Annotated in this window: 83 protein-coding genes, 2 rRNA genes, 1 other RNA gene and 2 pseudogenes (2 of these 88 running past the window's edge); 51 read left to right on the forward strand and 37 right to left on the reverse strand. The window is 63.2% G+C overall.

Annotated features, from left to right (window positions below):
• The 8 genes from JYG34_RS03185 to JYG34_RS03220 all read left to right on the forward strand — a co-directional run.
• Positions 1-2,130: ribosomal RNA gene (locus JYG34_RS03185) — 23S ribosomal RNA — on the forward strand; it begins 763 nt to the left of the window's first position.
• A gap of 137 nt (positions 2,131-2,267) precedes the next feature.
• A 5S ribosomal RNA gene (gene rrf / locus JYG34_RS03190) occupies positions 2,268-2,383 on the forward strand.
• A gap of 198 nt (positions 2,384-2,581) precedes the next feature.
• The gene (recC, locus tag JYG34_RS03195; RefSeq protein ID WP_213659446.1) at positions 2,582-6,064 is read left to right on the forward strand and encodes an exodeoxyribonuclease V subunit gamma; all 3,483 of its coding nucleotides are present in this window, start codon (positions 2,582-2,584) and stop codon (positions 6,062-6,064) included.
• Complete coding sequence (gene recB / locus JYG34_RS03200; protein WP_213659447.1) at positions 6,061-9,732, forward strand: exodeoxyribonuclease V subunit beta; 3,672 nt, start codon at positions 6,061-6,063, stop codon at positions 9,730-9,732. Before recC ends, recB begins: the two co-directional genes overlap by 4 nt.
• Positions 9,729-11,804, forward strand: coding sequence for an exodeoxyribonuclease V subunit alpha (gene recD / locus JYG34_RS03205; protein ID WP_213659448.1), 2,076 nt, complete (start codon positions 9,729-9,731; stop codon positions 11,802-11,804). The genes recB and recD overlap by 4 nt, the downstream gene beginning before the upstream one ends.
• 69 nt (positions 11,805-11,873) lie before the next feature.
• Positions 11,874-12,449, forward strand: coding sequence for a YfiR family protein (locus JYG34_RS03210; RefSeq protein WP_213659449.1), 576 nt, complete (start codon positions 11,874-11,876; stop codon positions 12,447-12,449).
• Entirely contained in the window at positions 12,446-13,708 is a 1,263-nt protein-coding gene (locus JYG34_RS03215) for a diguanylate cyclase domain-containing protein (RefSeq protein ID WP_213659450.1), read from the forward strand. Before JYG34_RS03210 ends, JYG34_RS03215 begins: the two co-directional genes overlap by 4 nt.
• A 3-nt stretch (positions 13,709-13,711) precedes the next feature.
• Complete coding sequence (locus JYG34_RS03220; protein ID WP_213659451.1) at positions 13,712-14,212, forward strand: OmpA family protein; 501 nt, start codon at positions 13,712-13,714, stop codon at positions 14,210-14,212.
• 169 nt (positions 14,213-14,381) lie between these two features.
• On the opposite strand, the pseudogene JYG34_RS03225 reads toward JYG34_RS03220, so the two are convergent.
• The 4 genes and pseudogenes from JYG34_RS03225 to JYG34_RS03240 form a co-directional block, all read right to left on the reverse strand.
• Positions 14,382-14,522, reverse strand: a pseudogene (locus JYG34_RS03225) (LysR family transcriptional regulator); the annotation flags it as partial.
• Between the two features lie 44 nt (positions 14,523-14,566).
• A complete protein-coding gene (locus tag JYG34_RS03230) occupies positions 14,567-14,806 on the reverse strand; it encodes a pyocin S6 family toxin immunity protein (protein ID WP_213659452.1) in 240 nt (79 codons plus the stop codon).
• Between the two features lie 16 nt (positions 14,807-14,822).
• The gene (locus JYG34_RS03235) at positions 14,823-15,902 is read right to left on the reverse strand and encodes a colicin E3/pyocin S6 family cytotoxin (protein WP_213659453.1); all 1,080 of its coding nucleotides are present in this window, start codon (positions 15,900-15,902) and stop codon (positions 14,823-14,825) included.
• Between the two features lie 423 nt (positions 15,903-16,325).
• Positions 16,326-17,273: a LysR family transcriptional regulator gene (locus tag JYG34_RS03240; protein WP_213659454.1), complete on the reverse strand. Its 948-nt coding sequence runs from the start codon at positions 17,271-17,273 to the stop codon at positions 16,326-16,328.
• Positions 17,274-17,406: 133 nt separating this feature from the next.
• Here JYG34_RS03240 and JYG34_RS03245 point away from each other — a divergent pair, with 133 nt between their 5' ends.
• The 5 genes from JYG34_RS03245 to JYG34_RS03265 all read left to right on the forward strand — a co-directional run bounded on the left by JYG34_RS03245 (position 17,407) and on the right by JYG34_RS03265 (position 30,125).
• Positions 17,407-18,933 carry a CoA-acylating methylmalonate-semialdehyde dehydrogenase gene (locus JYG34_RS03245; protein ID WP_213659455.1) on the forward strand — a complete coding sequence of 509 codons (1,527 nt, stop codon included), beginning with the start codon at positions 17,407-17,409 and terminating at the stop codon, positions 18,931-18,933.
• Between the two features lie 28 nt (positions 18,934-18,961).
• Positions 18,962-19,852 carry a 3-hydroxyisobutyrate dehydrogenase gene (gene mmsB, locus JYG34_RS03250; RefSeq protein ID WP_213659456.1) on the forward strand — a complete coding sequence of 297 codons (891 nt, stop codon included), beginning with the start codon at positions 18,962-18,964 and terminating at the stop codon, positions 19,850-19,852.
• A gap of 318 nt (positions 19,853-20,170) precedes the next feature.
• Positions 20,171-24,841 (forward strand): Ig-like domain-containing protein, encoded by a 4,671-nt coding sequence (locus JYG34_RS03255; protein WP_213659457.1) that lies wholly within the window; start codon positions 20,171-20,173, stop codon positions 24,839-24,841.
• A gap of 41 nt (positions 24,842-24,882) precedes the next feature.
• A complete protein-coding gene (locus JYG34_RS03260; RefSeq protein ID WP_213659458.1) occupies positions 24,883-29,448 on the forward strand; it encodes a neuraminidase-like domain-containing protein in 4,566 nt (1,521 codons plus the stop codon).
• A gap of 122 nt (positions 29,449-29,570) precedes the next feature.
• On the forward strand, positions 29,571-30,125 hold the full coding sequence (locus JYG34_RS03265) for a hypothetical protein (protein WP_213659459.1): 555 nt from the start codon (positions 29,571-29,573) through the stop codon (positions 30,123-30,125).
• Between the two features lie 210 nt (positions 30,126-30,335).
• On the opposite strand, the gene JYG34_RS03270 is transcribed toward JYG34_RS03265, so the two are convergent.
• From JYG34_RS03270 to JYG34_RS03300, 7 genes are all read right to left on the reverse strand, one after another.
• Positions 30,336-30,680, reverse strand: coding sequence for a cupin domain-containing protein (locus JYG34_RS03270; RefSeq protein WP_213659460.1), 345 nt, complete (start codon positions 30,678-30,680; stop codon positions 30,336-30,338).
• Between the two features lie 223 nt (positions 30,681-30,903).
• A complete protein-coding gene (locus JYG34_RS03275; RefSeq protein WP_213659461.1) occupies positions 30,904-31,836 on the reverse strand; it encodes a phosphatidate cytidylyltransferase in 933 nt (310 codons plus the stop codon).
• 1 nt (position 31,837) lies between these two features.
• Positions 31,838-32,461, reverse strand: a complete 624-nt coding sequence (locus tag JYG34_RS03280; protein WP_213659462.1) for a lysophospholipid acyltransferase family protein — start codon at positions 32,459-32,461, stop codon at positions 31,838-31,840.
• A 10-nt stretch (positions 32,462-32,471) separates the two neighbouring features.
• A complete protein-coding gene (locus JYG34_RS03285; protein ID WP_213659463.1) occupies positions 32,472-32,891 on the reverse strand; it encodes a hypothetical protein in 420 nt (139 codons plus the stop codon).
• Positions 32,888-34,213: a phosphatase PAP2/dual specificity phosphatase family protein gene (locus tag JYG34_RS03290; protein ID WP_213659464.1), complete on the reverse strand. Its 1,326-nt coding sequence runs from the start codon at positions 34,211-34,213 to the stop codon at positions 32,888-32,890. The genes JYG34_RS03285 and JYG34_RS03290 overlap by 4 nt, the downstream gene beginning before the upstream one ends.
• The gene (locus JYG34_RS03295) at positions 34,213-35,967 is read right to left on the reverse strand and encodes a bifunctional alpha/beta hydrolase/class I SAM-dependent methyltransferase (RefSeq protein ID WP_213659465.1); all 1,755 of its coding nucleotides are present in this window, start codon (positions 35,965-35,967) and stop codon (positions 34,213-34,215) included. Before JYG34_RS03295 ends, JYG34_RS03290 begins: the two co-directional genes overlap by 1 nt.
• A gap of 30 nt (positions 35,968-35,997) precedes the next feature.
• Positions 35,998-36,603, reverse strand: coding sequence for a CDP-alcohol phosphatidyltransferase family protein (locus tag JYG34_RS03300; RefSeq protein ID WP_213659466.1), 606 nt, complete (start codon positions 36,601-36,603; stop codon positions 35,998-36,000).
• A gap of 214 nt (positions 36,604-36,817) precedes the next feature.
• Here JYG34_RS03300 and JYG34_RS03305 point away from each other — a divergent pair, with 214 nt between their 5' ends.
• Both JYG34_RS03305 and JYG34_RS03310 read left to right on the forward strand, forming a co-directional pair.
• Positions 36,818-37,000 (forward strand): type II toxin-antitoxin system HicA family toxin, encoded by a 183-nt coding sequence (locus JYG34_RS03305; RefSeq protein WP_213659467.1) that lies wholly within the window; start codon positions 36,818-36,820, stop codon positions 36,998-37,000.
• Between the two features lie 56 nt (positions 37,001-37,056).
• Complete coding sequence (locus JYG34_RS03310) at positions 37,057-37,464, forward strand: type II toxin-antitoxin system HicB family antitoxin (protein WP_213659468.1); 408 nt, start codon at positions 37,057-37,059, stop codon at positions 37,462-37,464.
• 40 nt (positions 37,465-37,504) lie between these two features.
• On the opposite strand, the gene JYG34_RS03315 is transcribed toward JYG34_RS03310, so the two are convergent.
• Positions 37,505-37,819, reverse strand: coding sequence for a putative quinol monooxygenase (locus tag JYG34_RS03315; protein ID WP_213659469.1), 315 nt, complete (start codon positions 37,817-37,819; stop codon positions 37,505-37,507).
• 199 nt (positions 37,820-38,018) lie between these two features.
• Here JYG34_RS03315 and JYG34_RS03320 point away from each other — a divergent pair, with 199 nt between their 5' ends.
• The 3 genes from JYG34_RS03320 (at position 38,019) to ggt (ending at position 41,477) form a co-directional block, all read left to right on the forward strand.
• Positions 38,019-38,606, forward strand: coding sequence for an NAD(P)H-dependent oxidoreductase (locus JYG34_RS03320; RefSeq protein WP_213659470.1), 588 nt, complete (start codon positions 38,019-38,021; stop codon positions 38,604-38,606).
• Positions 38,607-38,793: 187 nt separating this feature from the next.
• Complete coding sequence (locus JYG34_RS03325) at positions 38,794-39,690, forward strand: LysR family transcriptional regulator (protein WP_213659471.1); 897 nt, start codon at positions 38,794-38,796, stop codon at positions 39,688-39,690.
• Between the two features lie 119 nt (positions 39,691-39,809).
• Entirely contained in the window at positions 39,810-41,477 is a 1,668-nt protein-coding gene (gene ggt, locus JYG34_RS03330; protein ID WP_213659472.1) for a gamma-glutamyltransferase, read from the forward strand.
• A 117-nt stretch (positions 41,478-41,594) separates the two neighbouring features.
• Here ggt and JYG34_RS26550 read toward each other — a convergent pair whose 3' ends face one another.
• Complete coding sequence (locus JYG34_RS26550; protein ID WP_434011669.1) at positions 41,595-42,458, reverse strand: methyl-accepting chemotaxis protein; 864 nt, start codon at positions 42,456-42,458, stop codon at positions 41,595-41,597.
• A gap of 39 nt (positions 42,459-42,497) precedes the next feature.
• Positions 42,498-43,379 (reverse strand): annotated as a pseudogene (locus tag JYG34_RS26555) (methyl-accepting chemotaxis protein); the annotation flags it as partial.
• 418 nt (positions 43,380-43,797) lie between these two features.
• On the opposite strand from JYG34_RS26555, the gene JYG34_RS03340 reads away from it, so the two are divergent.
• Positions 43,798-45,129: a DEAD/DEAH box helicase gene (locus tag JYG34_RS03340; RefSeq protein WP_213659474.1), complete on the forward strand. Its 1,332-nt coding sequence runs from the start codon at positions 43,798-43,800 to the stop codon at positions 45,127-45,129.
• Positions 45,130-45,203: 74 nt separating this feature from the next.
• Here JYG34_RS03340 and JYG34_RS03345 read toward each other — a convergent pair whose 3' ends face one another.
• Together JYG34_RS03345 and JYG34_RS03350 are read right to left on the reverse strand one after the other, a co-directional pair.
• Positions 45,204-46,445: a TIGR03862 family flavoprotein gene (locus JYG34_RS03345; protein ID WP_213659475.1), complete on the reverse strand. Its 1,242-nt coding sequence runs from the start codon at positions 46,443-46,445 to the stop codon at positions 45,204-45,206.
• A gap of 149 nt (positions 46,446-46,594) precedes the next feature.
• On the reverse strand, positions 46,595-47,509 hold the full coding sequence (locus tag JYG34_RS03350; RefSeq protein WP_213659476.1) for a histone deacetylase family protein: 915 nt from the start codon (positions 47,507-47,509) through the stop codon (positions 46,595-46,597).
• Positions 47,510-47,602: 93 nt separating this feature from the next.
• Between JYG34_RS03350 and JYG34_RS03355 the strand changes: the two genes are divergently transcribed.
• On the forward strand, positions 47,603-48,040 hold the full coding sequence (locus JYG34_RS03355) for an EamA family transporter (RefSeq protein WP_213659477.1): 438 nt from the start codon (positions 47,603-47,605) through the stop codon (positions 48,038-48,040).
• A 1-nt stretch (position 48,041) separates the two neighbouring features.
• Here JYG34_RS03355 and JYG34_RS03360 read toward each other — a convergent pair whose 3' ends face one another.
• Positions 48,042-48,728 (reverse strand): histidine phosphatase family protein, encoded by a 687-nt coding sequence (locus tag JYG34_RS03360; protein ID WP_213659478.1) that lies wholly within the window; start codon positions 48,726-48,728, stop codon positions 48,042-48,044.
• A gap of 183 nt (positions 48,729-48,911) precedes the next feature.
• On the opposite strand from JYG34_RS03360, the gene JYG34_RS03365 reads away from it, so the two are divergent.
• The 4 genes from JYG34_RS03365 (at position 48,912) to JYG34_RS03380 (ending at position 52,205) form a co-directional block, all read left to right on the forward strand.
• Positions 48,912-49,481: a GNAT family N-acetyltransferase gene (locus JYG34_RS03365; RefSeq protein WP_213659479.1), complete on the forward strand. Its 570-nt coding sequence runs from the start codon at positions 48,912-48,914 to the stop codon at positions 49,479-49,481.
• An 87-nt stretch (positions 49,482-49,568) separates the two neighbouring features.
• On the forward strand, positions 49,569-50,438 hold the full coding sequence (tesB, locus tag JYG34_RS03370; RefSeq protein WP_213659480.1) for an acyl-CoA thioesterase II: 870 nt from the start codon (positions 49,569-49,571) through the stop codon (positions 50,436-50,438).
• A complete protein-coding gene (locus JYG34_RS03375) occupies positions 50,435-51,052 on the forward strand; it encodes an HAD family hydrolase (RefSeq protein WP_213659481.1) in 618 nt (205 codons plus the stop codon). The genes tesB and JYG34_RS03375 overlap by 4 nt, the downstream gene beginning before the upstream one ends.
• Before the next feature lie 142 nt (positions 51,053-51,194).
• The gene (locus JYG34_RS03380; RefSeq protein ID WP_213659482.1) at positions 51,195-52,205 is read left to right on the forward strand and encodes a zinc-dependent alcohol dehydrogenase family protein; all 1,011 of its coding nucleotides are present in this window, start codon (positions 51,195-51,197) and stop codon (positions 52,203-52,205) included.
• Positions 52,206-52,346: 141 nt separating this feature from the next.
• Here the strand turns inward: JYG34_RS03380 and JYG34_RS03385 are convergent, their stop codons facing one another.
• Entirely contained in the window at positions 52,347-53,240 is an 894-nt protein-coding gene (locus tag JYG34_RS03385) for a GNAT family N-acetyltransferase (RefSeq protein WP_213659483.1), read from the reverse strand.
• 118 nt (positions 53,241-53,358) lie between these two features.
• Complete coding sequence (locus JYG34_RS03390) at positions 53,359-54,456, reverse strand: peptidase C39 family protein (RefSeq protein ID WP_213659484.1); 1,098 nt, start codon at positions 54,454-54,456, stop codon at positions 53,359-53,361.
• A gap of 92 nt (positions 54,457-54,548) precedes the next feature.
• On the opposite strand from JYG34_RS03390, the gene JYG34_RS03395 reads away from it, so the two are divergent.
• The 13 genes from JYG34_RS03395 (at position 54,549) to JYG34_RS03455 (ending at position 76,184) form a co-directional block, all read left to right on the forward strand.
• A complete protein-coding gene (locus tag JYG34_RS03395) occupies positions 54,549-56,135 on the forward strand; it encodes a RimK family protein (protein WP_249746210.1) in 1,587 nt (528 codons plus the stop codon).
• Between the two features lie 12 nt (positions 56,136-56,147).
• On the forward strand, positions 56,148-57,194 hold the full coding sequence (locus JYG34_RS03400) for a magnesium transporter CorA family protein (RefSeq protein WP_249746211.1): 1,047 nt from the start codon (positions 56,148-56,150) through the stop codon (positions 57,192-57,194).
• A gap of 425 nt (positions 57,195-57,619) precedes the next feature.
• Entirely contained in the window at positions 57,620-59,014 is a 1,395-nt protein-coding gene (gene gabP / locus JYG34_RS03405; RefSeq protein WP_213659485.1) for a GABA permease, read from the forward strand.
• Between the two features lie 266 nt (positions 59,015-59,280).
• Positions 59,281-60,063, forward strand: coding sequence for an efflux RND transporter periplasmic adaptor subunit (locus tag JYG34_RS03410; RefSeq protein WP_213659486.1), 783 nt, complete (start codon positions 59,281-59,283; stop codon positions 60,061-60,063).
• Complete coding sequence (locus JYG34_RS03415; protein WP_213659487.1) at positions 60,060-61,376, forward strand: efflux RND transporter periplasmic adaptor subunit; 1,317 nt, start codon at positions 60,060-60,062, stop codon at positions 61,374-61,376. The genes JYG34_RS03410 and JYG34_RS03415 overlap by 4 nt, the downstream gene beginning before the upstream one ends.
• Complete coding sequence (locus tag JYG34_RS03420; RefSeq protein WP_213659488.1) at positions 61,373-63,469, forward strand: HlyD family efflux transporter periplasmic adaptor subunit; 2,097 nt, start codon at positions 61,373-61,375, stop codon at positions 63,467-63,469. The genes JYG34_RS03415 and JYG34_RS03420 overlap by 4 nt, the downstream gene beginning before the upstream one ends.
• A 206-nt stretch (positions 63,470-63,675) precedes the next feature.
• Entirely contained in the window at positions 63,676-64,476 is an 801-nt protein-coding gene (locus tag JYG34_RS03425) for an aspartyl/asparaginyl beta-hydroxylase domain-containing protein (protein WP_213659489.1), read from the forward strand.
• Positions 64,464-65,447 (forward strand): sulfotransferase, encoded by a 984-nt coding sequence (locus JYG34_RS03430; RefSeq protein ID WP_213659490.1) that lies wholly within the window; start codon positions 64,464-64,466, stop codon positions 65,445-65,447. Before JYG34_RS03425 ends, JYG34_RS03430 begins: the two co-directional genes overlap by 13 nt.
• 175 nt (positions 65,448-65,622) lie before the next feature.
• Entirely contained in the window at positions 65,623-66,117 is a 495-nt protein-coding gene (locus tag JYG34_RS03435; protein WP_213659491.1) for a GNAT family N-acetyltransferase, read from the forward strand.
• Positions 66,118-66,129: 12 nt separating this feature from the next.
• Positions 66,130-66,438 carry a DUF6916 family protein gene (locus JYG34_RS03440; protein WP_213659492.1) on the forward strand — a complete coding sequence of 103 codons (309 nt, stop codon included), beginning with the start codon at positions 66,130-66,132 and terminating at the stop codon, positions 66,436-66,438.
• Between the two features lie 75 nt (positions 66,439-66,513).
• Complete coding sequence (locus JYG34_RS03445; protein WP_213659493.1) at positions 66,514-67,104, forward strand: phage tail protein; 591 nt, start codon at positions 66,514-66,516, stop codon at positions 67,102-67,104.
• A 138-nt stretch (positions 67,105-67,242) separates the two neighbouring features.
• On the forward strand, positions 67,243-74,625 hold the full coding sequence (locus tag JYG34_RS03450) for an Ig-like domain-containing protein (RefSeq protein WP_249746212.1): 7,383 nt from the start codon (positions 67,243-67,245) through the stop codon (positions 74,623-74,625).
• 62 nt (positions 74,626-74,687) lie between these two features.
• A complete protein-coding gene (locus JYG34_RS03455) occupies positions 74,688-76,184 on the forward strand; it encodes a TolC family protein (protein ID WP_213659494.1) in 1,497 nt (498 codons plus the stop codon).
• A gap of 130 nt (positions 76,185-76,314) precedes the next feature.
• On the opposite strand, the gene cysC is transcribed toward JYG34_RS03455, so the two are convergent.
• Both cysC and JYG34_RS03465 read right to left on the reverse strand, forming a co-directional pair.
• The gene (cysC, locus tag JYG34_RS03460; RefSeq protein ID WP_249746213.1) at positions 76,315-76,911 is read right to left on the reverse strand and encodes an adenylyl-sulfate kinase; all 597 of its coding nucleotides are present in this window, start codon (positions 76,909-76,911) and stop codon (positions 76,315-76,317) included.
• Positions 76,905-78,275 (reverse strand): HD domain-containing phosphohydrolase, encoded by a 1,371-nt coding sequence (locus tag JYG34_RS03465; RefSeq protein ID WP_213659495.1) that lies wholly within the window; start codon positions 78,273-78,275, stop codon positions 76,905-76,907. Before JYG34_RS03465 ends, cysC begins: the two co-directional genes overlap by 7 nt.
• A gap of 188 nt (positions 78,276-78,463) precedes the next feature.
• Here JYG34_RS03465 and JYG34_RS03470 point away from each other — a divergent pair, with 188 nt between their 5' ends.
• The 3 genes from JYG34_RS03470 to JYG34_RS03480 are packed head-to-tail and all read left to right on the forward strand — an operon-like array spanning position 78,464 to position 82,661.
• The gene (locus JYG34_RS03470; protein WP_213659496.1) at positions 78,464-79,450 is read left to right on the forward strand and encodes a cytochrome-c peroxidase; all 987 of its coding nucleotides are present in this window, start codon (positions 78,464-78,466) and stop codon (positions 79,448-79,450) included.
• A complete protein-coding gene (locus JYG34_RS03475) occupies positions 79,447-81,261 on the forward strand; it encodes a DAHL domain-containing protein (protein WP_213659497.1) in 1,815 nt (604 codons plus the stop codon). Before JYG34_RS03470 ends, JYG34_RS03475 begins: the two co-directional genes overlap by 4 nt.
• Entirely contained in the window at positions 81,258-82,661 is a 1,404-nt protein-coding gene (locus JYG34_RS03480) for an ATP-binding protein (protein WP_213659498.1), read from the forward strand. Before JYG34_RS03475 ends, JYG34_RS03480 begins: the two co-directional genes overlap by 4 nt.
• Positions 82,662-82,692: 31 nt before the next feature.
• On the opposite strand, the gene JYG34_RS03485 is transcribed toward JYG34_RS03480, so the two are convergent.
• Positions 82,693-83,565: a LysR family transcriptional regulator gene (locus tag JYG34_RS03485; RefSeq protein WP_213659499.1), complete on the reverse strand. Its 873-nt coding sequence runs from the start codon at positions 83,563-83,565 to the stop codon at positions 82,693-82,695.
• A gap of 201 nt (positions 83,566-83,766) precedes the next feature.
• On the opposite strand from JYG34_RS03485, the gene JYG34_RS03490 reads away from it, so the two are divergent.
• The 7 genes from JYG34_RS03490 (at position 83,767) to JYG34_RS03520 (ending at position 96,037) form a co-directional block, all read left to right on the forward strand.
• Positions 83,767-85,308, forward strand: coding sequence for an MFS transporter (locus JYG34_RS03490; RefSeq protein WP_213659500.1), 1,542 nt, complete (start codon positions 83,767-83,769; stop codon positions 85,306-85,308).
• Positions 85,309-85,588: 280 nt separating this feature from the next.
• Positions 85,589-86,836, forward strand: a complete 1,248-nt coding sequence (locus JYG34_RS03495; protein WP_213657248.1) for an IS256 family transposase — start codon at positions 85,589-85,591, stop codon at positions 86,834-86,836.
• A gap of 272 nt (positions 86,837-87,108) precedes the next feature.
• Entirely contained in the window at positions 87,109-87,312 is a 204-nt protein-coding gene (locus JYG34_RS03500; RefSeq protein ID WP_213659501.1) for a hypothetical protein, read from the forward strand.
• A 1,005-nt stretch (positions 87,313-88,317) separates the two neighbouring features.
• Positions 88,318-90,792 (forward strand): type I restriction-modification system subunit M, encoded by a 2,475-nt coding sequence (locus JYG34_RS03505; protein WP_213659502.1) that lies wholly within the window; start codon positions 88,318-88,320, stop codon positions 90,790-90,792.
• On the forward strand, positions 90,783-92,024 hold the full coding sequence (locus tag JYG34_RS03510) for a restriction endonuclease subunit S (RefSeq protein ID WP_213659503.1): 1,242 nt from the start codon (positions 90,783-90,785) through the stop codon (positions 92,022-92,024). The genes JYG34_RS03505 and JYG34_RS03510 overlap by 10 nt, the downstream gene beginning before the upstream one ends.
• Positions 92,025-92,168: 144 nt before the next feature.
• The gene (locus tag JYG34_RS03515) at positions 92,169-95,321 is read left to right on the forward strand and encodes a type I restriction endonuclease subunit R (RefSeq protein WP_213659504.1); all 3,153 of its coding nucleotides are present in this window, start codon (positions 92,169-92,171) and stop codon (positions 95,319-95,321) included.
• Positions 95,321-96,037: a M48 family metallopeptidase gene (locus tag JYG34_RS03520; protein WP_213659505.1), complete on the forward strand. Its 717-nt coding sequence runs from the start codon at positions 95,321-95,323 to the stop codon at positions 96,035-96,037. The genes JYG34_RS03515 and JYG34_RS03520 overlap by 1 nt, the downstream gene beginning before the upstream one ends.
• 13 nt (positions 96,038-96,050) lie before the next feature.
• Here JYG34_RS03520 and JYG34_RS26255 read toward each other — a convergent pair whose 3' ends face one another.
• The 12 genes from JYG34_RS26255 to JYG34_RS03575 all read right to left on the reverse strand — a co-directional run bounded on the left by JYG34_RS26255 (position 96,051) and on the right by JYG34_RS03575 (position 109,400).
• Positions 96,051-96,350, reverse strand: a complete 300-nt coding sequence (locus JYG34_RS26255) for a hypothetical protein (protein WP_249746214.1) — start codon at positions 96,348-96,350, stop codon at positions 96,051-96,053.
• Entirely contained in the window at positions 96,347-97,327 is a 981-nt protein-coding gene (locus JYG34_RS03525; RefSeq protein ID WP_213659506.1) for an integrase domain-containing protein, read from the reverse strand. The genes JYG34_RS26255 and JYG34_RS03525 overlap by 4 nt, the downstream gene beginning before the upstream one ends.
• Complete coding sequence (locus JYG34_RS03530) at positions 97,305-97,664, reverse strand: hypothetical protein (protein WP_213659507.1); 360 nt, start codon at positions 97,662-97,664, stop codon at positions 97,305-97,307. Before JYG34_RS03530 ends, JYG34_RS03525 begins: the two co-directional genes overlap by 23 nt.
• Positions 97,648-99,045 carry a YfjI family protein gene (locus tag JYG34_RS03535; RefSeq protein WP_213659508.1) on the reverse strand — a complete coding sequence of 466 codons (1,398 nt, stop codon included), beginning with the start codon at positions 99,043-99,045 and terminating at the stop codon, positions 97,648-97,650. The genes JYG34_RS03530 and JYG34_RS03535 overlap by 17 nt, the downstream gene beginning before the upstream one ends.
• 965 nt (positions 99,046-100,010) lie before the next feature.
• Entirely contained in the window at positions 100,011-101,267 is a 1,257-nt protein-coding gene (locus JYG34_RS03540) for an integrase domain-containing protein (RefSeq protein WP_213659509.1), read from the reverse strand.
• 188 nt (positions 101,268-101,455) lie between these two features.
• Positions 101,456-101,847: a transfer-messenger RNA gene (gene ssrA / locus JYG34_RS03545) on the reverse strand.
• A gap of 85 nt (positions 101,848-101,932) precedes the next feature.
• On the reverse strand, positions 101,933-102,211 hold the full coding sequence (locus JYG34_RS03550; protein WP_213659510.1) for a hypothetical protein: 279 nt from the start codon (positions 102,209-102,211) through the stop codon (positions 101,933-101,935).
• A gap of 380 nt (positions 102,212-102,591) precedes the next feature.
• A complete protein-coding gene (locus JYG34_RS03555; protein ID WP_249746215.1) occupies positions 102,592-102,828 on the reverse strand; it encodes a DUF3077 domain-containing protein in 237 nt (78 codons plus the stop codon).
• Entirely contained in the window at positions 102,825-103,064 is a 240-nt protein-coding gene (locus JYG34_RS03560; RefSeq protein ID WP_213659511.1) for a hypothetical protein, read from the reverse strand. The genes JYG34_RS03555 and JYG34_RS03560 overlap by 4 nt, the downstream gene beginning before the upstream one ends.
• A gap of 574 nt (positions 103,065-103,638) precedes the next feature.
• Complete coding sequence (locus tag JYG34_RS03565; RefSeq protein ID WP_213659512.1) at positions 103,639-106,449, reverse strand: FAD-binding and (Fe-S)-binding domain-containing protein; 2,811 nt, start codon at positions 106,447-106,449, stop codon at positions 103,639-103,641.
• Between the two features lie 71 nt (positions 106,450-106,520).
• On the reverse strand, positions 106,521-107,666 hold the full coding sequence (lldD, locus tag JYG34_RS03570) for an FMN-dependent L-lactate dehydrogenase LldD (protein WP_213659513.1): 1,146 nt from the start codon (positions 107,664-107,666) through the stop codon (positions 106,521-106,523).
• A gap of 63 nt (positions 107,667-107,729) precedes the next feature.
• Entirely contained in the window at positions 107,730-109,400 is a 1,671-nt protein-coding gene (locus JYG34_RS03575; protein WP_213659514.1) for a lactate permease LctP family transporter, read from the reverse strand.
• A gap of 337 nt (positions 109,401-109,737) precedes the next feature.
• Between JYG34_RS03575 and JYG34_RS03580 the strand changes: the two genes are divergently transcribed.
• On the forward strand, positions 109,738-110,505 hold the full coding sequence (locus tag JYG34_RS03580; protein WP_213659515.1) for an FCD domain-containing protein: 768 nt from the start codon (positions 109,738-109,740) through the stop codon (positions 110,503-110,505).
• A 100-nt stretch (positions 110,506-110,605) separates the two neighbouring features.
• On the opposite strand, the gene smpB is transcribed toward JYG34_RS03580, so the two are convergent.
• Complete coding sequence (gene smpB / locus JYG34_RS03585; RefSeq protein ID WP_011532120.1) at positions 110,606-111,088, reverse strand: SsrA-binding protein SmpB; 483 nt, start codon at positions 111,086-111,088, stop codon at positions 110,606-110,608.
• 161 nt (positions 111,089-111,249) lie between these two features.
• Here smpB and JYG34_RS03590 point away from each other — a divergent pair, with 161 nt between their 5' ends.
• Positions 111,250-111,684 (forward strand): type II toxin-antitoxin system RatA family toxin, encoded by a 435-nt coding sequence (locus tag JYG34_RS03590; protein WP_213659516.1) that lies wholly within the window; start codon positions 111,250-111,252, stop codon positions 111,682-111,684.
• 93 nt (positions 111,685-111,777) lie between these two features.
• Here the strand turns inward: JYG34_RS03590 and bamE are convergent, their stop codons facing one another.
• The gene (gene bamE / locus JYG34_RS03595; RefSeq protein ID WP_213659517.1) at positions 111,778-112,302 is read right to left on the reverse strand and encodes an outer membrane protein assembly factor BamE; all 525 of its coding nucleotides are present in this window, start codon (positions 112,300-112,302) and stop codon (positions 111,778-111,780) included.
• A gap of 97 nt (positions 112,303-112,399) precedes the next feature.
• Between bamE and fur the strand changes: the two genes are divergently transcribed.
• Positions 112,400-112,804, forward strand: a complete 405-nt coding sequence (gene fur, locus JYG34_RS03600; RefSeq protein ID WP_008096237.1) for a ferric iron uptake transcriptional regulator — start codon at positions 112,400-112,402, stop codon at positions 112,802-112,804.
• A 176-nt stretch (positions 112,805-112,980) separates the two neighbouring features.
• Here fur and recN read toward each other — a convergent pair whose 3' ends face one another.
• Positions 112,981-114,654, reverse strand: coding sequence for a DNA repair protein RecN (gene recN / locus JYG34_RS03605; protein WP_213659518.1), 1,674 nt, complete (start codon positions 114,652-114,654; stop codon positions 112,981-112,983).
• Positions 114,655-114,835: 181 nt separating this feature from the next.
• Between recN and grpE the strand changes: the two genes are divergently transcribed.
• On the forward strand, positions 114,836-115,343 hold the 5' portion of the coding sequence (grpE, locus tag JYG34_RS03610; protein ID WP_213659519.1) for a nucleotide exchange factor GrpE. 47 nt of this gene lie beyond the right edge of the window; 508 of the gene's 555 nt are visible here — the first part of the coding sequence; the start codon lies at positions 114,836-114,838; its stop codon lies off the right edge, out of view.

The raw sequence follows: 115,343 nt of genomic DNA on the forward strand, positions 1-115,343 counted from the left end.
ATCGGAGTGAAAGGCTAATCAAGCTCGGAGATAGCTGGTTCTCCTCGAAAGCTATTTAGGTAGCGCCTCATGTATCACTGTAGGGGGTAGAGCACTGTTTCGGCTAGGGGGTCATCCCGACTTACCAAACCGATGCAAACTCCGAATACCTACAAGTGCCGAGCATGGGAGACACACGGCGGGTGCTAACGTCCGTCGTGAAAAGGGAAACAACCCAGACCGTCAGCTAAGGTCCCAAAGTCATGGTTAAGTGGGAAACGATGTGGGAAGGCTTAGACAGCTAGGAGGTTGGCTTAGAAGCAGCCACCCTTTAAAGAAAGCGTAATAGCTCACTAGTCGAGTCGGCCTGCGCGGAAGATGTAACGGGGCTCAAACCATGCACCGAAGCTACGGGTATCACCTTTGGTGATGCGGTAGAGGAGCGTTCTGTAAGCCTGTGAAGGTGAGTTGAGAAGCTTGCTGGAGGTATCAGAAGTGCGAATGCTGACATGAGTAACGACAATGCGAGTGAAAAACTCGCACGCCGAAAGACCAAGGTTTCCTGCGCAACGTTAATCGACGCAGGGTTAGTCGGTCCCTAAGGCGAGGCTGAAAAGCGTAGTCGATGGAAAACAGGTTAATATTCCTGTACTTCCAGTTATTGCGATGGAGGGACGGAGAAGGCTAGGCCAGCTTGGCGTTGGTTGTCCAAGTTTAAGGTGGTAGGCTGAGATCTTAGGCAAATCCGGGATCTCAAGGCCGAGAGCTGATGACGAGTGCTCATTAGAGCGCGAAGTGGTTGATGCCATGCTTCCAAGAAAAGCTCCTAAGCTTCAGATAACTGGGAACCGTACCCCAAACCGACACAGGTGGTTAGGTAGAGAATACCAAGGCGCTTGAGAGAACTCGGGTGAAGGAACTAGGCAAAATGGCACCGTAACTTCGGGAGAAGGTGCGCCGGTGAGGGTGAAGCACTTGCTGCGTAAGCCCACGCCGGTCGAAGATACCAGGCCGCTGCGACTGTTTATTAAAAACACAGCACTCTGCAAACACGAAAGTGGACGTATAGGGTGTGACGCCTGCCCGGTGCCGGAAGGTTAATTGATGGGGTTAGCGCAAGCGAAGCTCTTGATCGAAGCCCCGGTAAACGGCGGCCGTAACTATAACGGTCCTAAGGTAGCGAAATTCCTTGTCGGGTAAGTTCCGACCTGCACGAATGGCGTAACGATGGCGGCGCTGTCTCCACCCGAGACTCAGTGAAATTGAAATCGCTGTGAAGATGCAGTGTATCCGCGGCTAGACGGAAAGACCCCGTGAACCTTTACTATAGCTTTGCACTGGACTTTGAGCTTGCTTGTGTAGGATAGGTGGGAGGCTTTGAAGTGGGGACGCCAGTTCTCATGGAGCCATCCTTGAAATACCACCCTGGCAACCTTGAGGTTCTAACTCAGGTCCGTTATCCGGATCGAGGACAGTGTATGGTGGGTAGTTTGACTGGGGCGGTCTCCTCCCAAAGAGTAACGGAGGAGTACGAAGGTGCGCTCAGACCGGTCGGAAATCGGTCGTAGAGTATAAAGGCAAAAGCGCGCTTGACTGCGAGACAAACACGTCGAGCAGGTACGAAAGTAGGTCTTAGTGATCCGGTGGTTCTGTATGGAAGGGCCATCGCTCAACGGATAAAAGGTACTCCGGGGATAACAGGCTGATACCGCCCAAGAGTTCATATCGACGGCGGTGTTTGGCACCTCGATGTCGGCTCATCACATCCTGGGGCTGAAGCCGGTCCCAAGGGTATGGCTGTTCGCCATTTAAAGTGGTACGCGAGCTGGGTTTAGAACGTCGTGAGACAGTTCGGTCCCTATCTGCCGTGGACGTTTGAGATTTGAGAGGGGCTGCTCCTAGTACGAGAGGACCGGAGTGGACGAACCTCTGGTGTTCCGGTTGTCACGCCAGTGGCATTGCCGGGTAGCTATGTTCGGAAGAGATAACCGCTGAAAGCATCTAAGCGGGAAACTTGCCTCAAGATGAGATCTCACTGGGATCTTGAATCCCCTGAAGGGCCGTCGAAGACTACGACGTTGATAGGTTGGGTGTGTAAGCGCTGTGAGGCGTTGAGCTAACCAATACTAATTGCCCGTGAGGCTTGACCATATAACACCCAAGCAATCTGCACACGAAGCAGATTGTGGTGGTGAAGATGACACGAACCGAAAGTTCGCAACGAATCACAAAGATCACATATCCGAATTCGCTGGAGTATCCATCTGGATCTTCTGGCAACAGAATTTCTTGACGACCATAGAGCATTGGAACCACCTGATCCCATCCCGAACTCAGCAGTGAAACGATGCATCGCCGATGGTAGTGTGGGGTTTCCCCATGTGAGAGTAGGTCATCGTCAAGATTCATTTCGCAAAACCCCTATCTGCGCAGGCAGGTAGGGGTTTTGTCTTTGCGCCTCCGAAACAGCTTCCCCTTGTAGGAGCCGGTACCGCCGCGCCAGCCACTGCGGTGCGCCCTCGCCGCAATGCCAGCTCCTACAGGGGCGGCGTCCCCGTGATAAGGTTCCATACCAGTACCACCGCCCTACCAGAGAGCCCCAATGGTAACGACCACCTCACTCCACCCAGGCTTCATGATTGTCCAAGGCAACCGCCTGGATGACCTGCGCAACCTGGTGGTGAGCGTGATGCGTCGCTATCCCTTGGCGCCTCTGGAAAACGAAATTGCCCTGGTGCAGAGCAACGGCATCGCCCAGTGGTTGAAGCTGGCCTTGGCCGAGGACCCGCAGGACGATGACCAAGGTGGGTGCGGCATCGCCGCAGCCATCGATGTGCAATTGCCCGGCAGCTTCATGTGGCAGTTGTACCGCCGCGTACTGGGGCGCGACGAAATCCCCGAAGTGTCGCTGCTGGACAAGGCGCCGCTCACCTGGCGTCTGATGCGGCTGCTCCCGGAGGTGATCGAGCTGCCGCACTTCGAACCCCTGCGCCGATTCCTCACCGATGACAGCGACCTGCGCAAGCGCTACCAGTTGGCCGAGCGCCTGGCCGACCTGTTCGACCAGTACCAGGTCTACCGTGCCGACTGGCTCAAGGACTGGGCGTCCGGCGTCCATGTGCTCAACACCGCGCGGGGCGAGCGCAAGCCTTTGGTGGCGGGTAACCGCTGGCAGGCCGAACTGTGGCGCATCCTTCTGGAAGATGTCGGTGAGGAAGGCATGGCCCAGAGCCGCGCCGGTGTGCACCAGCGCTTCATCGAACGCATCAACAGCCTGGAACAGGCGCCTGTGGGCTTGCCGGCCCGGCTGATCGTGTTCGGCATCTCGTCGCTGCCCGCACAGATTCTCGAGGCGCTGGCGGGCCTTGCCCGTTTCAGCCAGGTGCTGCTGTGCGTGCACAACCCTTGTCGCCACCACTGGGGCGATATCGTTGCCGACAAAGACCTGCTGCGTCACCAGTACAAGCGCCAGCAGCGCAAGCAGGGCACGCCCATGCAACTGGATGACGAGCTGCTGCACCAGCACGCCCACCCGCTGCTCGCCGCCTGGGGCAAGCAGGGCCGTGACTACATCAATCTGCTCGACAGCTACGACGACCCGGGCAGCTACCAGACGGTCTTCAGTGACGGCCGCATCGACCTGTTCAGCGACGCTGATCCCCAGACGCTGCTCAACCAGCTCCAGGACGACATCCTCGAACTGCGCCCACTGGCGGAAACCCGTGAGCAATGGCCTGCAGTCGATCCGGCGAAGGACCGCTCCGTGCGCTTTCATGTAGCCCACAGCCCTCAGCGCGAAGTCGAGATCCTGCATGACCAGTTGCTGGCTCGCTTCAGTGCCGACCCTACGCTGCGGCCCCGGGACATCATCGTCATGCTGCCGGCGATCGACACCTACGCCCCGCACATCCGTGCAGTGTTCGGCCAGTTGGAGCGCAGCGACCCCCGCTACATCCCCTTCACCCTCACCGACCAGGGGCAACGCGGCCGCGACCCGTTGCTGATCGCCCTCGAGCATCTGCTGAAACTACCCGACAGCCGTTTTGCGGTCAGCGAGGTGCTCGACCTGCTTGATGTTCCAGCGGTACGGGCCCGCTTCGCCATCCAGGAGAGCGACCTGCCCACCCTGCATCGCTGGATCGAAGGCTCCGGCATCCGTTGGGGCCTGAGCGCCGAGCAGCGCGCCAGCCTGGGCCTGCCCGAAGGGCTGGAGCAGAACAGCTGGCGGTTCGGCTTGCGGCGCATGTTGCTGGGTTACGCCGTGGGCGTGGGTGAAGGTTGCGATGGTATCGAGCCGTACGATGAGATCGGCGGGCTGGATGCGGCCCTGATTGGCCCGCTGGTGGCTTTGCTCGATGCCCTGGACATCGCCTGTCAGGCGCTCTCGCAACCGGCCACGGCGACACAGTGGGGGGAGCGCCTGCATGCCCTTCTGCAGATTTTCTTCCTGGCTGAAGACGAACACGACGAGTTGCTGTTGGTGCAGCTCCAAGACCTGCGCGACACCTGGCTGGAGACCTGCGACGCGGTCGGCCTGCAGGACCTGTTGCCGCTCACCGTGGTTCGCGAGGCCTGGTTGTCGGGCCTGGACCAGGGCAAGTTGTCCCAACGTTTCCTCGCCGGCTCGGTCAACTTCTGCACCCTGATGCCCATGCGCGCCATCCCGTTCCGCGTGGTCTGCCTGCTGGGCATGAACGACGGTGACTACCCGCGCGCCCAGCCGCCACTCGATTTCGACCTGATGGCCAGTGATTACCGCCCGGGCGATCGTTCACGCCGGGAGGACGACCGCTACCTGTTGCTCGAGGCGCTGCTGTCGGCCCGCGACCAGCTTTATGTCAGCTGGGTCGGGCACAGCATTCGTGACAACAGCGAGCGGCCCGCTTCGGTCCTGGTCGGTCAACTGCGCGACCACCTGGCCGCGGGTTGGCAGTTGGCAGGCGCTCGGCAGGGGCAACGGGAAGACCCGGGGCAACAGTTGTTGCACGCACTGACCCAGGAGCACCCGCTGCAGCCATTCAGCCTGCGCTACTTCCAGAAAGGCAGCCCGCTGTTCAGCTTCGCCCATGAGTGGCGGGTGTTGCATCAGCAGGACACGGACAACGCTGCGCAGCACACGCCGCTGTCGGCCTACAGCAGTGATGAGCCATTGAGCCTGGTGCAGTTGCAGGATTTCCTGCGCCATCCGGTACGGCACTTCTTCAGCCAGCGCCTCAAAGTGTTCTTCGAGGCGCTGGAAGCGCCGACCCCGGATGAAGAACCTTTCGTCCTCGATGCCCTGCAACGCTATGGCCTGAGCGAAAGCCTACTGGGCGCGGCGTTGGCCGACCCGGACAACGCCGAGCGCGCCTTGCAGACCCAGGCCCGACGCCTGCAGGCCTGCGGCATGCTGCCCCTGGCCGGCTTCGGTGAAGCGTTGCAGGCCGAATTGATCCAGCCGCTACCGGATTTGTTGCAACGCCACCGCCAACTACTGCAACGTTGGCCAGCCTTGGTCGAAGGCGCCTTGCCGATTCATTTCGAGCTGGGCGCGCATCGCCTGGAGGGTTGGCTGGGGCGCGTGTACCAGGCCGACGACCAGAGCCTGCTGAGCATCGCCACCGTGCCCAATACCCTCAGCGCCGGGCGCAGCAGCCTGAAGTGGCATCGGCTGATTCCAACCTGGGTCATGCACCTGGCTGCATGTGCTTCGGGTTATCCCCTGCACAGCGCGCTGGTGGCCAGCGACCTGACCCTGCTGCTCGCCCCGTTGCCGCAAGCCGAGGCCGCCGAGCGTCTCGGCGAGCTGCTGGTGGCGCGCCAGGCCGGCATGAATACCCCGCTGCCGGTGGCGGCCAAGACCGCGTTCGCCTGGCTGGCCCAGGAAGACCCGGACAAGGCCCAGGCCGCCGCCATGCGCGCCTACGAAGGTGACGGGCAGATCAGCAACGGCGAACGCAGTGAGAGCCTGGCCCTGGCCCGTCAATACTGTGACTTCGCCACCCTCGTACAGGACGAAACCTTCGAAGGCTGGTGCGAGACGCTGTACCGCCCCCTGCTCGCAGCGCCCTGGCAGACCCTGGGTAATCCGGAGAGTGCCCAATGAGCCAAACCCGCCCTCTGGCATTGCGTTTTCCGCTGCATGGCAGCCAACTGATCGAAGCCAGCGCCGGTACCGGCAAGACGTTCACCATCTCGGCGTTGTACCTGCGGCTGATCCTGGGGCACGGCGGCGAGCAGGGCTTTGCCCGCGAACTGCTGCCCCCGCAGGTCCTCGTGGTGACCTTCACCGACGCGGCCACCAAGGAGCTGCGCGAGCGTATCCGCACGCGCCTGGCCGAGGCTGCGCGGTTCTTCCGTGACGAGCTGGACGATGCCGACCCGCTGCTGCAGCAACTGCGCGACGATTATCCACAGGCGCACTGGTCGCGCTGCGCCAACCGCCTGGAGATCGCCGTGCAGTGGATGGACGAGGCCGCAGTGTCGACCATCCACGGCTGGTGCCAGCGAATGCTGCGCGAACACGCCTTCGATAGCGGCAGCCTGTTCACCCAGAGCCTGGAAACCGATCACAGCGAACTGCTCGGCCAGGTAATGCGCGATTACTGGCGACGCTTTTGCTATGGCATGCGTGGCGAGGCACTGGCCTGGGTGCGTGGCAACTGGGGCAGCCCCGATGCGTTGCTGCCGCGTATTCGTCCGCTGTTTGGACGGGTACGTGACGCGCGAGACGATGCCGAACCCCAGGCCCTGATCGAAGCCACTTTGCGCCAGCGCAGCGAGCAGTTGGGCCAGCTCAAGGCACCCTGGAGCGCTTGGGCGGATGAGCTGCAGCAGATCTGTCGCGACGCTGTGGCCGCCAAGCAGGCCGATGGCCGCAAGCTCCAGGCACGCTACTTCGAGCCCTGGTTCGACAAGCTGCGTGCCTGGGCGGGTGATGAACAGGCGATGGAGCTGGACCTGGGCACGGGCTTCACCCGGTTGACAACCGCCGGCATGGCCGAGGCGTGGAAATCCGGCGAGCCGCCAGACCATCCAGCCCTGCGCGCCATGGAAAACCTGCGCGAACAATTGCAGGGGCTGGCCAGCCCTGATGTGCGGCTGCTCGAACATGCCGCCGCCTGGGTGTCGGCACGCTTCGAAGTGGAGAAGCGCCGCCGTGCGGAGATGGGCTTCGATGACATGCTTTTGCGCTTGCAACATGCCTTGGGCAGTGAGGCCGGCGAGCGTCTGGCCGGGTTGATCCGCGAGCAGTTTCCAGTAGCGCTGATCGACGAGTTCCAGGACACCGACCCGGTGCAGTACGGCATCTTCGAGCGCATCTATCGCATCAGCGAGAACAACCCGGATACCGGGCTGTTCATGATCGGTGACCCGAAGCAGGCCATCTACGCCTTCCGCGGTGCCGATATCTACACCTACCTGGCGGCGCGCCGTGCCACCCGCGGCCGCCTGCACAGCCTGGACACCAACTTCCGTTCGAGCCAGGCCATGGTCGCGGCAGTGAACCGTGTATTCCTCCAGGCCGAGGCGCGTAGTGAAGGGCGCGGCGCCTTCCTGTTCCGCGCTCACGGCGACAACCCGTTGCCGTTCGTCGAAGTCCACGCCAAGGGGCGCGCCGAGCAGCTGCTGGTCGACGGCCAGCCTTGCGCGGCCTTGCACTGCTGGCAACTGGAGAGCGACGAGCCGGTCTCCAACACCCTCTACCGTCAGCGGCTGGCAGCCAGCTGCGCCAGCCATATCGTGGCCTTGCTCAATGGCGGGCAACAGGGCGTCAGCGGTTTTGCCGACAAGGACGGCACGCTGCGTCCCTGCCAGCCATCCGATATCGCCATCCTGGTGCGCGATGGCCGCGAGGCGCAGCTGGTCCGCGCCGAACTGGCCGCCCGCGATGTACGCAGCGTGTACTTGTCGGACAAGGACTCGGTGTTCGCCGCCCAGGAAGCCCATGACTTGCTGGCCTGGCTCAAGGCTTGCGCCGAGCCGGATTCCGAACGCCTGCTCAAGGCCGCCCTGGCCAGCCTCACCCTCGACCTGCCACTGATCGACCTGGAGCGGCTGAACCAGGACGAGCGGGTCTGGGAGAACTGGGTGATGCGCTTCCGGCGTTACCGCGACACCTGGCAACGCCAGGGCGTGCTGCCGATGCTGCGCCGGTTGCTGCACGACTTCCAGCTGCCGCGCAGCCTGATGGCGCGCAGTGATGGCGAGCGGGTGCTGACCAACCTGCTGCACCTGGCCGAGCTGCTGCAGCAGGCGGCTGGTGAGCTCGATGGCGAACAGGCGCTGATCCGCCACCTCGCCGAGCACCTGGCCAACGCCGGGCAGGTGGGGGAGGAGCAGATCCTGCGCCTGGAAAGCGACGAGCAACTGGTCAAGGTGGTGACCATCCACAAGTCCAAGGGCCTGGAGTACCCCTTGGTGTACCTGCCGTTCATCTGCACCAGCAAACCGGTGGATGGCCAGCGCCTGCCCCTGGCCTGGCACGACGACGACGGCATGGCGCACCTGACGCTGACCCCCGATGCCGACCAGATCGAACGCGCCGACGACGAACGCCTGGCCGAAGACCTGCGCCTGCTTTATGTCGCGCTGACCCGTGCCCAGCATGCGTGCTGGCTGGGTGTCGCCGACCTGAAGCGCGGTACCCAGCGTAGTTCGCAGCTGCACCGCTCGGCCCTGGGCTACCTGCTCGGCGGCGGGGCTGTGCTGAAGGCGTCGAGCGAACTGAGCGAATGGCTACGGATGCTGGCCGCAGCCAGCCCGGCCATTGCCAGCGGGCCGGTGCCGGAGGCGGACGCGCAGTGCTATCGCATGCCCGAGAGTCAGCGTGAGCTGCTGCCGCCACGCAAGCCGCGACGTGCGGCGGCCGAACACTGGTGGATCGCGTCCTACAGCGCCTTGCGCGTGGGCGACCAGACCCTGGTCGCCGACAGCTCCCAGGCCCAGCAACTGCTGGACGACGAGGTGCTGGACAGCCTGCAATTACGCGAAGTACCGGCCGAGGCGGGCGATATCCACCGTTTCCCCCGTGGCCCTAACCCCGGCACCTTCCTCCACGGCCTGCTGGAGTGGGCCGGCAATGAAGGCTTCGCCGAGGTCGCCGCACGGCCAGATCGGCTCGAAGACACCGTTGCCCGACGCTGCAACCGGCGCGACTGGAAAGGCTGGATCCCCACGCTCACCCAGTGGTTGCAACAGATGCTGGTGCAACCGATGCCGCTGGCGGATACCCGCCTCACCCTTGCCGAACTCAGCCAGTACCAGATCGAGATGGAGTTCTGGTTCGCCAGCCACAACGTCGATGCCTTGCAGCTCGACCAGCTGGTGCTGCGCCATACCCATGGCGGCGTGGCCCGTCCGGGCGCGCAACCGACCCAGCTCAATGGCATGTTCAAGGGCTTCATCGACCTGGCCTTCGAACTGGACGGGCGTTACTACGTGGCCGACTACAAATCCAACTGGCTCGGCCCGGACGCCCAGGCCTACGGACCGCTGGCCATGGAGCAGGCGATCCTCGAGCACCGCTACGACCTGCAATACGTGCTCTACCTGTTGGCCCTGCACCGGCAATTGCGCGCTCGCCTGCCCGATTACGATTACGACCGCCATATCGGCGGTGCCCTGTTCATCTTCCTGCGTGGCGTAACGCCTGCGGGGCACGGCCTGTATCACGCCCGGCCACCCCGTGCGCTGATCGAGGCGCTGGACGCGTTGTTCCGGGGCGTCCATGCCCCCGAACAGCAGGACCTGTTTGCCGGAGCCGCGCCATGAGCCGAAGCCTCGATGACCTGCTGCCCACCGCCCTGCAAGCCGAGCATCTGGCTGCGCTGGCCCCCCTGCGCGACAGCCAGGATCTGCTGGCCCTGCTCGACCGTTGGGTGGAGCGCGGTTGGCTGCGGGCCCTGGACCGCGCGTTCGTGAGCTTTCTCGAGGAGCGTGCCCCAGGCAGCGACCCGCTGGTGCTGCTGGCGGCGGCCCTGGCCAGCCATCAGTTGGGCCATGGCCATGTCTGCCTGGACCTTGCACAGACCCTGGCCGAGCCGGACTTCGCCTTGTCGCTGCCGCCGGAAGGGGATGCCTTGGGCGGGCCATTGCTGCTGCCTTCGCAACTGCTGGCCAGCCTGGACCTGGATACCTGGCTGCAACGCATCGCTGAAAGCGCCCTGGTGGCTGATGGCAATACCATTGAACAGCGCTCCCGGCCATTGGTGATCAGCTCACAGCGCTTGTACCTACGGCGATACTGGACCTACGAGCGGCGCATCGACGCCGCTTTGCACGAGCGCCTGGCCCGTCTGCAACCCCAGCAGGACGATCTCTCGCTGCGCCTGGCGCAGCTGTTCGAAGGCGGGGCTTCGGGTACCGAAGTGGACTGGCAGAAACTGGCCTGCGCCCTGGCCACCCGCGCCGGATTCAGTGTCATCACCGGTGGCCCCGGCACCGGCAAGACCACTACCGTGGTGCGCTTGCTTGGCCTGTTGCAGGCGCCCGCGGTGGAGCAGGGCCGCCCCTTGCGCATCCGCCTGGCGGCACCGACCGGCAAGGCCGCGGCACGCCTGACCGAGTCCATCGGGCAACAAGTCGAGCGGCTGCAGGTGGTTGATGAAGTGCGTGCGCACATCCCCACCGAAGTGAGCACCGTTCATCGTCTGCTCGGCAGCCGCCCCGGCTCGCGCCATTTCCGCCACCATGCGGGCAACCCGCTGCCGCTGGATGTGCTGGTGGTCGACGAGGCGTCGATGATCGACCTGGAAATGATGGCCAACCTGCTTGATGCCCTGCCCCCCAATGCGCGGTTGGTGTTGCTGGGTGACAAGGATCAGCTGGCGTCGGTGGAAGCCGGGGCAGTGCTGGGCGACCTGTGCCGCGACGCGGAAGACGGCTGCTACTGGCCGCAGACCCTTGCCTGGCTGGAGCAGGTGGGTGGGCAGTCGCTGAGTGGCATTGGCCTGAAACCGGGCGATGGCCAGCGCAACCCGCTGGCCCAGCAGATTGTCATGCTGCGCCATTCCCGACGCTTCGGCGAAGGCAGCGGCATCGGTCAACTGGCGCGGCTGGTCAATCGTCAGCAGGCCAGGGAAGCCCGAGAGTTGTTGGCGAGCCAACCACAGGATGTCTTCTGCCTGACCTTGGGTGGCGAGCACGACAAGCGCTTCGACCGCCTGCTGCTCGATGGCCTCAACCAAGGTGTCGACGGCCCGCAAGGCTATCGCGGCTACCTGCGCGCCATCGGCCGCCTGCGCCCGCCCCCCGGTACCCCCGCCGACGATCCGCGCTGGGAGCAATGGGCTGGGGAAGTGCTGCGCAGCTTCGAGGACTTCCAGTTGCTTTGCGCCGTGCGCAAAGGCGCCTGGGGCGTCGAGGGCCTGAACGAGCGGGTGGCGCGGGTGCTGCACAACGCCGGGCTGATCGACAGCCAGCAAGCCTGGTACGAGGGGCGCCCTGTGTTGGTGACGCGCAACGACTATGGCCTGGGGCTGATGAACGGCGACATCGGCATCGCCCTGCGCCTGCCGGACGACCAGGGCCAGGCCCTGCTGCGCGTTGCCTTCCCGCGCAACGACGGCAGTGGCGGGGTGCGTTTCGTCCTGCCCAGCCGCCTGAGCGAGGTGGAGACCGTGTTCGCCATGACCGTGCACAAGTCCCAGGGCTCGGAGTTCAGCCACACCGCGCTGGTGCTGCCCGATGCGCTCAACCCGGTGCTGACCAAGGAGCTGGTGTACACCGGCATCACCCGGGCCAAGCACTGCTTCAGCCTGATCGAGCCGCGCGCCGGGGTGTTCGAGGAGGCCGTCGGGCGCAAGGTCAGGCGGGTTTCCGGCCTGATGCTGGAGCAGGTGTGATACGGGCGGAGCGACGCGGTGTGCTATCGTTGCGGCATTATCTGGAAACCTTTTGAGAGATTTCCCTCCATGACAGTGGCTGTCTCGGCCTTGAGACGCGTGATGGGCTGTGTGCTCTCGCTGCTGACGGCCATGCTGTTGTCGAACGGCGCTCCCGCCTGGGCGGGCAGCGCTGCGTCGGATGCGCAGGTCCAGCAACGGGCCAAGGCCGTGACCCAGGTGGTGCTGGGTATCCTCAGCTACGCGCGTTGGCCCGCCGAGCCCAACCCCTTGCGCTTGTGCCTGGTCGGCCCCACCGAATACGCGGACGACCTGATCAAGGGTAATGTGCAGAATTCCGGGCACGCCTTGCAGGTACGGCGCCTGCTGGCCGGTGACGCCAGTGTCGGCAGCGGCTGTGACGCGGTGTACATCGGCAAGCTCGACAGCACCCAGCGCGAACAGCTGTTCAAGGCCATCAATGGCCACCCGGTACTGAGCATCAGCGAGGCCGACGATCCGTGCACCGTCGGCAGCCTGTTCTGCCTGCGGGTCGGCGACCAGCAGGTGGCTTTCGACGTCAACCTCGATTCGGTGACGCGCAGCGGTGTGCGCATCCACCCCAGTGTGCTGCAGCTGTCGCGGCGCCGGGCGGGGCAGCCATGAAGCGGCGTTTCAGCCGGCCGACCCTGCGCGCGGTGCTTGGTCGCGGCCACCTGAGCGTGGCGCTGCTCGCCGCGGGCCTGGCCGGGGTGCTGGTGACCCTGCTGGGCGTGGCGGCGCTGCGGGTTTACGCCAACCACAACCTGCACTTGATCGCCCGTTCCATCAATTACACCGTCGAGGCCGCCGTGGTCTTCGACGACAGTGCCGCAGCCAATGAAGCCCTGGCGTTGATCGCCTCCACCGAAGAGATCGCCGACGCCAAGGTCTACGACAACGACGGTGACTTGCTCGCCCACTGGCAACGCGACGAGCAGGGGATGATGGCGCAGTTGCAGAGCCAGGTGGCGCGCAGCCTGCTGGAGGAGCCGATCAACCAGCCGGTGCAGCACATGGGCCAGAAGGTCGGCCATATCGAGCTGACCGGGCAGGGCGGCAACCTGGTGCGCTTCATGCTCAGCGGCCTGGTGGGGATCCTGGTGTGCACCGTACTCAGCGCGGTGCTCGCCCTGTACCTGTCGCGCCGCCTGTTCGGCGATATCATCCGCCCGTTGCGCCACCTGGCCAGCGTCGCCCACGCCGCCCGGCGCGAGCGCAGTTTCGACCGGCGCGTGCCGGAAACCCAGATCGCCGAACTCAACGAATTGGGCAATGACTTCAATGCGCTGCTCGACGAACTGGAGGTCTGGCAGAGCCACCTGCAGAGCGAGAACGAGAGCCTGGCGCACCAGGCCAGCCACGACAGCCTGACGGGCTTGCCCAATCGCGCGTTCTTCGAAGGCCGCCTGACCCGCAGTCTGCGCAATGCCGCCCGCCAACAAGAACACCTGGCGTTGCTGTTCCTCGACAGCGATCACTTCAAGCAGATCAACGACAGTCTCGGCCACGCGGTGGGTGACCAGGTGCTGATCAGCGTTGCCAGCCGGGTGCGCGCACAGTTGCGCGAGCATGACCTGGTGGCGCGCCTGGGCGGTGACGAGTTCGCCGTGCTGCTGTCGCCGTTGCAGGCGCGCGAGGACGCCGAGCGCATTGCCGAGAAGATCGTCGCCAGCATGAAATTGCCGATCCAGCTGGAGGACGGCAACAGCATCACCTCTTCGCTGAGTGTCGGCATCGCCTATTACCCGGACGATGGCCAAGACCCGGCCAGTCTGCTCAATGCCGCCGACGCGGCGATGTACCAGGCCAAGCGCAAGCGCCGTGGCCACTGGCAAGTGGCCCAGCCGGAACGCCGGGTCACTGACGTTAAGAACAGGAGTTGAACCGTGATCTACCGCCTACTTCCCCTGCGTTTCCCCGTTCTGGCCGTGCTGTTGGCACTGCTTACTCTCACGGGTTGCCAGAGCGTACCGCCCAAGGGGCTGACCCCCGAGCAGGTGGCGGTGCTCAAGCGCGAGGGTTTCGCCCCGACCGACGAGGGCTGGGCGTTCGACCTGTCCGGCAAGGTGCTGTTCGGCAGTGACCTGGACAGCCTCAACAGCGCCAGCGAGTCGATCGTCGAACGCATCGGCAAGGCGTTGTTGTCGGTGGATATCCAGCGCGTGCGCATCGACGGCCATGCCGATGCTTCGGGCAAGGCGGCCTACAACCAGCAGTTGTCGGAGCGCCGCGCCCAGAGCGTGGCCAAGGCGCTGATCGGCATTGGCATGCAACCGCAGAATATCCAGACCCGTGGGCTGGGCAGCAGCCAGCCGGTGGCGGACAACCGCACCAGTACCGGCCGCATGGAGAATCGGCGGGTGTCGATCGTGGTGGCGTCGGATTGACGGGCTCTGTTCGCCGGCAAGCTGGCTCTAATTGATCTGGTGTGGCCTCTGTAGGAGCGGCTTTAGCCGCGATCACCCGCAAAGCGGGTGCCAGATTCCGCGATCCCCGCATCGCGGCTAAAGCCGCTCCTACAGAGGGCTCTGTTGCCCCGCGACAGTGCAGCCCCAATCAATTCTGGGCGAATTTCATCTCGCGGGTATCCCCCATCAGCAACGGCGCATTGGCCTCGGTCACCTCGCGAATGTAATCCCACAGCAAGGTGATCCGCTTCAACTTGCGCAGATCCTCCCGGCAGTACATCCAGAACTTCAAGGAAAATAGGTTAACCCAATGATTACCTCATAGCGGTGACTCTACGCCACGACACCAATAAACATATCGAGGTTATCGGGTAGGGACTCTTGGATTGCAAGGGCAATCTGACTTGTTTGCTCATGTGTCAGCGGCAACTCACCATCCGCCTCAGCGGTGAGGCTTTCCCAGCCTAAAATGTCCATTACCTTCTGTTCAAACTCAGGCGCAACGTCCAGTTCATATTTCAACGAGCTATCTTCGAAGCTGTCAGGTAAAAATCCAGTTATGTAAAGATGCATAACGAGGCCTCTTAATCTATTTAGGGGTGGTTCTACCGGGCTTTGCAGGTTTGGTCTGTTCCCCTGTTTCAGGGTTGAATTCGCCCAGATGTTTCCCTTGTTTGTCGTACAGTTCAACTGCCCCATGCTGGCTATCCCACTCGTAGATGCGACCTTTAGGGTCTTTCCAGCGGGTGCGCTTTTTGCCACCACCTTGAACACTGCTTTTTGCTTTATCCCTTACTGCATCAGGAAAGGCCGTCAGTCCTTTAGGTGCTGTGTGATAACTATGGTCACCGGGAACGCTCAGCGAAATGTAAATTGGCTGAATACTGGTGCTGGGGAACCAGATGATCGCGTCTTGGTAGTCTGGCGGATGCTCCGGGTTGACCAATATCTTATCGGCCTGTTCGGTCGGCGGGTACACCCATGTACCAGGCTTCAACGAAGCGCCTTCCAACGCTGGAATGCCTAATACAGTGTTTGGGTCGGCTGCTGGGGTCCATATGATCTCAATTCCGTTCCCAATGTCAGCTACCAGCTGATCGCCCCGCGCCTGCGCTTCGATGACTGGCACTTGCTGCCATTCCGTCTTTGTCCCGGTATAGAACCCGTACACGCTCACAGAGCCATCTGGCAGGTGTTTCACTTTGACCCGCACGCGGGTGTTCCCTTGACTCAGGTGGGCGTATTGCTCGGACGTATAGAAGGCGCTGTCAGCGGAAGTATCGTTAGGCATCAGCAGCGCAGCGAAGCCCACAGCGGTGGAACCAGCTAACGCTAAGGTGCCCCCAAGACGGGCTGCGAGGGCTAAAGCACTACCTGAACCGCCGACCCATTGCAGTGCAGTACCCCCAGCAGTTACCGCTGAGCCAGTGCCCAGTACCGCAAAGGTGCCGTACTGCTTCAATGACTCAACAGGTACAAAGCCACCGGGATTGCTATGGTTTATCACCCCATTGGGCAATGCGCAGGACTTGGTGAAGACACAGCCTTTGAGCGGTGGCGGGGGGGGCTTTTTGGGGATCGGTGGGGGATTTTCACGAGGAGGTGGCTCTTTGATGAGCTGCCTGCGCTTAGCTTGTAAAAGCCTTTCGAGCCGCGCTTTGTCCTTCATTGCTTGGTCATAGCATACTTTGCAATGGTGACCTTCCCAGCTCCCTGCGGCCATATAGCGATCATCCGGTGATAAGTTTGCCAGCAAGTCTATGACGGGGGCGCGTGCAGGCGGTGTAGGACACTTCTGAACTTTTGTGGACAGGAGCGTCGTCTTCGAGAATCTGGCAGAAAAACCTGAATGACCACCTCAATGTTTCTACGGCCTCAAAGTCCCCCCGTAGGCCCCTCGTTAGCTGCTCGCCAGCTCACAGCGCGCCTGAGCCTTGTCGCGCGCCCGCATTGGGTCCTTATCGTGCACCTGTGCGCCTCTGGAAGTTGGTCCTTTTCGATGTTACAAGTTGCGTACCAACCCCTGACACAAAACCTTGGCAAAGGCCTGCTGACCTCGTTACGATGCGGCCACTTGAATCCTTGAAGATTCTTAGTCGGCGAAGTGCATCGTTCGGGTTTTCCCCATCAATAGCGCCTGATTCTGCTCGGTTACTTCCCTGATGTAATCCCACAACAGGGTGATCCGCTTGAGCTTTCTCAGGTCTTCGCGACAGTACATCCAGAACTGCCGCGTCACCTCGATCTCCTCCGGCAACACCGTCACCAGCCGCGGATCCTGCGCGGCCAGGAAGCACGGCAGGATCGCCAGCCCACGCCCTTGCAACGCCGCCGTGTACTGGGCGATCACGCTGGTGCTGCGCAGGTGCGCGTTGGCATTGGGGATCAGGTTGGCCAGGTACAGCAGCTCCGAGCTGAACGCCAGGTCGTCCACATAGCTGATGAACGGGTGGCGTGCCAGGTCGGCGACCTCGCGGATCGGCTCGTGGCGGTCGAGGTAGTCCTGGGTCGCGTACAGCCGCAGGCGGTAGTCGCACAGCTTGCAGCACACATACGGCCCATGCTCGGGCCGCTCCAGGGCGATGACGATGTCGGCCTCGCGCTTGGACAGGCTGATGAAGTGCGGCAGCGGCAGGATGTCCACCGAGATCGCCGGCCAGGCATCGACGAAGTGGCTCAACTGCGGGGTGACGAAGAAGCTGCCGAACCCCTCGGTGCAGCCCATGCGCACATGCCCCGACAAGGCCACGCCCGAGCCCGATACCTGCTCGCAGGCCATGTGCAGCGTGCTTTCGATCGACTCGGCATAGCCCAGCAGGCGCAGGCCTTCAGCCGTGAGGACGAAGCCGTTGGTCCGCGACTTCTCGAACAGCAAAGTGCCCAGCGCCCCTTCCAGTGAACCAATGCGCCGCGACACCGTGGTGTAGTCCACGGCCAGGCGCTTGGCCGCACTGCTGGCCTTGCGGGTGCGCGCTACCTCAAGAAAGAACTTGAGGTCGTCCCAGTTCAGCGCGCTCAGGGAGGTGAGGTCTTTTTGCATGATGATCCGGTTTTTTTGTGCATTCTTGTTGGATGTTTGCACATCTATACTCGAACTCAGCCCCTAAGCGCCACCCCGTGTTCGCTCCGGCGTAGGCGTCTTCGTTCCGACAATAATTCCAAGGAGAGCGCAGATGAACGCACCCCAGGCACCCGCCCAGACCCAGGTCGAGCAGGTCAAGCTGCTGATCGACGGCCAATGGGTCGAGTCGAAGACCACCGAATGGCGCGACATCGTCAACCCGGCCACGCAACAAGTGCTGGCACGGGTGCCGTTCGCCACCGTCGAGGAAGTCGACGCCGCCGTGGCCGCCGCCGAACGCGCCTTCAAGACCTGGCGCGACACCCCCATCGGCGCACGCATGCGCATCATGCTCAAGTTGCAGGCGTTGATCCGCGAACACAGCAAGCGCATCGCCGTCACCCTGAGCGCCGAGCAGGGCAAGACCATCGCCGACGCCGAGGGCGATATCTTCCGCGGCCTGGAAGTGGTCGAGCATGCCGCCTCCATTGGTACCCTGCAAATGGGCGAGTTCGCCGAGAACGTCGCCGGCGGTGTCGATACCTACACCCTGCGCCAGCCGATCGGCGTGTGCGCCGGCATCACCCCGTTCAACTTCCCGGCGATGATCCCGCTGTGGATGTTCCCGATGGCCATCGTCTGCGGCAACACCTTCGTGCTCAAACCGTCCGAGCAGGACCCGCTGTCGACCATGATGCTGGTCGAGCTGGCGCTGCAGGCCGGCATCCCCGCCGGCGTGCTCAACGTGGTGCACGGGGGCAAGCAGGTGGTCGATGCGATCTGCACCCACAAGGATATCAAGGCGATTTCGTTCGTCGGTTCGACTGAAGTCGGCACCCACGTCTACAACCTGGGCAGCCAGCACGGCAAGCGCGTGCAGTCGATGATGGGCGCCAAGAACCACGCCGTGGTATTGCCTGACGCCAACCGCGTGCAGACCGTCAACGCCCTGGTCGGCGCCGCCTTCGGCGCGGCCGGCCAACGCTGCATGGCCACCTCGGTGGCGGTGCTGGTGGGCAAGGCCCGCGAATGGCTGCCGGATATCAAGGACGCGGCGCGCAAGCTCAAGGTCAACGCCGGCAACGAGCCGGGCACCGATGTCGGCCCGGTGGTCTCCAAGCGTGCCAAGGAGCGTGTGCTGGGCTTGATCGAAAGCGGTATCAAGGAAGGCGCCAAGCTCGAGCTCGACGGCCGCGACGTGAAGGTGCCGGGCTACGAGCAAGGCAACTTCATCGGCCCGACCCTGTTCTCCGGCGTGAAAACCGACATGCAGGTCTACACCCAGGAAATCTTCGGCCCGGTGCTGGTGACGCTCGAAGTGGACACCCTCGACGAGGCCATCGCCCTGGTCAACGCCAACCCGTTCGGCAACGGCACCGGCCTGTTCACCCAAAGCGGCGCGGCGGCGCGCAAGTTCCAGAGCGAGATCGATATTGGCCAGGTGGGTATCAACATTCCGATCCCGGTGCCGGTGCCGTTCTTCAGCTTCACCGGCTCCCGTGGCTCCAAACTCGGCGACCTCGGCCCGTACGGCAAGCAGGTGGTGCAGTTCTACACTCAGACCAAGACCGTCACCGCCCGCTGGTTCGACGATGACAGCGTCAACGACGGTGTGAACACCACCATCAGCCTGCGCTAAGCCATCAGCCTACTCTATGGAGAACGCCATGCGTATCGCATTCATCGGCCTGGGCAACATGGGCGCGCCCATGGCCCGCAACCTGATCAAGGCCGGGCACTTGTTGAACCTGTTCGACCTGAACCAGACCGTGCTGGCGGAGCTGGCCGGGCTGGGTGGGCAGGTCAGCGCCTCGCCGAAAGCGGCCGCCGCCGACAGCGAGCTGGTGATCACCATGCTGCCCGCCGCCGCCCATGTGCGCAGCGTCTACCTGGACGAAGAGACTGGCGTGCTGGCCGGCATCCGCCCCGGCACCCCGACCGTGGATTGCAGCACCATCGACCCGCAGACCGCCCGTGAGGTCTCCAAGGCGGCGGCGACCAAAGGCGTCGACATGGGCGATGCGCCGGTTTCCGGCGGCACCGGCGGCGCGGCGGCCGGCACCCTGACCTTCATGGTTGGCGCCAGCGCCGAGCTGTTCGCCACGCTCCAGCCGGTGCTGGCGCAGATGGGCCGCAATATCGTGCACTGCGGTGAAGTCGGCACTGGCCAGATCGCCAAGATCTGCAACAACCTGCTGCTGGGCATCTCGATGATCGGCGTGTCCGAGGCCATGGCCCTGGGCAACGCGCTGGGCATCGACACCAAGGTGCTGGCCGGCATCATCAACAGCTCGACCGGGCGCTGCTGGAGCTCGGACACCTACAACCCGTGGCCGGGCATCATCGAGACCGCCCCGGCCTCGCGCGGCTACACCGGCGGCTTCGGCGCCGAGCTGATGCTCAAGGACCTGGGGCTGGCCACCGAGGCCGCGCGCCAGGCGCACCAGCCGGTGATCCTCGGCGCGCTGGCCCAGCAGCTGTACCAGGCCATGAGCCTGCGCGGCGAGGGCGGCAAGGACTTCTCGGCGATCGTCGAGGGTTATCGCAAGAAAGACTGACGGAGCAGGCTGGACTTCATCGCGGGCCGGATGGCCTACCCCCTGTAACTGCGCACCAGGGGGTAGGGCGTCGGGTTCGCGATTTTTTTTGTGTGCGTGGGGGCTGGCGCGAGATATCGCCTTGGCCTTTTCGCCGGCAAGGCGACGCGATGGACGGTGGCGCTTTGCTTTCCCTTCACGTTTTCAAGTACCGCGTACCTGGCATTTTTGCCAGTTTCTCGATTCGCGGCACACGCCTAGCATCCTGCGTAAACCACAACAGCGCTACCACCGGTGGGTTGTCGGGTGCGCGCATGTCCAGGATGCCAAGGGGGCAACATGGCCAAACGCAAAGATCGCAAACAAGTTGCGTTGTTCGAGAGGATTCTTGATACCGAGCCTGGGATCAAAGCCAAGCTCGACAGCGAGACCTTCGAGCAGGTTTCGATTCTGGACTTGCAGCGTAAGTCCACCCAGGCATTGATGGAACTTTACCCCTCGCTTCGAGCGAGCGAGGCTAGGCGGCTAGGTGCACGCCTTGACGTCGCATCGGCGGCCATGATGCGTGCGTTCCGGGAAAAGCGCCTGAGCGCAGGCGTCCGCCGAGCGGCGGATGAAATGAAGGGCCCCCTGGCGCTGACCAGCGGCCCCACCTTCGAAAACCAGTTCAACCCTTTCTGGGCCAAGCACACCCGCCCAGGCGCCGTGGATGCCACCACAGGACCGTTCGCCTACCTGTTCGACATGCTGATCTTTGTCCGCGACCACATCGGAGCGCAGGTTGATGCCGGCAAATTCCTGCCTCTGGAGACACGGCGCCCCGACCTGTTCAGCCTGTTGGTCGACGAACAAACCATGAACCGTGAGGTGACCCAGGTCGAGATCGTCAATCATGTCATGGAGCGTGCAATCGACGACCATCGCAAAGCGCACCCGCAGGACCTGACTTCCGTCGAGGACAAGCTGCTCGAAGTGCGCTACCCGTTCCGGCATTTTCCCTACGAGACCCACTGGGAGCAGATCCGCACAGTACTGGCGTTCAATCAGCTGCACATCAGCGATTTCACGCACCTGTCGGATATCGACAGCCCCTATTTCATTCAGCCAGGTGCCCACTCGGCGATATCGAACATGGCCCTTCAGCAGAACTCCGCGCTGGGGCCGGCATTGCGCGCCATTCTCCTGGAGCCTTCACCTTTCAGTACCGAAAGCGTGAGTTTCAACCCGCAGACTCGACGGTTGCTGGCCTTGCCGGCAGAAAACGAGATACAACGCACAGCGCGTCTATTGGAAACAGCCAGCAACTTCTATCTCACAAACTTCGGTGTTGCAGGCTACCCGACCTTGCAGAATGTGGTGAATTTCTGCCAGGCACTGGAGTTGACGCAGGATGGGATGGAGTCGCTGTTCGGCTTGTCTGCACATGCCCCCTCCTTGTCGGAGAATGCCGGTGGCTCCAGCCTGCCTGTCAGCCCTGGCCTGTTCGGCGCGCGGTTCCTGAACAGTGGCGAAAAAGATCCCGTTTCAGTCGAAAGTACTCCTGATGCCGCCGAACACCACCGGTTCCTGAATTTATCCGAGCGACGCTGTGAGCGGCTCAACCGCCTGGTGCGCCTGGCCCATGCGCTGAAGCTGTCCTACCCGGAAACGGACCAGGTGGTGTGTGCGATTATCGATGCGGAGAGGCATGTGCAGGCTGAACTCGAGAGAGAGGAGTCCGAGGAATCGCCGCTCTTGATAACGGTCAACAGCGTCAGAGGGTTGGGGTTGTTCCAGTACTTGCAGGCGCGTTTCTCCTGCACTGGCGAAGAGTTTGCCGCGCTGATGTCGGATATGGGGGTGTATGCCATCGGCGATAAGCGCAGTCACTTCGACCGCGTGTTCAATAGCGATACCGTTACGCCGCTGGTGATCGATGGAACGGAATTCAAGCTCAGTGGCGAAGACAGCGAGAGCAAACGCACCATCGATCAATTATGCCGAGGGCTCGGCATCAACATGGAAACCTTTCGCTACCTGTCGCGCCTGGTCATGCAGGGGCAAGGAGGCGAAACACTGACACGTTCGATCACGACCTTCAGTGCGTTCTATCGGGTTACCTTGTTGGCCAGGCTGCTTTCGATCACAACGATCGAACTGTTGTCGCTGCTGGAAGTGCTGAACCCGGAAGGCATCTATGCCCTGCAACTGACGGGTGTCACCAGAAACGCCATGTATGAGCACTTCTCGCGGACAGACACCGTCAGCGTCACCTATGCCGTCTGTCAGTGCGTGCTCTGGTGCCAGGAGCAGCAACTGCCTATCGCCTGGCTGGTCCAGCAACTGCTGCCGATCGAGGCATCGGACATGGTACCCCAGGAGTTCAAGACCCTGCTCATGGAGCTCAAGGGCGACCTGTTGCCTTTTCGCAACTTCGACCAGGACATGGCGGAGGCCGGTGTCCCCGGGCTGGTGAGCAAGCGCTGGCAAGATGTACTGACGCATCTGGTGGATGAAGATGGCCTGGTCAGGACTACCGGTAGCAGTGCTCGAGACTTCGACTATCTCGACTACGAGAACTTCGCCCAACGGGAAGTCAACGCGGTGATCGATCAGCTGATCGTCGAATCATCAGGCAAGGCGATCGAGTTGCCCGGGCTGGCAGTCGATGAAGTCGAACGCTTGAAAACACTGGTCAAGGGGGTGGTACTGCGCATTCGGGTACAGCAATGGGGGGTGGTGCAGGAGCGCTTGTCACACCTGCTGGCGCTCAACGCCGATAAGGTGATCCCGGTAATCTACTGGGCCGAAGGAACAGTGCACTCGCTGATGTCGAGTGCAGTGGGCTTCAACCCGGACATCATCGAGCCCGAACCCCTGAAAGCAATGATGCCGGTGCTCCTGCGCATGATGAGATGTGCCCAGGTTGCCACCCAGTTCGACTTGAGCCCTGCGTTGCTCTCCAGTGTGCTGAGGCGCTCGGAAAGGTCGCGTTTCAGCCTGAAGACCACAGAGCTGACATTGCACACCCTGTATTTCCTTGAGCGCTACACGCGCTGTCTGCGTTCGGCCAGGCAAACCGAAGCACAGTTGCTGGGTTACTTTGCCTCGATCGAGGCACAGGGGGAGTTGACCGCGAATGAACAACGGCTGATCAAGGATATCGCCGCCGACAAGGTCGCCACGTGGTTAGGGTGGGGTATCCGCGAGGTGCTCGACGTGGCGGCCGAGGTAGCGCCCGATGGCATCATTCGCAATCTGGCGCAACTGCTCGCTCTGATGAATACGCGGCAACTGTGCGAACGCACCGGGCTGAGCGCTGTGTCGCTGATGAAGCTCAGTCGGCTCACCGCCTACTCCGATACACAAGCCTACCGCCGCGTCGCGCAAGAGATGCTCAGCAGCTTGCGTCGTGATCCCGAACAGCGCCGTGACGAGGTGGAACTGCGCCAGAGCTTGTCTTCACGGTGCGAAGTGAGCGAATCGCGGTTGGTTGCCAGGAAAAATATGGGTACCGAAGCCACTACGGTGTCACTGACGTTACTGGATATGAACAACCAACCGTTATCCGATATTCGGGTGGCCTGGTCCACCGATCTCGGCAAGCTGCTCGACTTCTACAGCTACACCGACAGGATGGGGGTTGCACAGGTGGTGCTGCAGGCCGGGGAACAGCAGGGGGTCGCCCATGTGAAGGGGACCTACCTGCTGGATAGCCAAGCCATCGCGCCTGATATCATGATCGACTGCGACGAAACCACGCTGAAAGTGGACATAGTCGAAGGTAAACCGGAGAAAAATGACCTCGACAAGTTGGCGGGAGGTTTAGGGGTTTACAGGTTCAGGGCACTCTTGAAAGACAAGTACGGCAACGTGGGTATAGACCGTCTGGTGAAGTGGGCCAGCGAGATCGGGTACTTCGACGCCTCCGTTGGCGAATCGCTGACGGACAATGAGGGCTGGAGCGCCATCGACCTGCGCAGCTGGGAAGTGGGCAAAGGCGAGGTGGCTGTCTGGTACGCACCGCTCAATGGCCATCCGATAGTGTTCTCGGTGGGCTTCGAGGACAAGCCTCACGTCAATTCGGTTGTGCTGACGTCGTGGGCTGTTGTGGGGGACGCCATCGAGGTCGAGGCAACGATACTTGGCCTGGACTGCAAACCGGTCTGGGGGCAGGTGGTCAAGTGGACCTGCTCGGATGAGGATGTCGATATCGTCCCGCAAGGTGACAGTGGTTGGGACGGCAAGGCGAAGGCTATCTTGACGGGTGTCAAAGCTGGGCCGTTGACCGTGACCGCCACCCTGTGGACGGCAAGTGATCCTTTCAAACCGTACTACTCAGAAAAGATGTCCATCGAGGTAATGGCCAATGCCATCGCCGCCTATGACGGTGACAAGCGGTGGCCAATCGCGGACGGCATCAACGCTGGCGAGTATGCGGTCCGTGTCGCCAGCACTGACAAAAAACCCGTTGCCAATTACCCGGTTACATGGAGTGTCGAAGGCGAGAAGGGTGGGTCCCAGTTGATGGTTACCGGGCCGGAGGGTATCGCTCGCTTCGCTCTGCGAGGCACAGAGCCGGGGCCCAGGACTGTTATCGCAACTGTGAATGACCGGCCGCCCCACCGCTTCGAAGGTGTCGAGCTCATGGTTCCGCTGAACGTGGAAATCACGCTTACTGAAGGAACCAGCGGCGCAGAAGAACCCATTACCGACAAGATCATCCTCATCCAGCCGCATACGGGCATCAAGCAGTACACCCTCGCCTACCGACTGCCAGACGATCATCCGCTGTCGCTTTTGCCCATGCAGCTTATCTATTCCGGCCGCGATTCGGACGTTTCGCTGGGATTGAAGTTCACGCCGTCGCTGGGCTCCGAAAACTCTGCCGAAGACGGCATTGTGAGCTGGACGATCGATTGTGAAAACACGGCACTGCGTGACAACGTAGAGCTGAAGTTCGGGCTCTGGTGCAAGCAGATGATGAAACCGATAGAGCGTGATGTCGTCGTCCAACCATCCGAGGGTTGATTACCGGGTTTTCACCTTTCTCCCCTTTCGAAGAGGTCTTTATGAACAGTGAATTGACCGACGCCCTGGCGGAACAGTGGCGTGACGCGCTGAGTGCCTATGTGATGCATCACGTGCTGCCGGACAAGTTGCAGGCAGGTGCCCTGAACATGATCACGGCCGAGCACCTGGACCGTTACTTCATGATGGATACCCAGGTCACCTCCAAAGTGACGACGTCCTACCTGGCTGAAGCATTGGCTTGTACCCAGACCTATATCAACTCGATTTTCAACAACCTCGAGCCTGGGTATCCGGAAGATTTCGATCCGAAGCTGAAAACGTTCTGGCAACAGGCCATGTCGAATTATTCGATCTGGGCGGCTTACCAGATGCTGGAAGATTATCCCGAGAACTACATCCGCGCCGACCTGAGGTTGGACAAGACAACGTTGTTCAAGACCCTGGAGAACGACCTGAGCCAGGGGCGGATTACCGATGCCGCCGTGCAGAACGCATTGCTGACTTACCTCAAGAGCTATGAGCACCAGAACAGCATCCGGGTGCAGTCCGGTTACATCGATTACCGCGAGGATAATCTGGACAGCAAACGGTTCGACGGCTTCAACTTCGCCAATTCGGATTACTACCTGCTGGGCAAGGACACGGCTTCACCTCCCCAGTACTACTGGCGGCAAGTCGATGTGCGCCTGGACCAAGCCTCCACCTATATCCAGCCCGACGCCTGGACGGAATGGCAGCCGATCACCCTGCCGGCAGGGAGTACGGTGGTCCATGCTCGGCTGGTGTTGTTCTGCGGGCGCCTGCATTTGGTCTGGTTGCACTATGGGGCGCCGGTCACGGTACGACTCGCCGATGAAATCGAGAAGGAGCGTTATACGCTGAAACTCGAGATCCTCTATCTGGGGCTGGATAAGCAGTGGTCGGTACCGGAGCTCCTATGGAGCGAGGATATAGATCAAGATCGTACGAAGAAAGCTGACGCGATAATGTTCGATCCGAAGCCCTACAGGTTGTTGGCACTTGCATTAGGCCGTGCACAGGGCGGTGATGACCAGTTGTACGTTGCGCTTGCCACGCAGAATGGTGATACATACAGAAGCAAATTTATTGTGCAGCGCGATGTGTTGAAGCGTGCGGTGGCTGACGTGGACTTTCCGCCCGGCGATAAAGGGGAAGACGGTCTCATGGGAGTGCTATTTGCGCACTTTAGCGACGAGCCAGGGAAGTTGAACTTCCAGCGGCGCGTGAGTTCCAGTGATTTCCAAGTTCAGAGTGTCGAGTCGGATGGCAAGGATCGTCATCTGGAACTTGATGTTCTTCTGCAGCAGATGGGTAAGGAAAAGTACGAGCTGTACGTACGGGCGCGCTCTTCGGAAGTGCGTATTCACTATCAGGTATATGTAGCGAATTTCAGTACTGGTTTTATCCTGCTGGGAGATAGTTTCGGCCAGGCCCAGGTACGCTCCAATGCATCCGGAAAGCTTGAACTGCATTGTTGGACGTTAGGTGAACCTGACTTTAGCGACCTCACACTGAACCATACGGCGGCCCTCGCGACGAGTCTGTCCAAGGGCGACTTTAAAAAGACACTGTATGGGTGGTATGTGGCAACGAAGGAGATTGATCAGTCACCGGGGCTGGCAAGTGCGCTAACGGGCTGCAGCGCCGAAGACATCCGTGGCGGTGGAGGGTTCACTGTCACTGTCAAAGGTATTCAACCACCGAGGTCTCTGTCTGCTCGCAGTAACTTCGTCATTGTGCTCCCTGCGATCACAACCGTGGATGACATGGAATTGAAGGTCGAGGGCAAAAACCCCCCTTTGTGGACCGGTCCGTTCACTTACAACGGTGCCGCCAGCAGCAGCTGGAAGCACCTTGCCTGGCCTGATGGGAAGGACGAGGTCAAGTTTACGGTCGGCCAGAAGGGGCAGGAGGTAACGACGTTCACGCTGACGCGATCGTCCATTTCCACCCTTGACCTGGATGCGATGCCGCACATTCATCAACAGACAACCGGTACTGACTTCCTGGTCCTCAAGTTCATCAAGAGTGAAGACAAGCCACTGGCCGCACGCTTGAACTCCCAGCAGGTCCCGGACCTGATCAATCGTGCTCAATTTACCCCTCAGGCAGTGTTCAGCTGGGACGCGCAGCATCTGCAGGAGCCGGCCTACGACGCGGAGGATAGCGGCGACGCGTATCAGGTCTGGCAGCGGTCCGCTGAAGACCCCTTGCTGAACGTGTACGATGCCAACGGCATGTACTTGCGCGAACTGTTCTTCCATGTGCCCCATCTGATTGCCTCGCGTCTGCAAGAGGAGGAGCGCTTCGAAGAGGCCCGCCGCTGGCTGGGACTGATCTTCGACCCGCAAAGCAGGCAATCTCCAACGGAAACACGCGGTGTCGATTATTGGAATTGTGCCTGGGTGACGCAGGACGATACCGAGGCTGACGCGCCCGAGCATGAGCTGATCGATCCGCATGCCATTGCACTGCGTAACCCTTCGCATTACCGCAAGGCCATCTTCGTGCAGCATGTGGGCCTGCTGCTCGGTGAAGCCGATCTTCAATACCGTCGGCAAACCCGCGACAGCCTTGCCAATGCCTGGCTGCTGTACCGAATGGCGGCGGACCTGATGGGCGAGGCGCCGGATGCACGTTCGATTGATACATGGATACCGCAAACCATAGGCAAGCTGTTGGATCACCATGACGAAGGCAGCCTGGTGGAACGTTACGCACACGCCGTTGTACCAGAGAACCTGCCCAAGCAACGGTCCACGTTCTTCTGGGCCGGCGTGGCGGCACACAAGGCCTTCCGAGTGCCGGTCAACAGGCAGTTGCTGGACATCTGGGACCTGCTGGCGCAGCGCTTCCATAACCTTCGCCATTTCCTGAGCATCGAGGGTTATCCGATGGAACTGCCGCTGTATGCGCCGGCGGCGAATCCGTTCGACCTGCTGATGGCGCGCATGAGCGGCAGTGCCAACCTGGCTCACCTGCTGGGCTATCGCACCGTGGTACCGCCTTACCGATTCCGCACCCTGGTGGCCAAGGCCCAGGAAACGGTGACCGCGCTGATCCAGTACGGCGAGCAGTTGCGCGGTTTCCTGGAACTGGAAGAACGTACCGAACTGGAAGCGATGCAATACCAGCAGGCTGCGGAAATCGCGGGTTACACCATCGGTATTCAGGAGCAGTTGCTCAGCCAGCAACAGAAGAACGAGGACGTGCTGAGGGCGCAGCGTGCCGCTACGGCGTTGCGGCGGGATCACTACCAGCGCTTGTACGAAGACAACATGTCGCCTGGGGAGACTGCGGCAATAACCAATAGCACCATCGGACGCAGCATATCCTCGGTCATGAACACCGTACTTGCTGGCGGCCACCTGGCTACAGCAGTTCCCAATGTCTTTGGTCTGGCCAGCGGTGGCGCTAACTGGGGCGCGCCATTGACCGCAGCGGCTTTACTGGGGCAGATGGTTCCGGATGCTTTGATTCTTTCAGCCGACGTGTTGCGCGAAACCGAAGGCTACCGCCGCCGCCGGGAAGAATGGCAATTACAAGCCAAGCTGGCCGGCAAGGAGCTGGACGTCATCGACAAGCAACTCGAAGCGCAAAAGCATACGACGCTGGCCGCCCAAGCCTCGCTGGAGCACAGCCGCAAGGCCCTGGCGCACTCCCAGCAGTTGTATGCGTACTACCAGAACAAATCCACCAGCGTGTCGCTCTATCGATGGCTGCGCTCCCAGGCCACCACCTGGCACGCGACCTTGTTCGATGTGGCGGTCAGCCTGTGCAACAGTGCCCAGGCCTGCTGGCAGTTCGAGACGGGCAACTACGACAGGCAGATCATCCGCACGCCCATCTGGCAGGCGGACCGTTACGGCCTGAATGCCGGTGGCGAGCTGCGGCTTGACCTGCATCGGTTGGAGACGGAGGCACTGCTGAGGCATGAGCGGCACCTGGAGCTTCGCAAAACGGTGTCGCTGCAGGCGCTGCTGGGCCAGAAGCTGGTCTTCGACGCAGGCGGCAAAGTGCTCGAAAACTGGGAGAAGGTGCTCGAGGCGTTGACAGAGGATGGCGAACTGAAATTCAGCCTGTCGGAAATGCTGTACGACCAGGATTATCCGGGACACTACCTGCGTCGCCTGCACAGTGTGGCGTTGACACTGCCTGCCCTGCTGGGCCCCTACCAGAACATCCGCGCAACCTTGACCCAGACCCTGAGCCGGTTGGTGGCCAAACCAGATCCCAAGGCCGTGGTGTTCCTGACACCGGAATTGCACGAGGGCGAGGATTCTGGCGACGGGCGCTACGCGATGATGAGCTTGCGTGCGCGGCAGCAGGTCTGCCTGTCTTCGGCCAGCCAGGATATCGGCCTGGTGACCGCCGCCGAGACGGATGATCGTTATCTGCCATTCGAAGGCACTGGTGCGGTGTCCGATTGGCACCTGAAGTTCCCTCGTCATGACACGCAAGTAGAGCTGATCAATAACCTCAGCGACATCATCCTGGAGGTCCGTTACTTGGCCTTGCCTGGCGGGGCGGGCTTCGAATCGGATGTCAATGACCTGGTCGAAAAGTATCTGGGGGGCCGTTGATCGTTGTCGAAGCGCAAACGGTGGCTTTCAGGCGTAGTTGAATGTTGTTTGCCTGGCCGCTGAGACAGTGACTGTTGTTTCCGGTTTTTATCGGTTTACCAAGCATGACACAGGAGATGCCCATGTCCATTAGCTCAAGCCTAACGCCGAATGCCTCAAGCGAAGAGGAAACCAAGAGTCATCCATTACTGAATGGCCATTCGTTTCCCGTCGATAGCATCGGTCCTGAAGACCAGAACGAGACAGCCTGGAAGTGCAATCAAAGAAATACACACTATAACTACAGAGAAGGTGAAGATGGCAGCCGTTATGTAGAAATTAAAGCAGGAGCTGACATCTGGCAGGACATTAAGCTTAGCGTTAATGCGAATCCATTCAGTGAGGGGCGCCCTGAATACAAGCTTGGATGCTTGTACAATAGTGACGATTTGAGCGGGTGTAGTCTCGTTGTGTTCTTGATCGAGGACGGAGGGGGCGAGGGAAAAAATATTTTTGACGAATCCTTGGGGGCGTCAGCGGAGAAGGTCACGTGGCACAGGTTGGATGCCAAAAGAATACCTGTGCCTGAGGAGACCAAAGAGCTCAGGGTCAAGTTCAAGACGCCAACTGGAGAGAATGGCAGTATCTTGCTAAAAGAAGCCGTAATGGAGTTGCTTCTACCAGCGTTTGATGATTGAAAAGATGCAAATGGTCATGGCCAGGGTGAGCACTCGCAGGGGGCGTTCTGGCATGGCGCGGCCGGCATTCTGGCCCCGCCTGGGGAGCGTCCAGCCCCGAGGGTTTGCCCACAGAAACGACGACTCTCGGGCAAACCCTCCCCGCACGGGATCGGGCTATTTGGCCTTGGCTGCGTAGCCGCTGCTGGCAACGCTTATGTATGCGCGCGGTCAGGCGAACACGAAATACTTGCGCACCGTCTCCACCACTTCCCAGGTGCCTTTCATCCCAGGTTCGATCACGAACACATCGCCCGCCTTCAGATGCTTGGGCGCTTCGCCTTCGGGGGTGACGATGCAGTACCCGTCGAGGAAGTGGCAGTACTCCCACTTCTCGTAGTGGACCTCGAACGTGCCCGGCGTGCAGATCCAGGTGCCCATGATCTTGCTGCCGTCGGCGGACAGGTAGGCGTTGAGGTTGACGGTGTGCGGATCGCCGCCGATGCGCTTCCACTTGGTGGCGTCGACGACGGGGGTGGGGCAGGTTTCGCGCAGGACGGTGATGAAGTCGGACATGGCGTGGCTCCGGGCAGCGGGTGAGGTGAGGCATCACCATAGGGGCATCGCCGCCCGCGCGGTTGCCTGGGCTCGACGTCCAGCTGTCTGCCCGCGCTATGGCAGGGGCTCTTGTCGCGCAGGGTGTAGGAGCGGCTTCAGCCGCGATGCAGGCAACGCGGTGCCTGGCACCCGCTTTGCGGGTGATCGCGGCTGAAGCCGCTCCTACAGAGGTCGCGCAGCCCTATGCCCACCAGTAGCGCACGAAGTGGAAGAACACCGGCGCGGCGAAGCACACCGAATCCATGCGGTCGAGCATGCCGCCGTGGCCTTCGATCATGTGGCCCCAGTCCTTCACCCCGCGGTCGCGCTTGATCGCCGACATCACCAGCCCGCCAAAGAACCCCATGGCATTGACGGTGAGTGCCATCAGCGCCGCCTGCCAGAAGGTGAACGGGGTGATCCAGCACAGCAACGCGCCCACCAGGGTGGCCAGGGCCACGCCACCGGCCAGCCCCTCGACGGTCTTCGACGGCGACAGGTTGGGGGCCACCTTGCGCTTGCCGAACAGCTTGCCGCACACGTACTGCAGTACGTCGCTGATCTGCACCACGAGGATCAGCCAGGCGATCAGCAACAGGTTGCGGCCTTCGTAGCCGGGGATGTCCAGGGTCATCAACGCCGGCACCGACGACACGCAGTACACCGCGATCATCAGGCCCCACTGCACTTTCGAGGCGCGTTCGAGGAAGCGCGTGGTGTCGCCGCCGAAACTGGCAAGAATGGGCAGCAGCAGGAACAGGTACACCGGGATGAAGATGCTGAACATGCCGTACCAGTCCATGGCGATCAGCAGGTACTGCACCGGCAGCGCCACATAGAACGCCGCCGCCAGCGCCGGGTAGTCGCTGCGCCGGGTGGGGGTGAGGGTCATGAATTCGCGCAGGGCGTAGAACGACACGCCGTAGAACAGCACGATCACCCCGTACTTGCCGAACAGGAAGGCGATGCCGATCACCAGCACCATCACCCACCAGGCGTTGATGCGGGCGTTGAGGTTGTCGATCACTGCGTGCGGGGCAGGGCCGGCACGCCACTTGAGCAGGCGGCCGATCAGGCTGGCGAGCAGCAGCAGGGCGCCGATGCCGGCGAACAGCGACAGGGTGTTGTGGTCCATTTCAGGCTTCCTTCGGGGCCAGGTTCAGCAGGGCCTGGCGGGCCCGCTCGAGAAATGCGTGCTTGTCTTCGTTGGTTTGCAGGTGCAGGGGCTCGCCGAAGCTCAGGGTGCACAGCAGGGGCAGCGGCAGCGCGCGGCCCTTGGGCATGACCCGGTTGAGGTTGGCGATCCACACCGGCACCAGTTCGACCTGCGGGTTGGCCGAGGCCAGGTGGAACAGGCCGCTCTTGAACGGCAGCAGCGGGTCGTCGGTGAGGTTGCGCGTGCCTTCGGGGAAGAAGATCAGCGAGTCGCCCTGGGCGAAGGCATCGAGCACCGGTTGCAGCGGGTTGCCCTCGCCGGCCGGGCGCTGGCGGTCGATCAGCACGCCGTTGAACACCTGGCGGATGAGGAAGTCGCGGATGCCCGGCTTGCACCAGTAGTCGGCGCCGGCCACGGGGCGGGTATGGCGGCGCAATGCCTCGGGCAACGCGGCCCAGAGCAGCACGAAGTCGCCGTGGCTGCTGTGGTTGGCGAAGTACAGGCGCTGTACCGGTTGTGGCGTGCAACCCAGCCACAAGGCGCGGGCGCCGGTGATCAGGCGGGCGGCGGAGGTGATGACGAAGGCGGTCAGGCTGGCGAGCATGGCGGCGGTCTTATCCGGTGAAGGGGAGAGCGAGGGCGAGCACAACCTGTACTGCGAGGCACAAGGCCTGGCGGCGTAGCAGGGCCAGGGCGCCCTGGCTGCGGGCCGGCCAGTCGCGGGTGTCGCTGGCGGTGGGTTTCAAGTGCAGGTCGAACAGCGCGTGGTCCAGAGCCTGGGTGTCGGCGGGCAGGTCGGTGCTTGCACCGAGACGTGCGAACAGGTCGGCGTCCAGGGCGACACGGATGGCCCAGTACTTGTGCGCCAGGCCGATCACCAGCAGTGCCGCGCAGAGTACGCTGGACAGCGCAGGCAATGGCATGCCCAGCAACGGCACGAGACTGTAGGCCAGGGCCAGCAGGGTGATGCCATCCGACAGGCGTTCCAACTGGCGCCCGCGAGCGAGCAGGCTGGCGACGACGAACAGGTTCATGGGTGCGCTTCCAGCTGTTGCAGGGCGAGGCGATGGGCTGGGTGCAGGACCACGCCGGGGCGGACCCCGCGGATCAGCGCTTCGGCCTCATCAACATCGTTGCAGCGACCGCTGAGCACCAGCCAGGCGGCCACCGCGCTGGCGCTACGCGAATAACCCAGGGCGCAGCAGACCAGAAGTGGGCCGTGCTGGCGCAGGTCTTCGATGGCTCTGGCCGCTTGCTGTAGCAGTTGGCTGTCGGGGGCGACCAGATCGAGCGTAGGCAGGGCCTGGTATCGGTGTGGCGACGGGTTCGCCGGCAAGCCGGCGAATGGACCGGGGAGCTCAGCGCATACATCGACGATACCGGCGAATGATGAAGCACCGCTACGGCCAGGCATGCGCCCGAGGTATACGCCGTCACACACTTCATCTGGCAGGGGATGCCGCCATGTCCACAGCCGCGAATTGACCCTTGCGGCCATCAGGTAGGGCGCCAGCAGGCAGGTCGCGGCAATGGACAGTCGCCCATCCGCGCCCTTCTGGAAACCACCTGCCCCGAATGCGGCATAGTTCATCCCCACCAGCAGCAACGACACGGCAGGCCAGAGCAACCACAACGCCGCATGCCCGAGCTTGAATGCGATCACCGCGAGCAGCGCGGCCCCCAGTGCATAGCGCAGCGCCAACCGCCAGCGCTTGGGGTCATGGGCAAGCCGGGCCATCCGCCAAGGCAAAGCCCCCTGCCGTGGCCACAGCCACAGACAGACGAAGCCGGCCAGGGCGCCGGTCGGCACATCGATGAAATGATGCTGCCAGGTGGTCAGCACCGACACACCGATCAACCCCATCCAGCCATGCACCAGCCAGCGCCACAAGCGCTGCCGGGTATGCCGGGCAAACATCGTCCAGATGATCACCTGCAGCGCGATATGCAGCGACGGCGCCTGGTTGTAGGGCTTGTCGAAGCCCATCAGCACATCGAACAACCAGCCGAACAGCCCCGACAGCTCGGGGCGTTCGAAGGTGAAGCGCAGCGGCCAGAGCAGGAAGCAACCGACGCTGATGAACTGCGCGGTGAGCAGGGCCAGGGCATGGCGGTCCATCTCCCGGCGTGTCAGCGGCAGCAGGAACGACAACCCGTAGAGCAGGTCGATCGACCAGTATGGGATGATCGTCCACGGCCACAGCGGCATGTGCCGTTCCCAGGCGAACACCAGGCTGCCGACGTCATCGCGGCCAGCGGTGTAGGTGTTGCTCAGGCCGTAACTGAGAAAGAAGAACGGCCCGAGCAGCAACAGCCAGAGCACGCCCCGGCGAACCAGCCCCGCTTCACGCACCATCAACGCACCCGCTGCGCCAGGCTGACGCTGAAGATGCCCCATTCGTCGACGCGCTGGGCGATCTTGCGGAACCCGGCCGCTTCCACCAACTGGTCCATCTCCGCCTGGCTGCGCCGGCGCATCACCCAGGCCTCACCGCCGCGGTGGCTGGTCAGGGCACGAGCGATCATCTCCAACTGCGGGTGCCAGGGCTGGCCGGTGTAGACCAGGTAGCCGCCGTCCTCGACGGCATCGGCCAGGCCCGCCAGCGAGTTGCCCACCAATTCATTGCTGGGGAACAACTCATACAAGCCCGAGACCACCGCGAGGGTAGGGCGCGGGTCGAGGCTGGCCAGGCTCTGGCGGTCGAAGGCGTCACCCTGGATGAACTGGGCGATATCGCCCAGGCCCTTTTCGTTGATCAGCGCGTTGCCCTGTTGCACGTTCAGCTCGCTGTAGTCGCGCAGCAGGATCGAATCGGGCAATTGCTGCAAGCCTTGCAGCGCTTCGAGGATGTAACGGCCGTGGCCGGCGGCGATGTCGACGATGCGCACCGGACACTGTTGCTCACGCAGCCTGGCGATGGCCAGGCGCAGCAGCTCTTCGACGTTCAGTTTGCGCTGGCGGATGCCGCGCCAGCCAATGGCGTCGAGGTAGTTGCGGTCGATCAATTCGCCGATCCGCCCTCTGCCGGTCGCTTGGTTGCGGTAGACATAATCGAGGGTGGAACCGGAGTCGAAGCCGGTGTCGAAACCCAGCTTCACGCCTTCGGAAAGGCCCTTGCCCAGCCGCAGGCTGGCACGGGTAGCGCGCCAGTAGAGGTCGCGTGGCGAGTTGCGCGGCAGCGGCGCGGCCAGGCTCTCGGCCTCGGCGCAGCTGGCGCCAGCCTTGTCGGCGTCGAGCAGCGAAGGCGCGGGCACCGGGGCAGCGAAGCAGTGCTCGACGAAGCGCTTGATCCGCGCCAGGGCATGGGCGCGGTCGCGCTCGCCGAGGGTGTCATGGAAGAAGCCGGGGAGGATGTGCTTCTCCTTGCGCACGCTGCCCAGGCGCTCGAAGAACTGCTCCTGCGGCTTGCGCTCGACCACGAAGTCGGCGCCGGAGATCAGCAGTTGCGTGGGGACCTGGATCGCCTGGGCGTCGGCCACCACGCGGTCGGCGGCATCATACAGGCCCAGCAGCATGGTGACCGAGATGGGGCGGCTGATCAGCGGGTCGGCCACGTATGACATGACGCGCTCAGGATCGTGGGTCAGCAGCCGCGGCTTGACGTAACTGTTGACGAAGAAGTTGCCGCGCCAGGCTTTCAGCAGTTTCAGCCCCGGCCGGGCGAAGGGTACGTAGAGCTTGACCTTGAATGCCGGCGAGGCCAGCACCAGGCAGCGCACCTTGGGTGCGTAGTCGTGGGCCCAGGTGGCGATCAGCACGGCGCCGACACTCTGCGCCAGCACCACCATGTCCGGCTCGGCGATGCCGTGCTGCGCCTGGATATGCTCGATGAAGGTCTGCACGTCGCGCACGCTGGTGGCGAAGCCCGGGCTGTCGCCGCGGGCGCCCGGCGACTGGCCGTGGCCACGGGCATCCCAGGCGAAGAAATCGTAGCCGGGCAGGTCCAGCTCATCGGCCAGGTGCGCCAGGCGCCCGCCGTGCTCGTGGCCGCGGTGGAACATCACCACGGCGCGGCGAGGCTGGTGTTCATTGCCGGTGGCGGGCCAGTGACGGTAGTGCAGCTCGACCCCGTCATGGGTGGAGAAATGCAGCGATTGCGCTTGGCGCATGGCGAATATCCTTGTTCGACAGCGGAGGGCTCAGCGGGCTTCGATCAGGCCGTGGCGAACCCGGTTGTACAGGGTATAGAGCGAGAGCAGCAGGATGACCAGCAGCAGGCCGTTGATCCACGCAGCGTTCAACAACCCGATGGCGACGCCGGTACCCAGCACGCCGAAGGCGAACGCTCTATCGCTCTTGCCCATCGGCCCGTCGTAGCGACGCGAGGCGCCGGCCAGCGGGCCCATCACCCCGGCGTATTCGCTGATCACCGCGAACAGCACCACCAGCACCACCAGGAGGGGGGACACTCCGGCGAGCAAGGCGAAGGGCAGGTACAGCGCGGCATCGGCGATCACGTCGCACAGTTCGTTGAGGTAGGCGCCCAGTTTCGACTGCTGGCCGAACTCGCGGGCCAGCATGCCGTCGACCGCGTTGAGCGCCATGCGCAGCAGCATCCAGATCGGCACGAGGATGAACAGCCAGGTCAGGTGGGGCAACCAGGCCAGCAGCAGGCCCAGCAGAACGGACACGACGGCAGCAGTGACGGTGACCTGGTTGGCCGTGACGCCACGGTCGTAGAGGCGCTGGACCGAAGGGCGCAGCAGTGCCTGGAAGCGGGGTTTGAGCTGGTAGATCGATGGCACGTGGAACTCCCTGTCATGGTGCGGCATGGCGCCGATTGTGGGGAATTCGCCCGGCCGGGGGCAAGCTGCAAATCGCCGACTTGTGAACCGGACAAGGCTTGCGGGGCTGAAGGAATGCGCCGCTTGTCGGTTGTGGTGTGTATGGTGTGTATTTTGCTTTGTTTTTATCCATGTCGATGTGTACGCTACACATCGCCTGCCAAAGGAATGCCGAATGCGCAGCAGGGACGTGATTCAGCTCATCGAGGCCGATGGCTGGTACGAAGTCGAGGTGAAGGGCAGCCATCATCAGTTCAGGCACCCGTTCAAGCGGGGGCGGGTCACGGTGCCACATCCCAAGAGCGATCTACCCAGGGGCACCGCCCACAGCATCCTCAAACGGGCGGGCCTGAAATGAAGCCGATGATGCTATCCAGGGTGATCCGTCACCCCGAAGATCAATGGAGACACACCATGAAATTTCCAGTTGTGCTGCACAAGGACGAAGGTTCGGACTACGGCGTGATCGTGCCCGATGTGCCTGGCTGCTTCTCCGCAGGTTTCAGCGTTTCCCAGGCGCTGGACAACGTCCAGGAGGCCCTGGCGCTGCATTTCGAGGGGCTGGTGGCCGATGGCGAGGCGCTGCCCCAGGCCCAGGAAGTGGACGTGCATGTGGCCAACCCCGACTACGCCGGCGGCGTCTGGGCGGTGGTGGAGTTCGACGTCACCCCGTACCTGGGCAAGGCGGTACGCTTCAACGCGACGCTGCCGGAGAACCTGCTGCAGCGGATCGACGAGAAAGTGAAGCGTGACCATCGTTACGCCTCGCGCTCGGGTTTTCTCGCTTCGGCGGCGCTGCGCGAGCTGGCCGTGGTGCACTGAGCATGAGGGGCCACTACGTGGCCCCTTCGTCGTTGCCGATTCAGCGGCTGGCCGACGAGGCGCTGAGCATGTCGATCAGCTGGATATCGAAGTCGCGCTCCAGGTACTCCATGCGTTTCTCGCCGAACGCGACCATGTGCGGCAGCGCCGAGTGCACGTCGAGGTCGGCCTTGCTGGCCCAGACCTCGAAGAACACGAACAGGCTCGGGTCTTCCTTGTCGCGCAGCATGTGGTACTCGATGCAGCCCGGCTCCAGGCGGCTGGGCTCGACGTAGGCGCGGAACAACTGCTCGAAGGCTTCGGCTTTTTCCGGACGGGTCTTGGCTTTGAGGATGAAGGCGTATGGCTCGCTCATGGGTCTTGCCTCTATGGATGAAGGGATGAGGGCATTCTAAATCAACAATATGTTTACCATTCGTGACTATGAGGCAAATGTATTTTGACCTCACGCCGCTTTTTCCCCTGCCTGTGTCTCCTTAATCTGCCGCCATTCCAAATGACTCGGTCGGCAGGCACTGCGCCTCGGATCGACACCGATACCTTCGAGGCTTGCGATGAAAAAGATTCTCCTGCTCAACGGCGGCAAACAGTTCGCCCACTCCGACGGTCGCCTGAACCAGACCTTGCACGATGCCGCCCTGGCTCACCTGGACCGTGCCGGCTTCGATGTGAAACAGACCTTCATCGACGGCGGCTATGACGTCCAGGAAGAAGTCGAGAAATTCCTCTGGGCCGATGTGGTGATCTACCAGATGCCGGGCTGGTGGATGGGCGCGCCATGGACCGTGAAGAAGTATGTCGACGAGGTGTTCACCGCCGGGCATGGCAGCCTGTACGCCAACGATGGCCGGACCCGTTCCGATGCCTCGCAGAAGTACGGCAGCGGCGGTTTGGTGCAGGGCAAACAGTACATGTTGTCGCTGACCTGGAACGCGCCGCAGCAGGCGTTCGACGACCCGACCGACTTCTTCGAAGGCAAGGGCGTGGATGCGGTGTATTTCCCATTCCACAAGGCCAACCAGTTCCTCGGTATGAGCGGGTTGCCGACCTTCCTGGCGGTGGATGTGATGAAGCGCCCGGATGTGCCGGCGGCGCTGGCGGCGTATGAGCAGCATCTGGACGAGGTGTTCGGCAAGGCTTGAACACCATGATCCATTGATTTGACATAACCTCTGTAGGAGCGGCTTCAGCCGCGATCACCCGCGAAGCGGGTGCCAGATGCCGCGGTGCCTGCATCGCGGCTGAAGCCGCTCCTACAGGGGGTTAGTGCTTGCATGTGCGTTGATCAACGGCTATCAATCACGGCATCTTCCAACCAGGCCCACTCGCGTGAAAACTCGCTCTGAAGAACTCCAGGTCTTTGTCGCCGTCATCGACTGCGGCTCGATCTCGGCCGCCGCTGAACAGATTGGCCAGACGCCATCGGCCGTCAGCCGCACCCTGTCGCGCCTGGAAGACAAGCTCGGCACCACGCTGGTCAACCGCACCACCCGGCGCATGGACCTGACCGAAGAAGGGCGGTTCTTCCTCGAACGCGCACGGCTTATTCTCGAGCAGATCGACGACATGGAAGAGCGCCTGTCGATGCACCGGCAGACACCGTCCGGGCGCCTGCGCATCAACGCCGCGGCGCCGTTCATGCTGCACGCGATCCTGCCGTGGATCGGCGAGTTTCGTCAGCAGTATCCCGATATCGAGCTGGAGCTGAACACCGACGACCTGATCATCGACCTGTTGGAGCAAAGCACCGACGTGGCCATCCGCATCGGCGAGCTGGCCGACTCCAGCCTGCATGCCCGCTCGCTGGGCTGCAGCCCGGTGCAGGTGCTTGCCAGCCCCGAGTACCTGGCGCGAAACGGGACACCGCAGACGGTCGATGACCTCGACGGCCATTGCCTGCTGGGCTTCAGCACCCTCGACTCGCTCAACCAGTGGCCGCTGCGCCATGCCCTGGGCGACCGCTGGGCGATCCGTCCGCAGTTGCTCGCTTCCAGTGGCGAGACCCTGCGCCAACTGGCCCTGGCTGGCGAAGGCATCGTCAGCCTGTCGCACTTCATGACCCACGAGGACATTCGCTCGGGCCGCCTGCAGGTGCTGCTCGCCGAGCACAACAATGGGTATCGCCAGCCGATCCACGCGGTGTACTACCGCAACACCCAGCTGGCCCTGCGTATCCAGTGTTTCCTCGACTTCATCCAGAAAAAGCTGGCGGTCTACGCCTGCTAGCAGTTGCCTGAACGCGACAGCCCCTATCCTTGGGCGCCGGAATTTTCCTGTGTGAATTGCTTAGTCGAATGCCTTCGGCCTTAATGACTGATCAACAAAAACAACACTAGGAAGTGCCCATGCGTATCGTCCTGTCCCAGTCGCTGGCCCTCGGGGCCGCGATCCTGAGCTGTTCTTCCGCCTTTGCCGTGACGTTGGAAGGTGGTGCTGTGGCCGCGCCCGATCAATATGGCGCACAGGTGGCCGCCGATATCCTCAAGAAGGGGGGCAACGCGGTGGACGCCGCGGTCGCCACCGCCTTCACCCTCGCTGTCACCTACCCCGAGGCCGGCAACATTGGCGGCGGTGGCTTCATGACCTTGTTCGTCGACGGCAAGCCGTATTTCCTCGACTACCGCGAAGTGGCGCCCAAGGCCGCCACCAAGACCATGTACCTGGATGACAAGGGCGAGGTGATCGAGAACCTGAGCCTGGTCGGCGCCCGCGCCGCCGGTGTGCCGGGCACGGTGATGGGCCTGTGGGAGGCGCACCAGAAGTTCGGCAAGCTCAAGTGGAGCGAGCTGCTGACCCCGGCCATCGGCTATGCGCAGAACGGTTTCAAGATCGCCCAGAAGCAGTACCAGTACCGCGACGACGCCCAGGGCATGTTCAAGACCGCCACCAATTTCAACGACTACTTCGGCAACATGAAGGTCGGTGAACTGTTCAAGCAACCGGAGCTGGCCAAGACCCTGGAGCGCATCGCCGACCAGGGTGTGAGCGAGTTCTACCAGGGCAAGACCGCCGACCTGCTGGTGGCGCAGATGCAGGCCGACAAGGGCCTGATCACCAAGGAAGACCTGAAGGACTACAAGGCGGTGTGGCGCAACCCGATCGCCATCGACTGGCGCGGCAACGTGGTCTACACCGCGCCGCCACCCAGCTCCGGTGGCGTGGCGCTGGCGCAACTGCTGGGCATCAAGGAAGACCGCGCGGCGGACTTCAAGGGCGTCGAGCATAACTCCGCCCAGTACATCCATCTGCTGGCCGAGATCGAGAAGCGGGTGTTCGCCGACCGTGCCGACTATCTGGGTGACCCGGCGTTCACCAAAGTGCCGGTCGACCAGTTGACCGCCAAGGACTACCTGGCCAAGCGTGCGGCACAGGTCAACCCGAAGGCCATCTCCGATACCGACAAGGTCAAGCCGGGGCTGGAGCCGCACCAGACCACGCACTTCTCCATCGTCGACAAGCAGGGTAACGCGGTGAGCAACACCTACACCCTCAACCTCGACTACGGCAGTGGCGTGGTGGTGAAGGGCGCGGGTTTCCTGCTCAACGACGAGATGGATGACTTCAGCGCCAAACCCGGCGCGGCCAATGCGTTCGGCGTGGTGGGCGGCGACGCCAACGCCATCGCTCCGGGCAAGCGCATGCTGTCGTCGATGAGCCCGAGCCTGGTGACCCGTGACGGCAAGGTGGTGCTGGTGCTGGGCACGCCGGGTGGTTCGCGGATCTTCACCTCGATCTTCCAGGTGATGAACAACCTGTACGACTACCAGATGCCGCTGGAGAAGGCGGTGGCGGCGCAGCGGGTGCATCACCAGTTGCTGCCCAAGGACACGATCTACTTCGACAGCTATGCGCCGCTGACCGGGCAGGTGGCCGACGACTTGAAGAAGATGGGCTATGTGCTGGAAGACCAGGGCTGGGAGATGGGCGATATCCAGGCGATCCGGGTGACCGGGGAGAAGCTGGAAACCGCGTCCGACCCGCGTGGGCGTGGGGTGGGGATGATCGTCAAGTAACGCTTTATCGACTGCACTGACGTAATCGCGGGTAAACCCGCTCCCACAGGTATCCCGCTGACCCGAAAGCAGCGGTGAACCTGTGGGAGCGGGTTTACCCGCGAATGGCCTTGAGGATCAGACGCGGAACTGGCTGACCAACGTCTGCAGGTGACCACCCAGGCGCGCCAGCTCGACGCTGGAGGCGGCGGTCTCGTCGCTGGCCGCGGCGGTCTGCTCGGACACATCGCGCACGTTCAGGATGCTGCGGCTGATCTCCTCGGCCACGGCGCTCTGCTGCTCGGCGGCGGCGGCGATCTGCTGGTTCATCGACTGGATGTTCGACACCGTGCGGGTGATGTTCTCCAGCGAACCACCGGCCTTGCGTGCCAGCTCGACGCTGCTGTCGGTCAGGCTGCGGCTGCCGTTCATGACTTCGGCGACCTGCTGGGTGCCGTTCTGCAGGCTGGCGATCAAACCTTCGATCTCTTCGGTGGACTGCTGGGTGCGCTGGGCCAGGCCCCGCACTTCGTCGGCGACCACGGCGAAGCCACGGCCGGCTTCACCGGCACGGGCCGCTTCGATGGCGGCGTTGAGCGCCAGCAGGTTGGTCTGCTCGGCCACCGACTTGATCACGTCCATCACGCTGCCGATCTTCTGGCTTTCCTGCTGCAGCAGGGTCATGGCTTCGGTGGAACGGTGCACTTCACGGGCCAGGCGTTCGATCTGGCTGATCGCCTCGCTGACCACCTTGTCGCCGGTGCGGGCTTCGTCGTCGGCGTTGGTGGCGGCGTGGGAGGCCTGCTCGGCGTTGCGCGCGACTTCCTGCACGGTGGCGGCCATCTCGTGCATGGCGGTGGCCACCTGGTCGGTTTCGACTTTCTGGCTGTTGGCGCCGGCGCTGGTCTGTTCGGTCACCGCCGACAGTTCTTCGGCGGCGCTGGCGATCTGGGTGACGCCGTCGCGGATGCCGGTGATCAGGTCACGCAAGGTGGTGCCCATGCGCGCGATGCCTTCCTGCAAGGCGCCCAGCTCGTCGCGGCGGGTGACGCGCAGGTTCTGGGTGAGGTCGCCGCTGGCGATCTTGTTCACCACGTCCATGGTCTCGCGCAGCGGGCGGGTGATCTGGCGGGTGATGATGAAGGCCGCGAGAATGCCGACCAACAGCGCCAGCAGGGTGGCGGTGGTCTGCAGGCTGCGGGCCTGGACGCTTTCGTCGTCGCGGCGCTCGATCTGGATCTTGTACAGCTCGTCGCTGCGCTTGACGATGTCGGCGCCCTGCACGGTCATTTCGGCGCGGGCCACACCAATGGCGGCGGTGGCGTCGCGGAACTGGCGCACGGCGTCGCGGTAGGCGAGCACGGCACTCTCGAACTGCTGGATGCGCGAGGCTTCGCCTGGCAGCTGGCGCTTGAGGCTGTCGATCTCGGCCAGGGCGCTCTCCAGCTGGCGCACGGCGGCCTGCTCGGTTTCAGTGGTGAGGTCGGCGATGTAGCTGCGCACGTCCAGGCGCACCTGCACCAGCTGCTGCTTGGCCTTGCTGATCAGCAGGTACTGGGCCAGGCGGCTGGCATCGCTTTCGGAACTGGACAGCACGGCGGCGCTGATGGCCTCGATCGCCTCGTTGGCGCGGGCGGCGGCCTGGTTCATCGCATCGCGGGCGGTGAGGGTGGTCTTGTAGCCCTGGCGCATCTTCTCCAGCGAAACCCGGTATTCACTGATGCTCTGGCCCTGCTCGCGCAGCAGCTTGAGGTTCTCGGGGCTCTTGAAGGTGTTGACCAGGTGCTGCTGCTGGCTGCCGAAGGCGTCGAGCTTGGCCTGGACGTTGGCGGCCGAGGCGTCGTCGCCGTTGGTCAGCATCCATTGCAGGCGCGCCACGCGCAGGTTGGTCAGGTCACTGTTGAGCTGGGTGATGTCGCTCATCCAGTTGCTGCGGTCGATAAGGCTGCCCAGGCTGTTCCAGCCGGTCAGGGCCAGCAGGCCGGTCAGTACGAGGACCAGGCCGAAGCCCAGGCCGAGTTTGAGGTTGACGCTGATGTTGGCGAACCAGCTGTTCATGCACGCTCTCCCAGAAAATGATGTCGCTCACTTGATCTCAATCGCTGGGCGTTGTTCTTGTGGGGAGCCCTGCTGATTCGTGCAGGGGTTATCGGCAAGGCGGGGCGAAGCTGAAACGCTTTTTCAGGCTATTTGTAACTGGTTGAAAACGTTTGCTTTTTGCATGTCGCAAGGGGCTGCCTTGCCGCCCGTTCGCCGGTAAACCGGCGCCTACAGGGCCTTTGGATGGCGGTGGGGCTGGGGTAAACTTGCCGCCTTCGCTGAACCCCCTGACGGTATTGCCATGAATTTCGCCAAACTCGGCCTGATCGAACCGCTGCTGCGCACCCTGCAGACGCTGGACTACACCACTCCGACCCCGGTCCAGGCCCAGGCCATTCCTGCCGTGCTCGCCGGCCGCGACCTGATGGCCGCGGCCCAGACCGGCACTGGCAAGACCGCGGGCTTCGCCCTGCCGGTGTTGCAGCGCCTGGCCCTGGAGGGCGAGAAGGTCGCCGCCAACTCGGTGCGCGCGCTGGTGCTGGTGCCGACCCGGGAGCTGGCCGAGCAGGTCCACGCCAACGTACGCGAGTACGCCGAGAACCTGCCGCTGTCCACCTATGCGGTGTATGGCGGGGTCAGCATCAACCCGCAGATGATGCGCCTGCGCCGTGGCGTAGACCTGCTGGTGGCCACTCCGGGGCGCCTGCTCGACCTGTTCCGCCAGAACGCCATCAAGTTCGGCCAGGTGCAGACCCTGGTGCTCGACGAAGCCGACCGCATGCTCGACCTGGGCTTCGCCGAAGAGCTGCAGGTGGTGTACGCGGCGCTGCCGCGCAAGCGCCAGACGCTGCTGTTCTCCGCCACGTTCTCCGACCAGATCCGCATGCTCGCGGGCCTGGCGCTCAACGATCCGCTGAGCATCGAGGTCAGCCCGCGCAACGCTGCCGCCAACACGGTCAAGCAGTGGCTGGTGCCGGTGGACAAGAAGCGCAAGGCCGACCTGTTCTGCCACCTGCTGCGCAAGCAGCGCTGGAAGCAGGTGCTGGTGTTCGCCAAGACCCGCAACGGTGTGGACCAACTGGTCGAGCGGCTGCTCGCCGAAGGCGTCAACGCCGACGGCATCCACGGTGACCGCCCCCAGGCGACCCGCCAGCGTGCGCTGGACAGCTTCAAGGCCCGCGAGGTCCAGGTGCTGGTGGCCACCGATGTTGCCGCCCGTGGCCTGGACATCGACGACCTGCCGCTGGTGGTCAACCTCGACCTGCCGATCGTCGCCGAGGACTATGTGCACCGCATCGGCCGCACCGGGCGCGCGGGCAACAAGGGCGAGGCGATTTCGCTGGTGTGCGCTGACGAAGTGCAATTGCTGGCGTCGATCGAGACGCTGATCCGCCAGGTCCTGCCGCGCCACGAAGAGCCGGACTTCATCCCCGATCACCGGGTGCCGGTGACCGATGCCAGTGGCCAGGTGCTGAAAAAGCCGAAGAAGCCCAAGAAACCGAAGGAGAACAGCGCCAAGCGTGGCCTGGGGCGCTGGATGGACAGCGCCGAGTCGGGCGCGTCGGCGCCGTCGGTCAAGGCGGTGCGCAAGGTCCCGAGCTTCGGTGGCAAACCGCGCAAGCCCAAGCCGTGAGGTAGGTGAAGCCCTGCGCGATCCCTGTAGGAGCGGCACAAGGCCGCTCCTACAGGGGCAGGCGTAGATCCCATTCAGGTGCGCGATAAGAGCCAGTTTGCTGCTGCCTGGCCAGCCCTGAGTCCACTGGCAAAGCACGCTGTCAACAGGTACCCCCCTGTCGGCGCCTCCCAGTCCAGCATTTCCCCCGCGCAGAACACGCCCGGCAGCTTCGCCACCATCAAGCCCTCATCCAACCCTTCGAAACGCACCCCGCCAGCACTGCTGATCGCCTCGTCCAGCGGCCGCGTGCGCACCAGGGTGATCGGCAGTGCCTTGATCGCCGCCGCCAACCGCTCAGGGTCGGCAAAGATTGCCTGGTCCGTGAGTTCACGCAGCAACGCCGCCTTCACCCCATCGATCCCCAACTGACCGTGCAGATGCTTGGCCATCGACCGCGAGCCACGAGGCTTGGCCAGGGCCTGGGCGATCTTGTCCACAGGCCGGTCCGGCAGCAGGTCGAGCAGTAGCGTGCCATGCCCGTCACGGGTGATCGCGTCACGCACGGCAGCCGACCAGGCATACACCAGGCTGCCTTCCACCCCTTGCGCGGTGAGGATGAACTCGCCCTTGCGCGGCGCCATGCCGGGCACGCTCAGGGCGATGTTCTTCAGCGGTGCGCCGGCGAACTTGTCCTTGAGCAACGCACTCCAGCCTTCGACCTCGAAGCCGCAGTTGCTTGCCTGCAACGGCGAGATATCCACACCCCGTCCGCCTAGCAGGTTTGTCCAAGCGCCGTCGGAGCCCAGGCGCGCCCAGCTGCCGCCCCCCAAGGCGAGGACAACGGCATCGGCGTGCATCGCCAGCTCGCCCTGTGGATAAGCGATCCGCAAGCTGCCATCGGCGTTCCAGCCCAGCCAGCGGTGGCGGGTGTGGATAACCACCCCGGCGTCGCGCAGGCGCTTGAGCCAGGCGCGCAGCAGGGGCGCGGCTTTCATGTCGCGGGGGAACACCCGGCCCGAGGTGCCGACGAAGGTTTCGATACCCAGGTCATGAATCCACTGACGCAGGGCATCGGCGTCGAAGTCGCGCAGCAGGGCGTCGATCGCGTCGCGCCGTTCGGCGTAGCGGCCTATGAACGCCGGGTAGGGCTCGGAATGGGTGATGTTCATGCCGCCCACGCCCGCCAGCAGGAACTTGCGGCCCACCGACGGCATGGCGTCGAACACCTGTACCGCCACGCCACGCCGGGCCAGCGCCTCGGCGGCCATCAGGCCGGCGGGGCCGCCGCCGATCACGGCGACTGAGGGGTGGGAGGCGGTACGGGGATCGGTCATGGCGGGCGACAGGCTGTGGAAAAGAGCGCGCATTCTACCCCAGCAGCCCTGGATGAGACACTGCTCAAAAAACGATCAACTGCTTGCAAGTCAGGTGGTTAAAGGGCTGGACGGGTTTTCCCGCAGGTTATCCACAGGCGGTTCCACAGTCATTGTGAACAACCGATGACCCGTGCCGCGCTGTGGTGGAGGATGCCGTGGCGCCGGGCCAGGGCCACACGATCCTTGCTGTAGCCGCCACCGATCACCCCGACCACCGGGATGTCGCGGCCCAGGCATTGGCGCAGTACCAACTCGTCGCGGGCGGCCAGGCCTTCATCGGTCAGTTGCAGGTAGCCCAGGGCATCGTCCTTGTGCACATCGACGCCGGCGTCGTACAGCACCAGGTCTGGCTGGTACAGCGGCAGCAGGTAGTTCAGCGCATCGTCCACCACCTTGAGGTAGGCGTCGTCATGCATGCCCCTTGGCAGGGGAATGTCCCAGTCGCTCTGGGCCTTGCGCGCCGGGAAGTTCTGCTCGCAGTGCAGCGACACGGTGATCGCCTCGGGGGTGTCCTGGAGGATGCGCGCGGTGCCGTCGCCCTGGTGCACGTCGCAGTCGAAGATCAGTACCCGGTGCACGCAGCCGGCCGCCAGCAGGTAGCGGCTGATCACCGCCAGGTCGTTGAAGATGCAGAAGCCGGCCGGGTGGTCGTAGTGGGCATGGTGGGTGCCACCGGCCAGGTGGCAGGCGATGCCGTGCCGCAGCGCCATCTCGGCGGTGAGCAGCGAACCGCCGACCGCGCGCACGGTGCGCCGGGCCAGGGCTTCGCTCCAGGGCAGGCCGAGGCGGCGCTGGTCTTCCCGTGACAGCTCGCCGTTCATGTAGCGCTCGATGTAGTCGCGGTCGTGGGCCAGGGCGAGGATGTCGTTGGGGCAGATCTCCGGGCGCAGCAGCGCCTGGTCGGTGGTCAGCCCGCTGTCGACCAGGTGGTCGCGCAACAGGCGGAACTTGTCCATCGGGAAGCGGTGGTCCGCTGGGAACTCGGGGCTGTAGTCGTCGTGGTAGATCAGTGGCAGCGGCATGGGGGTGTCGTGGTCGGGGCCAGTGCTGATCTTGCCAGCAGTGCCGGGCGGGGCGCTATCCTGTTGCGCATCGCAATCGACATGGGGAAGGGCATGGGTAACGGTCTGCTGTCGTCCTGGACATTCTGGGCCCTCCTGTCGGCGCTGTTCGCGGCGCTGACGGCGATCTTCGCCAAGGTCGGGGTGGCCGGCATCAACTCCGACTTCGCCACCTTGCTGCGCACGGTGGTCGTGCTGGTGAGCCTGGCGCTGATCCTCTACGCCACCGGGCAGTACCAGGCGCTGGGCTCGATCTCGCCGCGCAGCTACCTGTTCCTGGTGCTCTCGGGCCTGGCCACCGGGGCGTCGTGGATCTGCTACTTCCGCGCCTTGCAGCTGGGCCAGGCCTCGCAGGTGGCGCCTGTGGACAAGTTGAGCGTGGTCCTGGTGGCGGTGCTGGGGGTGACCTTGCTGGGTGAGCGGCTCGACCTGCGCCAGTGGGCCGGCATCAGCCTGATCACGATCGGTGTGGTGATGCTGGCCTGGCGTTAATTCAACGGCCGCTGCTGGCCAGCACCCGCTGCCAGTCGGGCTCGTTCATGCGCCCGAGGATCCGCGCCTTGCCGTCAGCGTTGACCGAGACGAACAGGGCGCTGGCATAGCCGCTCTCGCGCTCGCCACCGGGTACGTTCTGCTGGCGCTGGAAGTGGTCGATGCAGCCGTTGTGGGTGACCAGCACCAGGTTGTGCCCCACACGCTTGCGGGCCAAGGCTTCGCTGGCGAACTGACGGTCGCAGCTTTCCAGCCAGTCGGCGCTGTCCACCGCCTGGCCGAGGATGAAGTGCGCGGTCTGGCGCGTGCGCAGCTTGGGGCTGGTCAGCAGGTCGGCATTGGCCAGCCCGAGTTGCTCCAGGCCCTGGCCGACGCGTCGCGCCGCCTGGCTGCCTTTGATCGTGATGCCGGTAGGGTCGTCCAGGCACGGGCCGGGGGCGCTGTCGCAGCGTTCGGCGTGGCGGATCATCACGATCACCGCGCCGTCCTTCCAGTCCTGCAGCAGGCCACTCTCACTCAGTTGCTGTTCGTTGCCAAGGTCCACGATATGCGTCCTCGTCGCCAGCCAGGTGGTCACCCCGGCCAGGGCCATGATCAGGCCAAGGGCGGCGCCCAGCACCTTGCGCGATCGGCGGCGTGCGAGACGGGGCGGGTTGGCCGGGTTGTCCAGGGTCTTGCTGGAAAGCATGCGTCGCTCCATTGGCAGTGCGGCGTCGATTGTGGCCGCTGTGGTTGCCGGCATTCTGCGAAGCGGGCCGTTGGAGGGCGGTGAAGCGGATGTGAAAAAAACATCCGCTGGCCGGCGCCTGGGTGAAGATGCGCCGACGGCCTACGCTATACACTGGCAAGCCGCGATTTCGGAGCCGCCCTGATGACCCCCATCCCTGAACTGGAAAGTGCCCGGCTGGTGCTGCGCCAATGGCAGGACGACGATCTGCGCGAGTTCGCCGCCCTGTGCGCCGACCCCCAGGTGATGCGCTATTTCCCCGCGCCCATGACGCGCCTGGAGGCCGCTGCGCTGATCGGCCGGATCCGCGGCCACTTCAACGAGTACGGTTTCGGCCTGTGGGCCCTGGAGCGCAAGGACAGCGGTGCATTCATTGGTATGACCGGGCTGCTCAATGTCAATTTCGACGCGCCGTTCGGCCCGGCGGTGGAGATTGGCTGGCGCCTGGCGCGGCGGCATTGGGGGCTGGGCTTCGCCAGCGAGGCGGCGTGGACCTGCCTGCGCTGCGCATTCGCCCAATTGCACCTGGACGAAGTGGTGTCGTTCACTACCGAAGGCAACCTACCGTCGCAGAAGGTCATGCAGGCCATTGGCATGCGCCACGACCCGGCCGGTGCTTTCGAGCACCCGCGCCTGCCCGTCGGCCACCCGCTGCGCCCCCATGTGCTGTACCGCATCGACCGCGCACAGTGGCAGGAGAACCTGCGCGGCTGAATACGCCGGCATCGACGAGGCGAATGACAAACGCTGTATCATCTGCCGCTATAACAGCGCCGTAATGCCTTGCCAGGAGAACCTTCCATGAGCCACGTACTGGACGACCTCGTCGACCTGCTGAGCCTCGAATCGATCGAGGAAAACCTGTTCCGCGGACGCAGCCAGGACCTGGGCTTCCGTCAACTGTACGGTGGCCAGGTGCTTGGGCAGTCGCTGTCGGCGGCCAGCCAGACGGTCGAGGACGCCCGCCATGTGCATTCGCTGCACGGCTACTTCCTGCGCCCGGGCGATGCCAGCATGCCGGTGGTGTACTCGGTGGACCGTGTGCGTGACGGCGGCAGCTTCAGCACCCGGCGGGTGACGGCGATCCAGAAGGGCCAGCCGATCTTTACCTGCAGTGCGTCGTTCCAGTACGACGAAGAGGGGTTTGAACATCAGGCACAAATGCCCGATGTGGTCGGCCCCGAGAACCTGCCGTGCGAAGTGGAGCTGGCCCGCGCCATGGCCGACCAGTTGCCCGAACGCATCCGCGACAAGGTGCTGTGCGCCAAGCCCATCGAGATCCGCCCGGTCACCGAGCGCGACCCGTTCAACCCCAAGCCGGGCGACCCGGTCAAGTACGCCTGGTTCCGCGCCGACGGCACGCTGCCGGACATCCCCGCGCTGCACAAGTACCTGCTGGCCTACGCCTCGGACTTCGGCCTGCTGACCACCGCGCTGCTGCCCCATGGCAAGTCGGTGTGGCAGAAGGACATGCAGATCGCCAGCCTCGACCACTCGCTGTGGTTCCACCGCAACCTGCGCGCCGACGACTGGCTGCTGTACGCCACCGACAGCCCCTGGGCCGGCAATGCCCGTGGTTTCACCCGCGGCAGCATTTTCAACCGCGCCGGGCAACTGGTGGCGTCCTCGACCCAGGAAGGCTTGATCCGCCATCGCAAGGACTGGGCATGAGCCTGGGGCAGATCCGCCACTGGGTGTTCGACATGGACGGCACCCTGACCGTGGCCGTGCATGACTTCGCGGCCATTCGCGAAGCCCTGGACATCCCGGCCGCGCACGACATCCTCACCCACCTGGCGGCGTTGCCGGCGGCGGAAGCTGCGGCCAAGCATGCCTGGCTGCTGGAACACGAACGCGACCTGGCGATCGCCTCGAAGGCGGCGGACGGGGCGGTGGAGCTGGTGCGTGAGTTGCACGCGCGTGGTTGTCGCCTGGCGATCCTCACCCGCAATGCCCGCGAGCTGGCCCATGTCACCCTCGAGGCGATCGGCCTGGCTGACTGCTTCCCGGTGGAACACATCCTCGGACGCGACGAGGCGGCGCCCAAACCAAGCCCGGACGGGCTGTTGCAGATCGCCCAGGCCTGGGGCGTCGCCCCTGCGCAGATGGTGATGGTTGGCGACTACCGCTTCGACCTCGATTGTGGCCGGGCGGCGGGCACCCATACCGTGCTGGTGAACCTGCCGGACAATCCGTGGCCGGCGCTGGCCGACTGGCATGCGGCGGATTGCCGGGCGCTGCAAGCGTTGCTCTCCCAACCCATTGACCTGACACGACCTCCGTAGGAGCGGCTTCAGCCGCGATCACCCGCGAGGCGGGTGCCAGACAGCGCGATACCCGCATCGCGGCTGAAGCCGCCCCAACAGGCGAACAGGCCCTTCAGCGCCTAAGCTGCACTGCACCTTTTTCCCGATGGAGACCCCACCCATGAGCACCAAGGCCCTCTACGTCCTGCCCGGTGGCGGCTACGACAAAGTCCAGCTCGGCACCTGCGAAACCGCCGCGCCCCAGGCCGGTGAAATCACCGTGCGCCTGCACGCCAGCTCCCTCAACTACCACGACTTCGCCGTGGTCAGCGGCATGTGGGGCCCGAGCGAGCGGCGCATTCCCATGGCCGATGGTGCCGGCGAAGTGATCGCGGTCGGTGCCGGTGTCAGCGAATTCAAGGTGGGTGACGCGGTGGTGAGCACCTTCTTCCCCAGTTGGCTCGACGGCCAGGCCCAGGTCGAAGGCTTCGCCAGCGTGCCGGGCGATGGTATCGACGGCTACGCCCGCGAGCAGGTGACGGCCCGCGCCACGTCGTTCACCCACGCACCCAAAGGCTACAGCCACGCCGAGGCCGCGACCCTGACCACCGCCGGCCTCACCGCCTGGCGCGCGTTGATGAGCGACGATCACCTCAAGCCGGGCGACAGCGTGCTGGTGCAGGGCACGGGGGGCGTCTCGATCTTCGCCCTGCAGTTCGCCAAGCTGGCAGGCGCCACGGTGATCGCCACGTCGTCCAGCGATGCCAAGCTGGAGCGCCTCAAGGCCCTCGGCGCCGATCACCTGATCAACTACAAGCGCACCCCGGCCTGGGGTGAGAACGTGCGTCAGCTCACCGACAACCGCGGCGTCGACCATGTGATCGAAGTGGGCGGCCCGGCGACGCTGGAGCAATCGATGATCGCCGCGCGCATCGGCGGGCATGTGTCGTTGATCGGCATCCTCACCGGGGTGGCGGGGCAGTTGCCGCTGGTGCAGGCGCTGGTGCGGCAGATCCGCCTGCAAGGCGTGCTGGTGGGCAGCCGCGCGCAGCAGCAGGCGATGGTCCGGGCCATCGACGCCAATGGCCTGCGGCCGGTGGTGGACAAGCATTTCGAACTGGAGCAGATGGTCGAGGCGTTCAAGTACCAGGAAAGCAACAGGCATTTCGGCAAGATCTGCCTGACCTGGTGAACACGACAAGATCCTGTGGGGGGCTTGTCCGTACCCCATCGATTTGCAACGACCTCTGTAGGAGCGGCTTCAGCCGCGATCAGCCGCGAAGCGGGTGCCGGACACCGCGCTGCCTGCATCGCGGCTGAAGCCGCTCCTACATCAGGTATGCGACAGCATTGGGAAACGTATCGGCGCCTGATCGAGCGGTGTCTCTGACGTGCCCCAGACGAACAGTGCGTCATCGTTATCCACAACCCGCGTGGCGAAGGCTTCGTCGCGCAAGGGCGTGAACCCCAGCACCACCTCCCGCGTCCCTGGTCGCACCAGTTCCGGCAGCAACTCGTGCAGGTCCACCAGCCGTGCACAGAACACATCCACCAGCACCATCCGCTCGCCTTCCTGCTCCACCACCACATACGTCTCATGCCGAGGCGAATAGAACAACGCTTCCCGGTACGGCCCGTCGCAATAGAACATCGTCAGTGCCACATTGGGCACCAGGCTCAAGCGAGCCTGTGGACAACTGCCCGCCACCGCCGCCATGAAGCGCTGCAATTGCCCACCATCGTCCAGGTCCACCGGGCTGAAACTGCTGGCGCTCTGTGCCCCGGACCATTGCAGGTAATGCTCCCGCTCGATCACCCGGCGAAAACCGAACTTCGGATAGAAGCCCAGCACGGTGCTGTTGGCGAACAGGAACAACAGGTCGCAAGGTGAGGCCCAGCGCTGCACCAGGCACTCCATCAGGTGGCGGCTGTAGCCCCGGCCACGGGCCTCGGGCCGGGTCATCGCCGTGCCGATCTGCGCACAGTGCAGGTACTGCCCTTGGTGAATGAAGGCCAGCGGGCTGACCGAGACATTGGCCAGCATTCGCCCTTGGCGAACCAGCGAGCAGGGCTGGTAGTTGTCCTCCCAGAAGCCCGCCACGTACCAGGCTTCGAAATCGAAGCCGTAGGTCTGTTCGGTCAGGGCGTTCAGCTCGCCACGCAGGTGCGAGTCGTCGCGGTAGTGTTCGACCCGCTCGAGGTCGGGGTCGTCGAGGATGATCGCCATGGTGTCCGTTCCACGCCGTGAAGAGGGGCAATACATTAACGCCGATGGGGAAGAAAAGCTGTAATCAACTGTGCCTCACCAACCTCTTGCCGCCCCGGTAACCCGGGGCTTTTTTCGTTTACGCCGCCGTTGCGTACACCACCACCGCCGCGCGCAGCTTGCGCCCGCCGAACAGGCTCATGCGCTGGAACTCCTGGTGGCTCACCGGCAGGTGCTGGCAATCCAGGGCCTGGCGATGGCGGCCATGGTCGATGTCGGGGTCGTGCAGGTAGACGAAATCGTCGTCGCAAGCGGTGACCAGCACCCAGTGCGGCGCCTTGCTGCCGGTCAGCCGGTAGTTGCTGATCAGTACCAGCGCCAGGCCGCCCTGCGCGAGTACCCGAGGCAGGTCGGGCGCCTGCCGGGCGATCTGCACGTCGCTGCCCTGCAACTCGGCGCAGAAGTCCTCGTGGACCAGGCGCATGACCTCTTTCTTGGCCGCCTGGCGCACGCCGTCGAGAAACAGTGGCCCTTCTGTATTGAGCCTCAGTTGCACGCGAAAACCCCGTCGCCAGGCGGCCAGGGCCAGGCCGTGGGGGCTGCAGCCGCCGTGGCCGGAGGTCATGAACACGGTGGTCGCCTCGCGCCACAGGCGCAGTTCCTCGCGGCGGGTGGGCAGGCGTTGCGGTTGCAGGGCGGCCATGGCCATCAGCAGGCAGGCCGGGCCGCAGGTGAAGTCGGTGGTCTGGGCGTAGTAGGGGACCGGCCGCGCCTCGCCCGTCGGGTGCTGGAGGATGCGTTTCTCGTAGCGCAGCGCGCTGGCGTGGTCCTCGTAGTAGTCGTCCACCTGGGCGAAGCGCCGGTAACCATGGCGCTCGTACAGGGCAATGGCGGTGGGGTTGTCGGTGCGTACCTCGAGGCGCAGGTAGGCGCGCTCGTGGTCCAGGGCGCAACGCTCTGCTTGTTCCAGCAGGCGCGCGCCAAGCCCCTGGCCGCGTGCCTGTGCGGCGATGGCGATGGAGTACAGGCGCGCCAGTGATGTCCCGCGATGGAACAGCAGCAACGCATAGCCCATCAAGTGGCCGTCACGTTGCGCCACCAGCAGGCTGGCGTTGGCGTGGGAGAGCATCCAGCGGAAGCTGCGCGGGGTGAGCCGGTCCAGGGCGAAGCACTGGTTCTCCAGTGCCAGCAGGGCCGGCAGGTCTTCGACAGTTGCCAGGCGAAATTCGATCTGCATAGGGCCGCCGTAAAAGTTGCGTAATGAAACGGGACATTCGAAAAACTTCGTGCTTAATAGAAGCCGTGTCTACCCAACACAGGGCTTCCAACATGTCTTCGTTTCAGGAACCTTTACCGGCATGGCCCGGGGAAAGTTCAAACTCAAGTGCGACTGGCGTTATTTATCCACTGCAACTGGACAACAAGTCAAGTCAGCTGGTGATCATCGTGGAGCGGCGTGATGACTGGGCTTCGTACCTGCCAAGCGAAGATGTCGTGACGGCTCAGGAATACCTGGAACAGTCTCGCGAGACAGACAACGGCAAGCGCGTACAAGTCATAAACTTATGTCGTAACTATAAGTATCTAGGCCACGGTTATTATTGTTCGTTGTTGGCCGAGGCGCGCGGTCACAAAGTCATTCCCTCGGTCAGAAGTATCAGTGAGCTGACCCGTAAATCGTTATACGGGTTGGCCCTCGACGAGATGGCGCGCAGCCTGGAAAGTGCCTTGGCCAATCACCCCTACGGTGAAACCGAAGGCTTCACCCTGACCCTGTATTTCGGCCGTACCGACCTGGAACCGCTGCAGGACATTGCCCGCCAGCTGTTCGAAAGTTTCCCTTGCCCGATCCTGCTGGTGGAATTCCGCAAGACCAGCACCTGGCATATCGCCGGGGTCAAGGCCGGCGCGCTGCACAAACTGCGCGAAGACCAGCAGGACCAGTTCGCCAACGCCCTCGATGGCTTCAGCCGCAGGATCTGGCGCCAGCCGCGTTCGCGCCGGGTGGCGCGCTACGACCTGGCGATCCTCCACGACCCCGACGAAGCGCTGCCGCCGTCCAACCCCAAGGCCCTGGAGCGCTTCATCCGCGCCGGGCACCAGCTGGGGGTCGATGTCGAACTGATCGGCAAGAAAGACTACGCCCGCCTGGCCGAATACGATGCCCTGCTGATCCGCGAGACCACCAGCGTCGACAACCACACCTACCGCTTCGCCAAGAAGGCCGAGAGCGAAGGGCTGGTGGTGATGGACGACCCGGCATCGATCCTGCGCTGCACCAACAAGGTCTACCTGACCGACCTGTTGCGCAGCCATCGCCTGGCCATGCCGGCCAGCGAGATCCTCTACCGCGACAACCCTCAGGCGCTGGAAGGCATCGGCGAACGGCTGGGCTTTCCGCTGGTGCTGAAGATCCCCGACGGTTGTTTCTCCCGGGGCGTGATCAAGGTCAGGGACCACGCCGAACTTCTGGCCGCCACTGCCGAACTGTTCGAGCACTCGGTGCTGCTGCTGGCCCAGGAGTACCTCTACACCGAATACGACTGGCGCATCGGTGTGCTCAACCGCAAGCCGATCTTCGCCTGCCAGTACTTCATGTCCAAGGGCCACTGGCAGATCTTCAACCACCAGGCCCAGCGTGACGAGGTCAACGGCGAGTGCCGCACCCTGGCCGTGCACGAGGCGCCTCGGGCGGTGGTGGAGCTGGCGGTGAAGGCCGCCAACCTGATCGGCGACGGCCTGTACGGCGTCGATCTCAAGCAGGTCGGCGAGCGGGTGGTGGTGATCGAGGTGAACGACAACCCCAACCTCGACGCCGGCATCGAAGACGCCTACCTGCACGATGACCTCTACACCCTGGTGCTGGAGGAATTCATCCGCCGCCTGGAGCAGAAGCGCCGGGGGCAAGCCTGGTAACGAGGTGCTGGCATGATCGAAAGCTACAGCCTGGCCCACGGCCAGTTGCGCAAGCGCGAAGGGCTCGATTGCGAGGTGCTGCTGTTCGTCGAACCGGACAGCGCCGAGCGCGAGCTGCTGCAGGCGTGGTTCCACCTGGACGCCCATGCCCTGGCCTCGGCGCTGGACCCGGACGAAGTCTCGCGCCTGGAGCTGCACCGTGATGGCCTGTTCCTGATCTGGAAGCGCCCGGAGAGCTACACCGGCGGCGACAGTTTCGCCTTCCAGGTGTCGTCGTTCGGCATGCTGATGGTCGACGGCCACCTGGTGCTGATCGCTCCGGATGACTCATTGCTCGACGGCCTCGGGCAACGCCATGCGCTGCACGATCCGATGGATGTGCTGCTGGCCATCCTGCTGGACAACCTGCACCACTACCTGGGGCACCTGAAGGTGATCAAGATGGTCGCCCGCGAACTGCAGCAGCGCTTCGAGCAGTCGCTGGAAAACCACCACCTGATGCAGATGTTCAACCTCAGCGAGAGCCTGATCCACTACATCAACGCCATCCACAGCAACGGCGCGGTGCTCTCGCGCCTGCGCGCCCACGGCGAGAAGCGCCACTTCAACCCCGAGGTGCTGGCGCTGATCGACGACCTGGTGATCGAGAACAACCAGTGCCACAAACAGGCGGAGATCTACTCGACGGTATTCGCCGGCTTGATGGACGCCCGCGGCAACCTGGCCAACAACGCGATGAACGAGACCCTGCGCAAGCTCACCCTGATCAACGTGGTGTTCCTGCCGCTGAACCTGATCGCCAGCATCGGTGGCATGTCCGAGTTCAGCATGATGACCGCAGGCGTGCCGTGGTGGCTGGCCTACGCGTTGCTGGTGCTGGCGATGATGCTGCTGGGCGTGCTCATGGTGCTGGCGCTCAAGCGTCTGGCCCATCGACGTGGGACAAGTCCGACAGGTTCGGCACGGCCCTGTGGGAGCGGGTTTACCCGCGAATGCGATGGAGCACCCACTGGCCCTTTCGCGGGTAAACCCGCTCCTACAGGCACCTGTAACCCGTAGGAGCCAGCCTTGCTGACGATGCCCGGCCTAGCCGGGCCAGGGAAACTTATCGTTAATCCGGAGAACCCCATGAGCAACCTGCAGATCGGCCTGATGATCGTCTCCGCGATCCTGACGTTCGCGGTGGTGAACTTCTACTGGGATTACCGCCGCGACCGAGATTGACGCTCCCAGGCATGCCGAGGGGCTTGACTGACGCGGATAGGCACGTGGTGTCGTGATCGAACCGTTGTCTGACGTTTTCGAGCATTTTGCTCGCGCCGCGCCCGGCTTAAAGTGAAGCCCGCATCTTCACGGTGCGTTGCCCCGGGCGCGTGAGAAGGCCGTAACAGAGCGTGCGCAACGTACTCCACCGTTGATCGAGGAGCCCTTTCGCCCGCACCTGCCCGTCCCTTCCATGTGTCAGCAAAAAGAGAACAACACCAATGAACACCGTGGGATCCGATGGCAACCTTGCCCAAGGTTTCAAGCCGCGTCACGTCACCATGCTGTCCATCGCCGGCATCATCGGCGCCGGGCTCTTCGTCGGTTCCGGGCACGCCATCGCGGCGGCCGGGCCAGCCACCATCCTCTCCTACTTCGTGGCCGGCACCCTGGTGGTGCTGGTCATGCGCATGCTCGGCGAAATGGCCGTGGCGCACCCCGACACCGGCTCGTTCTCCACCTACGCCGAGCAAGCCATCGGCCGCTGGGCCGGCTACACCATCGGCTGGCTGTACTGGTGGTTCTGGGTGCTGGTGATCCCCATCGAGGCGCTGGCCGCGGGGCATGTGCTCAACGCCTGGTTCCCCCAGGTGGACAGCTGGATCTTCGCCCTGGCCTCGGTGTTGCTGCTGGCCTGCACCAACCTGTTCAGCGTGGCCAAGTACGGTGAGTTCGAGTTCTGGTTCGCCATCCTCAAGGTCACCGCGATCCTCGGGTTCATCGGCTTGGGCTTCGCCGCGCTGTTGGGCTGGCTGCCCAACCGCGAGGTCAGCGGCCTGAGCACGCTGATGGCCGAGCAGGGTGGCTTCGCCCCCAAAGGCTGGTCGGCGGTGGTGGGGGCGTTCATCACCGTGATGTTCAGCTTCATCGGCACCGAGGCGGTGACCATCGCCGCCTCCGAGTCCAGCGACCCGTCGCGCAACATCGCCAAGGCCACCCGCTCGGTGATCTGGCGCATCAGCACCTTCTACATCCTGTCGATCTTCGTGATCATCTCGGTGGTGCCGTGGAACGACCCGCAGCTGGCGGTGGTGGGCTCGTACCAGCGCGCGCTGGAAATCATGAACATCCCCAACGCCGCGCTGATGGTCGATTTCGTGGTGCTGATCGCAGTGACCAGCTGCATGAACTCGTCGATCTACATCGCCTCGCGGATGATGTACTCGCTGGCCAAGCGTGGTGACGCGCCGGCGTTGCTGAACAAGACGTCGAAGGTCGGTGTGCCGCGCGCGGCGGTGTTCGGCAGCACCCTGATCGGCGCGGGCATCGCCATCCTCAACTACTTCGCGCCCAAGGGGGTGTTCGAATTCCTGCTGGCCAGCTCCGGGGCCATCGCCTTGCTGGTGTACCTGGTGATCGCCATCTCGCAACTGCGCATGCGTGCGAGGCTCGAGCGGGAGAACGCCAACCTCAAGTTCCGCATGTGGCTGTTCCCCTGGCTGACCTGGGCGGTGATCGTGTTCATCAGCTGCGCCCTGGGGGTGATGCTGTTCACCGAAGAGCACCGGGCCGAGGTGACCGCGACGCTGAGCCTGGCGATCGTCATCTCGTTCCTGGGTATCGTCACCACCCGGGGCCAGGCGCGCCGGGCGGTGGGGGCGCGGTCGTTGGGGTGAAGGCTCTTTGGCGTTTTAGGTGTTCGATTGGAGCGTTGCAGCGCCTATGGGATCGAGCGCCGCCTGTGCGGCGCATCGCGGATGAATCCGCTCCTACAGTCGTTGCAACGTGCCTACGCCTGGCCCTGTAGGAGCGGATTCATCCGCGATGCGCCACAAGGCTTTCGCCACCCCAGACGGCCCCCGGATCTTCATCCGCGTGATATATCCGTGCCATCATTTTTTGTCTTACACTCCCGCCACTAGCTCGCAAGGGAGTGCGCAACATGCTTCGCGGTTTCCGTTTGGCTTTGACCCTGGGTCTGTTGCACCTGCCGCTGGCGCAGGCCGGCGAAGCGCCGGTCGACCCCTTGCTCGACGCCCCTTCCACCACAACCGCCAGCAGCGGGCAGAACCCCCGTGGCGTGCTGCGTGCCCGCGACCAGGCGGTGCTGTCCAGCGAACTGGCCGGGCGCATCGTCGAGATGCCCTACGCCGACGGCCAGGACTTCAAGCAGGGCAGCACCCTGGCGCGCTTCGACTGCAGTGCCTATCAAGCCCAGCTAAACGCCGCCCAGGCCGCCGTGCGCGCCGCCAGTGAAGAACTCCGGCACAACCGCCAGCTGGCCGCGCTGAAGTCGGTCGGCCAGTTCGAAGTGTCGCTGGCCGAGGCCAAGCAGGCCCAGGCCCAGGCCGAAGCCCAGGTGTACCAGGTGCAGATCAAGCGCTGCGTGGTCAGCGCGCCGTTCGACGGGCGGGTGGTGCAGCGCCGGGCCCAGCCCCATGAAAGCGTGCCCAGCGGTTCGCCGTTGATCGAGGTGGTGGACAACCGCTCGCTGGAAATCCACCTGCTGGTGCCCTCACGCTGGTTGGGGCGGCTCAAGCCCGGCCAGCCGTTCGAGTTCGTCCCCGATGAAACCGGCAAGCCCCTGCAGGCCCAGGTCAAGCGCGTGGGCGCGCGGATCGACGAGGGCAGCCAGACCCTGCAACTGATCGGCGAGCTGCCCCGCGACAGTCAGGGGCTGCTGGCCGGCATGAGCGGCACCGCCCACTTCCCGGAACAGCCATGACCGTCGCGGCGGGCGTGGCCGAGCACGCCTTCGCACTGTTCCTCGGTTTGCAACGCCAGGCCCGGCAGGCCGCCAGCAGCGAGCAACTGGCCTACGCCATGGTCAACGATGGCCAGGCGTTGTTCGGCTTTCGCCATGCCGCCCTGCTGATCGCCGGCAAGGTCCAGGCCCTGACCGGCATCAGCGTGGTGGAGCCCCATGCGCCGTTCGTGGCATTCGTCGAGCGCGCCGCCCACACCTTGCAGGCCGCAGGCGTGGCGGGCCAGGCTGGCGTCGTCGACCCCGCTCGGCTGGACGCCCAGGCCCTGGCCGACTGGCAGTCGCTGTCGGCCGCCCACGCTTATTGGTTGCCGCTGCTCGATCGCCAGGGCGAAGCCTTCGGTGCCCTGTGGCTGGCCCGCGACCAGGCGTTCAACCCCGCCGAACAGGCTTTGCTGAACCAGTTGGGGGACACCTACGCCCATGCCTGGCTGGCCTTGCGCCCGACCCGGCCCTGGCGCCTGCGCTGGCCAAGGCGGCGCCTGCTGGCAGTGGCGGGGGCGTTGCTGCTGGTGCTGCTGGTGCCGGTGCGCCAATCGGTGCTGGCGCCGGCCGAAGTCGTGCCGCGCGCGGGGCGTGTGGTCGCCGCGCCGCTGGACGGGGTGATCGCCGAGTTCCTGGTCAAGCCCAACCAGACGGTCGCCACGGGCGATGTGCTGGTGCGTTTCGACGCCACCACCCTCAAGGCCCAGGCCGATGTCGCCGAGCGCGCCCTGGGGGTGGCCGAGGCCGAGCTCAAGGCCAGTACCCAACGGGCGTTCAGCGATGCCGAATCCAACGCCCGGCTCGATCTGCTGGCCGCCCGTGTGGAGCAGAAACGCGCCGAGCTCGATTACGCCCGCCAGCTTCTGGGGCGCAGCGAGATCCGCGCCGAACGCGCCGGGATCGCGGTATTCGCCGATGCCGAGCGCTGGATGGGCAAACCGGTACAGACCGGCGAGCGCCTGATGCAATTGGCCGACCCGCAGATGGCCGAGTTGCGCATGGAACTGCCGGTGGGCGACGCCATCGCCTTGCAACCTGGCGCCGAAGTGGCGCTGTTCCTCGACAGCGACCCGCTGCACCGCCACGCCGCGCGCCTGGAACGCGCCGCCTACGAGGCCCAGGCCACCGCCACCGGGCAATTGGCCTACCGCCTCGATGCAGGCTTCGATGACACGCCGCCGCGCATCGGCCTGCGCGGCACCGCCAAGCTGTACGGCGAGCGCGCGCCGCTGGTCTATTACCTGCTACGCCGGCCGTTGGCGGCGTTGCGCCAGGGGCTGGGGCTGTGAGCCTGCCACCGCTGCGAGCCGACCTGCAGCTGTCGGCGGCGGCGCCCGGCCACGACGGCGCGCCACAATGGACCCTGGCCGACCCGCTGCGCGGGCGCTACTTCAAGCTAGGCGCCGCCGCCGTGCGGCTATTGCAGCACTGGCGGTTGGGCGACCCGCAACGGGTGCTGGCCGCCGCCAACGCCGAGCCCGGCCAGGCCGTCGATGGGCAGGCCCTGGAAGAGCTGCTCCTGTTCCTCGGCCAGCATGACCTGATCAGCGCCGAGGACGCCCGCCAGCGCGACAGCTATGCGACCAAGGCCGCCGCCACCCGGCAGAGCCTGTGGACGCGCGTGCTGCATCAGTACCTGTTCTTTCGTATTCCGCTGTGGCGCCCGGACGCGTTCCTCAACCGCGCCTGGCCGCTGCTAGAACGCCATGGCGGCTGGCTGCTGCGCATCGCCCTGCCGCTGGTGCTGGCGCTGGGCGTGTTCCTGGTGATCCGCGACTGGTCACGTTTCATCGCCACCTTCCCGCACCTGTTCAGCCTGGGGGGCATCCTTGCCTTTGGCGTGGCGCTGGGGTTCGCCAAGCTGTGCCACGAGTTCGGCCATGCCTTCATGGCCAAGCGCGCCGGCTGCCGGGTGCAGAGCATGGGCCTGGCGTTCATGGTGCTGCTGCCGATGTTCTACACCGATGTCAGCGATGCCTGGCGGGTCCGTGACCGGCGTTCACGGCTGCTGATCGACGCCGGTGGGGTGTTCGCCGAGCTGGTGCTGGCGGTGCTGGCGCTGCTGGCCTGGTCGCTGCTACCTGATGGCCCGGCACGCACGGCGGCGTTCATGCTGGCCAGCGCCACCTGGATCACCACGCTGCTGGTCAACCTCAACCCCTTCATGCGCTTCGACGGCTACTTCCTGGTCAGCGACCTGTGGGGCGTCGAGAACCTGCAGCAGCGCGCCTTCGCCCTGTGCCGCTGGCGCCTGCGCGAAGCGTTGTTCGGCTATGGCGAACCGGCCCCGGAAGCCTGGCCTGCCGTCATGCGCCGCCGCCTGCTGGTGTGGGGTTATGGCGCCTGGCTATGGCGCGCGGTGCTGTTCTTCGGTATCGCCCTGGCGGTGTATCACCTGTTCTTCAAGGTGCTGGGCATCTTCCTGATGCTGGTGGAGCTGGTGTGGTTCATCGGGTTGCCGGTGTGGAAGGAGCTACAGCAGTGGTGGCTGCGCCGTGGCCAGGCGGCGCCGGGCAAGACCTTGCGGGTCGCAGCCGGGCTGGCGCTGCTGCTGGCCGTGCTGGTGGTGCCCTGGCGCGGCGCGGTGGACGTGCCGGCGATGCTCGAGGCGTCCCGCGTCAGTGCCTTGCACGCGCCGGTGGCGGCACGGGTGAAAAGCCTGCTGGTGCGCGAGGGGCAGAGGGTTGGCCAGGGGACTTTGCTGCTGGAGCTGGAGTCGCCCGACCTGGCGTCGCGCCAGTCCATCGTGCGCCGCGAGATCGACATCCTGCAGCTGCTGTTGCGCCGTCAGGCCGGGCGCAGCGAGACGGCGGGTGATGCCGGTGTGCTTGAACAGCAACTGGCCGAAGCCGTGGCCGAATACCGTGGCCTGACGGCCCAGCGTGAACGCCTGCAACTGCGCGCGCCGCGCAACGGGGTACTGCGCGACCTGCCGCCGGACCTTGTGCCCGGCCAGTGGGTCAGCCCGGCCCAGACCCTGGGGCGGATTGTCGAGCCGGGCGTGCGCCTGCGGGGTTACCTGGCCGAGGCCGACCTGTGGCGGGTGGCGGCCGGCAGCGAAGGGCGATTTATCGCCGATGACCCGGCGCGGCCGGCAGTGCCGGTGCGGGTGGAGCAGGTGGACGCCACCGGGGTGACGGTGCTGGAGCTGGAAGCGTTGGCCTCCGACCGCCATGGGCCGGTGGCCGTGCGGCGTGATGGCCAGCAACGCGCGGAGCCGGTGCAGGCCCAGTACGGTGTGCGCTTGAGCCCGTTGGCCGAGGTGGCAGATGTGGGCCAGCCGGTGCGTGGGGTGGTGGTGCTCGAGGGTGCCCGGGAGTCGTTGTTGGGGGCCGCCTGGCGGCGGTTGGCGGCGCTGGGGGTGCGTGAGAGTGGTTTTTAGGGGGGCCGAGCGCCGCATCGCGGATGAATCCGCTCCTACAGGCCAGGCGGTGTTGTCACGCAGGTGTGGCACGTTGCAACCGATTGTAGGAGCGGATTCATCCGCGATGCGCCGCGCAGGCGGCGCTCGATCTCCAGTGCGCTGCAATACACGAGCAAAACCTAGAAGGGCTGTTTTCCAGGACGAACCCACCACAAGGAACACCCATGACCGAAGCCCCGCTACCGCTATGTTCCCAGCTCCCCCTGGCAATCGACCTGCCAGCGTTGCTACCGGCCCTGGCCCAGGTCCCCGCCGAAGCCTGGCAGACGCATTTCAACCACAGCTACCACGAAGGCGACTGGAGCGGGGTGGCGCTGGTCACCGCCGAGGATGCGCCGCTACCGCTGGCCCCGGGCCAGGGCGCGCCAAAGAACCTGACCTGGTGGCAGGGCGAAACAGCCTGGCAAACGGTGCTGGCGCCATTCCAGGCCTCGCTGCGCGCCGCCCGCCTGCTGCGCCTGGGCGAAGGCGCCAGGATCCACGAACACCGCGACCCCGACCTGGGCCGCCCTGGCGGCTGCCTGCGCCTGCACATCCCGCTGCTCAGCCCGCCCGGCGTTGAGTTCCTGGTGGACGGCCTGCAAGTGCCGATGCGCCCGGGCGAGTGCTGGTTCATCGACCTGTCGCGACCTCATCGCGTCAACAACCCCGGCCCCGGCGAACGCATCCACCTGGTGCTCGACTGCACGGCCGACCCTTGGCTGCTGGCATTGATCGAGGAAGGTCTGGCGCGCACGCCAACCTTGCAGCCGGGCAGGGCGGAGCAGGCATTCGAACGGTTTTGCCAGCAACTGGCCGAGTTGCCGGCATTGGCCGCACGCCTGCAGGCATTGGAGGACCCTCGGGCATTCGTCGCCGAAGCCGTGCGATTGGGCGCCGAGCAAGGGCAGATATTTTCCGACGCAGAGGTCCTGGCCGCCATGCGCCGGGGCAAGCAGGCATGGAGCGATCAATGGCGAGCATGAACACCCCGCTGGACTTCCAGGGCTGGCTGCCCATCCGCCTCTGGCAAGGCGACGCCGGCTGGCGGGTGGACTGGTGCTGGTTTGGCGAGCGGCGCCTGACCCGGCCATTCTTCCGCGACGATGTCGACCTGGCGCTGCGCCTGCCGTTCAACCAGGCCATGCGCCGCGAAACCGACGTCCAGGCCTTGCTCGACTGGCATGCCCGCAGCCCTGGCCTGAGCCCCACGACCTTGGTGTTCCACGCCTCGCGCTGCGGTTCGACCCTGGTCGCCCAACTGCTGGCCAGCCAGGCCCGCAACATCGTGCTGTCCGAGCCCCCGCCGCTGGACAATTTGCTGCGCGCCGCACGCCAGGACCCGGCCGCAGCGGCCTGGCAAGCCGACGCCTTGCGCGCCCTCTGCTCGGCCTACGGCCAGCGCCGTCGGGGGGATGAACGGCAACTGCTGATCAAGCTCGATGCCTGGAACATCTTTGACGCGCCACTGCTGACGGCGCTGTATCCCGACGCGCCCCGGGTGTTCCTCTACCGCGACCCGCTGGAAATCGTCGTCTCGCAACTGCGCCAGGCGGGCATGCACCGGGTACCGGGGCTGCTCGGCGCTACAGGCCTGGACAGCTTGCTGCCCGCCCCCCAAGCCATGGACACGGTGGAATACACCTGCCGGATGATTGGCGAAATTCTCACGGCTGGCCTAGCGTTGTGCGAACGCCACGGCGCCATCGCCGTGAACTACAGCGAATTGCCCGACGCCGCCTGGGGACGCCTCGGGCCACTGTTCGGCATCCAGCCCGGCGATGTGGCGGACCTGCGCGCCGTCGCGGCCTTCGACGCCAAGCAGCCGGCCATGAACTTCAGCGCCGACAGCCAGCGCAAGCGCGAGGAGGCCAGCGACGAATTACGGGTTGCGGTCAGCCGTTGGGCCCAGGCACCTTACAACGCGTTGGAATCCATACGGTTGCGAAACGTCTAGGAAATGGCGTCAAACTACCTCGAACGGGTGTTTGAGAAAAAAGTTGAAAAGACCCTGTTCGGGTAGTGGCTATTTGCCTTGCTCTTCGGCTACGCTGCTGCAGATTGTGTAGGACAATTCACTTGGATGTGCGCCCCTCACCATGGGGTAACCTTACGCAGGGAAGCCATACCCGATGTCCATCCCCGAGGTGAACCTCCGTCCCATCGTGGACGCCGACCGGGCGTTCCTGCGCACACTCTATGGCACCACCCGTGCCGCCGAAATGGCCCTGCTGCCGTGGCCCCAGGCCGCCATCGATGCGTTCCTCGACCAGCAGTTCCAAGCCCAGCACGACTATTACCAAGCCCAGTTCGCCGGCGCCGACTTCTTCGTCATCGAAGTGGCGGGCGAGCCCGTCGGCCGTGCCTACCTGCACTGGACCGACAGCCACGTGCAGTTCATCGACATGGCCCTGTTGCCCGCCTGGTGCGGCCGCGGTATCGGCAGCCGGTTGCTCGGCCAGTGGCTGGCGCAAGCCGATGCCGACGGGCTCAGCGCCGGCCTGCACGTCACCCCTCACAACCCGGCCTTGCAGCTCTACCAGCGCCTCGGGTTCGAGGTCGTCGGCGAAACCGGCCTCTCCCTGAAAATGCGCCGAGCGGCGCTCACCACCGCCATTCGTGCCTGAAGGATCAGCTCCATGCATGCCATGCCCACGTTCGACGAACTGCAACAGGCCACCGGCAGCCACTTCCAGCTGTGGGTCAGCGACGAGCAGGCGCTCGAGGCGCAATTGCTGGCCGTGACCGAGGGCCAGGCCATGTCGCCACGCCACCAGCGCTATGCGGCGGAGTTCGCCCTGCCGGCCGGTACGATGCTGCCGCAGGCGGTGTTCCGTCTGTCGCCACCGGGCGAGGAGGGTTGGCTGCTGATGATGACCCCGGTGGGCCCCGATACCGAGGGGCGGCTGGTGCTGGAGGCGATTTTTCACGTCGAACGGCCGCTCTGAAGGCGTCTGGCGTGCGTGTCATTTCCCACGGGCCAGGCGGCCCGCCCTTGCAGTGTTGTCATAGGAGAGCAGTAGATGAGTGAGCCATTCGTTGGACAGATCACCTTGTTCGCAGGCAACTTCGCCCCTCGGGGCTGGGCCCTGTGCAACGGGCAGATTCTAGGCATCAACCAGAACGCTGCATTGTTCGCGATCCTGGGCACCACCTACGGAGGTAACGGCCAGAGCACGTTCGCGCTGCCTGACCTGCGTGGCCGTGCCCCGGTCCATACGGGTCAAGGGACGGGGACGAACAACATCCTGCTGGGCGAGGTGGGAGGGACGACATCGACCACCCTGACGCTGTCGAACATGGTGCCGCAGACCTTGAACATCCCTGCCGCAACGGTCTCGGTCGCCATCCCGGCCACCACCGGCACCGCCGAACTGGATACGCCTTCGACCGGTGCGGTGCTGGCCAAGTCGGTCGACACCACAGGCTCTGGGCCTGAGATCAAGATCTACACCGCCACGGCCACCGACACCACGCTCAAGCCATTCAACATCACTGTCCCGGCCAGCAAGGTGTCGGTCCTGGGGAGCAACCAACCGTTCACCAACCAGAGCCCTTACCTGGGCATCAACTTCATCATCGCGCTCGAAGGGGTCTTCCCGACCCGTAACTGAGGCCGGGCAACCAGCCGGCAGGACTGCGGGGCGCACATTGGCGCCCCGTCGTCCGTTCAGGATTTATCAACAAGGACAGGCCGTCCTCATTCGCAAGGATGGCAAGCATAACCAGCCCCAGGGCTGAGCGAGGGCATCATGGCATTCTGGAAACGCGGCAAGGACACCCACACCCACAACGTTTCCACGAGCCGGCCCAGACTCATCCAGGCCCTGGAGCCGCGCATGATGTTCGACGCCTCGGTGGGCGTGGTCGCCGACCAAGGCGCCCAGGCGGTCGAAGCCGCCGCGGCCGCCAGCGTGGCCAAGGACACCAGCGCCGCCAGCGACGCGGCCGGCAGCCGCGACAGCGCCACCCACGAAGCGGCCCACGAGGCGGCACCAGCCACCGCGCCAGTCACGGCGGCCTCGGGCAACCACGAAGTGGTGTTCGTCGACTCCGCCGTCAGCGACTACCAGAAGCTCATCGCCGGCCTGCCCGCCGGGGTCGAGGTGGTGGTGCTGGAGAACGGCAAGGACGGATTCAAGCAGATCGCCGACTACCTCAACGGCCGCAGCGACGTCACCTCGGTCGACATCATCAGCCACGGCGACAAGGGTTATGTCTACCTGGCCGGCAACGCCATCTGGGCCAACCAGCTGGCCAGCCATGGCGCGGACCTCGCGCGCATCGGCGCCAGCCTGGCGCCGGGCGGCGACATCCGTTTCTTCGCCTGCAACACCGGCGCCGGCAGCGACGGCCAGCTGTTCGTCAACGAAGTGGCGCGGCTCAGCGGTGCCGATGTGGGTGCCTCGTCCGATTCCACCGGCAACCGCGCCGGCGAGGACTGGGCGCTGGAGACCGTCTCCGGCGTGGTGGCCAGCGGCGTGGGCGTGCAGCGCGGCGACCTGTCGGGGTTCAGCACCTCGCTGGCGACCATCACCGTCACCAGCAAGAACGCTTCGCTCATCGCCGATGGCGATGGCGGGGTGACCCTGGCCGAAGCCATCCAGGCCGCGAACACCGACACCTCGGTGGACGGCTCCGCCGCAGGCAGCGGCAATGACATCATCGTGTTCCACCAGAACCTGAAGGGCGAGACCATCCGCTGGACGTCGGCCACGGCGCTGGCCGTGACCAGCAACATCACCATCAACGGCGATGTCGACGGCGATGGCAAAGGCGACATCATCTTGAGCGGCGACGCCAACGACAACGGCGTCCGCGATGTCCTCGAAGCCTCGGGCCTGCAAAGCAACGGCGGTGGCGTGCTGACCGTGCGCAACCTGGATTTCCGCCATTTCTCCAGCAACATCGCCGGCGGCGCGATCCGTGCCGCCGGCGGTTCGATCACCGTCGAGGACTCCAACTTCGAAAGCAACGCCGGCACGGTGATCAACTCGGCGACCACGGCGGGCTCCACGGTGGTGGTGCGCAACACCACGATCCACGACAACAGCGCCAGCATCGTCGGCGGCACCGCCATGTCGACCCTGGTGCGCCTGGGCGGCGCCAACAACCATGTGCTGGAAAACGTCGCCATCTACAACAACACCGGCACCTACGGCGCCACCGGCACGGTGGCGGCCGGCTCGATCATCGTGCTCAGCAACAGCGGCGGCACGGTGCGCATCACCAACAGCACCGTGGCCAACAACGTGTTCCTCAACACCAGCACCGGCAGCATCACCTCGGGCGGCCTCGGTTGGGCCAGCGGCCAGGCCGGCACGGTGACGGTGCAGAACAGCATCTTCACCGGCAACACCGTGAACGGCACCCAGCTCGATGCGGCCACCAATGGCGGCGTCGGCGGCGGCTACACCAGCACCACCAACCTGATCGGCGCCTCGGTCAACTTCGTCAACACCGCCACCGGCGACTACCGCCTGGCCAGCACCGCCAGCAACGCCATCGACCAGGGCACCCTCGCCGGCGCGCCGCTCACCGACCTGCGCGGCTTCGACCGGCCCCGTGGCGCGGGTGTCGACATCGGCGCCTACGAGGTGCTGTACTCGGCGCCCCCGGTGGTCGACCTGGACACCGGCAGCGGCGGCAACGACAGCACGGTCAACTTCACCGGCAGCCCGGTGGCCATCGTGCCGAACATCAGCCTCACCCAGACCGACGGCGACACCCAGGTCAGCGGCGCGACCCTCACCCTCGGTGGCGTGCTCGACGGCGGCAACGAAACCCTGTCGCTCAGCGCCGGGCAGATCGCCACGGCGGCCAGCTACGGCATCACCATCAGCGGCTCCGGCACCACGGTGCTGTCGCTCAGTGGCGTGGCCACACTGGCCCAGTACCGCTCGATCCTTGCCGTGGTGGCCTACGGCAACAGCACCGGGGCCTACACCAGCGGCACCCGCAGCGTGACGGTCAGCGTCAACGACGACATGGGCAGCACCACCCGCACCGCTTCGGTGGTGGTCCAGCCGGCCAATGCCGCGCCGGTGATCGCCAACCTCAACGGCGACAGCCAGACCTTCAGCCAAGGCGCTGGCGCCGTGCTGCTCGACAGCGGCAGCAATGCCACGGTCACCGACAGCGACTCGGCCGACTTCGCCGGCGGCAACCTGACCGTGGCGGTCAGCGCCAACGGCGTCGCCAGCGAAGATGTGCTGGGCATCCGCCACCAGGGCAATGGCGCCGGGCAGATCGGCGTCAGTGGCAACACGGTGAGCTACGGCGGCGTGGCCATCGGCACCTACACCGGGGGCACGGGCGGCGCCAACCTGGTGCTGACGTTCAACAGCAGCGCCACGGCCGCGGCGGTCCAGGCCGTGGTGCGCAACCTCACCTACGACAACAGCAATGCTGCCAACAGCATCGGCCAGGCCACCCGCACCCTGTCGGTCACGGTCAACGATGGCGACGGCGGCACCTCGAGCGCGGCGTCGGTGTCGGTGGCCATCCACGAAACCGTCCCGCCCACCGCCACCATCACCCTCAGCGACACGGCCCTGAAAGTGGGCGAGACCGCGACGGTGACCATCACTTTCAGCGAGGTGGTGAGCGGCTTCACCAACGCCGACCTGACCGTGGCCAACGGCACCCTGAGCGCGGTATCCAGCGCTGATGGCGGCAAGACCTGGACCGCCCTCTTCACCCCGACCAACAACATCAGCAACGCCAGCAACGTCATCACCCTGAACAACGCGGGCGTCACCGACCTGGCCGGCAACGCCGGCGCCGGCACCACCAGCTCGGCCAACTACAGCATCGACACGGTGCGCCCGACGGCGACCATCGTGGTCACCGACAGCAACCTGGCCGTCGGTGAAACCTCGCTGGTGACCATCACCTTCAGCGAGGCCGTGACCGGTTTCACCAACGCCGACCTGAGCGTGGCCAACGGCACCCTGAGCGCGGTGTCCAGCAGCGACGGTGGCATCACCTGGACGGCCACCTTCACCCCCACCGGCAACATCACCGACAGCAGCAACCTGATCACCCTGGACAACACCGGCGTGACCGATATCGCCGGCAACGCCGGCACCGGCAGCACCAACTCGAACAACTACGCCATCGACACCCAGCGCCCGACCGCGACCATCGTGGTCGCCGACAGCAACCTGAGGATCGGCGAGACGTCGCAGGTGACCATCACCTTCAGCGAGGCGGTGACCGGCTTCACCAATGCCGACCTGACCGTGGCCAACGGCACCTTGAGCGCGGTGTCCAGCAGCGATGGCGGCATCACCTGGACCGCCACCTTCACCCCGGCCAGCGCCATCACCGACGCGACCAACGTCATCACCCTGGACAACACCGGGGTAACCGATAGCGTTGGCAACGCCGGCGCCGGCACCACCAACTCGAACAACTACGCCATCGACACCGTGCGCCCGACCGCCACCGTCGTGGTCGCCAACAGCAGCCTGGCCATCGGCCAGACGTCGCTGGTGACCGTGACCTTCAGCGAGGCGGTGAGCGGCTTCACCAATGCCGACCTGACCATCGCCAACGGCACCTTGAGCGCGGTGTCCAGCAGCGACGGCGGCATCACCTGGACCGCCACCTTCACCCCCACCAGCAACATCGCCGACACCAGCAACCTGATCACCCTGGACAACACCGGCGTGACCGACCTGGCCGGCAACGCCGGCAGCGGCACCACCGACTCGAACAACTACGCCATCGATACCGTGCGCCCGACCGCGACCATCGTGCTGGCCGACAGCAACCTGACCGTGGGCGAAACCACCACGGTGACCATCACCTTCAGCGAAGCGGTGAGCGGCTTCACCCTGGCCGACCTGACGGCGCCGAACGGTGCCCTGAGCGGGTTGTCCAGCAGCGACGGCGGTATCACCTGGACGGCCACCTTCACCCCGACGATCAACGTGCAGGACGCCACCAACGTCATCACCCTGAGCAACACCGGGGTGGCCGACCTGGCCGGCAACGCCGGCGCCGGCACCACCAGCTCGGCCAACTACACCGTCAGCACACTGCAGCCCACGGCGACGGTGGTGGTGAGCAACCCGGCCCTGCGCGTGGGTGACACCAGCCTGGTGACCTTCACCTTCAGCGAGGCGGTGACCGGCTTCACCAATGCCGACCTGACCGTCGCCAACGGCACCTTGAGCGCGGTGTCCAGCAGCGATGGCGGCATCACCTGGACCGCCACCTTCACCCCGACCGGCAACATCACCGACAGCAGCAACCTGATCACCCTCGACAACAGCGGCGTGGTCGGCGCGAGCAGCGGCAATGCCGGCTCCGGCACCACCAGCTCGAACAACTACGCCATCGACACCCAGCGCCCGACCGCGACCATCGTGGTGGCCGACAGCAACCTGGCGATCGGCCAGACGTCACTGGTGACCATCACCTTCAGCGAGGCGGTGAGCGGCTTCACCAACGCCGACCTGACGATCGCCAATGGCACCCTGAGCGCGGTGAGCAGCAGCGACGGTGGCATCACCTGGACCGCGACCCTGACCCCGGCCGCGGGCATCACCGACACCAGCAACCTGATCACCCTGGACAACAGCGGCGTGACGGACATCGCCGGCAACGCCGGCACCGGCACCACCGACTCGAACAACTACGCCGTCGACAGCCAGCGCCCGACCGCCACCATCGTCATCGCCGACCCCAACCTGAGCGTGGGCGAGACCACCACGGTGACCTTCACCTTCAGCGAGGCGGTGACCGGTTTCACCAACGCCGACCTGACGGTGGCCAATGGCACCCTGAGCGCGGTGAGCAGCAGCGACGGCGGCATCACCTGGACCGCGACCTTCACCCCCACCGCCGGGGTGCGGGACCTCAGCAACGTCATCACCCTGAACAACACCGGTATCAGCGACCTGGCCGGCAATGCCGGCGTTGGCACCACCTCGTCGGCCAACTACACGGTCGACACCGTCGCCCCCACGGCCACCGTCGTGGTCGCCGACAGCGCCCTGCGCGCCGGCCAGTCGAGCCTGGTGACCATCACCTTCAGCGAAGCGGTGAGCGGCTTCACCCTCGCCGACTTGAGCGTGGCCAACGGCACCCTGAGCGGGTTGAGCAGCAGCGATGGCGGCATCACCTGGACCGCGACCCTCACGCCCACCGGCAATGTCGAGGACGCCAGCAACCTGATCACCCTGGACAACACCGGCGTGGTCGGCGCGGCCTCCGGCAACGCCGGGGTGGGCAGCACCGACTCCAACAACTACGCCATCGACAGCCGCGTGCCCAGCGTGACCAGTGTCGGTGGCCCGGCGGGCGTCGCCTACAACGCCGGCGACACCCTGGTGTTCGTGGTCAACGCCAGCGAGGCGGTGCAAGTGGCCGGTTCGCCGCGCCTGGCCCTGGACATTGGCGGGCACACGGTGTTCGCCGACCTGGTGGCCGGGGCGGGCACCACCACCCTGGTGTTCCAGTACACCGTCCAGCCCGGCGACAACGACAGCGACGGCGTCACCGTGACCGGGCTCAGCGCCAACGGCGCGACCCTGACCGACGCCGCGGGCAACGCCATGAACCTGACCCTCAACGGCGTGGCCGACACCCGCCAGGTGCTGGTCGACACCCAGGCACCGACGGCGGTCGGCATCGTCACCCTCGACCCGTCGCCGAGCAACGCCCAGAGCGTGCGCTTCACGGTGACCTTCAGCGAGCGGGTCAACGGTGTCGACCTGAGCGACTTCAGCCTGGCCACCAGTGGCTCGGCCAACGGCACATTGACCGGCCTGCAAGCGCTGGGCGGTGGCGTGTACGTGGTCACCGTCGGCGGCGTCAGCGGCACCGGCACCCTGGGGGTGAACCTGAAAGCCAGCGCCACGGGCATCACTGACGTGGCCGGCAATGCCCTGGTCGGCGGCCTTACTGGCGCGGTGTACAGCATCGACCGCGATGCGCCCACGGTGGGCAGCGTCAGCGTGCCGGTGGGCGTGCCCTACAACACCGGCGATGTGCTCACCTTCGTGGTCAACACCAGCGAAGCCGTGGTGGTCGATGGCGTGCCGCGCCTGGCCCTGGATGTCGGCGGGCGCACCGTGTACGCCGAGTTCGTGGCCGGCTCCGGCACCCCGACGCTGGTGTTCCAGTACCAGATCCAGGCCGGCGACAACGACAGCGACGGCGTCCAGGTGCTGGGCCTGTCGGCCAACGGCGCGACCCTGCGCGATGCCGCCGGCAATGCCCTGACACCGGGCCTGAACAATGTCGGCGACACCCGCGGCGTGACCGTCGATGGCACCCCGCCGACAGTGGCCTCGATCGTCGCCAACCCCACGCCAACGCCCGGCAGCCAGTCGTTCACCGTGACCTTCAGCGAGAACGTCAACAGCGTCGACCTCAACGACTTCCAGTTGGTGAGCAACGGCAACGCCACCGGCACCCTGCAGTCGCTGACGCGCCTCGACGGCCGCACCTGGCAGGTCAACGTCAGCGGCGTGGCCGGCGCCGGCAGCCTGGCCCTGGCGCTCAAGGCCAGTGGCACCGGCATCACCGACAGCGCCGGCAATGCCCTGGTGGGTGGTTTCACCGGGCAAGGCGTGGCCCTGCAATCCAACGACGGCGACCCGGAGTTCCGCGCCTATCCACCGGCGCACTCGCTACCGACCAGCCCGGGCACGCCGCTGGTGTCGACGCCGATACCGGTCACCGCGCCGTACCAGTCGCCGTTGCTGCCACAGCCGCTGTTCGAGGTATCGAGCGCGGGCGCAGGCCTGCCGCCGCTGGGCAATATCTTCATCAAGGACGGTGCATTGGCGCCCAGCTACCTGGCCCAGGTGTTCGCCGGGCAGCAGGGCGGCAGTGGCATCGGCAACGGTTCGGGGGTCGGCTTCCTGGGCTTCGGTGGCGGCGACGCCAACGTGTTCGGTGCCAGCAGCCTGGCCAATCTGTTCGACAAGACGCTGCCGGATGAAGGCGGCCCGTCCGACCTGGCCGGGAGCAAGCTGCTCTCGGCCGCAGGCAAGGGGTTGAGCGGGGCGCCGACCCTGGGGCAGCAGTTGCAGGCCTTCCGGGAGGGGGAGCAGCGCCAGGCCAGGCAACTGGCCCAGGCGCTGGGGCAGGTCGAGGTACCCGCGCCGCAGGCATGAGCCCACGGACGCGAGCAAACCATTAGAAGAAAGGCAGTGCCGTACCAAGGGGGCGGACAGGGATGAGCAAAGCATCGAGGATTTTCGCGGTAAGCATGCTGGCGCTGGCAGTGACGGGGTGCGCGGTCAAGACCCAGCCCATCGACCGCAGCGTCAGCGAACAGCGGGCAAGGGCGGACCTGGCCAACATGTTCAAGGGCCAGGAGGCGCTGCAAGGCCCGCTGACCCTGCACCAGGCCATGGCCCGGGCGGTGAAGTACAACCTGGAGGCGCGCCTGAAGGTCATGGAGGAAGCCCTGGCCCAGCGCCAGGTCGACCTGGCCACCTTCGACATGCTGCCGCGCATGGCGCTGTCGGCCGGCTACGCCGGGCGCAGCAACGTCAGCGCCTCGAGCAGCCGCAGCGTGCTGACCAACACCCAGTCCCTGGAACCTTCGACCTCCCAGGACCGCGACCGCGACGTCGCCGACCTGACCATGGTGTGGAACGTGCTCGACTTCGGTGTCAGCTACGTCAGCGCCAAGCAGCAGGGTGACCAGCGCCTGATCGTCCAGGAACGCCGGCGCAAGGTGGTGCAGACCATCATCCAGGACGTGCGCTCGGCCTACTGGCGCGCGGTGGCCGCCGAACGCCTGCTCAAGCAGATCGACACCCTGATGGCCCGGGTCGAGCAGGCCCGCGACAACAGCCAGCGCCTGGGCGACCAGCGCATCGGCGACCCGATCCAGGCGCTGAGCTACCAGCGCGCGCTGATCGAAGCCACCCGGCAACTGGAAGAACAACGCCGCGCCCTGTCCCTGGCCAAGACCGAGCTGGGCGCGCTGATCAACCTGCCGCCCGGCACCGAACTGACCCTGGCCGCCACCGACGACTACAGCGTGCCGGAGCTCAAGGTGGGGCTGGAAACGCTGGAGCAGCACGCCCTGGCCACCCGCCCCGAATTGCGCGAGCAGGATTACCAGGCACGCATCAGCGCCGCCGAAGTGCGCAAGTCGATGCTGCGCATGCTGCCGGGCCTCGAGTTCTCGGCGGGCGGGCACTACGACAGCAACAGCTTCCTGATCAACCAGCACTGGGCCGACTACGGCGTGAAGGTGACCTGGAACCTGTTCAACGTGCTCTCCGGGCCGGCCTCCATCGACGTGGCCAAGGCCGGCGAGCAAGTGGTCGAGGCGCGCCGCCAGGCCATGTCCATGGCCATCCTCGCCCAGCTGTACGTGGCCAACGCCAACTACAACGAAGCCCGCCGCCAGTTCGCCACCAGCCAGCAACTGGTGGCGCTGGACGAGCAGATCGTCGAGCAGTTGCGCAACCGCCACCAGGCGCAAGGCATCGGTGAGCTGGAGCTGATCCAGGGCGAGCTGAACGCCCTGCAGGCCGACCTGCGCCGCGACCTGGCCTACGCCGAGCTGCGCAACAGCTACGGCCAGGTGTTCGCCAGCGCCGGCCTCGACCCGCTGCCGCAAAGCCTGCCCTCCAACGAGCTGAGCGACATCGCCCAGGCCCTGGGCAACAACGAAGCGCGCTGGCAACGCGGCGACATCACCCCCGGTTCCTGAACGCAAACCAACACAAACCTCTGTAGGAGCGGCTTTAGCCGCGATCACCCGCAAAGCGGGTGGCGGACACCGCGTTGTTTGCATCGCGGCTGAAGCCGCTCCTACAGGGCCCCGCCAGCCTAAATCCCCATCACCTAACAACGGCCAACACATATTCCAGCAACTGCCCCACCGCCACCGGCAACGCCACCCGCCCGGTCTCCACCACCAACTCCGGCCCATCCGGCGCTTCATACGGCGCATCGATCCCGGTAAACCCCGGCAATTCCCCCGCCCGCGCCCGGCGGTACAACCCCTTGGGGTCACGCGCCTCGCAAACGGCCAGGTCCGCCTTCACATGCACCTCGTGAAACCCCGCCCCGCAGGCCCGGCGCGCGGCGGCGCGGCCTTCCCGGTACGGCGAGATCAACGCCGCGATGCAGATCAGCCCGGCATCGGCGAACAGCGCCGCCACCTCGCCCGTGCGGCGGATGTTTTCGTGACGGTCTTGCGCAGAAAAGCCAAGGTCGGCGTTCAGGCCCGTGCGCAACACATCGCCATCGAGCACATAGCAGGCATGCCCCAGCTCGGTGAGCTGCCGCGCCAGGCCCTCGGCCAGTGACGATTTACCCGCGCCCGAAAGCCCGGTGAGCCAGATGACCGCGCCACGCCGGCCCTGCGCCGAAGGGTGTCGCTCGCGTCCTGCGTCGTGCACGTTGGGAAACTCCGTATGCAAACCGTTCAACATGGTGCGGAACCTGTGCCGGCAGATGCCTGCTCAGCCTCCGCCGGGACTTTGACAAACACGCTGTATTTACCGTGTTCCATCGCTTCAAACGCGATCAGTTTTTCCACCAGCGGCCCATTCAGCACCTTACCCGCATTGAGCAGCAACATCCCGTTCTCGGCGCTGAGATTGCGCGCCAGCACCATGCCTGCCACCAGCTCACGCGTGGAGCACATCCTCACCTCCGGGTCCATCAAGGTGATGTCGCTGAGCACCGCCGCACAAACCTGCACGAAATCCTCCAGCAGGCCGGGGTCATACACACGCCCGGCATACTTGCGAAGGTAGAGTAGTGCTTCGTCACTGTTCAGCGAACGCTCGAGAATCAGGCCACGCTGCAGTTCGGTGAAGTCCACCGCAAGCTTGAGCAGGCGGGCGCCAAAGGGAATGGCTTCACCCTTGAGCTGGTCCGGGAAGCCCCCACCGTCCCAGTGTTCCTGGTGATGCAGGATCAAGCGAGCGGCGTCCTTCATCGGGTCCAGGGTCATGAGCAGCGTCTCGCTCTGGCGCGGATAGTCGCGGTAGCGCTCGCGATCGGTGTGGGTCAGCAGGTCCGCCGGGGCGATGACCATGCTGTCGGGCCAGCTCATCTTGCCGATGTTGTACAGCGCGGCCGCCATGGCCAGGTCGCGGCTGGTCGATTCATCCACGTTGTGCGCCTTGCAGTAGTAGCGCACCAGCTCGATGATCTGCCGGTTGGTCTGCTTGGCCGGGGGCAAGCGCAGGTTGGCCAGCATCGAGAATACCTCGGTGCCGGTGACATAGCTGTGCTTGAGCTCCTCGTAGGCCAGGTCGAGCATGTCGGCCGTCTGCTGCAATTCGGCGGTGCGGGCCGTCACCCGTTTTTCCAGGTTCAGGTTCAGCAGCTTCAGTTGCGCATTCTGCTTGCGCGCCAGCACCTCCAGGCGCTGGCGTTCCCGTTCGGAGTGCTGGTGTTCCAGGGCCTGGCGCAGCGTCAGGAGCATTTCGTCGTCGTTCCAGGGCTTGCTGATGTAGCGATGGATACGCCCTTCGTTCACCGCCTTGATGATGGCCGCGGGGTCGGCGTAGCCGGTCAGCATGATCCTGGCGGCCGCCGGGTGGCGTTGGTGCACCTGCGCCAGCAAGGTGGCACCGTCCATCGCCGGCATGCGCGCGTCGCTCATCACCAGGTCCACCGGGTGATGCGCCATGATCTCCAGGGCCTGTTCGCCACTGCTGGCCAGCAGCACGTCATACGGCTGGCTGCGCAACAGCCGGCGCAGGCTATTGAGGATGGGCTCTTCGTCGTCGACAAGCAGTATCGTCGGGCGTTGCTGCGCAGCAGGTGATGCTTGCTCTTCCATGGCTGGCCTCACGCGGTCTGTCCATAAACCCGGGCCTTGCCCATTGGCGTAGCCCTGGGCCAAAGGCTAGATCATTTTTCGAGGCACCATCATCAGCCCATGGGGCTGCGTGCCACAGGCAGACCGCGGTGATCGCAACTAACCTGATAGCGAGCAGTCGTCCGGCCAGGGATAAAGGAATCTCCCAGATGATCGTACAAAGGATCTGTCGGTACCTTCCCATCAGGTGCGGCTTGCGCTTGTGCCTGCTGGTACTGCTTGGCCTGCCCGTCGGTGCCTCGGCCGAGCCATTGAACGAGCCACTCAAACCCCTGCCGGATACCCCCAGGCTGGACGCCAGGCGTGTCGAGTTGGGGCGTCGGCTGTTCAATGACCCCCGCTTGTCGCTCGACAACACGCTGTCCTGCGCCAGTTGTCATCGCCTCGACAAATACGGCGCCGACGACCGCGCCTTCTCGGCGGGGGTCGATGGCCTGCTGCTGACGCTCAACACCCCGACGGTGTTCAATGCCAGCCTGAACTTCCGGCAGTTCTGGGATGGGCGGGTCGAGTCGCTCGAGCAACAGGGCAACGCGGTCGTCACCAGTGCCCACGAAATGGGCGGGGACTGGCGTTTCATCGTCGATCGCATCAAGGGCGACGGTGCCTTTGCGCAGCAGTTCGCCGCCGCCTACCCGGATGCCGTGACCCAGGCCAACATCCTCGATGCCCTGGCCGACTACGAGCGCACCCTGCTGACCCATGGCGCGCGTTTCGACCAGTACCTGCAGGGCAACACCGACATCCTCAGCTTGCAGGAGAAGTACGGTTACCAACGGTTCAAGGACTATGGCTGCATTGCCTGCCACCAGGGCGTGAATATCGGCGGCAACATGTTCCAGAAGTTCGGCGTGTTCGAGGATTACCTCGCCGCCCGCGGCAACCCCACCGCAGCTGACCAGGGGCGCTTCAACGTCACCGGTGACGAAGCCGACCGTGGCGTGTTCAAGGTGCCGAGCCTGCGCAATGTGGCGATGACCGCGCCTTACTTCCATGACGGCTCGGCGGCGACCCTCGAAGAGGCCGTCCAGGTGATGTTCAAGTACCAGCTGGGGCGCGTGCCGAGTGAGGAGGACCTGAAGCTTATCGTGCTCTTCCTCAGGACCCTCACCGGTGAACAGGCGGGGCAGCCATGATCAGGCTCTCCCGGCGTGGCAGCTTGCTGTTGCTCAGTGGCGCCGTGCTGGCCCTGGTTTCAATGCTGGTGTTCCTGTACCTGAAATCCGACGCTGAGCAGACCCAGACCTACAACCTGTCCCGCGACCTGATACGCCAGCTCAAGCAACAGGATGCCCTGTGGGAAAGTGAAGTGCTCAAGGCGCGGGTGGTCGCCGTGAGCAACTACGACCCCCTGGTCACGCCGCTCAAGGAGATGAACCGCCTCTGGGCGCAGTTCGACAGCCTGGAGTCCGAGAATGGGCGCAACGACTCGCGGCATTGGAGCGAGGCCCATGACGGCTTCCTTGAGGCACTTGGGCAGAAGGCGCGCCTGGTCGAGCAGTTCAAGTCGCACAATGCGTTGCTGCGCAACTCCCTGGCGTTCCTGCCGGCCGCCGAAGATGGTGTCCAGGCCCAGTTCGGCAAGGTGGCCGACCCCGATAGAAGGGAAGTGCACGAGTTCGCGACCGACACCTACGACTTGCTGCTCAGCGCCTTGGAGTTCGCCCAGGTGACCTCCGCGGACAAGGCCGCCGAAATCGAAGTCGGCTTGAGTACCCTGGCGGTCAATGTGCAAAGCCTGCCGCAGGAGTTCCAGACCCCGGTCCGGCTGATGAGCAATCACGTCGCGCTGATTTTGCGCGAGCAACCGATCGTCAACGGCCTGCTGGAACAGATCGAGGCGATACCCGTCGCCGAACGGCTGGACAACCTCACCGACCTTCTGGATCGCGACCAGCAACAGGTCGAGCAGAACGACCACAGGTATCACGTCTACACGCTGTTGCTCTCAGGGCTGCTGATGCTGTCGGTGGTGGCGTTGGCGATGCTGTTGATCCGCAGTTTTGCCGAAATACGGCGGGTGAACAGCGCGCTGCAGGCGAGCAACGACGTATTGGAGCTGCGGGTCGAGGAACGCACCCGTGAGCTCAAGGATGCCCAGAGCGAGCTGCTCAGCGCCGCGCGCCAGTCCGGGATGGCGGAAATCGCCACCAATGTCCTGCACAACGTCGGCAACGTGCTCAACAGCGTGAACACCTCGTCGGAGCTCATTGCCCGCACCCTGCGCAGCAGCAAGACCCAAGGGCTGGGCAAGGCCATGCAACTGATCAACGAACACCCCGACGACCTCGGCCACTTTTTCACCGAAGACGCCAAGGGCAAGCTGTTGCCCGGCTACCTCAACCAACTGGCCGGCGCCATTGCCCAGGAGCAGCGCGACCTGGTCGGCGAGCTTGAGCGGATGAACAAAAGCCTCGATCACATCAAGGAAGTCGTGGCGACCCAGCAATCCTATGCCGGCGCCAAGAGCATGCCCGAACCGCTGTTCATCCATGAGCTCATCGAAGATGCCCTGCGCATGAACACCGGCGCGCTGACCCGCCATCAGGTGACGGTGGTGCGCGACTTCGGCCAGGTACCGCAGGTCATGGGCGACCGCCACCGCCTGTTGCTGATCCTGATCAACCTGATCAGCAACGCCAAGTACGCCATGTCAGGGCCCGCCAACCGCCAGCGGACCATGACCTTGAGCACCCGGGTCGTCGAAGGCGAATTCCTGGAAGTGAGCGTAAGGGATGAAGGCGAGGGCATCGCCCCGGAGAACCTGCAGAAGATCTTCGCCCACGGCTTCACCACGCGTAAGGAAGGCCACGGTTTCGGCCTGCACAGCTGCGCCCTGGCCGCCATCGAGATGAATGGCCACCTGACCGTCCATAGCGACGGCCCAGGCCTGGGGGCGCTGTTTACCCTGCAGATCCCGCTGGTTGCGGTGATGGAGGATGCATGAGCGAGCTGACTAACCGCCGTATCCTGCTGATCGACGACATGCCGTCGATTCACGAGGACTTTCGCAAGATCCTCGCCCCGGCCAACACCCAATCGGCTGAACTGGACGCGATGGAAGCCCTGTTGTTCGGCGAGCCGGCCAAGCCGGAGCAACCGTTGTTCGAGCTGGCGTCGGCCTATGGCGGCGAGGAAGGCCTTGGCATGCTGATACGGGCTTTGCAGGCGCGACAGCCGTATGCACTGGCGTTCGTCGACATGCGCATGCCCGACGGCTGGGACGGGGCGAAGACCATTGAACAGCTGTGGCAGCACGACCCGCAATTGCAGGTGGTGGTGTGTACCGCCTATTCCGATTATTCCTGGGACGAATTGCTCGACCGGCTGCAGGCCCATGACCGCCTGCTGATCCTGAAAAAGCCCTTCGACAACATCGAGGTCCAGCAGATGGCCAGCACCCTGCTGACCAAATGGGAGATGACCCAGCGCGCCTCGCTGAAGATGCATCAACTGGAGCAACGGGTGGAGCAGCGCACCCTGGAGCTCAGGCAGGCCGGCGAAGCCCTGCAACGGGAAATCGACGAACGCAAGCAACTGGAAAGCCAGCTGGTGCAGTCGGAAAAACTCGCCTCCCTGGGCCAGATGGCGGCCGGCGTCGCCCACGAAATCAACAACCCCATCGGCTTCGTGTCCTCCAACCTCGGCACCTTGGAGGGGTACTTCAAGCAACTGACGACCCTGCTCGACGCCTATCGCAGTGCAGAGCAGGCGCTGGGCGACAGCGAAACCACCCGGCACTTGCAGCACCTGCGCGAGCAGCTCGAGCTGGACTACCTCGTTGAAGACATTCCCGTGCTGATCAGCGAATCCAAGGACGGAATTGGCCGCGTGGGGCAGATCGTCAAGGACCTGAAGGACTTCTCCCGGGTCGACAGCACACAGCAATGGCAGTGGGCCAACTTGCAGCAGGGGATCGATTCGACGCTGAACATCGTCGCCAGCGAGCTCAAGTACAAGGCCGACGTCATCAAGCAGTATCAACCGCTGCCCGAGGTCGAGTGCCTGCCGTCGCAGATCAACCAGGTGATCATGAACCTGGTGGTCAATGCCGCGCAGGCCATGGGGCCGCAGCGCGGCACCATCACCTTGAGCACCGCCCAGCAAGGCGACACGGTCTGCATCGAGGTTGCGGACACGGGCACCGGGATAGCCCCGGAAAACCTGCAGAAGATCTTCGACCCCTTTTTCACCACCAAACCCGTCGGGCAGGGAACCGGGCTGGGCCTGTCGCTTTCCTACGGCATCATCAAGAAGCACGGTGGCGAGATCACCGTGGCCAGCCAGGTGGGGGTGGGCACCACGTTTCGTGTGCAGTTGCCGGTCAGCCAACGCGCGGCGTGCTGAGCGGCCTGGGCCAGGCGCGTGTCATGGCGAATCATTCGACACTGCGGCGTACGCCCTCGATGTAGCGCATCACCGCCGGCGACTTCTCGAAGCGCCGGTGCACCAGGCTCAGCCACGAGCTCGCCTGGTTGTCGGCAATGTTCCGGTAGTTGACTTGCGGCAAGCTGATGCGCTGCACCACCGACGCCGGCACCACCGCCACGCCCTGGCCCAGCGACACCAGCGTAAGCACCGCCACCAGGCTCCCCGGCTGCGGCCCCAGGCGCGGCGCGAAGCCGCCCAATTGGGCGATCGCCAGGGTGCCGGAGATCTGCTCAGGCAGAATGAACGTTTCCTCAGCCAGGCGCGCGGCGTGAATCGTCTTCAGCTCGTTGAGCCGTGAACTGGCCGGCAGCGCCAGCACGAAGCCTTCCTCGTGCAGGGCGATGGCCGCCAGGGCGTCCGGCAGTTCCATGGGCGAGCGCAGGTAGGCCAGGTCGAGCTGCCCCTCATCGACCAACGCCGGCAATGCCAGCATCGGCACTTCACGAATGTTCAGGCGCACTTCGGGGTAGCCCTCGGCGAACTGGCTCACCTGCTGTTGCAGGATGCCCGAGTAGGCCGCGGAGGCCACATACCCCAGCTCGATCCGCCCACTCTCACCCCGCCCGGCGCGCCGCGCGCCCAGTTGCGCGGCATCGAACTGCCGCACCGCGTGCTCGGCCTCCACACGCAAAGCCTCCCCAGCCGCCGTCAGTTGCACCTCACGCTGGCTGCGCTGGAACAGCAGCACCCCCAGCTCCGCCTCCATGTCCTGGATCTGCCGCGTCAGCGTCGGCGGGGCGATGCCCAATTGCTCGGCGGCACGGGTGAAATGGCCGTGCTGGGCCACGGCGAGGAAGTAGCGAAAGTGACGGATCTCCATGGGGCCTCGTTAGCCAGCGGCTAATGACGCCGAACGCGCAGGCTAACAAGCCCCGCGCCCGGCAGCGGTAAGGTGAGAACAACACTACAAGGCTGGCACCGTGACCGCAAAGCCGCCCCTACACAAAACCCGTAGGCGCCGGCTTGCCGGCGAAAGGCTTCACACCGCCCACGCAGACCAGCCATCCAGCGGAGCCTTGCCATGTCCACCCCCAGCGCCTCGGCGCGTTTCACCCTGTTCACCGCTTCGGCCGTGTGCGCCCTGATCATCCTCGACACCAACATCGTCGCCGTCAGCCTGCCAAGCATCGCCCGCGACCTGTCCGGCTCGTTCGCCGACATCGAATGGGTGGTCAGTTCCTACCTGCTCGCCTTCGCCGCCTGCCTGCTGCCCGCCGGCAGCCTCGCCGACCGCTTCGGCCGCCGCCGCATGCTGCTGCTCGGCCTCGCCCTGTTCGGCGCCGCCTCGCTGGCCTGCGGCGCCGCGCCGGACCTGCTATTCCTCAACCTCGCCCGCGCGGCAAAAGGCGTCGGTGCGGCGTTGCTGCTCACTGCCGCGTTGGCCGCCATCGGGCATCGCTTCCATGAGCCCGAGGAGCGCTTGCGGGCCTGGGCCTTCTGGGGCGCCTGCATGGGCGCGACCATTACCTTTGCGCCGCTGCTCGGCGGCCTGATCGCCAGTACGCTTGGGTGGCGCTGGATCTTCTACATCAACCTGCCGCTGGTGGCGGTGCTGACGCTGATGGTGCTGCGTAGCGTGGAAGAGTCCCGCGACACCGCTGCTGCCCGGCTCGATCCCCTCGGCAGCCTTACCTTTGCCGGCAGCCTGGGTTACCTGATCTGGGCGTTGATCGATGCCAGCCGCGTTGGCTGGGACAGTGCGCCTACCTTGGGGCGATTAGTGATCGCAGCGTTCCTGTTCGGGGTGTTCGTGATGGTCGAGCGCAGCCAGGCGCGGCCGATGATCGACCTGGCGCTGATGCGCAGCGGGCGGTTCATTGGGGCCTTGCTGGGGATGTTTGCCTATGCCGCTTGTGCCCAGGTGATGATGACCTTGTTGCCGCTGTACCTGCAGAACGGCTTGCAGCTGTCGGCGCTGGCGGCGGGGGCGGGGATGTTGCCGTTTGCGCTGGCGATGTTGCTGACACCGCGGGTGGGGATGCGCTTGGCCACGCGGTTGAGTGCGGCGCAGGTGTTTGCGTTGGGGTTGGTGTTGGTGGGGATGGGGAACCTGGCTTGCGCTTGGGCGGTGGGGCACGGTGGGTATGGTGCTTTCGCCTTGGCCAGCCTGGTGCTTGGCGCGGGGGCAGGGCTGCTGAATGGGGATACGCAGAAGAACATCATGGCGTGCGTGCCGCGTGAGCGGACGGGGATGGCTTCGGGGTTGAGTACGACCACGCGGTTTACGGCGATTGTGTTGGCGATTGGGGTGCTTGGGGGGATTTTGGCGGGGCGGAGTGCGCAACTGCTGCGTGAGGCGATGGTTGGGGTGGCGCCTGAGGCGTTGGGGATGGTTGGGGAGATGGCGACGCGGGTGGCGGCGGGGGATTTGCAGGCGGCGTTGGGGGTGCTGGAGCCGGGGTTGCGTGGGGTGGTGGCGCCCTTGGCGCAGCAGGCTTTTGTGGGTGGGTTTGAGGCGGTGTTGCAGGTTGCGGGGGGGATGGCGTTGGTGTTTGCGGTGGTGGTTGGGGGGCTGCTGGGGAGACCGTTGCCTCAGGCTCAGGGGCAAATCGTTCGGGTATGAAAAAGGCACTTGGTTGCCCACGTGCAAGAGAGCTTTTGCCAATGGCCTATCGAAGCTGCCAATGCAGACCGGTGAATATCCTGATGGTCATCACCTTGGGGATGCATGCATTAAAGGTTGCAATGGCATAGTGACATCAGTGATGCTTGTTTGATCCATTTTTAGTGCGGGAGCTTTTCCAGTACAGACCAGGCCCAGCCATGCTGGACCGAGGCCGTGCAGGCAGGGGAGGGTGTCAGAAATTTTGTGTTCGGGCATAACATGAGTAAGAGGTGCATGTATGCCAACCAAAAAGAAACCCTTGCGTGACCTGCCCAAAATCCCCAAAGAGCTGCTGGAGCAGTTCGGTGAGGGCCTGATGACCGCAGAAGCTATCGAGGATGCCTCTGCGGCGTTCAAGAAGGCCCTGATCGAACGCGCTCTGCATGCCGAGCTTGGCCACCACCTGGGCTATCCGCCGGGCGCGCAGCGCCCAGAGGATGAAACCAACCAGCGTAACGGCAAGAGTGGCAAGACGGTTTTAACGGGGGATGGCCCACTGCGGCTGGAAATTCCTCGCGATCGAGACGGCAGTTTTTCGCCCATTCTGATCCCCAAGCACGAGCGGCGGTACACCGGTTTCGATGACAAGATCATCGCCATGTACGCCCGTGGAATGACGGTCAGAGAGATCCGAGCCTTTTTGTCCGAGCAGTATGGAACAGAGGTCTCACCCGACTTCATCAGCTCTGTGACAGACGAGGTCATGGACGAGATTGGCGCGTGGCAACAGCGGCCACTGGAGCCGATGTACCCGGTCATTTTCTTCGATGCACTGCGGGTGAAGATCCGCGAAGAGGGCCTGGTGCGCAACAAGGCCATTTACCTGGCCCTGGGCGTCCTCCCCGACGGGACGCGGGATATCCTGGGCATCTGGATCGAGAACACCGAGGGCGCGAAGTTTTGGATGAAGGTCTTTAACGATCTCAAGACGCGCGGTGTCGAAGATGTGCTGATTGCCGTGACCGATGGCCTCAAAGGTATGCCAGAGGCTCTCAGTGCCGTGTTTCCAGAGACGACGTTGCAAACGTGCATCGTGCACCTGATCCGCAACAGCCTCGACTTCGCGGCCTGGGACAAGCGGCGGGCTCTGGCCAAGGAGCTGAAGCCGATTTACCAAGCCATTAATGCTGAAGCGGCTGAGCAAGCACTCGATGAGTTTGAGAACGGGCCGTGGGGCGAGAAATATCCAACGGTGGTGGCTGCCTGGAGACGCGCCTGGGATCGAGTGATTCCATTTTTCGTCTTCCCACCGGCCATCAGAAAGGTGATTTACACCACCAACGCCATCGAGAGCATCAACGCCCAGCTACGCAAGGTCATCAAGACTCGCGGGCATTTCCCGAATGATGACGCAGCGACCAAACTGATTTGGCTGGGATTGCGCAACATAACAGCCAATTGGGGAAAACCGGCCCATGATTGGAAAAGCGCGATGAATCAATTTGCGATTCTGTACGGAGATCGGTTCATCAGGCCGACCTGGTGAGAATCAGGGCCTGCCTGACGGCAGGCCGTTACCGGCCCGCACACAAAAAATCTGACAGTCCCGGCAGGGCGATTTTCGTGCATGCGAAGCTCACCCCGCGCTGTTGCGATGCGATCCCCAAGTTGAAGGTGATCCCCCATCGCCTAGAACTGCTGTCCACCATTTAACTGAGATTCATACATTTGAAAAAGCTTTTGTTCATTGCAAGCCTTACCGTGGGGCTAACCGGTTGCACATTCACAGGAGCCAACGAAGTAGCACCAGGTCAGTTCATGATCACTAGCCACGGCAGCATATTCAACTCACGCGAGGGCCTGCTGGAAAACATCAATCAAAAGGCCGCGAAGGTGTGCCAGGGCAAGCCCTACCATCTGGAAGGTGATACCGGTGCCAACATGCTCGTAAGTACTCCTACACAAATTGGCCCAACGCCGACCACGGTTCTTGGGTTGACAGCCATTTGTGAAGATCGGTGATGAGACTCCGCTCCCGCGCCCATGCAAGCTGGGGGTAGTTGGGAAAAAGCAATGGACATTGCGGGAAATTGCCTACACCGCTGGCATGGATGTATTGACCGTCTAGAGACGGTTCATTTACCGGATCCCAGGTACAAAAAAAGACGCCCGAGGGCGTCTTTTTCTTTGGATTTGGTGGGCCGGGGTAATTTGAATTAAAACAGTAATATATTGATAAATATAGTTAATTTCGGTTTGTATTTTGGTTTGGGATACCGATTGGAATACTGCGACATGTGTTTCAGCTTTACAAATGACCAGTCTGGCTGCCCGCTGCCGGGCGCCCCTGGTTCAAGCGCGATCACTTAGCTAAGCGAATACGGAATAACAGGGTTCCTTTCACGATCTTATCGAGCTATCCAGCATCATTAGAATAATGACCAGAAACAGCTTGTTGGAAAGGTTAGCGCAGTCACGCAGCTTACGTCGGTTGGCATTGACGAGATCTGTGTGTCAGTACGTGAATCAGCCACGGCTGCTGTTCCTAGGGGTTGCTCACCAGCCAGACATGCGCTCAGGCTTAGATTTTGAGGCTGCGCTGAACACGCAATAGTATGTCAATTATGAGTACAGGTGCGATCTACACCGGACATGAAAATCCGCAAGAACGTGCTAGTGATGGCGAACGCGTCAGTAGTGACTGAGTGGATTGTTTACCTGTTCATATGTCCAGTGTTGGCGTCGAAAGCTTAGCGGCTTAATGTGCGTGGCACACAGAGCGGCAGTCCAGCCTCTACGAAATCATGGTGACTCACCTACGGTGTGAGAACAGCGCAAAAAATAGGGCCAATGTGCTGGCCCGACGAGGCCGAAGTAGATAAGGTGCGCCAGATTTCCGAAGGCAGAGCTATCGCTTCGCTATAGATATCTGTTGACCCCAGTGAGGCGCTGGTACCCTGGACAGCTCCTGAGTACACGCGAGACGACGTCTGCTCACTTACCTTTTTTACCCAGCTAGGATTGCCAATGGCTATCAAGAAATCCGACCTTTACTCCTCCTTGTGGGCCTCGTGCGACGAGCTGCGCGGTGGGATGGATGCCAGCCAATACAAGGACTACGTCCTGTTCATGCTGTTCATCAAGTACATCTCCGACAAGTACGGCAATTCGGATGACTTCGCGCCACCGGTTAACATTCCGTTGGGAGCCAGCTTCAAAGACATGATCGCCCTCAAGGGCGATGCTGACATTGGCAACAAGATCAATACTCAGATCATCCAACCGCTGATTGATGCCAACACCCGGCTAGCCCGCAGCGATTTTCCTGACTTCAACGATCCGAATAAACTCGGAGAGGGGAAGGATATGGTGGAAAAGCTAACTAACCTGGTGGCGATTTTCCAGAAGCCCGAGCTGGACTTTTCGCAAAACCGTGCTGACAACGACGACATCCTTGGCGACGCATACGAATATCTGATGCGTCACTTCGCCACCGAAAGCGGCAAGAGTAAAGGACAGTTCTATACGCCTTCTGAGGTCAGCCGAGTCATCGCCCAAGTCATCGGCATAAGCCCGGCCAATGCGGTGGCGAAGACGAGTGTCTATGACCCGACATGTGGCTCAGGCTCCCTGTTGCTGAAAGTGGCTGACCAAGCGGGGAAGCACATTACGTTGGAAGGGCAGGAGATGGATGTAACCACTGCCGGCCTCGCCCGGATGAACATGATCCTGCATGACTTCCCGACCGCCAACATTCTGCAGGGCAACACGTTGTCCTCGCCCAAGTTCAAGGACGGTGAGCAGCTGCGTACCTATGACTACGTAGTGGCAAACCCACCTTTCTCGGTCAAAAGCTGGAGCGTTGGATTGACCCCAGCTAATGATCCCTATCAGCGCTTTGCCTGGGGTGAGCCGCCGGCCAAGCAGGGCGACTATGCCTTTTTGCTGCACATCATTCGCTCGCTTAAAAGTACCGGCAAAGGCGCTTGCATCCTACCTCACGGCGTGCTTTTTCGTGGCAATGCCGAGGCAGTGATTCGTGAGCAACTGGTGCGCTCAGGTTACCTCAAAGCCATTATTGGCCTGCCGGCCAACCTGTTTTTCGGCACAGGCATTCCCGCTTGCATCCTGGTGCTGGACAAGGAAAACGCCAGTGCGCGCAAAGGCATTTTTATGATCGATGCGGCCAAGGGTTTTATTAAAGACGGACCGAAGAATCGTCTGCGCGATCAAGATGTTCACAAGATAGTCGATACCTTCACCCGAATGGCAGATGTGTCGCGTTACGCGCGTATGGTTCCATTCGACGAAATCAGCGATCCGAAGAACGACTTCAACCTTAACCTGCCTCGCTATATCGATAGCACTGAGCGTGAGGACATTCAGGATATCGACGGCCATTTGCGGGGGGGCATTCCGGAGCGTGATATCGATGCGTTTGACAGCTTCTGGCAGGTGATGCCTGCATTGCGTGCAGCATTGTTCAAGGTGGCCAGTCACCCGGGTTATTTTGAGCTTGTCAGTCCTGAGGTGAAGCCGGTCATCTTCGGTCATCCGCAGTTCACGGCCTTCAAGGCTAGTGTGGATAAACTGTTCAATCACTGGCTGGCGGATAGCGTACCTCAGTTAAAAGGCTTTGCAGCCAACAGCCACCCTAAGGAACTTATTGCCACACTGTCCGAAGACCTGCTCAGTGCTTTCGCCGAAGCGCCTTTGCTTGACCATTACGACATCTATCAGCACTTGATGGACTACTGGGCGGAAGTTATGCAGGACGACTGCTATCTGATTAGTGCCGACGGCTGGAAGGCCGCTGCCAAAGCACGTGAAATCCACAAGGTAAAGGACAAGAACAGCAAGCTGACCTGGGCTGAGAAGCATGATTATTGCCAAGGTAAGCGCCGCTTTAAGTCGGACCTAATTCCGGTCGAGATTTTAATTGCCCGCTATTTCATGGCCGAACGTAGTGCTATTGAAGATTTTGAGGCCCGGCTTTCCAGCGTCGAGCAAAGCATGAATGAAATGCTTGAAGAGCACAGTGGTGAGGATGGCTCGCTGAGCGAAGTGGTCGAGGGTGAGGGTGACAAGCAAAAGGTCACTGCCAAAGCGATTAAAGCGCGTCAACGCGAGATTGGCTTGGACGCGGATTATGAGGATGAGCTCAAGGTATTGCTCGAATATGAGTCATTGATCGATCAGCATAGCAATCTAAAGGCGAAGCTCAAAAAAGCAGAAGAAGAACTCGAGGACAAGATCCACGCGAAGTACTCGCTGCTTGGTGAGGACGAGATCAAAAGCCTAGTGGTGGAAGATAAATGGGTCGCGACCCTGGCTGCTGCCGTACAAGGCGAACTTGACCGAGTCTCTCAGACTATGACCGGACGCATCTGCGAGCTGAATGATCGCTACGCCACATCTCTGCCACAGCTCAGCGATGAAGTGGAAACCCTTGGTAATCGTGTGGCAGAACATTTGAAAAAAATGGGGGCGGCATGGCAGTGAAGCCGGGCTACAAGCTAACGCGGGTGGGCGTCATTCCAGAAGAATGGGGCGTGAAGCCGTTTGGAGCGCTTTTTTCTTTCCGAAATGGAGTGAACGCAGACAAAAGCGCCTACGGACAGGGAGTTCGGTTTATCAATGTACTGGAGCCCATAACGTATTCGCATATTCACGGTCCTGAAATCCAAGGCCAGGTTACGTTACCCGAGGCTGTTTCCATGTCCTACGAAGTTAGGCGTGGTGATGTTCTTTTCAATCGGACCTCCGAGACTCAAGAAGAGGTTGGCTTGGCTGCCACCTATCTAGGTTCCGAGCGAGTTGTTTTTGGAGGTTTTGTAATTCGTGGCCGGCCGATTGACGGGAATTTTGATCCTGTCTATTCAGGATATGCTCTTCGTGCACCGTGGATTCGCTCGCAGATTATCCCTATGGGCCAAGGCGCGATTCGCGCGAATATTGGTCAGTCGAATTTGAGTCTTGTAGTTGCTCCTGTTCCGCCACTTTCCGAACAGCGCGTAATCGCCACTGCGTTGAGCGATATTGATGCGCTGTTGGGGGCGCTGGAGAGGCTTATCGCTAAGAAGCGCAACCTCAAGCAGGCTACTATGCAACAACTTTTCACCGGCGAAACCCGTCTACCGGGTTTCCATGGCGAGTGGGTGTTGAAGCGGTTAGGGGACCTCGCAGAAATGGGAAGTGGTGGCACTCCTACTTCTTCTGTTCCTGCCTACTATGACGGGAATATTCCGTGGGTTTCTATCTCCGACATGACTCAAGGCGGGAAGTACATTAATTCTACTGACCGTAACCTCACCCGTTTAGGTTTTGCAAGCTGTGCGGCGCAGATGTTTCCGACTGGAACAGTGCTCTACGCGATGTATGCCTCGCTCGGAGAATGCAGCATTGCAGGGATTCCGCTTTGTTCAAGCCAGGCGATTCTAGGCATTCGGCCTGGTGAAAGCTTGAATAATCAGTTTCTTTATTACTACCTCACGTCGCTGAAGCCTGTCGTCAAGTCGCTAGGGCAGCAGGGTACACAAGCGAATCTAAACAAAGGGATGGTTCAGGATTTTCGAATTTCTCTTCCATCGCTTCAAGAGCAAACCGCTATCGCGACCATACTGACCGATATGGATGCCGAGCTAGCTTCGCTGGAGCAGCGCCTGGTCAAAACCCGTAACCTCAAGCAAGGTATGATGCAAGAACTGCTAACGGGAAGAACCCGATTGCTATGACAAGCCTGAGCAAGGAAGCTATTCAATTGCGGCAGGCTACTGAGCAACGCGTCCCCTCTGTGCAAATGAATAACGTGTTGCTCGACAGCCTCGACAGCCTCGACAGCAAACACGAAACTGATTAAACCCTGCAGGATGCACCTGATGAATCAACAACCTCGCTCCGAACGCCGCACCCAGAATCGTGTTGTTGCCTTGTTTACAGACAAGTCACGGCCTGGTTGTCTTGATTACGACTATCTGGGTGAGTGGAGTAAGCGTGGGAAAAACCGCAACATTGAAGCCGATCTGCTGCAGGCGAACCTGAAGCACCGCGGCTACTCCGATGCTCAGATATCAGCAGCCTTGCAAAGGCTGATGGCTGCGGCCGATGCCACTGGCATCACCCTGTATCAGGCCAACTTGCGTACCTACCAGTTGCTTCGTTACGGAGTACCCGTGCAGGTGGCAGTTGGTCAGGCACATGAGACGGTGCATCTGGTTGATTGGGAGAAACCTGAACGTAATGACTTTGCAATTGCCGAGGAAGTAACCTTGCGTGGTGGCCATGAACGCCGCCCGGATTTGGTGATTTATCTGAACGGTATCGCCATCGGCGTTATTGAGCTCAAGCGTAGCTCGGTAGAGGTGGCTGATGGTATTAACCAGCTGATCACCAATCAGGAAGAAATCTTCAACAAGGGTTTTTTCAGTACCGTACAGTTGGTCTTCGCAGGCAGTGACTCCCAAGGCTTGCGTTATGGCACTGCTACAACCCGTGCCGAGTTCTTTGTCGAGTGGAAGGCGTCCTCCCTGAACGCTGGGCCTCAAGAGCAGAATACCCTGCGGGAGATGCCTGCTCGCTACCAAGTGCTACCGGCTACAGACGTGCCGCAGTCTGGCTATTTGCTGGATGACCCGCTGACGCAGATTTGCGAAAAGTCTCGTTTGCTCGATCTGATTCGCAACTTCATCATTTTCGATGCGGGCATCAAGAAAGTGCCACGCCCCCATCAATATGCCGCAGTTAAAGCCGCGCAGGAGAGGGTTCGACGTAAAGAGGGTGGGGTTATCTGGCATACCCAGGGCAGTGGCAAGAGCATTCTGATGGTACTGATCGCCAAGTGGTTGCTGGAGTATGATCCTGAGGCGCGCATCCTAGTCATCACGGATCGCGATGAGCTGGACAAGCAAATATCCGGGGTGATGCGTAATGCCGGGGTGATTGGTAACGATTCGCCCTCGCCACGAATTACCTCACGCGCTGATCTCGTCCAGAAACTCTCTGCTCCCGCCCCCCGCCTGCTTTGTGCCTTGCTGCACAAGTTCGAGCCTGATTTGAGCGTACCGCCACCGCCCATGCATGGGCGCTTCTATGTATTCGTGGATGAATGTCACCGTACCCAGGGCGGTAACATGAACAAGCAAATGAAGCAGTGGTTGGCCGATGCCCTGTTTATTGGCTTTAGTGGTACGCCGCTGCTGCGCAAGGACAAACAGACTACCAGGGATGTATTCGGTACCTACATCCACACCTACAAATTCCACGAAGCCGTGGCAGACAAAGTAGTGCTGGACCTTAAGTACGAGGCGCGCGATGTACCGCAACGGTTGACCTCGCAAAAGGCCATCGATGCCTGGTTCGAGCAGAAAACCAAAGCATTGAACAACTACCAGAAGTCGATCCTGCGCAAGCGCTGGGCAACCATGGAAGCGTTGATGAGCGCGGGTGAGCGCAAGCAGCGCATCATTGCCAGCATCATTGAGGATTTCAGTCTGAAGCCGCGGCTGAACAACAATCGGGGTACCGCCATTCTGGTGGCAGCCAGCATCTACGATGCCTGTCATTACTTCCGTTTGTGTGAGACCACCTCGTTTGGCCCTTACTGCGGGATCATCACGTCCTATGAGCCGAACCACAACGCAATTTCCCGCGAGCCGGCGCAAAGCGATGAGCGCTACAAGTTCGATACCTACACGCAGTACGTGCTGAAACCGGGCCAGACCACCACCGCTTATGAAGAAGAGACCAAGCGTCGCTTCATTGAAGAACCGGCCAACCTGAAGCTACTCATTGTGGTCAGTAAGCTGCTGACTGGCTTCGATGCACCTAGTTGCTCCTACATCTATCTAGATAATGAGCTGCGAGACCATAACCTATTCCAGGCCATTTGCCGTACCAACCGGCTCGATGGCGATGACAAGGATTTTGGCTATATCGTCGACTTCAAAGAGCTGTTCGGTGACGTGCAAGATGCCATTTCGGTATACACCTCTGACGAGTTAGATGTCGACGTAGGCAGTGGGGGCAATAACAACGTTGAGCTGAAGAACTGGTTGGTCGAAGGTAAGAAGCAACTGGATGCTGCCCGTGAGGCACTGAGTTACTTGTGCGCCCCCGTGGCACCGCCGCGCGAGATTGAGCAGTTTATCCATTACTTCTGTGGTGCAGCCGCTAACGCTAATGGGCTGGATGAGACCGAAGCACTGCGGGTGTCCTTCTATAAGGCGGTGGCTTCATTTGTGCGCGCATTTGCCGACTTGGCGCAGAACCTCACCGAAGCCGGTTACTCGGCTGCTGAAGCGGGGAGGCTGCAGACTGAGGTACAGTTCTATGCAGACGTGCGTGAGGCGATCAAGAAACATTCCGGTGAAGAGTTGGATATTAAGCCATTCGAAGCGGACATGCGGCATCTGCTCAATACTTATATTCAGGCAGACCACGCCGGCCCGATGAGCACCGTCGAAAATTTCTCGCTCGTTGAACTGATCGTTCAGACTGGCGTCCATGATGCCATCGCCAAAAAGCTCAACGCAAAAGGCCACCTCTCTAAGAGTGCAGTTGCCGAAGGTATTATCAACAACGTGCGCAAGACCATCATTCGAGAGCAATTGACAGACCCGAAGTTCTACGAGGGTATGTCGAGGTTGCTTGAGGACCTGATCAAACAGAGCCGTGAAGATGCAGCTGCTTACGAGGAGTTTTTGTGCAAGGCCGAGGCGCTGGTCAAGCAGCTAGCACAGAAAGGAACAGGAAGCTCTCCGGCTGCACTGACCGGGCATCGGGAGGCCATCGTGTTGTTCAACAATCTGGACAGTATTGCAGCGACTACCTTCCGGTGCCCTATAGATGAAGAGGCAAAGGTGAAGCTGGCTTTGGATATTGATCTAGCCATGCGCGGATCGGCCCCTTCATCCTGGCGAGGAGACCCAGCACGGGAAGCGCAGGTTCTTAATGCGCTGTTCCCTCTGATGGAGCGCGACCGTGTGGCGACTTCGGCGATATTTGAGATCATCAAGAATCAACAGGCTTATTGATGAGCGAGATTATTGAACTGGGTGATATTTTAATTTCGGTGACCAGGAAAGACATCAAAAATGTCCACCTGAGTGTGCACCCGCCCGAAGGGCGGGTAACATTAGTTCTCCCTGCGAGTACACGGCTTGAAGTCGCTCGGGCATATGCTATTTCCAGACTGGGTTGGATTCGCGAGCAGCAAAGCAAACTGGAGGCGCAGGCGCGTGAAGCGCCGCGTCAGTTTGTGGAAAGAGAAAGTCACTATATTTGGGGGCGACGTTACCTGATGGTGGTTAACCATCAAGACACCAAACCATCGGTGGTACTCGATCATAAACGCATTACACTAACTGTTCGCCCTGGCAGCGATGCACATAAGCGCGCCGATGTAATTCACGAATGGCAGAAGCGACAACTACACTCTGTGGTGCCGGTGTTGATCAAGAAGTGGGAGTACCGGCTGAAAGTGAAGGTGGCGGGTTATTACCTGCAGCGGATGAAAACCAAGTGGGGTAGCTGTAATCATCTAGCAAGGCATATTCGACTAAATACCGAGTTGGTGAAGAAGCCAAAAGATCTGCTCGAATACGTGGTTGTTCACGAGATGGTTCATCTGCTCGAGCCAACCCATAATGAACGCTTTATCTCTATCCTTGGAGAGCATTTTCCAACTTGGCGTGAGGCCCGTGCCGAGTTAAATGAATTGCCGTTGGCGGCTGAGGTTTGGAAAGAATGAGGCTGAGCTAGTTCTATTGTAATTTCGAATCTTTGGTTCGGCTAAGACTAGTCGAGTCTCTCCCTAGTCGCTTCCAGAGCAAAAGAGCTGTGAGTCGGTAGTAATATCGGGTGGAATCGGCACGACCTTTCAGGTGCTGAGTAAGAAACCAGCGTACATGCTTGAGCTTCCAAGTCCGGGGGTTGTCTCGTTGCCATCGCTGTTGGATGGCCACCTGCATGACTCGAGCTTGCCGTAGGTGGCGTTGCTGAGTAGCCTTCGAGCCAATTAGTACGCCGCTCAGGAGCAGCGCCATATCGAAGGGTTTGGTCATGTTCGACCGCCAATGTAGGTCGAGACCACATCGATCCGGTTATGTCCGAGCTCAAGGCTGATTTGCTGGCGTGCCTGTTGATCAAGGCCGCGGTCAATGCGATAGCAGTGACCACCATTGACTGGTGCAGCGTGGCCCGTGAGTTGCTCATAACGCTCGCATGCGTAGGCTGCTCTTAGATCATGGAGCCCCTTCAGCCCGTGTTCATGCAGCGTTTCACGGGTGGGGAGCACGGTCTGTTGCAGGAATACGGCGTAGCTTTCATCGCGGGCGAGCAAGTTGCGGCTTCGGGGCGGCGACGCATCACGCGCAAATTGGAGCGCAGCGTTAACTTGTTCAGTGGCGATGATCCAACGTGGTGCAGATGTCCCTGAGCGGCCGCCTTTGGTACCGTCCTGAATATTGATGCGGCCTAGGTGCACTGCTTCGCGTTGCAGGCGTGGCAGATCCGCCAGGATCGCTTCACGCAGGCGCATACCCGTTGCGCGGGCCAGCATGACAATGGCCGCGACTCGCTCGTGTTGCTGCTTAACAAGCGTATGAAGCACTCGCTGTACTTGTTGATGGTCTTGGCCATCTGGTGCCTGAGTGCGTACGTTGGAGCGGTGTCGTCCCAGCGCCTGGCTCGGGCTGATGACTCTCACGTCCTGATCACCGCGCAGCGCGGCGAGGGTTCGGTTAACGCTGCTCAGGCGGTTTTGCGCGGTGGCGATGCACAGTTCGCCTTGCTGGATCTGCTGGCGCAGGTATGCGACGTAGTCCTCCAGCGTCTGTTGATCAATCTGGCGTGCATCGTTGTAACCGGGGCCGTCCTCCGATCGACACCAGCGCACGAAGGCTTGCCAGCGATCTTTGTGTGCTTTGACGGTGGCGAAGTGGCCGCCCGCAAACAGATCTTCCAGTGCCTGCCGACCGGCGTAGCTCAGTTGGCGACCGTAGCCAAAGTTGCGACCGTCACGCTGACCGACCAACGCCATTGTCTTCACCTTGATCGTTGGTTTGTAGGTGCAGCAGCAGGGCTTTCCAGTGGGGGCCGATTCGGTCCAACTGTCCCCAGTGTGCTGGGCGGATGAGAAGGGCGTTTTTGCTGTGTTGCAGCAAAGCCCCTTCTTCTTGCAACTGCTCGATGAGCTGAGCGAGGTCGATTGACTCCGATGTTGCACTGGCGACAGCGGCGACACTGGCGACAACCCCCGCCGTATCTGGACTGGTACGTGGCGACAACGTGGTGGCGGTGGTGGCGACACACTGTAATTCGGTCGGTGAGCGATGTTGCGCCTGGTAGCGGCGCACGGCCTCATTGAGGCGGAACATGGCGCACCTCGAATATGTCCCCGGTATTGTTCAGCCAGTTATGGGCGATCAGCTGCAGCAATAAATCGAAGGTGTGCCGCGTGCTTTTTCGGGCAAAGCGAGGGCCGTTACGCGTGAGGTCGCGGAGGCGAAACGGTGGCCAGTTCTTCTTTATCAACCAGCGCAGCAGGCAATCGGCTTCTGCGCGAAGCTTGTTCAGTGGTTCCTGCTCAGTCAGTCGTTGGTTCTCGGCCAGGTAGTAGTCCATCAGCGTAGAGGCGCGCTGAATGTGCACCTTTTCCAAGACAGTCGATTCTTCAACCACCGCCATCACACCAGCCATGCGTAGAACATTCGCGGCGGCTTTGCCTGCGGCAGCTTGGACGTTGACCAGTTCGCCGAACTCCCCTGACTCGCATTCAATGGTGTCGTGAATGGCAATCCAGGCGTCACGGGCGCGGGGGCTCAACTCCAGGATTGCAGGGTTGAGGCCACCGTCTTTATGGCGTGACCAAGGCTTCTGCATCAGGGCGGCAATACGTTGTTGGTACAGCCGTACCTTTGGGTCTCGGGTCAGGTCGACCGCCTTGTACAGCCGCTGTCCAACCAGACGCTCGGGCCAGCTGATCAGACAGCGCCCAAGGATGCCCTGGTCTTTGGCATCAGCGTCTTGTAGTAAGCGGTTGGCCAGGAGGGGTTGAAGCATCAAATGCATGCTGAGACGGCGATCATACGCACGCAGACTTTCGCCGGCCATCGCGCGTGATCGGTCGATCGGGCTACCGTCCCACAGTGTCGACAGGTGAGTGATCGCCTTGATCATATTGTCCTTGCTCATGGTGCTGCCGCCCAAAAACTGCCCGCCTTCATCACTGAACAGACCCATGCTGGGCAAGCCGTGGCACAGGCTTTTGACCAGGCCCTCAATGGTCGGCTCAGCACTCAGGAGTCTCGGTTGGACGGGTTCAGGTTGGGCGTCCAGCGCTAGCTGTGCTGACTTTTTCGAGGTTGGCGATTTCGCGGTGAGGCTCATTCCAGCGCGGTGCGCCTTGAGCTGTTCGCCATAGGCGATCCACTGCTGTCTCTCCCAGTCGCGTACGGCTTGCAACGCAACATGGTCCACCGCGCTTTTGCGATCACCCGAGCAAGCTACTGTCAGCAAGTACAGCGACAATGGATAGATTCGGCCGTCGAGGTGAACATTGGCGTGCGCCTGGCTCGCCAACGCTGCCGTGGCCAGAACGGATTGCGCGGCCATGGCGCAGGGCACGCCGATCACATCGGCCATGCGCTCTACGGCCGGCCCCAATAGATCGCCTAGCGCCGCGACCGGGTAGGGTAGGGGCGTAATCTGCTGTTCCAACAAGGGGCGTGGTGGCCCTTGTACTTCGCGCAGTTGCATAGCCTTCCTCCATAAATTACCGACCTCTCCCTCACGTCATCCCGCCAAGAATGCTGAGTGTTATCAGGGATCAAGGCCCCTGCGACCTGTGAGGGTGTCCACTGACGCGGGACTGGCGGCTCCTTACTACCAGGAGCAAGGGCATCTCAGGATCTGGCCTCCTGAGCACCGATAGCGGTGGGCGGGTGGAGGCTGCATTGGCTGACGAGACCAGTGCCGCGAGATCCTGAGCCAGGTGCAAGCAGCACTGCGATGACCGGGGCATGCCTGACTGTCAGTCAGGTGCAGTCCATTCCTTGGTCTGCGGCACCATCATCTACATGGCTGTTGCTGGTGACTTCGGCGTTTGTCACGCCGATTGTCACGAGGGGAATTGCCGCAAAGCCCTGTGCGATGAGGGCTGCAGCAGTGGTAGGAGCGCCCGTCTCTTTTCTGGAAAAAGAGACGGGCGAACGGTTGGCGCAAAACGTTGGCCGAGCAGGTTCGTTGCTGCAGGGCTAAAGGGTTAGCGGGCAGCCGCACTAGGCGGATTGTTTAGAGGGCGTCCATCATTCTGGCGAATGACCGTGCGAGCCTCCGGGCGCGAATCGCACTTTGGGATGAACCACCGGGTTAGCGGCATGACCTTGAAGGCTCTGGTCATCTGGGGTGCTGCCTAAGGCAGCGTTTTGAATCTTCGTTCTATCGCTCACCGCGGCATGGGTCAATTGGTGAAGGGCACATGGAAATGCGCCAGATTTCTTCTTTGGCGTGCTTTGGAAGTCGGTGGGTGTCAGTGGCAAAGTGGCCGTTTGTCGCTTTTCTAGTGTTAGCCCGTGAGCATGGGGATGCGAAGCCTCCCTATGCTCATGGGCTTGGCCGGAAAAGCCAAAAATCGAGGCGAGTTGGCGACTGTCGCCATCCGCTCAGACGGCAAGGATGTAGATGGCACGCGGTCTGTCGCCAGTGTCGCCGTTGTCGCCGCCCTATCGGATGGGTACTACGTTCCGATCCCTGGCCACATTCATCGCGCTGGCCGAGAGATTTCCCGTCGACGCCTTCAGAATGTACTCGCTCCACCAAGCCATCATCGGCCGCCGTCGCTCGATGTAGTCGGCTCGGTTGTAGGCACTGCGCACCTCATCTTTGTCGACGTGCGCCAATGCCACTTCGATGAGCTCCGGGTCCCACCCATGTTCATTCAATATGGTGCTGGCCATCGAGCGCATGCCGTGGCTGACCAGGCGGTCCTGGAAGCCCATGCGTTTCAATGCCATGTTGGCGGTCTGGCTATTGGCATGAGTACGAGGGTTTCGGTCTGCCGGGAAGACGTATTCCCGATGACCACTGTGAGACTTCAGTATCTCCAGCAATGACATGGCTTGATCGCTCAACGGGATGCTGTGCGGGCGGCGCTTCTTCATCCGTTCCGGCGGGATGGTCCAGACACGCCTTTCAAAGTCGATGTCTGCCCAGCGAGTAGTCGCCGCCTCGGCGGGGCGAGTCATGGTGTGCAACTGCCATTCGATCAGGCAGCGGGTCGTGCGCTTGATACTGGCGTTCGCTATTTCCTGCATGAGCTCAGGAAGCTCCTCGGGCGGTAGCGCCGCCATGTTTTCTTTCTTCGGTTTCTTGAATACCGCCCGAATCCCGCTGAGCGGGTTCGCGAAAATCATTCCCGAATTGACCCCGTAGGTCATGATCTCGTTTAGGCGCTGGCTAAGCCGCTTCACCGTTTCCAAGCTGCCTTTGGCTTCGATAGGGCGAAGGATCTTTATCACCATCGGTGCGCTCACTTCCGAGATCGGAGTCGACTTCAAGCTCGGGAAAACGTGCAGCGTGAGTGAGCGCCAGATGTCTTCAGCATAGGCCGGCGTGACCGAGTCCTTTTTCAGCTCGAACCAGGCGCTAGCTACTTTCTCGAACGTATGTTCCGTCTCGGCTAGCTTGGCCTGCGCGAGATCATTGCGCTGAGCTTTGGGGTCGATCCCCTGCGCAAGAACTTCCCTAGCCTCAACCGCTTTCCGCCGAGCTTGCGCCAGAGAGACCTCGGGGTAGGAGCCGAGCGCCATGTTGATTCGATTCTTGGTGACCGGATGCCTGTAGTTGAAATTCCACTGCATCGAGCGGTTGACCCGGACGCGGAGCTGGAGGCCGTCGCCATCTGTGAGGACGTAGTCCTTGTCTTTGGGCTTGACCGCCTTGAGCTGGCGGTCGGAGAGACGAGCTGTTTGAGCGCACATGGGAGAGGCTCCATGACACCTTTTGGTATTCCCAAGATTAGCCCCAGGTAGGCTGGAATACCACGGGGAATACCGGGATGGCTGGAACTCAAAAAACCGTTGCGGCCTTCAAAAGAGCAGTAAACCCTTGATTTCACTGACTTACAGGCACAAAAAAAGACGTCCATGGACGTCTTTGTTTGATCATTTGGTGGAGCCGGGGGGATTTGAACCCCCGTCCGCCAGTACTCCGCTGTCGGTACTACATGCTTAGCCGTGTCTACTGATTTAATCCGCAGCCGCCCGACGGGCAGGGTGCTTTGGATGAGTTGGGTAAGTTTTAGTCGCTTCGCCCCCAACGTGCTGCACGACGATCCTGTTCTGTATGACAATCATTTCGGGTTTACAGGCATCCCCTGATGATTGCTGGAGCCGAAGCTACCAGGAGAGCGGGCTCAGCTGCTTACGCAGCGAGAGCGTAGCCCTCGTAGTTTTCGTCATTGGCAACTATAGAAAGTTGCAACAGTGGATTTACGAGTTCTGTTACCAACTCGGCATGCACCTAGAGTTTCGCTACCGGCGTCGAATCCTAATCGGCCCCACACTCAGCTCTAGCTGACCGTACCTTTCGGCACGTGAGGCAGAGTATACGCCTTTGCGCGGGCTGCGTCGACAGGCGGGCCGTTTCAGGTGCCGCTGCCGCCTTTCTCGGTTTTCTCCAGGCGCTCGAGCACCTTGCTGGTGATGGCGATGCATTCCTTGGTGTCGCCGGAGGCTTGGGCGGCCTTGGCTTTGTCCACGTGCTCGGTGAGGGCCTTGTCCAGGCCTTCGGAGGTGGCGCCGGCAGTGGCCATGGCGTCGTCGATTTTCTGCAGGTTCATGGAACACAGGTCGTCGGCGGCGAAGACGGGCGAGGCCAGCAGGGTCGCGGCCGCGAACAGGGCGGATAGCGCAGTGCCTTTCATGGGTGTCTCCTCGTTAGGCCTCTGGAGGGTGGGCCTGAAGGGTGGACTGTGCGGTGTTGGTAGGGGTTCCATCGGAATTGTGAAGCATGCTGGCCTGTGGGAGCGGCCTTGCCGAGGCGTCGGACCGGTCGGAAAGGGGCGCGCAGCGGCCCCGGGGTTTCAGTGTGAGCAAAGATCGCCGGGGCCGCTTTGCGGCCCATTCGCGACACAAGGCCGCTCCCACATGGGCCGCGCTATACCTGAGCCTCACTGCAAACCTGTAGGAGCCAGCCTTGCTGGCGATGCCCGGCAAGGCCGGGCCAGGGGCACTCTGTGATCTATGCCAGCATGGCCAGCTTCCACAAAGAAGACAGTTGTTCCCACAGGGGAGAGGTGGTGGCTTAGTGGGTGGATTTTTCCAGAGCTAGCTCCATGTCGTCGATCAGGGCCTTGGCCATGGCACTGAGGATGCGCGCTGAACTGCCGGCGAGCAGGTCGCCTTCCATCTCGGCTTCACAGGTCAGGTGGCGGATGCAGCCGAGCAGTACCGACAGTTCGCTGAAGGCGTCTGCGAACGGGATGTCGGGCTGCACGCTGAACATGTCCATGCAGCGGGTCTTTCCGGGGGTAACGGTCATGGCTGCGCTCCTGGCTTGTGTTCGAGCAGCGCGCAGGCGAGCTGGCCGAGGTAGTCGCTGGCAGTGAACAGGCGGTCGCGGTAGGCGCCGGGTTCGGTCTTGAAGTAGACATCGAGTACATCGGAAATGGCGGTGGCGACCTCGACGGCAGCGGCCATGGCGTCTTCGCGGGTGAGGGTGGGGGAGATGGTGAGGTAAGAGGAAATGTGGGGTGGGTCTGGGACAACCTTCTTCATGGTGAACACTCCGGCGCATTTAAGGAATGCTGCCAGCCGTGCCTTTCTCACGGGACGAAGGGTGGCAGCCTTGCACGGGGTGAGAAACCGAGGCGCAGGAGGAACTCGGCCAGACCGAAGTCTGCCCATGCACGGCTGCCATAACAGGATTGCCGAACTCCTAACACCTCGGGTTCTCACGCCCGGTCACCAAATGTGGCGACGCAGTGACGTTATCCCTGGGGTATTTCCCCGGCAACGCGGCGGCTTCCGACAGGTGCGTAGGATAGGTCCCAAGCTGGTTTGGTTTGAAGCATTTGGTTGCAGGTTCGGAAATGTCGTACGGCGTGAGGGGGCGTTTTTTTTTTTTTTTTTTTTTTTTTTTTTTTTTTTGGGGGGGGGGGGGGGGGGGGGGCGGCCGGGCCGGCCCCTACGAGGGGCAGTGCACAAGGCTTTGGTGGCGGGTTTAGACGTGAAGCCGGCACCGCGGGGGATGGCACCGGCTTTGCCGGTGTTCGCGGATAAATCCGCTCCTACAGGGACCGTGCTGGCCTTGGCATCGGCGCTGTATCTGTAGGCGCCGGCCCGGGCGGTTTCAGATCGCGCGGGCCCGTGTTACGCGGTCCACCAGGTACACGAGGCCGTGATAGTCGATGCCGCTATGGCTCGACAAGCCGATCTCGCAGGTGCGGCTGGTGGAGATCCCTTCGCTGCAATACTGCACCGCGTCCTTGAGCGTGCGCAGCGAGTGGGCGTTGAGCTCCGGGGTGGTGAAGCCTTTGTCCCCGGCGAAGCCACAGCAGTGGATGCCTTCGGGGATCACCACTTGCTTGCTGCAACGCCGCGCCAGGTCGATCAACGCCTGGCTCTCGCCCAGGTGCTGGGTGCTGCAGGTCACGTGCACCGCCACCGGCTCGTCCTGGGGGGTGAACTCCAGTTTGTCGACCAGGTGGGTGCGGATGAAGCGCACCGGGTCGTACAGGTCCAGCCGGGTTTCGCCCAGGTCTTGCACCAGGCGCAGGGTGCAGGGGCTGGTGTCGCAGTAGATCGGGTCGAGGCCGCCGCGGCTGGCGTGCAGCAGCGCGGTGATCAGCTCCTGGCGCTTGTGCTCGGCTTGCTCGGGGTAACCCTTGGAGGCGAACGGCTGGCCGCAGCACAGGTTGTCGGGGTTGTCGGGGAACACCACCTGGTAGCCGGCTTTCTCCAGCAGGGCGCGGGTCTTGTCCAGCAGCGAGCTTTGCTCGCGGTCGGTGTAGGCGGGGCCCATCACCCGTGATACGCAGGCGGCCAGGTAGACCACGCGGGGGCGGGCATCGTGGCTCGGTGCGCTGAATTCGAGGGCGCGCAGCGGCTGTGGCATGGCGGGGGTCCACTGCGGCAGGCGGCCTTTGCTGGCCTTGCTCAGGCTGGCGCTCAGGCGGCTCATGCGTGGGGCGCCGAGCAGCTTGCGCGCGCCGTTGGCGGCGGCCAGGGTGAAGCGGGCGCCGCGCAGGGTGGTGTGAAAATGCTCGGCCAGCCAGTCGGCGGCCTTGCCATGCTCGGCGGCCTGGCCGCGCAGCTTTTTCACCAGCTCGCCGGTGTTGATGCCCACCGGGCAGCGCTGGGCGCACAGGCCGGTGGCGGCGCAGGTGTCGAGGCCTTGGTACTGGTAAGTGCGCAGCAGTTCGCGGGTGTCTGCGCCGGCGCGTTTCTTCGCCTGGATGTCGCGCCACATGACGATGCGCTGGCGAGGGCTGAGGGTCAGGCCTTTCGACGGGCACACCGGCTCGCAGAAGCCGCACTCGATGCACTTGTCGACGATCTCGTCGGCGGCCGGCAGCGGCTTGAGGTTTTTCAGGTGGATGTCCGGGTCGCTGCTCAGCACCACGTCGGGGTTGAGGATGCCGTTGGGGTCGAGCAGGCGCTTGAGCTGCCACATCAGCTGGTAGGCGTCCTTGCCCCATTCCAGCTCGACGAAGGGCGCCATGTTGCGCCCGGTGCCGTGCTCGGCCTTGAGCGAGCCGCCGAACTCCACCGCCACCAGTTGCGCCACGTCATCCATGAACGCCTGGTAGCGCGCGACTTCTTCAGCGCTGTTGAAACCCTGGGTGAAGACGAAGTGCAGGTTGCCTTCCAGGGCGTGGCCGAAAATGATCGCTTCATCGTAGCGGTGTTTGTCGAACAGCTGGATCAGGCGGTTGACGCCCTCGGCCAGTTGCTCGACGGGGAAGGTCACGTCTTCGATGATCACTGTGGTGCCGGTCTGGCGCACGGCGCCGACGGCGGGGAAGGTGTCCTTGCGGATTTTCCACAGCTGGTTGTACACCGTCGGGTCTTCGCTGAAGGCGACCTTCTGCTCCAGCGGGAACTCGGCGATGGACGCCATCACCTGGCCGAGCTGTTCGTGCAGCAGGTTCTGGCTGGCGGCGCGGGATTCGATCAGCAGGGCGCAGGCGTTGGCCGAGAGGCCTTTCACCCAGGCCGGCATGCCGGGCATGTCCTGCACCGAGCGCAGGCTGCGGCGGTCGAGCAGCTCCACGGCGGACACCGGCTGCGGCTTGAGCAGGGTCACCGCCCGGCAGCAGCTTTCCACGCTGGGGAACACCAGCAGCGCGCTGGCCTTGTGCGGGTGGTCGGGCACGGTGTCGTAGGTGACGGCGCTGATGAAACCGAGGGTGCCTTCGGAACCGACCAGCAGGTGCTGCAGGATGTCGAGCGGCTGGTCGTAGTCCACCAGCGCGTTGAGCGACAGACCGGTGGTGTTCTTCAGGCGGTACTTGTGCCGGATACGGTCGGCCAGCTCAAGGTTGGCGCGGGTCTCGCGGCCAAGGCGGGCCAGTTCGTCCAGCAGGCCGGCGTGGCTGTGCTCGAACGCGGCGACACTGGCCGGGTCTTCGCTGTCCAGGCGGGTGCCGTCGGCCAGCACCAGGCGCAGGCCGGCGAGGGTGTGGTAGGTGTTCTGCGCGGTGCCGCAGCACATGCCGCTGGCGTTGTTGGCGACGATGCCGCCGATCTTGCAGGCGTTGATCGAGGCCGGGTCCGGGCCGATCTTGCGCCCGAAGGGGGCGAGCCAGGCGTTGGCCTGGGCGCCGATCACGCCGGGTTGCAGGCGGATCTGCGTGCCCTGGCCGCGAATCTCGCGGCCGTTCCAGTTATCACCCAGCACGATCAGCACCGAGTCGCTGATGGCCTGGCCCGACAGGCTGGTGCCGGCGGCGCGGAAGGTCACCGGCACGCGCTCGCGCTGGGCCAGCTGCAGCAGCGCGACCACTTCGTCTTCGGATTCCACCCGCACCACCAGCTTGGGGATCAGCCGGTAGAAGCTGGCGTCGGTGCCAAAGGCCAGGGTCGAGGTCGGGTCGTCGAAGCGGCGTTCGGCGGGGATCAGGCGCTCGGCATCACGCAGGAACGCGGCGGGCAGGCTCATGCAGTCTCCTCGCGGGGCCGCGGCGTCTTGTGCGCGGCGTGCCCCGGGCAATCAGGCGTTGGCGGGCGCGTTCAGGCGCCCAGTTCGCGGACCAGCGAGTCGCGGGTGATCTCGCTGATGGACTTGGCGCCGGTCAGCACCATGGCCACGCGCATTTCTTTCTCGAACAGCTCCAGCAGGTTCTTCACCCCGGCCTCGCCGTGGGTGGCCAGGGCATAGAGGAAGGCGCGGCCGATCAGCACGGTGTCGGCGCCCAGGGCGATCATGCGCACCACGTCGAGGCCGCTGCGGATGCCGGAGTCGGCGAGGATCTTGATGTCGCCCTTCACCGCGTCGGCGATCGCCGGCAGGGCGCGGGCGCTGGACAGCACGCCGTCGAGCTGGCGGCCGCCGTGGTTGGAGACGACGATGCCGTCGGCGCCGAACTTGACCGCGTCGCGGGCGTCGTCGGCGTCGAGGATGCCCTTGATGATCATCGGGCCGTCCCAGAATTCGCGGATCCACTCCAGGTCTTTCCAGGAGATGGACGGGTCGAAGTTGTTGCCCAGCCAGCCGATGTAGTCGGCCAGGCCCGTGGGGTTGCCACGGTACTTGGAGATATTGCCCAGGTCATGCGGGCGGCCGAGCAGGCCGACATCCAGTGCCCACTGCGGGTGGGTCATGGCCTGCCACACGCGGCGCAGCGGCGCGTTCGGGCCGCTCATGCCGGAGTGGGCGTCGCGGTAGCGGGCGCCGGGCACGGGCATGTCGACGGTGAACACCAGGGTCTTCACGCCGGCTGCTTTCGCGCGCTCCAGGGCGTTGCGCATGAAGCCGCGGTCCTTCAATACATACAGTTGGAACCACATCGGCCGGTCGATGGCCGGGGCCACTTCCTCGATCGGGCACACCGACACCGTGGACATGGTGAACGGGATGCCATGGGCCGCCGCCGCGCGCGCCGCCTGCACTTCGCCGCGGCGGGCGTACATGCCGGTGAGGCCGACCGGGGCCAGGGCCACGGGCATGCTCAGGGTTTCGTCGAACAGCCGGGTCTCGAGGCTCAGGTCCGACATGTTCTTCAGCACGCGCTGACGCAGGGCGATGCTGGCCAGGTCGGAAACGTTGTGGCGCAGGGTGTGCTCGGCGTAGGCGCCGCCGTCGGCGTAGTGGAACAGGAAGGGGGGCAGCTTGCGTTGGGCCGCGGCGCGATAGTCGGTGGAGGCGGAAATGATCATGGATTCTCGCAGCGTGGGTTGAAGGTGATGCCGGGCGCTCGCTGGCGCCCGGGCCCTTTCACTTTAGTGATGAACCAGCATGCCGGTCAGCCAGTAGGCCTGGATCAGGGTGATCAGGCCGACGATGGTGGCGAAGAACAGGCTGTGCTTGACGGTGAAGCGGAACAGGTCGGACTCCTTGCCCACCAGGCCGGTGGCGGCGCAGGCCACGGCGATCGACTGTGGCGAGATCATCTTGCCGGTCACGCCGCCGCTGGTGTTGGCCGCCACCAGCAGGGTGTCGTTGACCCCGATCTGGTGCGCGGTGGTGGCCTGCAGCGAGCTGAACAGGGCGTTGGACGAGGTGTCGGAACCGGTCAGGAACACGCCCAGCCAACCGAGGAACGGCGAGAAGAACGGGAACGCGGCGCCCGTGCCGGCCAGTACCAGGGCCATGGTCGAGGACATGCCCGAGTAGTTGGTGACGAAGGCGAAGGCCAGCACCATGCCGATCGACAGGATCGGCCAGCGCAGTTCCCAGAAGGTCTCTTTGAAAGTGGTCAGACCAGTTTTTAGGTTGATCTTCAGCACCCACATCGAGATCAGTGCGGAGAGGAAGATCGCGGTGCCGGTGGCGGAGATCGGGTCGAGCTTGAACACTGCCGGCATGGCGGTTGGTGCGGTGACGATCGGCGCGGTCTTGATCACCAGTTGGTCGAGATGCGGGATGGCGAAGTTGAACACGAAGTTGTACATCGCGCCGCCCGGGGCGAAGGCTGCCTTGAACGGCTTCAGGGTCCAGATCGTGACCAGCACGGTCAGGATCAGGAACGGCGACCAGGCCTTGAAGATCTCGCCCAGGCTGTACGGCGAAGGCTGGCTGCCACCGCTGCTGACCACGGCGGCGCCGACGCTGCCCTTGGCTTCGGCGAACGAGCGCTTGGGCTGCCAGACTTTCAGGAACAGGGTCAGGGCGATCAGGCTGGCCAGGGCCGAGGTGATGTCCGGCAGCTCCGGGCCGATGAAGTTGGAGGTGAAGTACTGGGTGACGGCGAAGCTTGCGCCGGCGACCAGGGCGGCGGGCCAGGTCTCTTTCACGCCGCGCAGGCCGTCCATCATGAACACCAGCCAGAACGGCACGAACAGCGACAGCAGCGGCAGCTGGCGGCCGGTCATGGCGCCGATGTGGAAGGCGTCGATGCCGGTCACTTGCCCGGCGACGATGATCGGGATGCCCAGGGCGCCGAAGGCCACCGGCGCGGTGTTGGCGATCAGGCACAGGCCGGCGGCGTACAGCGGGTTGAAGCCCAGGCCCACCAGCAGCGCGGCGGTGATGGCCACCGGCGCGCCGAAGCCGGCCGCACCCTCGAGGAAGGCACCGAAGCAGAAGCCGATCAGCAGCACTTGCAGGCGCTGGTCGTCGGTGATCGACAGCACCGAGCTGCGGATCACTTCGAACTGGCCGCTCTTGACCGTGAGTTTGTAGAGGAACACCGCGGCGACGATGATCCAGGCAATCGGCCACAGGCCGTAGAGGAAGCCATAACCTGCGGCGGCCAGGGCCATGTCGACCGGCATCTGGAAGGCGAAGATCGCCACCAGGATCGACAGCGCGAGGGTGATGCTGCCGGCGACGTGGCCTTTGAGGCGGAACACGGCGAGGGCGAGGAAGAAGAACACGATGGGGATGACCGCCGCCAGCGCGGACAGGCCAAGGCTACCAAGCGGGGTATAGAGTTGTTGCCAGGTTTGCATATGGGGTGGCCCCTAATTGTTGTTGGTCAAGGCACTGGCATTGGATAATTGGTAAGACCAATTTACAATGGCTGGGCGCTAGGTTAAGAGCCCGGTCATGGCTGTGTCAATTTGTCCTACACAAAACTTTGGTCGAGCGCCGATGAGCGGCCGTTTGGATGAGTGAGGTCGCGGTGGTGACGCATTCGGGTTTTTCTGCGGCTGTTTTGGGAGCGGCCTTGTGCTGCGAACGGGCCGCCAGGCGGCCCCAGCGTGGCGGAACATCTGTCGCCCCGCTGCGGATAAGCGCAGAATAAGCGCCCCCGAAATCGGTGCCGGGGCATGTGGAGAGCAAGCAATGGTTTTTGATCAGGTCCGCCAACGGCGCCTGTCCGACGACATCGTCGATCGGTTGGAAGGGATGATTCTCGAAGGCACGCTCACGTCGGGGCAGCGCCTGCCCGCCGAGCGCGTGCTGGCCGAGCAGTTCGGCGTGTCCCGCCCGTCGCTGCGCGAGGCGATCCAAAAGCTGGTGGCCAAGGGGTTGCTGGTCAGCCGCCAGGGTGGCGGCAACTACGTGGCCGAAGCTTTGGGTTCCACCTTCAGCGACCCGTTGCTGCAGCTGCTGGAGCGTAACCCGGAGGCCCAGCGCGACCTGCTGGAGTTCCGCCACACCCTGGAGGCGTCATGCGCCTACTATGCGGCCCAGCGCGCCACCGAGCCTGATCGCGAGCGGTTGAAGGTTGCGTTCGACGCGCTGCAGGACTGCTACCACCGTGTCGGCGAAGTGGACCGGGCGGAGGAGGGCGCGGCCGATGCGCGCTTCCACCTGGCCATTGCCGAGGCCAGCCACAATGCCGTGCTGCTGCACACCATCCGCGGGTTGTTCGACCTGCTCAAGCGCAACGTGGTGACCAACATCGGCGGCATGTATCAACAGCGCAGCGAGACGCGCGATATGCTGATCAGCCAGCATCGCGAGTTGTACCAGGCGATTGTCGAAGGGCGCGCGGAGGATGCGCGGGAGGTTTCCAGCCGGCACATCCTGTATGTGCAGGAGGTGCTGGAAGAGGCGCAGCAGCAAGCGCAGCGGGTGGCGCGGGCGGAGCGGCGCAGCGGGCGTTAAGCGTCGTGGCTTATCGCGGATGAATCCGCTCCTACAGAGGGTGTGAAACCTGTAGGAGCGGATTCATCCGCGATGCAGGCGCCACAATGCGAAGGGCTGCTTACTCTTCCTTGCCCTTGTTGCGCATGGTGCGCTGCAGCTCGCGGTTGGAGTCGCGCTCGCGCACGGTGTCGCGCTTGTCGAACTCCTTCTTGCCCTTGCCCAGCGCGATCTCGCACTTGATCAGGTGCTTGCTCCAGTACAGCGACATCGCCACGCAGGTGTAGCCCTTCTGCGCCACGGCCGCTTCCAGGCGCTCCAGCTCGCGCTTGTTCAGCAGCAGCTTGCGGGTGCGGATGGGGTCGGCGATGACGTGGGTGCTGGCGGTGGTCAGCGGGGTGATGTGGCTGCCGAACAGCCAGGCTTCGCCGTCCTTGAGCAGCACGTAGCTGTCGGTCAGGTGCGCCTTGCCGGCCCGCAGGCTCTTTACTTCCCAACCGGACAGGACCAGCCCGGCCTCGAACTTGTGTTCGATGAAGTAATCGTGTCGCGCCTTTTTGTTCTGCGCGATGGTCCCGGTCGGATGTTTCTTTTGCTTAGCCATAGGGGCGGCATTATAGGGAGAGTCCGCGTCCTCGGCTACGGGGTTTAGGTGCGCTTGAGCCAGTTGTGTGAATCCCGGACAATACACGCCTCGTTCTGCCGCGCAGAACCGTATTCGAGGCGCTGCAATGCGCCGCCGCCCAGATTGGAAGTGACGCCTGGATGACTACCCATATTCAACGCTCCGCCCTGCTGCCATACCCTGCCCAGGCGCTCTACGACCTGGTCAACGATGTGGCCAGCTACCCGGAGTTCCTGCCCTGGTGCTCGGCCACGACGGTGATTGAGGCCAGCGACACGCACATGCGCGCCAGGCTCGAAGTGGCCAAGGGTGGGATGAGCCAGCAATTTGTCACTAGCAATGTGCTGGTGCCGGGGCAGTCGATCGAGATGAACCTCGAAGAAGGACCGTTCAGCCAGCTGCACGGGCTGTGGGTGTTCAAGCCGCTGGGTGAGAAGGCCTGCAAGATCAGCCTCGACCTGTCGTTCGATTATGCCGGGGCGTTGGTGCGCGCCACCCTGGGGCCGCTGTTCAACCAGGCGGCCAATACCATGGTCGATGCTTTCTGCCAGCGTGCCAAGCAGCTCCATGGCTGAAGCCTGGGGGTATGCGCCGCGTCCGAGCGTCTGGCCCCCTTCAAGCAGGTAATAAAAAGCCCGGATCCAGTCCGGGCTTTTTTTACGCCGCGATTACTGCGGAGAGGTTTCCAGCGGCGCTGGCGTCGGGACCGGGGTGGTCTCGATGGTGTCGATCTCTTTCTGCAGGGTGTCTTCCAGCGAACCAGGCTTGGCCGGTTTTTCCTGCGGCTGGCTTGGTTGTTTGTTTGGGCTTACCGTGGTGTCGCCGCTGCCGCCGAGGATCTCCTGGTCGCGGCTCACGCCCGGCATGAAGTCGCCGGACAGGCTGACCAGTTGGTCGCTTTCGTTGAAGAAGATGCTCATGCGCTCTTGCTGACGCTGGCCGCCACCGGGCTGCAGGCTATAGAGATAGTCCCAGCGGTTGGTGTGGAAAGTGTCCTGGATCAGCGGGTTGCCCATGATAAACCTTACTTGCCGACGGGTCATTCCGGGACGCAATTGGTCTATCATGTCCTGCGTGACGACATTGCCCTGCTGGATGTCGATTTTGTAAACCCCGGGAAACGAGCAACCGGCGAGTGCGAGCAGTCCCACGAGAGTGAAACTGGTTAGCAAGAGCTTGGTGTTGTTTTGCATCGGTGGGCGACTTCCACTATCTTGGCTGGACAACGTAAACCCCGATCATACCCGTATTAAGAGAAGCTGCGAAGCAGCATCGGCGAGAAAGCTGACCATGGTTGAAAATAGCGAATTGCGCAAAGCGGGCCTCAAGGTAACCCTGCCTCGAGTCAAGATCCTTCAGATGCTCGACTCCACCGAGCAGCGTCACATGAGTGCCGAGGATGTCTACAAGGCGCTGATGGAGGCTGGCGAGGATGTCGGTCTGGCGACCGTGTATCGCGTACTGACCCAGTTCGAAGCGGCGGGTCTGGTGGTTCGCCACAACTTCGACGGCGGCCACGCGGTGTTCGAGCTGGCCGACGGCGGCCACCACGACCACATGGTCAACGTAGAGACCAGTGAGGTCATCGAATTCATGGATGCTGAAATCGAACGCCGTCAGAAAGAGATCGTGGCCGAGCACGGCTACGAGCTGGTGGACCACAATCTGGTCCTCTATGTGCGTAAGAAGAAGTAACGATTTCGATCGTTATCGACAGCAAAGGCGACCCTAGGGTCGCCTTTGTGCTTTTCGGGGGAAAACTGCAGCATCCCCCCGTAGGAGCGGCTTCAGCCGCGATCGCCCGCAAAGCGGGTGCCAGGCACCGCGTCGCCGGCATCGCGGCTAAAGCCGCTCCTGCAAGCGAACAGGTCTCAAGCCTTGCCGCTCACCACCATCTTGCGCGCATGGGCCAGCGATTCCTTGGTCAGGTCGATCCCGCCAAGCATCCGCGCCACTTCCTCGACCCGCTCACGCTTGCCCAGGCTGGCGACGGCGGTGTGGGTGGTGTCGCTGTTGCGCACCTTGTGCACGAACAGGTGGTGGTGCCCCTGCGCCGCGACTTGGGGCAGGTGGGTCACGGTCAGCACCTGGCCGCGTTCACCCAGCCGGCGCAGCAACTGGCCGACGATTTCCGCAGTGGGGCCACCGATGCCCACGTCCACTTCGTCGAACACCAGCGTCGGGATGCGCGAGGTTTGTGCGGTGATCACCTGGATCGCCAGGCTGATGCGCGACAGCTCGCCACCCGATGCCACCTTGGCCAGCCCTTTGAGTGGTTGGCCGGGGTTGGCGCTGACCAGCAGCTCGATCTGCTCCAGCCCATGGGGTGAAAGCTCGCCGTTGTCGAAGGGGGTGAGCGCAATGCAGAAACGCCCGCCCGGCATCCCCAGGCGCTGGATCTCCTGCTCGACGGCAGTGGCCAGCTGCTTCGCGGCCTGCTGGCGCAGGGCGCTGAGTTCGCAAGCCTTCTCTTTATAGTGGTGGGCGTAGGCTGCCAGCTCTTCGCCCAGGCGTTCGATCGACTCGTCGCTGGCGTTCAGGCTCTCCAGCTCTTCCATCAGGCGCTGTTGCAGGTGCGGCAGTTCGGTGGGGTGCACGCGGTGTTTGCGCGCCAGCGTATAGATGGTGTCGAGCCGCTCTTCCAGTGCTTGCAGGCGCATGGGGTCGGCATCGAAATGGTCGAGGAAGCGATTGAGCTCACCAACCGCTTCTTCCACCTGGATCTGCGCGCTGGCAATCAGGTTGACCGCCTCGCCCAGCGCCTTGGGGGCGTTGCTGACAGCGGTGAGCCGGTTGAGGCTGACGGTCAGGGCGTTGAGCACGTTGCCCGAGTCGCTTTCGCTGCACTGGTCGATGACCTGGCGGCAGATACCGAACAGGGCTTCGGCATTGGTCAGGTTCTTGTGCTCTTGCTCAAGCTGTTCCAGCTCGTGCTCGCCCAGCCCCAGGTTGTCCAGCTCTTCGAGTTGATAGCTGAGCAACTGGTGGCGCGCGCGCTGCTCGTCCCCTGAATTGCTCAGCCGCTCCAGCTCCAGGCGGGTCTGGTTCCAGCGCTTGGCGGCCAGTTGCACCTGGCGTGCGAGATCAGTGGCGCCGGCGTACTCGTCCACCAGGCGGCGGTGGGTGTCGGTTTTCAGCAGCGACTGGTGCTCATGCTGGCTGTGGATATCGATCAGCAGCTCGCCCAGCGCCTTCAGGTCGCCCAGCGGGCAGGGCGTGCCGTTGATGTAGCCGCGGCTGCGGCCTTCGGCGGTGATCACCCGGCGCAGGATGCACGGGCCGTCGCTTTCCAGGTCGCGCTCCACGAGCCAGTCGTGGGCTTCGGGGATGTCGACCAGGTCGAAGGTGGCGAGGATGTCGGCCTTGTCCGCGCCCGGGCGCACCACGCCGCTGTCGGCGCGGTCGCCCAGGGCCAGGCCGAGGGCGTCGAGCATGATCGACTTGCCGGCCCCGGTCTCGCCGGTGATCACGGACATGCCGCGGGCGAGTTCGAGGTCGAGGTGTTCGACGATGGCGTAGTTGTGAATGGACAGGTGCACCAGCATGGGGCGGCTCCCGAAGGGTCGTATCTGGATATTTATACAGTGCTTTTCGTGGCTCTGCCAATAGCCGCCGATGAATGTGGAAAAGCGCATCGCCCCTTGAACCTGGTTTTTCCGGCCCCATATAGCCGGCAAGACATGGCGAGCCTGGCTCGTACAACAGAAATTGCGGAGGAGAAACCTAATGGCTGACGAACAGCTGGATGAGAAGAACCTGAATTCCGAAGAAGCCGGCGCAGCGAACGTCGATGCCCGCGTCCTGGAGCTCGAGGAGCAGCTGGCCGCCGCCAAGGACCAGTCCCTGCGCGCCGCCGCCGACCTGCAGAACATTCGCCGCCGTGCCGAGCAGGACGTCGAGAAGGCCCACAAGTTCGCGCTGGAGAAGTTCGCCGGCGACCTGCTGCCGATCATCGACAGCCTGGAGCGTGGCCTGGAACTGTCCAGCGCCGACGACGACACCATCAAGCCGATGCGCGAAGGCATCGAGCTGACCCTGAAGATGTTCCACGACACCCTCAAGCGCTACAACCTGGAAGCCCTCGAGCCGCACGGCGAGCCGTTCAACGCCGAGCACCACCAGGCCATGGCCATGCAGGAAAGCGACAAGGTCGAGCCGAACACCGTGGTCAACGTGTTCCAGAAGGGCTACCTGCTCAACGGCCGCCTGCTGCGCCCCGCCATGGTGGTGGTCA

Origin of the sequence: Pseudomonas entomophila (genome assembly GCF_018417595.1) — a bacterium.
Taxonomy (GTDB): Bacteria; Pseudomonadota; Gammaproteobacteria; order Pseudomonadales; family Pseudomonadaceae; genus Aquipseudomonas; species Aquipseudomonas entomophila_C.

Coding starts and splice junctions, on each gene's coding strand:
- JYG34_RS03215 (WP_213659450.1), top strand. CDS start 12,446: ATGAAGCGGCGTTTCAGCCGGCCGACCCTGCGCGCGGTGCTTGGTCGC.
- JYG34_RS03480 (WP_213659498.1), top strand. CDS start 81,258: ATGAGCGAGCTGACTAACCGCCGTATCCTGCTGATCGACGACATGCCG.
- JYG34_RS03525 (WP_213659506.1), bottom strand. CDS start 97,327: ATGGCGTTGGTCGGTCAGCGTGACGGTCGCAACTTTGGCTACGGTCGC.
- JYG34_RS03510 (WP_213659503.1), top strand. CDS start 90,783: ATGGCAGTGAAGCCGGGCTACAAGCTAACGCGGGTGGGCGTCATTCCA.
- JYG34_RS03580 (WP_213659515.1), top strand. CDS start 109,738: ATGGTTTTTGATCAGGTCCGCCAACGGCGCCTGTCCGACGACATCGTC.
- JYG34_RS03340 (WP_213659474.1), top strand. CDS start 43,798: ATGAATTTCGCCAAACTCGGCCTGATCGAACCGCTGCTGCGCACCCTG.
- JYG34_RS03395 (WP_249746210.1), top strand. CDS start 54,549: ATGTCTTCGTTTCAGGAACCTTTACCGGCATGGCCCGGGGAAAGTTCA.
- JYG34_RS03575 (WP_213659514.1), bottom strand. CDS start 109,400: ATGCAAACCTGGCAACAACTCTATACCCCGCTTGGTAGCCTTGGCCTG.
- JYG34_RS03440 (WP_213659492.1), top strand. CDS start 66,130: ATGCATGCCATGCCCACGTTCGACGAACTGCAACAGGCCACCGGCAGC.
- JYG34_RS03550 (WP_213659510.1), bottom strand. CDS start 102,211: ATGAAAGGCACTGCGCTATCCGCCCTGTTCGCGGCCGCGACCCTGCTG.
- JYG34_RS03540 (WP_213659509.1), bottom strand. CDS start 101,267: ATGTGCGCTCAAACAGCTCGTCTCTCCGACCGCCAGCTCAAGGCGGTC.
- JYG34_RS03565 (WP_213659512.1), bottom strand. CDS start 106,449: ATGAGCCTGCCCGCCGCGTTCCTGCGTGATGCCGAGCGCCTGATCCCC.
- JYG34_RS03230 (WP_213659452.1), bottom strand. CDS start 14,806: ATGCATCTTTACATAACTGGATTTTTACCTGACAGCTTCGAAGATAGC.
- JYG34_RS03410 (WP_213659486.1), top strand. CDS start 59,281: ATGCTTCGCGGTTTCCGTTTGGCTTTGACCCTGGGTCTGTTGCACCTG.
- JYG34_RS03235 (WP_213659453.1), bottom strand. CDS start 15,902: ATGAAGGACAAAGCGCGGCTCGAAAGGCTTTTACAAGCTAAGCGCAGG.
- JYG34_RS03345 (WP_213659475.1), bottom strand. CDS start 46,445: ATGACCGATCCCCGTACCGCCTCCCACCCCTCAGTCGCCGTGATCGGC.
- JYG34_RS03475 (WP_213659497.1), top strand. CDS start 79,447: ATGATCAGGCTCTCCCGGCGTGGCAGCTTGCTGTTGCTCAGTGGCGCC.
- JYG34_RS03365 (WP_213659479.1), top strand. CDS start 48,912: ATGACCCCCATCCCTGAACTGGAAAGTGCCCGGCTGGTGCTGCGCCAA.
- JYG34_RS03590 (WP_213659516.1), top strand. CDS start 111,250: ATGACTACCCATATTCAACGCTCCGCCCTGCTGCCATACCCTGCCCAG.
- JYG34_RS03260 (WP_213659458.1), top strand. CDS start 24,883: ATGAACAGTGAATTGACCGACGCCCTGGCGGAACAGTGGCGTGACGCG.
- JYG34_RS03390 (WP_213659484.1), bottom strand. CDS start 54,456: ATGCAGATCGAATTTCGCCTGGCAACTGTCGAAGACCTGCCGGCCCTG.
- JYG34_RS03495 (WP_213657248.1), top strand. CDS start 85,589: ATGCCAACCAAAAAGAAACCCTTGCGTGACCTGCCCAAAATCCCCAAA.
- JYG34_RS03515 (WP_213659504.1), top strand. CDS start 92,169: ATGAATCAACAACCTCGCTCCGAACGCCGCACCCAGAATCGTGTTGTT.
- JYG34_RS03210 (WP_213659449.1), top strand. CDS start 11,874: ATGACAGTGGCTGTCTCGGCCTTGAGACGCGTGATGGGCTGTGTGCTC.
- JYG34_RS03290 (WP_213659464.1), bottom strand. CDS start 34,213: ATGGTGCGTGAAGCGGGGCTGGTTCGCCGGGGCGTGCTCTGGCTGTTG.
- JYG34_RS03375 (WP_213659481.1), top strand. CDS start 50,435: ATGAGCCTGGGGCAGATCCGCCACTGGGTGTTCGACATGGACGGCACC.
- JYG34_RS26550 (WP_434011669.1), bottom strand. CDS start 42,458: ATGGGCACCACCTTGCGTGACCTGATCACCGGCATCCGCGACGGCGTC.
- lldD (WP_213659513.1), bottom strand. CDS start 107,666: ATGATCATTTCCGCCTCCACCGACTATCGCGCCGCGGCCCAACGCAAG.
- JYG34_RS03295 (WP_213659465.1), bottom strand. CDS start 35,967: ATGCGCCAAGCGCAATCGCTGCATTTCTCCACCCATGACGGGGTCGAG.
- JYG34_RS03255 (WP_213659457.1), top strand. CDS start 20,171: ATGGCCAAACGCAAAGATCGCAAACAAGTTGCGTTGTTCGAGAGGATT.
- JYG34_RS03530 (WP_213659507.1), bottom strand. CDS start 97,664: ATGTTCCGCCTCAATGAGGCCGTGCGCCGCTACCAGGCGCAACATCGC.
- JYG34_RS03535 (WP_213659508.1), bottom strand. CDS start 99,045: ATGCAACTGCGCGAAGTACAAGGGCCACCACGCCCCTTGTTGGAACAG.
- tesB (WP_213659480.1), top strand. CDS start 49,569: ATGAGCCACGTACTGGACGACCTCGTCGACCTGCTGAGCCTCGAATCG.
- recB (WP_213659447.1), top strand. CDS start 6,061: ATGAGCCAAACCCGCCCTCTGGCATTGCGTTTTCCGCTGCATGGCAGC.
- JYG34_RS03265 (WP_213659459.1), top strand. CDS start 29,571: ATGTCCATTAGCTCAAGCCTAACGCCGAATGCCTCAAGCGAAGAGGAA.
- JYG34_RS03415 (WP_213659487.1), top strand. CDS start 60,060: ATGACCGTCGCGGCGGGCGTGGCCGAGCACGCCTTCGCACTGTTCCTC.
- gabP (WP_213659485.1), top strand. CDS start 57,620: ATGAACACCGTGGGATCCGATGGCAACCTTGCCCAAGGTTTCAAGCCG.
- recN (WP_213659518.1), bottom strand. CDS start 114,654: ATGCTGGTGCACCTGTCCATTCACAACTACGCCATCGTCGAACACCTC.
- smpB (WP_011532120.1), bottom strand. CDS start 111,088: ATGGCTAAGCAAAAGAAACATCCGACCGGGACCATCGCGCAGAACAAA.
- JYG34_RS03430 (WP_213659490.1), top strand. CDS start 64,464: ATGGCGAGCATGAACACCCCGCTGGACTTCCAGGGCTGGCTGCCCATC.
- JYG34_RS26255 (WP_249746214.1), bottom strand. CDS start 96,350: ATGACCAAACCCTTCGATATGGCGCTGCTCCTGAGCGGCGTACTAATT.
- cysC (WP_249746213.1), bottom strand. CDS start 76,911: ATGTTGAACGGTTTGCATACGGAGTTTCCCAACGTGCACGACGCAGGA.
- JYG34_RS03470 (WP_213659496.1), top strand. CDS start 78,464: ATGATCGTACAAAGGATCTGTCGGTACCTTCCCATCAGGTGCGGCTTG.
- JYG34_RS03380 (WP_213659482.1), top strand. CDS start 51,195: ATGAGCACCAAGGCCCTCTACGTCCTGCCCGGTGGCGGCTACGACAAA.
- JYG34_RS03350 (WP_213659476.1), bottom strand. CDS start 47,509: ATGCCGCTGCCACTGATCTACCACGACGACTACAGCCCCGAGTTCCCA.
- JYG34_RS03320 (WP_213659470.1), top strand. CDS start 38,019: ATGAAAAAGATTCTCCTGCTCAACGGCGGCAAACAGTTCGCCCACTCC.
- bamE (WP_213659517.1), bottom strand. CDS start 112,302: ATGCAAAACAACACCAAGCTCTTGCTAACCAGTTTCACTCTCGTGGGA.
- recC (WP_213659446.1), top strand. CDS start 2,582: ATGGTAACGACCACCTCACTCCACCCAGGCTTCATGATTGTCCAAGGC.
- JYG34_RS03270 (WP_213659460.1), bottom strand. CDS start 30,680: ATGTCCGACTTCATCACCGTCCTGCGCGAAACCTGCCCCACCCCCGTC.
- JYG34_RS03240 (WP_213659454.1), bottom strand. CDS start 17,273: ATGCAAAAAGACCTCACCTCCCTGAGCGCGCTGAACTGGGACGACCTC.
- JYG34_RS03520 (WP_213659505.1), top strand. CDS start 95,321: ATGAGCGAGATTATTGAACTGGGTGATATTTTAATTTCGGTGACCAGG.
- JYG34_RS03450 (WP_249746212.1), top strand. CDS start 67,243: ATGGCATTCTGGAAACGCGGCAAGGACACCCACACCCACAACGTTTCC.
- JYG34_RS03485 (WP_213659499.1), bottom strand. CDS start 83,565: ATGGAGATCCGTCACTTTCGCTACTTCCTCGCCGTGGCCCAGCACGGC.
- JYG34_RS03385 (WP_213659483.1), bottom strand. CDS start 53,240: ATGGCGATCATCCTCGACGACCCCGACCTCGAGCGGGTCGAACACTAC.
- recD (WP_213659448.1), top strand. CDS start 9,729: ATGAGCCGAAGCCTCGATGACCTGCTGCCCACCGCCCTGCAAGCCGAG.
- JYG34_RS03555 (WP_249746215.1), bottom strand. CDS start 102,828: ATGACCGTTACCCCCGGAAAGACCCGCTGCATGGACATGTTCAGCGTG.
- JYG34_RS03360 (WP_213659478.1), bottom strand. CDS start 48,728: ATGCTTTCCAGCAAGACCCTGGACAACCCGGCCAACCCGCCCCGTCTC.
- mmsB (WP_213659456.1), top strand. CDS start 18,962: ATGCGTATCGCATTCATCGGCCTGGGCAACATGGGCGCGCCCATGGCC.
- ggt (WP_213659472.1), top strand. CDS start 39,810: ATGCGTATCGTCCTGTCCCAGTCGCTGGCCCTCGGGGCCGCGATCCTG.
- JYG34_RS03245 (WP_213659455.1), top strand. CDS start 17,407: ATGAACGCACCCCAGGCACCCGCCCAGACCCAGGTCGAGCAGGTCAAG.
- JYG34_RS03285 (WP_213659463.1), bottom strand. CDS start 32,891: ATGAACCTGTTCGTCGTCGCCAGCCTGCTCGCTCGCGGGCGCCAGTTG.
- JYG34_RS03435 (WP_213659491.1), top strand. CDS start 65,623: ATGTCCATCCCCGAGGTGAACCTCCGTCCCATCGTGGACGCCGACCGG.
- JYG34_RS03425 (WP_213659489.1), top strand. CDS start 63,676: ATGACCGAAGCCCCGCTACCGCTATGTTCCCAGCTCCCCCTGGCAATC.
- JYG34_RS03400 (WP_249746211.1), top strand. CDS start 56,148: ATGATCGAAAGCTACAGCCTGGCCCACGGCCAGTTGCGCAAGCGCGAA.
- JYG34_RS03560 (WP_213659511.1), bottom strand. CDS start 103,064: ATGAAGAAGGTTGTCCCAGACCCACCCCACATTTCCTCTTACCTCACC.
- JYG34_RS03280 (WP_213659462.1), bottom strand. CDS start 32,461: ATGCTCGCCAGCCTGACCGCCTTCGTCATCACCTCCGCCGCCCGCCTG.
- JYG34_RS03275 (WP_213659461.1), bottom strand. CDS start 31,836: ATGGACCACAACACCCTGTCGCTGTTCGCCGGCATCGGCGCCCTGCTG.
- JYG34_RS03305 (WP_213659467.1), top strand. CDS start 36,818: ATGCGCAGCAGGGACGTGATTCAGCTCATCGAGGCCGATGGCTGGTAC.
- JYG34_RS03465 (WP_213659495.1), bottom strand. CDS start 78,275: ATGGAAGAGCAAGCATCACCTGCTGCGCAGCAACGCCCGACGATACTG.
- JYG34_RS03455 (WP_213659494.1), top strand. CDS start 74,688: ATGAGCAAAGCATCGAGGATTTTCGCGGTAAGCATGCTGGCGCTGGCA.
- JYG34_RS03310 (WP_213659468.1), top strand. CDS start 37,057: ATGAAATTTCCAGTTGTGCTGCACAAGGACGAAGGTTCGGACTACGGC.
- JYG34_RS03500 (WP_213659501.1), top strand. CDS start 87,109: ATGATCACTAGCCACGGCAGCATATTCAACTCACGCGAGGGCCTGCTG.
- JYG34_RS03490 (WP_213659500.1), top strand. CDS start 83,767: ATGTCCACCCCCAGCGCCTCGGCGCGTTTCACCCTGTTCACCGCTTCG.
- JYG34_RS03505 (WP_213659502.1), top strand. CDS start 88,318: ATGGCTATCAAGAAATCCGACCTTTACTCCTCCTTGTGGGCCTCGTGC.
- JYG34_RS03355 (WP_213659477.1), top strand. CDS start 47,603: ATGGGTAACGGTCTGCTGTCGTCCTGGACATTCTGGGCCCTCCTGTCG.
- JYG34_RS03315 (WP_213659469.1), bottom strand. CDS start 37,819: ATGAGCGAGCCATACGCCTTCATCCTCAAAGCCAAGACCCGTCCGGAA.
- JYG34_RS03445 (WP_213659493.1), top strand. CDS start 66,514: ATGAGTGAGCCATTCGTTGGACAGATCACCTTGTTCGCAGGCAACTTC.
- fur (WP_008096237.1), top strand. CDS start 112,400: ATGGTTGAAAATAGCGAATTGCGCAAAGCGGGCCTCAAGGTAACCCTG.